Origin of the sequence: Leclercia sp. LSNIH3 (genome assembly GCF_002935105.1) — a bacterium.
Classification (GTDB): Bacteria; Pseudomonadota; Gammaproteobacteria; order Enterobacterales; family Enterobacteriaceae; genus Enterobacter; species Enterobacter adecarboxylatus.
Genome location: NZ_CP026387.1, coordinates 3,036,320 through 3,151,662, shown reverse-complemented (window position 1 = coordinate 3,151,662; position 115,343 = coordinate 3,036,320). Strand labels below are relative to the sequence as shown.

Here is a 115,343-nt window from a genome sequence, read left to right as displayed (position 1 = left end):
GTCGCTTCAATTTCCACCACTCATCCTCTATTCTGAGCGTTATTTGCTGTGTTTTACCACTGGGTCCTGGAAGACAATTATGAAACGGACAAAATCCATTAATCACGCCTCGTTCCGCAAAAGCTGGAACGCGCGTCATTTCACCCCTGTCGCCCTGGCGCTGAGCGCCGCGTTTATGCTGGCAGGCTGTGAAAAAACCGACGAAACGGTTTCCCTCTATCAGAATGCCGATGACTGTGCGGCCGCTACCGGCAAAAGCGCGGAGTGTACAGCCTCGTACAACAACGCTCTGAAGGAAGCGGAACGTACCGCGCCGAAATACGCCAGCCGTGAAGACTGCGTGGCAGAGTTCGGTGAAGGCCAGTGCCAGCAGGCTCCGGCCCCGGCGCAGGCTGGCACCGCGCCAGCAGAAAACCAGGCGCAGGCACAGTCCAGCGGTAGCTTCTGGATGCCACTGATGGCGGGCTACATGATGGGCCGCCTGATGAGCGGCGGCGCGGGCTATCAACAGCAGCCGCTGTTCAGCTCGAAGAACCCGGCCAGCCCGGCTTACGGCCAGTACACCGATGCCAGCGGTAAAGGTTATGGCGCAGCCCAGCCGGGCCGCACCATGAACGTACCTAAGACCGCGATGGCGCCAAAACCGGCCACCACCAGCACCGTGACCCGCGGCGGCTTTGGTGATTCTGTTGCCAAACAGAACACCATGCAGCGTAGCGCGACCGGCACTTCATCACGCTCTATGGGCGGCTGATAATGGAACGAGTCAGTATTGTTGAGCGCCCGGACTGGCGCGAAAAAGCCACCGAATACGGTTTCAACTTTCACACCATGTACGGCGAGCCGTACTGGTGTGAAGATGCCTATTACAAACTGACCCTCGCCCAGGTTGAAAAGCTGGAAGCGGTGACGGCAGAACTGCATCAGATGTGCCTTAAGGTCGTGGAGAAAGTCATCGCCAGCGATGAGCTGCTGACCAAATTCCGCATTCCGAAGCACACCTGGAGCTTTGTACGTCAGTCATGGCAGACGCATCAGCCGTCGCTCTATTCGCGCCTCGATCTGGCGTGGGATGGCACCGGCGAGCCGAAGATGCTCGAGAACAACGCCGATACACCAACCTCGCTGTACGAAGCAGCCTTCTTCCAGTGGATCTGGCTGGAAGATCAGCTGAACGCCGGTCATCTGCCAGAAGGCAGCGACCAGTTCAACAGCCTGCAGGAAAAGCTGATTGAACGTTTCGCTGAACTGCGCGAGCAGCACGGTTTTAGCCTGCTGCATTTTGCCTGCTGTCGTGACACAGTCGAAGATCGCGGCACGGTGCAGTATTTGCAGGATTGCGCAGCCGAAGCCGAGGTTGCCAGCGAGTTCCTCTATATCGAAGATATCGGGCTGGGCGAAAAAGGTCAGTTCACCGACACCCAGGATCAGGTTATCAGTAACCTGTTCAAGCTCTACCCCTGGGAATACATGCTGCGCGAAGTGTTCTCCACCAAGCTGGAAGATGCAGGTGTGCGTTGGCTGGAACCGGCATGGAAAAGCATCATCTCCAACAAGGCCCTGCTGCCGATGCTATGGGAGATGTTCCCTGACCATCCGAACCTGCTGCCAGCGTACTTCGCGGAAGATGACTATCCGCCGATGGATAAGTATGTCAAAAAGCCGATTTTCTCCCGCGAAGGTGCCAACGTGTCGATTATCGAAAACGGTAACACCGTGGAAGCGGTAGAAGGGCCGTATGGCGAAGAAGGGATGATCGTCCAGCAGTTCTATCAACTGCCGAAGTATGGCGACAGCTATATGCTGATTGGCAGCTGGCTGATCAACGATCAACCAGCCGGGATCGGTATTCGCGAAGATCGGGCGCTGATCACCCAGGATCTGTCACGCTTCTATCCGCATATTTTTGTGGAATAAGCCATGGTGCCGGGTAGCAACTTCGCCTGCCCGGCCTACCAGTCTGGGTTTGTGCGGCCTGATGCCTTTACCTCACCCCTCTCCCACACGGAGAAGGGGTATGTCCTCACCCCACCTGCACCGACAACATACTCAAACTGCCCATCTCGATGCCATCCACCGGCGTGGTAACTGGTTCCTGACCATCCCACGCGCCCAGGATATAGAGCAGCGGCAGGAAGTGTTCCGCCGTCGGGTTCGAGAGCGAGCCGCCTTCGTGTGCCAGATAGTTGACCAGAGGATGTTCCTCTGCGGGCCCCTGCCAGGTCAGGTTCATCTTCACGTAATCATTGAATGCCGTCGCCCACGGATAGGGCGTGTTTTCCCCGTGCCAGCGCGCTGTACGCAGGTTATGTACCACGTTGCCACTGGCAACCAGCATGATGCCCTCATCGCGCAGAGAGGCGAGCTTACGGCCCATTTCCAGATGCCACGCCGCCGGTTTGGTGCTGTCGATGCTAAGTTGCACCATCGGGATGTCGGCATCCGGGTACATCTTGATCAACACGCCCCAGGAGCCATGGTCAAAGCCCCATGCCTCTTTATCCAGGGTGACAGGGACAGGCGCCAGCAGATCCACCAGCTGCTGCGCCAGTGCTGGCGAGCCGGGTGCCGGGTAGTGCGTATCGTACAGCGCCTGCGGGAAACCGCCGAAATCGTGGATCGTTTTCGGGGTCTCCATTGCGGTAACACCGGTGCCACGGGTAAACCAGTGTGCGGATACCACCACGATAGCCCTCGGACGCGGCAACGTCTCTCCCAGATGACGCCAGGCGCGAGTATAGACGTTATCTTCCAGCACGTTCATGGGGCTACCATGACCCAAAAACAGCGCTGGCATACGAGGAGAAGTCATGATGATATCCTTACATAAGGTGTCGATTTGATAGCTTTACCTTATCCGTTATCTGGCTAAGATGAACTCAGATAACCATGATGAAGATCATCAGGAAATTTGAATGTAAGGGATCTGTAAAGGCTTCTGTACCCACTCGCATTGTGCGCATTTAGCCTTTAATATGAATGAGAATCATTATCATAAGGAGAGGTGAATGTCAGTTCCCCTGATTCTGACTATTCTTGCAGGCGCCGCCACTTTTATCGGTGCGATGCTTGGCGTACTGGGCCAGAAGCCCTCTAACCGGGTGCTGGCCTTTTCCCTCGGCTTTGCGGCCGGCATCATGCTGCTCATCTCCCTGATGGAGATGTTGCCCGCCGCCCTCGGGACGGAAGGGATGTCGCCCGTACTTGGCTACGGAATGTTTGTGTTTGGCCTGCTGGGCTACTTTGCGCTGGACAGAATGTTACCCCATGCGCATCCGCAGGATCTGATGCAAAAAGGGAGTCAGCCGCTACCCGGAAACCTCAGACGCACCGCGCTGCTGTTGACCCTGGGGATCAGCCTGCATAACTTCCCGGAAGGTGTTGCCACCTACGTGACTGCCAGCAACAATCTGGAGTTAGGTTTTGGTATTGCGCTGGCAGTGGCGCTGCACAATATCCCGGAAGGTCTGGCGGTGGCTGGCCCGGTCTATGCGGCCACCGGATCCAAACGTAAGGCGGTATTCTGGGCGGGCATTTCCGGTATGGCGGAGATCCTCGGCGGGGTGCTGGCGTGGTTGATTCTTGGCAGTCTGATTTCACCGGTGGTAATGGCAGCCATTATGGCGGCAGTGGCCGGAATTATGGTGGCGCTGTCGGTTGATGAGCTCATGCCGCTTGCCAAAGAGATCGACCCCAATAACAACCCGAGCTATGGCGTGTTATGCGGTATGTCGGTGATGGGGTTGAGTCTGGTCTTATTACAGTCTGCCGGTATCGGTTGATTGATTGCGCTCCGCTTGTCAGGGGAGCGCAATTTTTATTATCTGCACAAAGTCAACCATCACCATTCTCTATATTAGGGTAAGAAATCGGACTTCTTGCCGTCCATAAATTCATATAAAAAATATTAATGGCAATTATTATCTGCGAAATAATTAATGCTTCATTTACTTAAAAAGATTGAAAGTTTAAGTATTAATCACAATTCTCGATACGCATTTCTGGAATAAAAAAATACCCTCGAGCGAAATCATCACCAGATAATATTCATTAATAATTACTACAAATCCCCTATAGCAACGCTGTCGGGATTATTGATATTGCGGCTGATATATTTTGCCCGCTCCAATGTTTAAAAAGTGTTGCAATGTGAATTGCCGCCGTTATTGCATCATCATTTTCATATAAAGGATTATCTCTCTATGTTTAACAAGACTACCCTTGCAGTCGCAATGACCGCATTACTTTCTGGTCTGACATTTACGGCTTCTGCAGCGGATAACCAGGGTTCAGGTAAAATTACCTTCACTGGCGAAGTAATCAGTTCACCCTGCTCTATCAAACCCGGTGACGAAAATCAGACGATTGAATTAGGTGAAGTTGCCGACAGCGTACTGAATAGCGGTAAAAATGCTCTCCCTGTAGATGTTAATATTCACCTTCAGGACTGTGTTCTTTCGCAAACGACCGGGCAAAGCACCACCACCATCAACAAAGTGATGGTCACCTTTACCTCCGCAAGCACTGATAGCGGTGATACCAGCCTGATGAAAAACACCCTGGATGGCAATATCGGTGGCGCAACAGGTGTTGGCGTTCGCTTACTGGATAGCGGCAGTAATAAAGTGACATTAGGTCAGACAATTGATGTGCCATTCCCAACCGCAAATGCCTATCAGGAGCTGAACTTTAAGGCCCGCATGGAGCCAATTCCTGGCAAAACGGCTACACCAGGTAATGTTCAGGCTCAGGTGAATTATATTCTCGCATACCAGTAATCCCTTTCTTATCGCCTTTAATAATAGCCGATGAAGGATTCATCGGCTATTACGTATTCTTTTACTAAAGCGAAACGGATTATGCTCAGCCATTCAGCACTTCAATTCAATAAACTCCCTGCCCTGATAAGACATTCGCTGAGTGCGACGCTTTATTCAGTAATGCTCGTGCTGCCCGTTTCAGCGGTTGAATTCAACACTGATATGATTGATGTTGAAGATCGTAGCAATATTGATATTTCCCAGTTTGAAAAGAAGGGGTATATCACCCCTGGTCACTATCTTGTTCGCATCCAGGTGAATAAGAATATCCTGCCTCAACCCGCGACGATGGAATGGATTGCAACAGATAATGAAAGCGGTTCGTTGGTGTGCGTAAATGCAAAACAATTAACCCTTTTTGGACTGAATACGGACTTTATTTCTCAGCTCCCGTATTTACCGGGGGGCAAGTGCCTTGACCTCTCTACCCGGCCAGAACTGGTATTTACCTTAAACAAGGGAACGATGGTGCTTTCTGTGACCGTTCCTCAGGCATGGATGAAATATCAGGCTCAAAACTGGACGCCACCCGAATTCTGGGACGACGGCATTGCTGGCGTTTTGCTCAATTACAATCTCTATGCCAGCCAGTATGATCCGAAAGAGGGCGACGCCAGCCAGAATATCAGTGCCTATGGCACGCTCGGGTTCAACCTGGGCGCATGGCGTTTACGTTCAGATTATCAATACAATCAAAACTTCCGTAACGGTGAGTCGATGGGTAGCGACAGTAGTCTGGCGCGAACCTATCTCTATCGCCCTGTGCCTTCCCTGTCGTCAAAGATAACGATGGGGCAATATGATTTACGTTCCGATCTCTTTGATACTTTCCACTTTACCGGTGCATCGCTGGAAAGTGACGAGAGTATGCTACCGCCAGATTTGCAGGGTTACGCTCCGCAGATTACCGGCATCGCGCAAACCAATGCGAAAGTGACCATCTCTCAGTCTGGCCGGGTGCTTTATCAAACAACCGTCGCGCCGGGTCCTTTTACCATTTCAGATCTGGGTGAAACGTACCTGGGGCAGTTAGATGTGGTGGTGGAAGAAGAAGATGGCCGCAAAACGACCTTTCAGGTCGGTTCAGCCTCAATTCCCTTCCTGACCCGAAAAGGCCAGGTACGCTATAAAACGTCCATCGGTAAGCCCACTGCAACGGATCATAACGATATCAATAATCCGCTTTTCTGGACTGGCGAACTCTCCTGGGGTTGGTTAAGTAATGTGTCACTGTATGGCGGTGCCATGCTGACGGCAGATGACTATCAGGCCATGACCACCGGGTTAGGTTTCAATCTGCATTCCTTCGGTTCGTTATCCTTTGATGTGACAGGGGCCGAGGCGACACTGCGTCAGAAAAAAAATGACCCACAGCGCGGTCTCAGCTATCGCGCAAACTACGCGAAGCGCTTTGAGGAAACCGGCAGCCAAATCACGTTTGCGGGCTATCGTTTCTCGGATAAGGAGTACGTCTCGATGAGCGAATACCTCGCCTCACGGGATGGCAACACCTCCATGACAAACGAAAAAGAGAGCTATGTCATCTCGTTCAACCAGTATCTTGATTCAGCTGCGCTGAACACCTATCTCAACGTTACGCGCAACACCTACTGGGATAACAGCAGCAACACCAACTACTCCTTCTCGCTGAGCCGTAATTTCGATATCGGAACGCTCAGAGGTTTATCTGCTTCCCTGGCGTTGAGCCGCGTGCACTGGGATGACAGCGACGAAAATCAGATCTATTTCTCGTTCACCCTCCCGCTGGAGCAGAGTCGCAACATCATGTACAGCTACCAGCGTTCAGGCGGTGACAGTGCGTCTCATATGGCCTCTTACTATGACTCCTCCGATCGTAACAATACCTGGAATATGTCGGCGTCGACCACTGAGGAGGACTTACGCCAGGGTGAACCTTCCCTGCGCGGCGGCTACCAGCATTATTCGCCTTATGGGCGTCTGAACCTGTCCGGCAGCGCTCAGCCCAATCAGTATCGTTCTCTCAGCGCAGGCTGGAACGGATCACTCACCGCCACGCGTCACGGTATGGCGCTGCATGACTATAGCCCGGCAGATAACGCACGCATGATGATCGACGCCAATGGCGTCGCAGGGGTTGAAGTCAACAGTTCGCGCACCCGCACTAACGCATTCGGTATTGCGGTGGCACCGTCGCTGAATAACTACATCACCTCCACCCTTCGCGTGAACAGCAACAACCTGCCTGATGGGGTAGATATCGAAAACTCCGTCATTCGTACCACGCTGACGGAAGGGGCTATCGGTTACAGCAAACTCAACGCCACCACCGGATACCAAATCGTCGGCATTGTTCGACAGGATAACGGGCAGTATCCACCGCTGGGCGTCAGCATCGTCGATAAAGCCTCCGGCAAAGAAGTCGGGCTGGTTGCCGAAGAGGGGTTCGTGTACCTCAGTGGGATTCAGGAAAACAGTACGTTACGCCTGAACTGGTCAGATAAAACCTGCGAAATCACGCCGCCGAACCAAAGTAACCTCAGCGGTAAAGCCATCTTATTACCCTGTAATACAGTGCATTAATTCAGGAAGAACGCCATGAATCTCTCTTTCATTTCAAAGGGAATTGTCTGTCTGTTGAGCCTCGGCAGTGTCGCGCATGCTACCGTTTCACCCGACAGGACCCGTATCATTTTCAACGCCTCTGCAAAGAGTGTATCGGTCAAACTGACGAACCAGAGTAAAACCGATCCCTATCTGGCTCAGTCATGGATAGAAGATAAAACCGGTAAGAAAACGCGCGAGTTTATTTCCCCTCTTCCCCCTTTGTTGCGTCTCGAGCCTGACGAACAGGCGCAGGTACGCCTGATGGCACAGCAAAGTCTTTTACAGCTTCCCACCGATCGGGAGACCTTGTTCTATTACAACATGCGTGAGATCCCGCCCCGGGCTGAACAGAAGAATGTCATGCAAATTGCCATGCAAAGTCGCCTGAAGCTGTTCTGGCGACCAAAAGCCATTGAGCTAAAAGAGGGCCAGTACGTTCCACTGGATAAAGTGGTCATATCCCGCACCGCCAGCGATCTGGTTTTAAAAAATAACAGCCCTTACTACATTACCGTGGGGTATATCGGCATCAATGGCAAAACCTTATTGCCGGGTGCGGAGAGCCTGATGGTTGAACCTTTCGGCCAGGCCAACCAGAAACTGGCGAATCTGCCGGCAGAATTTCACATCGGTTATATCAGCGACTATGGCGGGCTGGAAATGTTCAAAGTGAGCTGTAACGCGGTGCAGACCACATGCCAGAGCAAACCGGTGAAAAAAGGATGATGATGAAGAGGATCTTTTTCGCAGCGATCGCCATTTTTTGTCTGTTTTCAACGCCCGCCTGGGCTTTGGAGTGCTACAAAAGTACACACGGGGGAGCAAGCATGGTCACTACCACGCTTCCTTCATTTAGCGTTCCTGCAAACGCCCCTGCCGGACAAAAAATCTGGGAAAGCGGTGATTTACTGGTGACGGTTTACTGCGACAATGCCACTCGTTCCCATGACTTATCCGTTGAACAGGATCCCTGGAGCGAACATGTGTACGCCTATATCCTGGACAGTTTTCACAACACGGATAGCCTGGTGGTGAGTAATCCTTATCTGGCCTTTGGTGTTACCTATAATGGCGTCGATTACGATACACCTGATTTCAAAATTGATACTGGCGCCTGCCTCGATAGAAAAGACGATTATGATGGGAGTTACGGCCAACCCGAGTGCAATGGTACAGTCCTTCAGGAAAATGTCACCTTCACGGTACGCTTTCGTCTCTACGTCAAACTGAAAGCGGTGCCAGCAGAGCGATTTGAATATACTCTTCCTGCTGTGACCGTACTCACCTTTGATGGTGATGGCGGGATAAATGTCATAGCGGGTGCTCACAATTTACACTACAACATTGACGGGTTTTCTAATATCCATTTTCTGAACTGTGGTGTGAATATTCGAATCTTTCCCGATAACCAGATTGTGAACTTTGGTCGATTTACGGAAAGTGCGATAGACGAAAAAGCCATTTCATCACCGTTCAGCATATCGACTATCAAAGATGCGACAGCGGGTTGCACGGAACAATTTGATGTAACGACCAGCTTTTACACCACTGATACCCTGTATGACGACACGCATCTGGATATGGGAAATGGCCTGCTCATGCGCCTCATTGATAAAACGCAGGGCGAAGTGACTTATAACCAGTATCTGCCGTTTGCCACGTATTCCCCTGATGACCAGGAAACGACGCTGACTCACGATTACACGGCTGAATTAAGCCGGAAGCCTGGCACCCCTCTTACGATGGGGCCATTCAGCAAAGATATTATCGTCAAAATTAATTATCAGTGATTGCGTGACGTAAAAAAGCCGGGCATTGCCCGGCTTTTTTCATTTCAGCGCCAATCAGCTGGCTTTACGCTCATGCGCCTGACGGTATGCCACCAGATCTTCGATAGTGACCACAGCCATGTTGTGCTTACCGGCGAATTCGATGCACTCTGGCGCGCGCGCCATAGAGCCATCATCGTTGGTCAGTTCACACAGGACACCCGCAGGTTTGAAGCCCGCCAGCGTCACCAGATCGATGGTCGCTTCAGTGTGGCCACCGCGGGTCAGTACGCCGCCCGGCTGCGCGCGCAGCGGGAAGACGTGGCCCGGACGGTTCAGATCGGAAGGTTTTGCGCCATCTGCAATAGCGGCACGCACGGTGGTCACGCGGTCAGCGGCAGACACGCCGGTGGTCACGCCGCTGGCGGCTTCGATGGTGACGGTAAAACCGGTTCCGTAGGCACTGGTGTTGTTTTCTACCATCATCGGCAGTTCCAGCTGTTTACGGCGATCTTCGGTGATGCACAGGCAAACGATGCCACTGCCGTGACGGATGGTCAGCGCCATCTGCTCAACGGTCATGGTTTCGGCGGCGAAAATCATATCGCCTTCGTTTTCACGATCTTCATCGTCAAGCACCATCACGCCGCGGCCTTCACGAAGCGCAGCAATAGCATGTTCTACACGTTCAGCAGAGGTGCCAAAAGAGGAAAGGAGCGTCTGATTCATGGTAAAAAAACCTCATTAAAATTATGGTTACCAGAATCAGGGCAGTCTTAGGAGCGCCGGTATACGGCAAAAAAATAACGTGAGCGGGCCTTACCCGACTGGTTCGTTACTCTCTCCCATCCGGACTTTAACCGTCGGCCCCGGAATTACACCGGATCTGCTGACCTTTGGGTTTGCACCCAAAGCGCTCGCGGGCTTTCAACGTACGTTGATTTACCGCCGGTGGGGAATTTCGCCCCGCCCTGAGAATAAGCGGAATAACTATAACGCTAATGATTATGTTCGGCAACGCATAAGCATCACACAATTCTGGTTAAAGGATCGCGGTTACGCGCTACAATGGTCATTAACACCTTTTCTTTAAGGGAACTACGATGATCGACCCAAAAAAAATTGAACAACTTGCCCGTCAGGTCCATGAATCAATGCCGAAAGGCGTGCGTGAATTTGGTGACGACGTTGAAAAGAAAATCCGCCAGGTGTTGCAGTCGCAGCTGATGCGTCTGGATCTGGTAAGCCGTGAAGAGTTTGACGTGCAGACGCAAGTGCTGCTGCGTACTCGCGAGAAAATCGCCCTGCTGGAGCAGCGTCTGACCGAACTGGAAAACCGCGGCACTGCTGAAGAAGTGCGACCCGCCCCGGCCATTCCACCCGTCAACGACGTGGAATAATATTTCGCGGCGCTACGCTTGCGCGGGCCTGTGAAGTGAATGCAAAACGGCAACCTGGGTTGCCGTTTTTACTGTTTGCGCCCTCTCCCTGTGAGAGAGGGGTTCGATGAGGGCATCCGCCCGCACGAACTATTGACTGTCTTTCTGGATCTTCTTGATGATGTTGGTGGTTGAACACCCGTCCTCAAAGTTGAGCACCATCACTTCCCCACCGTTGGCCCAGACCTCTTCGCTACCGGCGATTTGCTCAGGCTTATAGTCCCCGCCCTTCACCAGCAGATCCGGCAGGATCCCGGCAATCAGGCGCTGCGGCGTGTCTTCCTCGAACGACACCACCCAGTCCACCGCTTCCAGCGCGCCAAGCACGATCATTCGTTGCTCAAGCGGGTTCACCGGACGGGTTTCGCCTTTCAGGCGTTTGGTGGAGGCATCACTGTTAACCGCCACAATCAGGCGATCGCCCAGCTTGCGCGCGTTCGCCAGATAGGAGACATGGCCCGCGTGCAGAATGTCGAACACGCCGTTGGTCATCACCACTTTCTCGCCACGCTTACGCGCGGCAGCGACCGCTACTTTCAGCTCATCTTCACTCATCACGCCAAAACCGGTTTCGGCCCGGCCACGCACCGCGTTTTCCAGCTCGATCGGTGAAACGGTAGACGTACCGAGTTTACCCACTACCACACCTGCGGCGGCATTGGCAAAGTAGCAAGCCTCTTCCAGCGTATTCCCCGCGGCAAGGGTAGCCGCCAACACGCCGATGACCGTATCGCCGGCACCGGTGACGTCATACACTTCCTGCGCCTGGGTTGGCATATGCAGCGGTGCTTTGCCCGGCTGCAGCAGGGTCATCCCCTGCTCGGAGCGGGTAACCAGCAGCGCGGAGAAGTCAAAGTCGGCAATGATCTTCATGCCGCGTTCAACGATCTCATCTTCGGTTTTGCATTTCCCGGCCACCGCTTCGAACTCGGACAGGTTCGGCGTAAGCAGCGTCGCCCCGCGATAGCGTTCGAAATCAGTGCCTTTCGGGTCGATCAGCACCGGCACACCAGCGCTGCGAGCCAGCTTAATCATCTGCTGAACGCTGGCCAGCGCCCCTTTGGCGTAATCCGAGAGCACCAGCGCGCCGATGTTGCCCAGCGCCTGGTTGATGCGCTCGTGCAGCGGCTCAGGATCCACGCCTTCAAAGCCCTCTTCAAAGTCGAGGCGGATCAGCTGCTGGTTACGCGACAGCACGCGCAGCTTGGTGATGGTCGGGTGCGTCGGAACAGAAACAAAGTCACATTTGACGTTCACATCCGCCAGGGTCTTGCTCAGCGCACGCGCCGCGTCGTCGATGCCGGTCAGCCCCACCAGACGCGAATGCGCGCCGAGGGAAGCAATGTTCATCGCCACGTTTGCCGCGCCGCCAGGACGCTCTTCAATGGTATCCACCTTCACCACCGGGACCGGGGCTTCCGGGGAAATGCGGCTGGTTGGCCCATACCAGTAGCGATCCAACATCACATCGCCAACCACCATAACTCCAGCACGTTCAAACTCTGGCAGTGTTACTTTCATTCCTGACTCCAGAAAGATTCACAATTTGCGCGCGATAATATCACACTTGTTTTGTTACGCACGGTTCCACCAGCCACTTCTGCCAGCAGGCACGCACCAGCTCTCGCTCGGCGTTAAAACAGTCGAGCGGCAGATGGCCGGGCTGCTCCTGCAGGGCCAGATGGTGCAACTCATCGCGCAGCGTAGTGTAGGCGCGGGTCAATGCCAGCGCCTCGTGTTCGTCCATAATGTCATTTTGCGCCAGCAGCTCCAGAATGCGCACGTTATCCGACCAGCGGGTTAGCTTCGGCTTGCTGTGCGCATCACGCAGCACCAGATATTGCGTAATAAATTCAATGTCGGTGATGCCGCCCTCGTCGGCCTTGATATCAAAGCGATCGCGGTGTTTATTCCCCAGATGGGCGCGCATCTTCTCGCGCATCTCACGGACTTCGGTTTGCAGCGTCGCGCCCTCGCGCGTGGCGGTGAGCACGTCGCGACGAATGGAATCGAACTCCGCTTTCAGCTGCGGATCGCCATACACCACGCGGGCGCGCACCAGCGCCTGATGCTCCCAGGTCCACGCCTCGTTCTGCTGATAATCCGCGAAAGCGTCGGTGGAGGTGACTAACATGCCCGCCGCGCCGGACGGACGCAGGCGGGCATCCACTTCATACAAAATGCCGGACGACGTGCGCGTGCTGAACAGGTGCATAATGCGCTGGGCGAGGCGCAGGTAGAACTGACGGCCATCTATTTCACGCTCGCCGTCGGTCATGACGTCTACCGGGCAGTCGTGAAGGAAAATCAGATCCAGATCGGAGCTGTAGCCCAGCTCCCAGCCCCCCAGTTTGCCGTAACCTACCACTGCAAAACCGCGTCCTTCGCGATCGGCCAGGTGCTTCGGCTGGCCGTAACGCGCCACCATCTGCACCCACGCCTGATGGACAACGGCATCGATGATCGCTTCTGCCAGCCAGGTTAAGTGATCGCTCACTTTCATCACCGGCAGCGTTCCGGCAATGTCTGCCGCCGCTACGCGCAGCATCTGCGCCTGCTTAAACTGGCGCAGCGCCTCCAGCTGTTGCTCTTCGTCCTCTTCCGGTACGCGCAGCAGATACTGACGCAGCTCATCCCGGTAGGCATCGGTCGCCGTCGGCTGGTAAAGGGTGTTGGGATCGAGCAGCTCGTCCAGCAGCAACGGATAACGCGCCAGCTTGCTGGCAATCATCGGCGAGGCGGCGCAGAGGGAAATCAGATGTTTGAGCGCGCCGGGGAACTCACTGAGCAACTCAAGATAGGTGGTACGGGTGATGATCCCGCTCAGCAGCGGGGTCAGGCGCGACAAGGGTACCGGGGCATCGGCGCGGGAGCAGACGTCGCTGAGCAGATGCGGCATCAGGTGATCCAGCACCTGGCGGCCGCGTGGGCCAATGGCGCGCTTGTTCAGCTCAAGGCGGAAATCGGCAATCAGTGCCACCACCCGATGGCGATCGTCATCGCTGAGGTGGGTTAGCACCGGGGTAGTATCGTCTTCCTGTAAAGCATCCTGCCACAGCTCGCGCCAGTGCTCGGACAGCTCATCGTCCGGCGATTCACTCTCATCGTCGCCAATCAGATCGTTAAAAATGCGGCGCACCGCCGCCATGTGGGCATCCAGCGCGTCGGTCAGCGTCTGCCAGTTTTCCACACGCATCCCCCAGGCGAGACGGGCGCGATTAAGCTCATCCCCCGGCAGGGTCTGGGTTTGTTCGTCATTAATGCTCTGCAGCAGGTTTTCCAGCCGCCGCAAGAAGAGATAGGCCTCGCGCAGGATCCGGTCATCGCCTTCCGGCAGCAGGTTCAGTTGGGCGATGGCGGCCAGGGTTGGCAGCAGGGAGCGGGACTGCAGCGAGGGTTCACGTCCGCCGCGAATCAGCTGGAACACCTGGACGATAAACTCGATCTCGCGAATACCGCCTGCCCCCAGCTTGATGTTGTCTTTCAGGCCGCGACGACGCACTTCCCGGGCAATCATTCCTTTCATGTTACGTAGCGACTGGATGACGCTGAAATCAATATAGCGACGGAACACGAACGGCCGCAGCATGGCGCGCAGCTCGTTGGCATACACATCGCCGTTATCGCCCATGATCCGCGCCTTGACCATCGCGTAGCGTTCCCAGTCGCGCCCCTGCTCCTGGTAGTAATCTTCCAGCGCGGCAAAGCTCAGAACCAATGGGCCGCTGTCACCGAACGGGCGCAGGCGCATATCCACGCGATAGACGAAACCATCCTGGGTGGGTTGATCCAGCGCTTTAATTAGTCGCTGTCCCAGCCGGGTGAAGAACTGGGCATTATCCAGCTCGCGGCGTCCCCCGCGGGTGGCCCCTTTCTCCGGCCAGGCGAAGATCAGGTCGATGTCCGAGGAAAAATTGAGTTCGCCGCCGCCCAGTTTGCCCATGCCTAAAATCATCAGCGGCTGCGGGGTGCCGTCTTCACTGCACGGCGTGCCCCACTCGCGGCAGCAGGCGTCATACAGCCAGTCGCGGGCGGCGACAATCAGCGTCTCCGCAAGGTGACTTAATTGCTGCAAGGTGCTCTCTTCACTCACCAGCATCAGCGCCTGCGCCCAGGCGATGCGTACCATCACCCGGCGGCGGAACTGGCGCAGCGTGCGCATCAGTGCCGCTTCATCGCTGATATCCACCAGCGCGTCCTGGAGCCACTGCGCATAGTGCTGCCACTCGTCGGCCTGGGGTGGCGAAGCCTCAAGCTCTGCCAGCCAGTCAGGGTGCGCGGTGACGCTCTCCTGCACAAAGTCGCTGAAGGTCAGCACCTGCCGGGCCTGCTCGCTTAATGACGAGGCGGGTAATGCTTCCGGCAGACGCTCACATACCGTCTGCCACTGCTGCTGTAAGGGTGAAGAAAGCGGCATCATGGGGGTTCCTTGCCTGCGTTAACGTTTTCCGCTGTGCAGCCAGAATGGCTCCTGCGAAATGGCTTCGTTGCGGAAATGCTCAATTTCAATGTGCTGACGGGTCTTAATGGCATACAGCAACCCTTGCCAGTTCTCCAGCCATGCGCGGGCCTGCGGGCCGTCATAGGCTCCTGACAGCAGAAGAATGCTGTCGATGTTACGCGCCAGACGAATCAGCTGATCGCCATACTGATCCCCCAGCGGATGGCCGAAGATGGTTTTCAGTTCAGCGGCGTGGCGGGACAAGTGGACATCCGCAAAACGCTTAAAGGAGTCGTCGATTTTGCCCTGTGCCTTCGCATCAAGGAAGGTGCGCCAGCCGCGGGTAACCAGAAACTCGGTCAGGGTCAGTTTTGCTGTCGCGGTTTGCGGGCTGTAGATCGCCGTCTCGGCAGACACCTCAGAGGCCATCAGGGCTTCAACCTGGGTCAGCAGATCGCGTAAGTGGGCGCTTGCTTTACGCGGCACGATGCCGCCAAACAGGGTGAGGCTGTGACGCACCAGCGCCATCGCTGCCAGCACCTCGGCTTTCGCCCCCTTCACGCCGCGGACCCATAGCTCTTCGTGGTATTGCCACTGGCTCAGCGCCAGCTCCAGCGAGGCTTCAAAGCCCTGCTCGACCGAAGATTTCGGCGCGATGCGCATAATCTCGGTCGGTCTCAGCAGACGCGGCTCGTTGCCCTGGGCCAGATGATAGCCGCGGGCGGCTTTACTCAGGCTGCCCTGACGCAGGCCGCTCTGGGTGACCAGCTTACGGGCCAGCTTCAGCACGTCTTCAGCGTGGCCTTCCAGCAGCTCCAGTTCCAGCTCGCAGATCGGCTCCTGAAACTCACCGGCTTTCACTTCGCCCAGGTCGAGGGCGATTTCGATTCGGCTTTTACCTTCATTTACCAGCCACTTTTCACGCGCGAAATCGGTGCTGAATAGCGGCTTAACGCGCTCTGCCAGCCCGTCTGGTAAGGTGCCTTCTGGCCACACTTCCGTCGGGAATCGCCCCAGCTCCAGCTCAGGCTGGTCGATATCAATATTGTATTCCGGGCGCTGATGCAGGCCGCCTACCACGCGACCACCGATTTTCATGGTCATCTCGTAACGCCCGTCAACGCCACGGATGCGCAGGCCACGGTCATGACGGCGCAGCCACAGATCCTGCGTTTCGTAATAGATGTTTTGCAGTTGCACCGGCGCATGATGCTCACCGGTCAGCTGATGCAGATGAGTTCGCAGCGCATCAACACTGCCGCTTTCAACGATAAACTTTAATTCGATTTCCTGAGCCATGGCCTTGTTCTTTTGATTGCAACATTGCGGGGTAAATTACGGCGAACTTACTCGCCACATTTTTGTCAGTAGATAGTATTTTGCGCCAGATTGCCACGCAATGGGCAATTTGACGGGCGTAAAGTTTGCTACAGTGGCCGTCAAAGCCCAGAGGAATCCGAATGCTGACGAATCCTTTGCGCCTGAAGACTGTAACCACTAATATCGTTCCACTTTTTATGAAAATAACGACTGACTGATGCTTAAATTACGCCTGATCGGACTGACATTACTTGCCTTTAGCGCCGCGACAGTAGTCCACGCTGAAGAGAAACGCTACGTTTCTGACGAACTGAATACCTGGGTACGCAGCGGTCCGGGTGACAATTATCGCCTCGTGGGCACGATTAATGCCGGCGAGGAAGTGGTGCTGTTACAGAGCAACGCGGAATCCAACTATGGCCAGGTCCGCGACAGTAGCGGCCGTACCGCCTGGATCCCCCTGAAAGAGCTTAGCACCGACCCGAGCCTGCGCACCCGCGTGCCGGATCTGGAAAACCAGGTCAAAACCCTGACCGATAAGCTGACCAATATCGACGCCACCTGGAACCAGCGCACCGCTGAAATGCAGCAGAAAGTGGCGCAGAGCGACGGGGTGATCAACGGTCTCAAAGATGAGAACCAGAAGCTGAAAAACGAGCTGATCGTCGCCCAGAAGAAGGTAAGCGCGGCCAACCTGCAGCTGGATGACAAACAACGCACCATCATCATGCAGTGGTTTATGTATGGTGGCGGCGTGCTGGGTATGGGTCTGCTGCTGGGTCTGGTGCTGCCGCATCTGGTGCCGAGCCGTAAACGTAAAGACCGTTGGATGAACTAAGTCGCCATCTCTGCCACACTTACGTATTATTTTGCCAATATTTGATACGGGAGAGTGTGGCGTGAAGATTTATCTGGTCGGTGGTGCGGTTCGTGATGCGTTGTTAGGTCTGCCGGTCAAAGATAAAGACTGGGTGGTGGTGGGCGCCACCCCCCAGGCAATGCTCGACGCGGGTTACCAGCAGGTAGGCCGCGATTTTCCTGTGTTCCTGCACCCGCAAAGCCGCCAGGAGTATGCTCTGGCGCGTACCGAACGCAAATCCGGCGTCGGCTATACCGGTTTTATCTGCCATGCCGATCCTGACGTTACCCTCGAAGACGATTTGCAGCGCCGCGATCTGACCATTAACGCCCTCGCGCAAGATGAACAAGGCCATATCGTCGATGTTTACGGCGGCAAACAGGATCTGCAAAACCGCATCCTGCGCCATGTGTCCCCGGCTTTTTCTGAAGATCCGCTGCGCGTGCTGCGCGTGGCGCGCTTTGCTGCCCGCTATGCCCATCTGAACTTCCGCATCGCTGACGAAACCATGGCGCTGATGACGTCCATGACCGACGCGGGCGAGCTGGAGCACCTCACGCCGGAGCGCGTGTGGAAAGAGACCGAGAATGCACTCACCACCCGCAATCCACAGGTTTACTTCCAGGTGCTACGCGACTGCGGGGCGCTGAAGGTGCTGTTCCCGGAAGTGGACGCGCTGTTTGGCGTGCCCGCCCCGGCAAAGTGGCACCCGGAAATCGATACCGGTATCCACACCCTGATGACCTTAAGCATGGCGGCGATGCTCAGCCCGGAAGTGGACGTGCGCTTCGCCACCCTCTGTCACGACCTCGGCAAAGGTTTAACGCCCCCTGAACTGTGGCCACGCCATCACGGCCACGGCCCTGCGGGCGTCAGGCTGGTTGAAAAGGTCTGTCAGCGCATGCGGGTGCCGAACGAGATCCGCGATCTGGCGAAGCTGGTCGCCGAGTTTCATGACCTCATCCACACGTTCCCGATCCTTAAACCGGCCACCATCGTCAAGCTGTTCGACAACATCGACGCCTGGCGCAAGCCGCAGCGCGTGGAACAGATCGCCCTGACCAGCGAAGCCGACGTGCGCGGGCGCACCGGGTTTGAAGCCAGCGATTATCCGCAGGGGCGACTGCTGCGTGAAGCCTGGGAAGTGGCAAAAGCGGTGCCGACAAAGGCGGTGGTCGAGGCCGGATTTAAAGGGCCAGAGATTCGGGAAGAGTTAACTAAACGACGGATTCAGGCGGTAGCCGACTGGAAAGAACAGCGTTGCCCTCAGCCAAAAGACTGAGGGCAACCCGTCAGAAGAAGACCACGTAGACCGCGGCCGCCACGATAAAGCGATAGATGGCGAACGGGATAAACGAGATGCGCTTGATCAGCTGCAGGAAGGTTTTGATAGCCACCAGCGCCACGATAAAGGCGGTGATAAAGCCCACGGCAAACATCGGGATGTCGCCCGCGGTCAGGAAGTGGTAGCTCTTGTAGAGATCGAGCGCGGTCGCACCCATCATCATCGGCACTGCCAGCAGGAACGAGAACTCAGAGGCCGCATAGCGGCTTACGCCCATCAGCATCCCACCTGAAATGGTCGCCCCGGAGCGGGAGAAGCCCGGCCACAGCGCCAGACACTGGAAGCAGCCAATCATAAACGCCTGACGGTAGGTCATATCGTCCAGACCTGGCGCGCGCGGCTCCTTTGGCTTCAGCAGTTCGGCGGCAATCAACAGAACGCCGCCAACCACCAGCGCGTACATGACGTTTATCGGGTTAAACAGTGATTTGATGGTGTCGTGCAACACCAGCCCCAGCACCACCGCCGGGATCATCCCGAGCAGAATGTGCAGCAGGGTCAACCGCCCTTTGCCGGATCCTTCATGCGGCGGGTGGCCAAAGTGAATGCCAATCAGCCCGAACAGACGGCGCCAGAACATCACCACCACCGCCAGAATGGATCCTAACTGGATCACCACCTCAAAGGTTTTCGCCGTTTCGCCCTCAAACCCCAGCAGATGGCCCACAATAATCATGTGGCCCGTACTGGAAACTGGCAAAAACTCTGTCAATCCTTCGACCACACCCAGTATTGCTGCCACCAGCAGGGAGTGCATATCGCTCATCAATAAACCCCTAAAAAGACAGAAAAAAACGGGTTACCCAAGGGGTAACCACAGAAGGAACAGCTGTAAGACTGATTTAACAGGAAATGGTTTAACTATTATACCGTTAAATGTTTTCTTTCAGATTTTTGCTACGCTCAATGATGACGCCCACATTCGCCGCCCGCGCCACCGCGCCCGGCTTGCTGACCTTGATGCGCACCCAGGGGGAATTAAAGCGGCTGAGCAGCAGTTCTGCCACCTCTTCCGCCACGCGCTCCACCAACGCAAAACGCTGGCCTTCCACGTGGCTGATGACCGCTTCACTGACGTCGGCATAGCTCAGACAGTCGTTCACATCATCGCTTTTCGCTGCGGCGACATTATCCCAGCCCATTTCGATATCGAACACTAACTTCTGTTCGATGGTCTGTTCCCAGTCATACACCCCGATAGTGGTGATTACCGAAAGTTGCTCTATAAATACTATATCCATCACGACCTGCCTGGTTTTTGGCTAAACCGGATACCACTCCCGGCGAATTATGCGTATTATCCACAGATGCTAAGTACAAAACGATATTTTCAAAACGGAACAGCGTTATGAGTGCAATCGCGCCTGGAATGATCCTCCTTGCTTACCTTTGCGGCTCAATTTCCAGCGCCATTCTGGTCTGCCGTATCGCTGGCTTACCCGATCCACGTGAGAACGGATCCGGGAATCCGGGGGCGACCAATGTACTACGAATTGGCGGCAAAGGAGCAGCCGTAGCGGTTCTGATTTTTGACGTCCTGAAAGGCATGCTTCCCGTCTGGGGTGCGTATGCACTGGGCGTTACGCCATTCTGGCTGGGGCTGATTGCTATCGCTGCCTGTCTGGGCCACATCTGGCCAGTATTCTTTGGTTTCAAAGGCGGTAAAGGCGTGGCCACCGCATTTGGTGCCATCGCCCCCATTGGCTGGGATTTGACCGGCGTAATGGCCGGCACCTGGCTGCTCAGCGTGTTGCTCAGCGGCTACTCCTCTCTTGGCGCTATCGTCAGCGCGCTGGTTGCCCCGTTTTATGTCTGGTGGTTCAAACCGCAGTTCACCTTCCCGGTGTCGATGCTCTCCTGCCTGATCCTGCTGCGTCATCATGACAACATCCAGCGCCTGTGGCGTCGTCAGGAGACCAAGATCTGGGCCAGGCTGAAGAGAAAAAAGAAAGAGCCGCAGTAAAGCCCCTTGCGCCTCAACCCCTTAGTTATGCCTTATAACCAAATGTGATTTAGATCGTTTTCTTGCTGTGAGTACTCTTTTTGTTCGTACAGCCAACACAACATAAGAAAATGACAGAGATCACTGATTCAACTTCGCTTGCAACGGCAGGAAAAGCTCCCGACGGGGAGATCAAATGGGTCCGTAACGCAGCGGATGTCACCCAACTGGTCAATGAAGGTTCACAGGGCCGGGCCAATGCCCGCATCGTCATCGGCATTGCGCTGGGCGGTATCTTTTTGGATGCCTACGACCTGGGGGCGCTGGCGTTCGGCATCAAAGACATTACCCTCGAATTTAACCTCACCCCTGCCGGTACCGGCATGGTGGCCTCGGCGATCACGTTCGGCGCCATTGTCGGGGCGCTGATTGGCGGCTACCTGACGGATAAAATCGGTCGTTACCGGGTCTTTATGGCCGACATGGTCTTCTTTGTGGTCGCGGCTATCGCCTGTGCGTTTGCCCCAAACGAGTACGTGCTGGCTGGGGCGCGCTTTGTCATGGGGCTGGGGGTGGGGATCGATCTTCCTGTGGCGATGGCCTTCTTAAGTGAGTTCGCCAGGCTGAAAGGCCCCGGCAACAAAGCCGCCAGCGTCGCGATGTGGTGTCCCACCTGGTATGCCGCCATCAGCATCTCTTATCTGCTGGTGCTCTTCTTTTATGCCGTGCTGCCAGAAACGCACAGCGACTGGCTGTGGCGGATTATTCTCGGCTTCGGGGCGATCCCCGCGCTGGTGATTATCGCGATCCGCAGCAAGTATATGAGCGAGTCACCGGTATGGGCGGCGAATCAGGGCAACCTGAAAGAGGCTGCATCCATTCTGCGCAAGGCTTACAACATTAATGCCCACGTGCCGCAGGAGGCGCTCAACCAGCCCGCGCCGGTGGTGAATAAAGCCAGCTGGAGTAACTACCTGAATCTGTTCCGCGGGGTCTATCTGCGCCGCACTACGCTGGCCACGCTGCTGTCGATTGTGTCGTCCTTCGCCTATAACGCGGTGGCCTTTGGCCTGCCGGTGATTATCTCCAGCTTCTTTGTGCAGTCGATGCTGACCACCATTCTGATCTCGCTGGCCCTGAACTTGCTGTTCGCGTTTGTCGGTGGTCTGCTGGCGGTGCGGCTGGTTCCGCGCTTTGGCGCATGGCGGATGTCGCTGGCGGGTTATGCCTGTCAGCTGACCGCCCTGCTGGGGCTGGCGATTATTGGTCGCCCGGAAGGCGTTGCGGAAGGGGTTACGGCAGTGGCAATGCTGGCGCTGTTCCTGTTCGGCCAGGGCTTTGGGCCGGGGGCACATACCATGGCGTTTGCTTCGCTCAGCTACCCGACCTCGCTGCGCGGTGTCGGCGTGGGGCTGAACCAGACGCTGATGCGCAGCAGCTCGACGCTGTCGCTGTTTATGTTCCCGCTGCTGGTGGCCTCAATGGATACCGCTGTTTTCTGGGTCATCGCCCTTGCGCCGCTGATTGGGTTGGTTTCGCTGCTGGCGATCCGCTGGGAGCCATCCGGGTATGATATTGATGCTGAGGATTATCGGTAGGTTACCCTTTTAAATCGGGAAGTATTTATTTTAAAGGAGTGGAATCGTTCCGTTCACTTTCACTCCTCTGCTTTATGTGTAATCCGCTGCGGTGAACGTGCCAGGGGGGCTCGCCGCCTCCCCCCTGGCTACCCCGGCTCCCGGCAAAGAAAATCGCCGCTTCGCGGAATATTCGCCCCATCCCAGGGGCTCACCCCTACGGGGCCAGCGCAAGCGCTGTTCAAAATTGCTCCCGGCAATTTTCTCTTCGGCTTATTCCCTCCGGCTTTCGGGTCGGGCACCAGCCTGCATCCCTGCAGGCTATGCCCTCTCGGCGCATTCATGCGCCTCGCCCCGGCCTACAGGAAACGCTTCGGCGATTTTCAGCCGGACCAGCCCCCTCCAGCCTCTCAGTCGCCTGAATGTGGCTCCGGTGTTGCCCCCCGCTGAAATCGGCGAACCGGAGACCGGATGACAAGGGCTGGACGCCAGGGATGGCGGCCAGAGGCGAATCGAGACAGGATGTCGAGTTGAGCCGACCGCAGGCAGCAGGTCGGGAGGTGAGCGCAGTGCGAAGCACCGATTTCGTCGCGGGGCCGCGGGGATTGCAAAGGGGGCGGCGGCAAGCCCCCTTTGCACGTTCACCGCAGCGGGGTGTACATAAAGCAGAAGAGTCATAGTGAACGGAACCTTCCCCCTCCCCTAAAAACTCCCCAAAATACTTCCCCCTCACCCAAAATCCTCCAGCCTCGGCTCACCCCCCATCCATAAGTGACTCATATGACAGCCTTCATTTCCGCCAGGGCATACTAAAAAACACCCCGATGGCGAGCAGATGGATGAAGCATGTCAGCAACTCAGATGGTGGATAAAACAGTCAAAGGCTGGCAGGCATCGCTTGCTTTGCAGTTTTGTCACACCCCTGAAAAAACCCTCCTTCACTCTGCCCGCCATGTCGGGCCGCTCACCGTACAACGCCCGTTCTATCCCGAAGAGGAAACCTGCCATCTCTACCTGCTCCACCCGCCGGGTGGCATTGTCGGCGGGGATGAACTGACGATCGACGTCCATCTTGCAGCCGGCAGCCACGCGCTCATCACCATGCCCGGCGCCAGCAAGTTCTATCGCAGCAACGGCGCGCTGGCGCGGCTCGATCAGCACTTCACCCTGGACGAGCACACGATTCTGGAGTGGCTACCGCAGGACACCATTTTCTTTCCGGGTGCCAATGCCGCGCTGCGCTCGGTGTTCCATTTGCAGCGCAGCAGTACCCTGCTGGCCTGGGAGCTGTTTTGCCTCGGCCGCCCGGTGATCAACGAAACCTTTAGCCATGGGCACATTGAGAGTCGCCTGGAGGTCTGGATCGAAGGCGAGCCGCTGCTGATCGAGCGCCAGCACCTGGCCGATGGCGATCTCACGCCCGTGGCGGAACACCCGTGGATCGGCACCCTGCTGTTTTACCCGGCAACCGAACCGCTGCTGGATGCAGCCCGCGAGGCACTGGCCCCGCTGGAGCACTTCGCGGGGGCCACCCTCACCGACGGCTTGCTGTCGATCCGTTTTCTGGCCCATGACAACCTGATTTGCCAGCAGGCAATGCGCGAGATCTGGCAGCGCCTGCGCCCGCAACTCACCGCCAAAGCCCCCTGCTCGCCCCGAATCTGGCACACCTGAGAGACGCACGATGGAACTGACCCCCAGAGAAAAAGACAAGCTATTGCTGTTTACCGCCGCGCTGGTGGCCGAGCGCCGTCTCGCCCGCGGTGTGAAGCTCAATTACCCGGAATCGGTGGCCCTGATCAGCGCCTTCATTATGGAAGGTGCGCGTGACGGGCAGACAGTGGCAGAGCTGATGGAAGCCGGTCGCCACGTCCTGAACCGCAGCCAGGTGATGGAAGGCGTGCCGGAGATGATCCCGGATATTCAGGTGGAGGCCACCTTCCCGGACGGCTCCAAGCTGGTCACCGTTCACAATCCGATCCTGTAAGGGGGCAACATGATCCCAGGCGAATATCAAATCCAACCCGGACAGATCGTGATTAATGCCGGGCGTAACACCCTGACCACGATCGTCGAGAATCACGGGGATCGTCCGATCCAGGTCGGATCCCATTACCATTTTTACGAAGTAAACCCGGCGCTGAAGTTCGATCGTGAACCCACCAAAGGCTACCGGCTGAACATTGCCGCCGGAACCGCCGTGCGCTTTGAACCCGGACAGAAACGCGCCGTGACGCTGGTACAGGTAGCGGGCGCCCAACGGATTGTCGGTTTTCGCGGCGAGGTGATGGGCGAGGTGAACAATGGCTGAGATCTCGCGTCAGGCCTATGCCGACATGTTTGGCCCTACCACTGGCGATAAAGTGCGGCTGGCCGATACCGACCTGTGGATCGAGGTGGAACAGGATCTGACGATCTACGGCGAAGAGGTCAAATTCGGCGGCGGCAAAGTGATCCGCGACGGCATGGGCCAGGGGCAGATGACCGCCCGGGACTGCGTGGATCTGGTTCTGACCAACGCCCTGATCGTCGATCACTGGGGGATCGTCAAAGCCGATATCGGCGTGAAGGACGGCAGGATCGTCGCCGTCGGTAAAGCCGGTAACCCGGATATTCAGCCCGGCGTGACCATCTCCATTGGCGCGGCCACCGAGGTGATTGCCGCCGAAGGCAAGATCGTCACCGCAGGCGGAGTGGATACCCACATTCACTGGATCTGCCCGCAGCAGGCCGAAGAGGCGCTGGTCTCCGGCGTGACCACCATGATTGGCGGCGGTACCGGTCCCGCCGCAGGCACCCACGCCACCACCTGCACGCCGGGGCCATGGTACATCGCACGCATGTTACAAGCCGCCGACACGCTGCCGGTCAATGTTGGTCTGCTGGGCAAAGGCAACGGTTCAAATCCCGATGCCCTGCGCGAACAGGTGGCCGCCGGGGCGATCGGGCTGAAGATTCATGAGGACTGGGGATCAACCCCTGCGACAATCGACTGCTCTCTGACGGTGGCGGATGAGATGGATATCCAGGTGGCGCTGCACAGCGACACCCTTAACGAGGCAGGGTTTGTCGAAGACACCCTGGCGGCCATTGCCGGGCGCACTATTCATACCTTCCACACCGAGGGGGCGGGCGGCGGCCATGCGCCGGATATTATCACCGCCTGTGCGCACCCCAACATTTTGCCCTCCTCCACTAACCCGACGCTGCCGTACACCATCAACACCATCGACGAGCATCTGGACATGCTGATGGTTTGCCACCATCTCGACCCGGACATTGCTGAAGACGTGGCCTTCGCCGAATCACGCATTCGCCGCGAGACCATCGCCGCCGAGGACGTGCTGCACGACATCGGTGCCTTCTCGCTCACCTCGTCGGATTCGCAGGCAATGGGCCGGGTAGGCGAAGTGATTATCCGCACCTGGCAAGTGGCGCATCGCATGAAGGTGCAGCGTGGCGCGCTGCCTGAAGAGCGTGGCGATAACGATAACCTGCGGGTGAAGCGCTATATCGCCAAGTACACCATTAACCCGGCATTGACCCACGGCATCGCCCACGAGGTCGGATCGATTGAGGCCGGGAAGCTGGCGGATCTGGTGGTCTGGTCCCCCGCCTTCTTTGGCGTCAAGCCCGCCACCATCGTCAAAGGCGGGATGATCGCCTGCGCGCCGATGGGCGACATTAACGCCTCGATCCCCACCCCGCAGCCAGTGCACTACCGGCCCATGTTTGGTGCGCTGGGCGCTGCCCGCCATGCCACCCGCCTGACGTTTCTCTCGCAGGCCGCCGCCGATAACGGCATCGCGCAGCAGTTGAACCTGCAGAGCGCCACCGCGGTGGTCAAAGGCTGCCGGACGGTGAAAAAGGCCGACATGGTCCACAACGGCCTGCAGCCCAATATTACCGTCGATGCGCAAACCTATGAGGTGCGCATTGATGGGGAACTGATCACCAGCGCACCGGCAGAGGTTCTGCCGATGGCGCAACGCTATTTCCTGTTCTGAGGAGGATTCATGATCACCTTAACCCAACGCCTCGACCATCCCCATCCCGTTACCGCAAGCGTGACGCTACCGATTGATGTGCGGGTAAAAAGCCGCGCCCGCGTGGTTCTGGACGACGGGCGCGATGCGGGGCTGATATTACCGCGCGGCTTGCTGCTGCGCGGCGGCGACCTGCTCACCAGTGAAGACGGGCGTGAGGTGGTGGAGGTGATTGCCGCCGCCGAGCCGCTGTCGGTGGTGCGCTGCGCCGATCCGTTCCTGCTGGCGCGCGCCTGCTATCACCTGGGCAACCGCCACGTGCCGCTGCAAATTCTGCCCGGCGAGCTGCGCTATCACCACGATCATGTGCTGGATGAGATGCTGCACCTGTTCGACCTGGAAGTGACCTTCGCCAGGCTGCCCTTTGAACCCGAAGCGGGCGCGTACGCCAGCGAAGGGCATTCACATTCGCACTCTCACGCTCATTCACATTAAGGATCCCTCATGCGTAAGTTCTTACCCCTGCTGCTGCTGGCATTTTCGCTGCCCGCGCTGGCCCATCCCGGTCACGGTGCTGACAGTTTTCAGGCAGGCTTTTTCCATCCCCTGACCGGTCTTGACCATCTGCTGATGCTCACCGGGGCGGGCGTTCTTGCCGCGTTGAGTGGCCGCCAGCTGCTGATGCCCTTTGCCACCCTCGGCATGATGTTAACCGGTGCTATCGCGGGTAGCCTGCTGGGCGGCTTTGGTGGGATGGAGATGCTGATCATCGCCTCGCTGGCGGTATGCGGCGTGATGATGTTCAAAACTGAAAACCGCCTGCTGCTGGCCGTTCCGGCGCTGGCGATGTTCCACGGCTGGGCACACGGCGTTGAGATGGCAGGCCACAGCTTCTGGCTGTTCACCAGCGGCTTTATGCTCGCCAGCGCCGCCGTGCTGTGCGTCAGCTTTGCTGCGGGTAGGCTGCTGCGCCGTCATGATGGGCTGCGTAAAATCTTTGGCGGCGGGCTGATCGCCTCTGCCCTGCTGGCGCTGATGAGCTGATGGAACCCTCCCGCCAGCTGCGTCTGATGCAGCTTGCCAGCAGCAGCCTGCCGGTGGGGTCGTTTACCTGGTCGCAGGGGCTGGAGTGGGCAACGGAAGCAGGCTGGGTCACCACCCCGGAGGCGTTCAAAGCCTGGCAGTGTCAGCAGATGGAGCAGAGCTTTTTCTGCGTCGACCTGCCGCTGTTTTCACGTCTGTATCACGCCTGCGAGCATCAGGATATCGCTGCGGCCTCACGCTGGACGGCATACCTGCTCGCCTGCCGTGAAACCCGCGAGCTGCGCGAAGAGGAGCGCAACCGCGGCGCGGCGTTTACCCGTCTGATTAAAAGCTGGGAGACGGACTGCCCGCCCGACTGGCTGCCGCTGTTTTCGCAAAGCCAGCTGTGCGGCATGGCCTGGCTCGGCGTGCGCTGGGGCATTCACCTGCGCGAGATGGCGTTAAGCCTCGGCTACAGCTGGATTGAGAGCGCAGTGATGGCGGGCGTTAAGCTCGTGCCCTTTGGCCAGCAGGCGGCCCAGCTGTTGATCATCGACCTCTGCGATTACTTTGCCGACGGGCTGGAGCAGGCGCTTTTGCGCCGCGATGACCAGTTGGGGGCGGCCACGCCGCTCTCTGCCATCGCCTCGGCGCGTCACGAAACCCAATATTCACGGTTATTCCGTTCCTGAGGAGTCTCTATGTCTGAGTACAAACATCCCCTGCGCGTGGGCGTCGGCGGCCCGGTGGGTTCGGGTAAAACCGCGCTGCTGGAAGCGTTATGTAAAGCGATGCGCGACCAGTATCAGCTGGCCGTGGTGACCAACGATATCTACACCAAAGAAGATCAGCGCATCCTCACCGAAGCGGGCGCCCTGGAGCCGGAGCGCATTGTCGGCGTGGAAACGGGCGGCTGCCCGCATACCGCGATCCGCGAAGATGCCTCAATGAACCTGGCGGCGGTGGAAGCGCTGAGTGAAAAATTTGGCAATCTGGATCTGATCTTTGTCGAGAGTGGCGGGGATAACCTGAGCGCCACCTTCAGCCCGGAGCTGGCGGATCTGACGATCTATGTGATCGACGTGGCAGAAGGGGAAAAGATCCCGCGTAAGGGCGGGCCGGGGATCACCAAATCTGATTTTCTGGTGATCAACAAAACCGATCTGGCTCCCTATGTCGGCGCTTCGCTGGCGGTAATGGAGAGCGACACCAACCGTATGCGTGGCGAACGGCCATGGACGTTTACCAACCTGAAAGCGGGCAACGGTCTGGCGGCCATTATTACCTTCCTGGAAGAGAAAGGGATGCTGAAGATGTAAACAAGCCTGGCGCAATGCCAGGCGGTTGCGCTGAGTTACGGCGGCGTCCTGCTCATCAGGTGCCGCCAGCGATCGCCCCGGTATGACGGATGTAAAGATCCAACGTATAGCCGGTAATGTGCCGTCCAAATAATTCGACTGCCAGGTCTTCTCCCCGGGATCAACGTCATTGGCGGCACGTTAATATGAAATATGTCAAATCCCTGTGGCGGATAAAAATATTGCTTCCCGTGCAATCCAGCCGAAGTCACGCCATATAAAATCGCCTTCTGCGCAAATAATTAATACCGCTTAAGGAAAATCCAATGACAATGAAAATGGTGATCGCGGATGAGTACACCGTGATTCGCCGGGGTGTCCGCGCCATGATCAGCAACAACGCCTCTCTGACGCTCTCTTTTTGTGGGGAAGCGGACTCGGTCGGCGAGCTTCTGGCGTTACTGGGACGCGAAACCCCCGACATTTTGTTGCTGGGCTATACGCTGCGGGATCCGCAAAACGGCATGGAGGGGCTGGCACTGGTGAAGTGGTTAACCCGCCATTATCCGGCGCTGCAGGTGATGATGCTCTCGCCCGACACCAATCCGCTGATGATCCGCCTCGCACTGGAAGCAGGGGCGAAAGCCTGGCTCAGCCGCCACAGCGATGAAAAAATCCTCAGCCAGGCGCTACAGTCGGTGATCGATGGCGAAGTGTACGTCGAGCGCACCCTGATGAATGCCCTCTTTAAAGGCGGGAAAATGATGAACGAGACGCTGTCCGTCCGGGAGACCGATGTGCTGCGCTTGATTTGTCGGGGGCTGAGCCTGACGGATATCTCGCGGCGTATGCATTTGAGCATTAAAACCGTGAGCGCCCATAAAATGCGGGCCATGGAAAAGCTGGGGGTGAAGAACAGCTGCCAGCTCTATTGCCTGTTAGCGAAAACCCGGATGTTTGATATGGCACTTTAACATCCGGGTCTCTTCCATCAGGCGGCCGGCAGTTCAGCCAGTGGCCAGCGTGGACGCACGGAGACGCTTAGATCCGCCGTGGCATCGGGCTTCAGGCGCACCATCCCGGCATAGGCGATCATCGCCCCGTTATCGGTACAAAATTCCGGGCGGGCATAGAACACTTCACCGCGACGCTTTTGCATCATCTCTGCCAGCTTCGCGCGCAGGGTACGGTTGGCGCTAACGCCACCCGCCATCACCAGACGCTTAAAGCCCGTCTGATCCAGCGCGCGCTTGCACTTGATCATCAGAGTATCCACCACCGCATCTTCAAAAGCACGGGCGATATCCGCGCGAGTCTGATCGTCGTCGGCATTATTACGGATGGTATTCGCCGCGAAGGTTTTCAGCCCGGAGAAGCTGAAATCCAGACCTGGACGATCGGTCATCGGACGTGGGAAAACGAAGCGCCCTTCCGTCCCCTGCGACGCCATTTTTGACAGCATTGGGCCGCCCGGGTAATCAAGCCCCAGCAGCTTGGCGGTTTTATCGAAAGCTTCGCCCGCCGCATCGTCAATGGATTCGCCCAGCAGTTCATATTGACCAATGCCGGTAACGCTGATCAGCTGGGTATGGCCGCCGGAAACCAGCAGCGCCACGAACGGAAATGCCGGTGGGTTCTCTTCCAGCATCGGTGCCAGCAGATGCCCTTCCATATGGTGAACCGGGATTGCCGGTACATCCCATGCGAATGCCAGCGAACGGCCAATGGTGGCACCGACCAGCAGCGCGCCGACCAGCCCGGGACCGGCCGTGTAGGCCACGGCATCGATATCCTTAGCCGTTAAGCCCGCCTCTTTCAGCGCCGCCTGAATCAATGGCACCGTTTTACGCACATGGTCGCGGGAGGCCAGCTCCGGCACCACGCCGCCGTAGTCAGCGTGTAATTTCACCTGACTATACAGTTGGTTGGCGACCAGCCCTTTTTCATCGTCGTAAATCGCGATGCCGGTTTCATCGCAGGACGTTTCAATACCCAGTACACGCATGACTTGTTTTACCTCACTCAGATAACGCGCAGTGTAGAGCCTGGGCGGGTTGATGTAAAACTTTCCTCACCCCTGGAGTTCTCTTCGTGTATACTCCTCACCCTTATAAAAGTCCCTTTCAAAAACGGCCGCGGTGCTTTACAAAGCAGCAGCAATTGCAGTAAAATTCCGCACCATTTTGAAATAAGCTGGCGTTGATGCCAGCGGCAAACCGAATTTATAAAGGTGAGAGTTACATGCCGGTAATTAAAGTACGTGAAAACGAGCCGTTCGACGTAGCACTGCGTCGCTTCAAGCGTTCATGCGAGAAAGCAGGTGTTCTGGCTGAAGTTCGTCGTCGTGAGTTCTATGAAAAACCAACGACTGAACGTAAGCGCGCTAAAGCTTCTGCTGTGAAACGTCACGCGAAGAAACTGGCTCGCGAAAACGCACGCCGTACTCGTCTGTACTAATCTTTTGAGGACGCACGTCCTCAATTGTCAGACAGAGTAGTAGTCGTAAGGCCGTGCTTCCGGAAGGAATGCGCGGCTTGTTTTCGTTTATGAATCAGAATTTACACAAAATCATTCACACTGTATCAGTTGAAGGATGAAGTGTAATCACGGGGCCTATGGCTGGACGAATCCCACGCGTTTTCATCAATGATCTGCTTGCCAGAACCGACATCGTCGATCTCATCGACGCGCGGGTAAAGCTGAAGAAGCAGGGCAAGAACTACCATGCGTGCTGTCCATTCCATAACGAAAAAACCCCCTCTTTCACCGTAAACGGTGAAAAACAGTTCTACCACTGCTTCGGCTGTGGCGCGCACGGCAACGCCGTCGACTTTTTGATGAACTACGACAAGCTCGAGTTCGTTGAAACCGTCGAAGAGCTGGCAGCCATGCACAACCTTGAAGTGCCGTATGAAGCAGGCAGTGGGCCAAGTCAGATAGAGCGTCATCAACGACAAACGCTGTATCAGCTGATGGACGGCCTGAACGCATTTTACCAACAGTCTCTCAAGCAACCTGCCGCTGAGCCTGCGCGTCAATATCTGAACAAGCGCGGACTGAGCGACGATGTTATTGCGCGTTTCGCTATTGGTTACGCCCCTCCCGGCTGGGATAACGTGTTAAAGCGTTTTGGCGGCAATAGCGAAGATCGTAAATCCCTCATCGACGCGGGCATGCTGGTCACTAATGACAAGGGACGTAGCTATGACCGCTTCCGCGAACGGGTGATGTTCCCCATTCGCGACAAGCGTGGCCGGGTTATTGGTTTTGGTGGCCGCGTGCTGGGCGATGCCCTGCCGAAATACCTCAACTCCCCGGAAACCGATATTTTCCATAAAGGCCGCCAGCTGTATGGCCTGTATGAAGCCCAGCAGGATAACGCTGAACCGCAGCGCCTGTTGGTGGTCGAAGGCTATATGGATGTGGTGGCGCTGGCGCAGTTCGACATTAACTATGCCGTTGCGTCTTTGGGTACCTCTACCACCGCCGACCATATTCAGCTGCTGTTCCGGGTGACCAACACCGTGGTCTGCTGTTACGACGGCGACCGGGCCGGACGCGAAGCCGCCTGGCGCGCGCTGGAGACAGCGCTGCCTTATATGACCGACGGACGCCAGTTACGCTTTATGTTTCTGCCCGACGGCGAAGACCCCGATACGCTGGTGCGTAAAGAGGGCAAAGCGGCATTTGAAGCGCGGATGGAGCAGGCTCAGCCGCTCTCCACGTTTCTGTTTAACAGCCTGATGCCGCAGGTGGATTTGAGTACCCCGGATGGCCGCGCTCAGCTGAGCACCCTGGCCTTACCGCTGATTACTCAAGTGCCCGGCGAAACGTTGCGCATCTATCTGCGTCAGGAACTGGGTAAGAAACTCGGCATCCTGGATGACAGTCAGCTTGAACGTTTAATGCCAAAGCAGGCGGATGGCGGAGCAGCTCGCCCCGCGCCTCAGCTAAAACGCACAACCATGCGTATACTGATAGGACTGCTGGTACAGAACCCGGAACTGGCGCCAAAAGTGCCATCCCTGGCGGGTCTGGATCAGGAAAAGCTGCCTGGACTTGGCTTATTTGCAGAACTGGTCAACACTTGTCTTTCTCAGCCAGGTCTGACCACCGGGCAACTTTTAGAGCACTATCGCGGAACAAAAGCGTCCGCAACCCTTGAAAAACTGTCGATGTGGGACGATATAGCAGATAAAGATATCGCTGAAGAGACCTTCACCGACTCGCTCAACCATATGTTTGATTCGATGCTTGAGCTACGTCTTTCCGAATTGATCGCGCGCTCGCGAACCCACGGGTTAACGCCAGCCGAACGCGAAGAGGTGCGTGTGATTACTGAAGCACGTGCCCGAAAATGAATTTAACGGCTTAAGTGCCGAATACCGTTCGGGTAGATCCCGACAGCCGCACTGAGAGGCAGCGGCAAAAATACAAGTACGCCCTCGCTTTAAAGGTTGGCAGCCGTATCGCCGACACCAATCAAAAGAATAAGTGTGGATACCGTCTTATGGAGCAAAACCCGCAGTCACAGCTGAAACTTCTTGTCCAACGTGGTAAGGAGCAAGGCTATCTGACCTATGCCGAGGTCAATGACCATCTGCCGGAAGATATCGTCGACTCCGATCAGATCGAAGACATCATCCAAATGATCAATGACATGGGTATTCAGGTGATGGAAGAAGCCCCTGATGCCGATGATCTGTTGCTTGCTGAAAACTCAAACAACACCGACGAAGATGCAGAAGAAGCTGCTGCACAGGTTCTGTCGAGCGTTGAGTCTGAAATCGGCCGCACGACAGACCCGGTGCGCATGTACATGCGTGAAATGGGTACCGTTGAACTGTTGACCCGCGAAGGCGAAATTGACATCGCCAAACGTATCGAAGACGGGATCAACCAGGTTCAGTGCTCTGTTGCCGAGTACCCTGAAGCCATCACCTATCTGCTCGAGCAGTACGATCGTGTGGAAGCAGAAGAAGCACGTCTGTCCGATCTGATCACCGGCTTTGTCGATCCGAACGCGGAAGAAGACATGGCGCCTACGGCGACGCACGTCGGCTCTGAACTGTCTCAGGAAGAGATGGACGATGACGAAGACGAAGACGAAGAAGAGAGCGACGACGACAGCAGCGACGATGATAACAGCATCGACCCTGAACTGGCGCGCGAGAAGTTCGCTGAACTGCGTACGCAGTATGAAGTGACCCGTGACACCATTAAAGCCAAAGGCCGTAGCCATGCTGCCGCTCAGGAAGAGATCCTGAAGCTTTCTGAAGTGTTCAAACAGTTCCGCCTGGTGCCAAAACAGTTCGATTACCTGGTTAACAGCATGCGCGTCATGATGGACCGCGTCCGTACCCAGGAACGCATCATCATGAAGATGTGCGTTGAACAGTGCAAAATGCCGAAGAAGAACTTCATCACCCTGTTCACCGGCAACGAAACCAGCGAAACCTGGTTCAACGCGGCTATCGCGATGAACAAACCGTGGTCTGAAAAACTGCGTGATGTGGCTGAAGACGTACACCGTGGTCTGCAGAAGCTGCAACAGATTGAAGAAGAGACCGGCCTGACTATCGAGCAGGTAAAAGACATTAACCGTCGTATGTCCATCGGTGAAGCGAAAGCCCGCCGTGCGAAGAAAGAGATGGTTGAAGCGAACTTGCGTCTGGTTATCTCTATCGCCAAGAAATACACCAACCGCGGCCTGCAGTTCCTGGATCTGATTCAGGAAGGTAACATCGGTCTGATGAAAGCGGTTGATAAGTTCGAATACCGTCGTGGTTACAAGTTCTCCACCTACGCAACCTGGTGGATCCGTCAGGCTATCACCCGCTCTATCGCGGATCAGGCGCGCACCATCCGTATTCCGGTGCATATGATTGAGACCATCAACAAGCTCAACCGTATTTCTCGCCAGATGCTGCAGGAGATGGGCCGCGAGCCAACGCCAGAAGAGCTGGCTGAGCGCATGCTGATGCCGGAAGACAAGATCCGCAAAGTGCTGAAGATCGCCAAAGAGCCAATCTCCATGGAAACGCCAATCGGCGACGATGAAGATTCGCATCTGGGTGATTTCATCGAGGATACCACCCTCGAGCTGCCGCTGGACTCTGCGACCACCGAGAGCCTGCGTGCTGCCACTCACGATGTACTGGCTGGCCTGACCGCCCGTGAAGCGAAAGTCCTGCGTATGCGTTTCGGTATCGATATGAACACCGACCACACGCTGGAAGAAGTGGGTAAACAGTTCGACGTGACCCGCGAACGTATCCGTCAGATCGAAGCGAAGGCGCTGCGTAAACTGCGCCACCCGAGCCGCTCTGAAGTGCTGCGTAGCTTCCTGGACGACTAATCGTCCTGAACGTAAAAAAGCTCCCTTCGGGGAGCTTTTTTGTTTCTTCTCCCCATGAAAATGGAAGAGGCTCGTTTTTCCTCCTTTCCCTATGGGAGAGGACTCGTCTTTCTTTCTCTCCCTATGGAAGGGGGCTCGTTTTTCTCCCTCTCCCTGTGGGAGAGGGTCAGGGTGAGGGCATCAGGCCGCAGAGGACTTCACAGCCCCCGTGTCACCAGCGCCTGATCCAGCTCGCGATACGCCTCTACCAGCTTATCCAGCGTCGCCCTGTTCAGCCCGCTCGGATTGGGCAGCACCCATACCTGCGTCACGCCGATGGTGATCTTCTGCTTTCCCCACTGCACCCCACGCTGGCTGAATGCCTGCTCGTAGGCCTGCTTGCCCAGAATCGCCAGCGCCGCAGGCTGGTAGTCCTCAATCTTCTTAATCAACTCGCGCCCGCCGCTGCGCAGCTCATGCAGATTCACCTCGCTCGCCTGCACCGTGGGCCGTTCCACCAGCATGGTGATGCCACAGCGCGTATCCAGCAGCTGTTGCTCCTCTTCCGGCTTCAGCAGCTTGTCGGTAAACCCCGCCTGATAGATCACCTTCCAGAAGCGATTTCCCGGATGGGCAAAGTGAAAACCGGTGTGGGCAGAGGACTTGCCCGGGTTGATACCGCAGAACACCACCCGCAGTCCTGGTGCAAGTATGTCGTTGATCATGATTACTCCTGCTTCATGGTTCATGCTCTAAGTATAAAAGATTGAAAATGCATTGTTTATAAAAACAGCAGGCAGGTGGGTATGGCTGGATTGCAGCGAGGAGTTACTTTATAATCCTCCGCCACGGCCCCTTAGCTCAGTGGTTAGAGCAGGCGACTCATAATCGCTTGGTCGCTGGTTCAAGTCCAGCAGGGGCCACCAAATTTCAAGGGCTTAGACAGGTAACTGGCTAAGCCCTTTTCGTTTGAGTTGATGTGTGAACATGCCGTTCTATCCCCTCATCAGCAAACCAAAACAAAAACATTCTTTTTCTCTCGCCGACTCACCACTGTTACTGGCTTTTTAAACGCTTATCGCCTCTTTAAGACATTATAAATACATATAAAAATCAAATTACCTGGCTGTAATTATTATAGAAATCTATCAAGGTAACTGCTGAGATAAAAAATTACATTCCGTAAAAATATATCATCGTATTGCCTGGTTAACTCCCTGATTAAATAGAAGCCAAAGCACCGAGAATGTGCATAGGAATGGCATGCCCTACTACTTATTTCTGGTTTGATAATAAAGCCAGAAATGGTGGTCCGTGAGTTTACAAACACAAAAACCAGAGCCCAAAAATGGATAAAGCAAGGTATTGATTATGCGATACAGCACGGTTATTAAAACCCTACACCGTACTCTGACTCTTGTTCTGCTTCTGCTGGTGGTATGTTTCGCCATCTACCAGTATATGCTCGGCAAGCCTTACGACGATCGCTTGTACGCATCAAAACAACTGAATGAAAACACCTGGCTTTATGTCACGCAATATCAGGGAGGAAACGCGACCGTATCTGATGTCTTTCGTTATTACTTATCGGGAGAGCTTTCAGGCGATCCCCTTAAAGCCGTGGGTGAAATGAAACCCTTTTTAATGGCAGAGACAGGTACAGCCGTCGTAACAAAAATTGGGCGGCTGGTTACGGTTCACGTGAAAGGTAAGATCTACAACTTTACTAACTCAGTAATGTATACATCAAAGGATACAGCTGTATTTCCGGTCATAGAACTGTATGCCAGCGGGGAGTGGCAGCGCTGACAGGGTCAGGAACCGGAACTCAACGGCAATCGGCCAGCCTTTCGGCTGCTCCGCCAGCGCCACCATAATCTTATCGGGGCGCTGGCAGGACACCAGAAAGTGAATCTGGGTCACCTTGTACTGGATCGGGTTCCTATGCCCGGCTGCAGCTTCTTCTGCAACGCGCTGACTCTACGCCCTGCTCTCCCCCACAGAAAGCAAAAAGCGCCACCGCAATTCAGTCTTGCGAGGCGCTTTCCAGAATCCCGACAACGGCAGGATAAAAACTATTTTGCCAGCGACACCAGCATCTTCAGACTCGCAGAATAATAATCCTCCTGCGCCGTAATCTGCGGCTCGCCTGCCGGGAGTTGCCCCATCGCCAAATCACGCACCGCCAGCAGGCCGCCTTCCATCATATAAGGCGCCGGATCGTTGGTAGTAATGTTCACCCACGCAGGCGTCTGGTTACGGGCAAAACGTCCCCAGTAGGCGGTATAAGGCGCCATTAACGGGCTGGTTGGCTGATACCACTTCACATACAGCGGCACGCGGATCGCATCGTAGCTGAAGCGTGCAGGCCACTCTTTCGCCGGGGACACGTGCCCGTCGGCATACAGAGAAACCCAGTCTGCGGGCAGTTGGGTGTTGCCAAAGCGCATTTTCACCAGCAGCTTCTGCCCGTCATTAATCAGGTCACGCCACACCGTCAGATGACTGCGTTTCGCGAAATCTTCCCAGGCCGGGAAGATAAAATAGGACGGGTTAAGGTTCACGTAGCTGTTGAGGTTAAAGCCTTTCGCCCCCGGCAGCATCACGCGGTAACCGGCAAAGCTGATGACGTTGCGGGCCAGCAGCGATTTGGTGATCGCGTCCGAGGCGTTCAGATAATTGTTGTCATTCCACTGGGTTCCCGCCTTTAACAGCGCCCAGGCGATAAAGGTATCGCCGTCGGTGGCATTGTTTTTATCCATAATCGGATCGGCGGCCACCGGGTTAAAACGCCAGTAAAACAGCCCCGTCTGTGGGTTTTGCAGGTTCTTTTTCGTCCAGTTCCAGATTTTGTCAAAACCGGCGCGATCGTTATTGCGCACCGCCATCATCATGGCGAAGCCCTGCCCCTCAGTGTGGCTCACACTGTTGTTGCCGGTATCAATGATGCGACCATCCGCCATCAAAAATCGCGCTTTGTAGCTGTCCCAGGCGCTGCCTGCCAGAGCCTGATAACTCATCAACAGCCCCAGCACCAGAATCAGGGTTTTACTTCGCTGCCACATGGCCGATCCTTATTGATTATTTTGATATCTGAAATGGATAACCGTAGCCGAGGGGGATGCCTCCCGCCACAGTGATACGTGTGATTTTCCGCCCTGCTCGCGCAGCCAGCGGGCGTACAGCCCCTCCAGCACCGCACTGAAAGCGTGGTTCCACGCCATCTGCTTTGACTCTTCTGGCGGAATCGGTAACGCGGTATGCGCGATGCGGATCGCCGTCTCGCTGGCATCAATATCAATATAGCCCCAGTTAAAGGCTGCGAGCCGGGCATTGATCTGCGCTTCAAGCTCCCCCACCGTGTGGGCCAGCGCCAGCGGGAAACGCTCGCCCAGCGAGTCGCCCATCTGCACGAGGAACGAGCGGCTCTGCGCTTCGCCGACGTTCGCCACCATACTCTCAATCATCACGTGGATCAGCGAAAACCAACCGGACTGCGTCTGTTGATGCTGGTAATACTGCAAAAGCTGTTGGTCATTCATCACTTATTCCCCAGAAGATAACGGAAGTAGAGGCTCGCGGTACTTTCGTTGTAATCACCAAATGTGTCATACCCCACCTGCCCGCCGATGGTCATGTCTTTATTCAGTTTGTAATCCGTTGACGCGCGCAGGGTATATCCCAGGCCGTTCTCGCTGCTGCCTTTGTAATGGTCCTCTTTGGCGAACCCACGGGCCACGTAATCTTCCAGCTGGTTCTGCATGGCCTTATCCGTCGGGAAGTACGGGCTCTCATCCTGCGAATAGGACTGATACCCCACCGACGCCCCTAAGCCCAGCTTCCAGTTGTCGAACTTCTGGGTGTAATCCACCGGGAAGGAGACGCTGATATAGTCCTGCGGGCTGAAATAACCCCCCTGACCGTAGCTGAAGTAGCTCAGGTTTTTGTCGAAGTTCATGTAGTTCATGTTGATGCCGGCTTTTAACTCGCGATCGGCAGCATAGAACGGACGGAAATAGACCCCCGCCGAGCCGTTGACGCTGGTGTTGCTCGGCACGTTCTCACCAATGTAGTCATACACGCCAAATCCGGCGTAGAAGCCCGCATCGGTATTGTCGTAGCTCAGCTGGGCGCTACCGCCGTTTTTGGTGACCTGGCCCCACTTCTTGCCGCTGTATTTGTCTTCTACCCCGACATACGACAGCAGGCTGTCCACCACCGCGCGACGCTCGCCGGTCAGTATCAGCTTGAGGTAATCCGTCAGCTGCGGCGACCACTGTACGCCGCCCACCAGGGTGTTCAGATCCTGGCCCAGCGGCGTGGAGCCGACATCAATTTTGTACTGCTCGCCAGTGAGCGCCATCGCCACTTCAACGCCCTGCGCACTTTGCGAGCCTTGTGACGGCACCTTGATTTTGTCGATGTTCGGCAGCTCAGGCGGCGTGGTGGTGGAGGCGTTATACAGCTCCTCGGCCACGACGCCCTGAATCAGCGCCCCGGTACCAAACCGACGGCTGGATTCATCGGACGAGGTTCCGGCATCGAGGCTGATCGGCGTCACGTTAACATCCAGACGCGAATCGCCAAACGGCACGGTGGACCACTGCAGCGGCGCCTTGATCTCGGTGAGCTTGCTCAGCCCCTCTTCGCCGTCACGCGCGCGCAGGGAGGTGGATCCCCGCGCCCAGGTGGCGGTTTTATCGACCAGCATCTCCATCATGTTATCCACCTGACGCAGCGTGCCCGCCTGAGCGGTTTCTACCGGCAGATCGGTACGCATAGTGCCCGGTGGGGCGGTCTCTGGATTACGCGCCAGCTGCGCCACCTGCCACGGCATGGCCTGGCCGTAGAGCGACGGCGACGCCTCGCCCGTACTGGAGGTGCCGACAAACGGGTTGTCGGCCAGGGCCAGACCACCCAGCATCGGTGCCGTTTCGCCGTTGTTGTTTTGCAGGCCAAGCAGCTTGCCGCGCGCGGTGCGCAGATAGCTCATCGCCTGCTGGTGGTTGCCTTCGGCCTCGGAGACACGGGCCAGCAGCAGCAACCGTTCCGGGGTGCTGTCGTTGGTCAGCCCGGCGGTCAGCTGCTTCGCTTTATCCACGTTGTTGCTGGCCAGCGCCACATCGATTGCCCCGGCGCGCGCATCCTGCTGCGGCGTGTCGCGGGTCATCAGGTAGTCGTAGACCACCCCGGCCTCTTTGTTCATCTTGCCGGACTGATACACGCGGGCCATGGCAAACATCAGATCGGTATTCTGCGGATCGTTTTGCATGGCGCGGATCAGCTTGTCATAGGCCGCCGCGTAGTTGCCCTGCACGCGCAGGCGATCGGCTTCGTTGATCACGTAACCGTTGCGAATGCTCGCCAGTTGGGTCGGGGTGCTGCGCGACTGCAGTTCCGGGCTGGCAAGCCAGGCCTGGGCTTCACCGCCCAGCCCCGCCTGGTTCAGGACCGCAACCTGATCGGCATAATCCCCGGCGTTACCCTGCACGCCGCGGCGCATGTTGTCGTGCACCACGCTCACCGCGGTGGTGACATCGCCGCTCTGGGCCAACATTCGCGCCAGCTTGCCGGCATCCGCCGGGCTTTGTGGAGGACGCGCCGCCAGGGCTTTCAGGGTGTTAGCCGCCGCGGTCCGGTCGCCCTGTGCCAGATAGCGCTCCGCAACGTCCATCTGCAGGTTGTAATTCACCCGCTGCGACAGCTCACGCATATCGCCGTTCTGGCTGGAGGCCGGAATGCGCGACAGTAGCGTTTGCGACTGCTGCCAGGCGTTGTTTTCGCTGGCGAACAGAGCAGCAGCGTAGAGTTCACTGTTGCTGGCGTTCGGCCGGAACGCTGGCATCATCACGTTGGCCGCCTCTGCGCTGCGCCCCTGCTTCTGCAGCAGACGGGCTAAATCCAGGCGCAGCCAGGGATCGGACGGATAGCGGGCCGTACCCTGCTGTAACAGGGCGATGGCACGCTGCGGATCGCCGTTGGCCGCCGCCTGCTGTGCCTGACGACGCAGCGGATCGGTCGGGTTACCGCCAGAGACACGCGGCTGCAGCCTCGCCTGCAGGCTGGCGGGCAGGGTCTGCAACATCGCCTGGGCTTCGGCGGTTTTGTTCTGCTCGCGCAGGACGTAATAGAGGTTTTCCCGCGCCGAGCCGTTATTCGGTTGCTCGTTCAGCAGGCCGCGCAGCGTCTGTTCTGCCGCGGTGTAGTCTTTGTTATGTCGCTGGACGTCGGCCCGGAACAGCTTCGCCGCTGCCCCTTGCTCGCCGCTGCGCTGGGTCAGGGGTGCGCTCAGAGCCAACGCCTGGCTGACGTTGCCTTGCTTGTAGGCCGCCTGCGCCTGCGCCAGCTGGCCGTAGAATTCGGCGTCCTGCGCCTGCTGCTTGCGCTCTTCAGAGGCCGTTCCTCCCAGGCTGGCCGCGCGGTTCAGATACTGCGCGCCTGCGGCGTAGTCGCCCTTGCGCAAGGCCACATAACCCATCCCGGCCAGTGCATCGGCATCTTCCGGGTTAGCCTTCAGCACCTGCTCAAACTGGCTGCGGGCGGTATCGGTATTGCCGCTGTTCAGCGCCACATAGCCTTCACCTTTAGCCGCGCCGCCGATGCTCTTGCGGTAGTAATCCTGCACCGCGGTATCGTTCGGATGGCGCTGGAGGTAGGTCTGGTAATAGGCTTCGTCGCCCGCCTGCGGCCCCAGCCACAGCAGGGCCTGACGCAGGGATTTATCCGCGTCCTGACTGCCGCTCGCCAGATCCTGCAGGATGTTCATCCCCTCGCGACGGGTGCTTTCCTGATAGGTCAGCACTTTGCCCAGCGCGATTTTGACGTTGTTATCCTGCGGATACTGGACGCGCAGTTGGCGCAGCTCGCTCACCGCCTGCGGATAGAGGGACTTATCCCCCGCCATGGTGAGATAGTATTCCGGGGCCAGGCTCGGTGGCGGCTGGTTGCCGGTAAACAGGCTCTGCCAGGTGGCCAGCGCGGCGGGAACATTGCCGCTACGCGCCTGCTGACGGGCCAGCTCCAGCTGACCGCGCGGCACCTGCTGCATCTGTTTGGCGTTATCCAGCGCCTGTAAATTCGCATCCTGCGGCGAGACCGCCGTTAAGCGCTCGCGCCACTGGGCCGCCCCTTTGATGTCGCCAGCCTGCTGCGACCAGAGCGCCATCAGGTACAACGCCTGGGTATTGTTGGCATCCACCATCAGCACTTTTTTCAGCGATTCCATCGCCAGATTGTCGTGAGACTTTTCGTGCCAGTAGTTGGCCTGATCGAATAACGCTTTCAGCGCCGGGTTATTGGCCGACTGCGCGGCATCCGCCGCCTGGGCACCCTGGATGCCCCCGATCGCCAGCCCGCTGAACAGGCAAATTACAGGCAGATGTCCGGCGGTTTTGTTTTTATTTTGCATAGTGTTACCACCCTTACTCACGATCTGAATCCTGTGGGTTAAGACGTTTGTACGCGCGTTTTTTCAGTAACGAGTAGAGGCTCAGGCCAATAATCGTCGCGAACAGCAGTCCAAAAATCGCCAGCATGGCGGAGTGCTGCGTGGCATACCACACCACCATCATGTACCAGGGCATCTGGCCGCTCGGGAACTGCGGGCCAACGCGGAAGCTGCGCACGCCGTTCTCATCGGTGATGATCGCGGTATCGCCGCGGATCCCGGCGTTGATGCGGGCGGAGTTAAGATCGGTATGCAGACGCGAAAGCTGAGCGTCGTCGCTGCCAATCGCCATCACCACCAGGCGTTCCGGGTTCCACTGGGAGCGGAAGCTGACAAAGCCGCGCCAGGATTCGTTCGACGAGAAGTAGCGGTCGGCATCGACGCCCGACGCGTTCCAGTCGCCCTCCAGCAGACGCTGCGCTTTTTCCCACAGTTTGGGTTCGCGCACGCCAAAGGTGTGCTCGTTGCTGACAAACGGCGACTGGGCCAGCAGGGCGCGGTTAAAGGCGGTTTGATCCAGCGAGGAGACCGCCAGCACGTCGCTTTGGCTCAGGCGCAGCAGGTTCGCCCCACCGGATGGCAGGCCAAACATCACGCGGTTGTTGTTCAGCGCGGTGCCGGTGGCGTTCCCGGAACGGGCAGAGAGATCCAGCAGCGTGCTGATCTCGCTTTCGCTCGGGTTCTCCGGCAGCAGCAGCACCGTCTGCGAGAAGTCTGCCAGACGGGTGAACGGGAACGAGGCGCCGACGAAATAAGAGAGATTCGGCAGCAGCGTAAAGTGGCGCGTTTTGCTCAGGTCGATGCTTGAGTCTTCGTCGATACGGCTCTTGATGTTGTTATTGAGCAGTACGCTGCACGGCGCGGCCTCTTTGGTCTGGATGTTGAAATAGAGCTGCAGCTGGTTGTCGCCGTAAATCAGGTATGGCTCCAGCGGCACCTCGACATTCTCCTGACGCGCATCACCACCGAGCTTATGCCACAGGGATTCGAGCAGCCCCTGTTTGTTGACCGGCAGGTTGCGCAGGAACGCGCCGTTGAAGGTCATCGACAGGTATGAACGCTGCTCGTCAATCCAGCTTTCAGTCGGGAAGCGATAGCCCACTTTCAGCGGAATGGTGTCGCCATCCCACATAAACAGATCGGGCGCGGCACGGAATGCCAGGGTCAGCGGTTCGTGCCAGATGCCGGTTACAGTCAGGCTTTGATCCTTACGCATCAGCTCGCTCAGCAGCACCGGGCGATCGGTCGAGATCCAGCGCGGGGCATCATAAGGTTTGCTGACCGGGATATTCTGCGCTTCAACCGGCAGGCTGGTGGTCTGGGCGGTGAACTGCCCGCGGGTCAGACGCCACGCGGCGCTTTTCAGTTGCTGTTCGTTATTGCCCACCACCAGCAGCAGCTTGTAGATCGGGTTGGCCGGGTTATCAACGACCTGCAGCGTAGCCCCGTTCGAGGCTGGCAGGGTTAACCCGCCGATGGACTCGCCCGGTTTACCAAACAGGATGCCGTTTTTCTCGGGAAGCTGGTCATGTAACGCATCGAAGGCGATGCCGCGATAATCCGCTTCGATACCCAGCCAGGAGGCGATCAGCGCCGCGGCGCCCACCTGCTCCGGCAGGGTTTTGGCCGGGAACGCGAAGGTCAGCGTGGTCGGCGTCATCTGCATTTCATCAAGGAACGGACGCGGGAAATGGCTCAGATCCGCAGCAATATTTAACTGCTGCGCCTCCAGATCCAGCCGCGTGTTCGGCATGATGGTGACCTGATAGCTGTCGGACAGATCGCGCTGGCACAGCAGCGCATCGCCGTCGTTGATTTTAAAGCTGATGTTGTTGCGTGAAACCACCATCGCCGCCGGAACATCCAGCTGATAGCTTGAGACATTGCTGTCGGCGGAGCCGAGCGGCACCGTCCCCAGCGGCTGGCCGTTGAGCATCAGCTGCAGGGTGGTGTTGCGGGCCGCCATCGCCGGGGAGACCTTCAGGTTCAGCTCCAGCTGCGCGTTGGTGATCACCTGGTCTGCCGAGAGGGTAAAATCGATCCCGCCCTGCAACTGGCCGCCGCTCAACACCACACCGTTCGGCTGCCCCATCTGGGCGACGGTGATGCTGCTGGTGGTGCCGGGGGTGATGCCCGTCGGGGCCGCTGGCGCGGCCTCGGGTACTGGCGCGGCCTCAGGTGCTGGCGCGGCCTCAGGTGCTGGCGTCGTTTCCGCGACCGGCGGAGTCTGGAACGCGGGCAGCGTGTCGGGAGCCGGCAACGTGGCCGGGGCCGTGTCGGCCGCAGCGGGCGCTGCATCAGCAACGGGTACCGCATCCGCAGCAGGCTGCGATGCGTCCGTCACCGGCGGCGGGAGATCCACCGGCAGCAACGATTCCACGGTGGTCTGTTCTTCCGCCGTCACTGGCTGCACCAGCACGCCAAACATCAGCAGCATCTGCAGTGCTTTACGGGTCATCCCTTTCATACAGCAGTATCCTCGTTGGCTTTATTCGCGCGGCGTGCGTTCTCATGACGATGACGACGCTTTTCACGACGGTCTTTCCAGGTCAGCCAGAACAGGTCGAATACGCTGCGAACAATGATAAACAACGAGCGGAACGGGTTGTCCTGCGGTTTTGGCGGGTTGATCCATGCATCGGCACGGGCCAGTACCACGCGCACCAGTTCGCGGCGGCGGTCCAGCGGAATTTCGTCAAACATCAGGCGAATGTATTGCTCATCGTACGCAATCACGCTTACCGGAATACTGATGGCCCCGGACTGTAGCTGCAGCTCAATCTCTTCGATTTCGTCGGTCTTGTGACGCTCGTCCACCACCGCAATACGGCAGCCGCCCATGGATAAATCCAGGGTATGGCTGCGCGAGGAGATCCCGCTGGCGTAGTGGATCACCACCGGCACGTTGGCATCAATACGGATGGTTTTACGCGTCTGGCGCGTCTCCCGCGCCACGGCAATGGCGGCCAGCAGGAAGATCAGGCTGTAGACACCCCAGCCGACGTTAAGGGCGATAACCATCGGGTCCACCCCGAAGTAGTCATGACCCACGGCACGCACAATACCGGCGATAACACCTGCCGCCAGCAACACGGCAATGATCAGGTGCGGGCGAACGATACTGAAATCGAAATAGCCCACGTCCAGCAGCGCGCCTTTATCGGTTACGTTGAACTTGCCGCGTTTCGGGAAGATCAAGGTAATTACCGTCGGCAACACCAGGTGGAAGGCCAGCACCAGGTCGTAGATTTCTCCCCAGAAGCTGTAGCGGAAACGCCCGTTGACCCGCGAGTTCACATAAATACAGAGGAACAGGTGCGGCAACATATAGGCGAAAATCAGGCTCGCCGAGGAGTGAATAATGTTCAGGTTGAACAGCAGGTAAGCCAGCGGCGCAGTCAGGAACGCCACGCGCGGCAGCGCAAACTGGAACGAGAGCATGGCGTTCAGATAGCAAAGACGCTGCTGCCACTTCAGGCCACGGCCAAACAGAGGGTTATCGACACGCAAAATCTGCGTCATGCCGCGCGCCCAGCGGGTACGCTGAATGACGTGTACCACCAGACGCTCGGTGGCCAGCCCTGCCGCCAGCGGAATATTGAGATAAGCCGACTTCCAGCCCAGACGCTGCATCTTCAGCGCGGTGTGGGCATCTTCGGTTACGGTTTCTACCGCAAAGCCGCCAATCTCTTCTAACGCGCTGCGACGGATCACCGCACAGGAGCCGCAGAAGAAGGTGGCATTCCAGTTATCGTTTCCGCGCTGGATCTGCCCGTAGAACAGCTGACCTTCGTTAGGAATATCGCGGCCCGCAGAGAGGTTACGCTCGAACGGATCGGGCGAGTAGAAGTAGTGCGGGGTCTGCATCAGCGCCAGTTTCGGATCCTGCAGGAAGGCCCCCACCGTCGCCTGCAGGAAGATACGTGTCGCCACGTGGTCGCAGTCAAAGACGCAGATCAGCTCGCCTTTGGTGAGCTTCATGGCGTGGTTGAGGTTACCCGCTTTGGCGTGGGAGTTGTCGTTACGCGTGATGTACCCTACCCCGACGTTGGCAGCAAACACCGCGAACTCGTTGCGCTTACCGTCATCGAGCAGATAGATCTTGAGCTTGTCTGCCGGGTAGTCCAGGCACTGCGCGGCCAGCACGGTATCGCGCACCACGTCCAGACTTTCGTTGTAGGACGGGATATAGATATCCACCGTCGGCCACAGCGACATATCCTCGGGCAGCGGCACAATCTTGCGCTCAAGAGGAAACAGGTTTTGCAGATAACTCAGAATAATGACTATCCAGATGTAGAGTTCGGCAAGAAATAACCCGATCCCCAGTATGGCCTCTATTTCGGAATTAAAGTGCAGCGTCTGCGTGGCACGGAACCAGATATATCGGGTGGACATTAATACCGCCACCACCATCATTATTATTGATACCCGGTGATGCTTGCTAAAGCTCAAAAGCAGCAGCGCCCCAATACTGATTAAGCCGAAGATATACTGCTTCTGGCTATCCATTGGGGTGATAATAATTAATACGGCGATGGGTGCTAAGACCAATAGCAGTAGATAAAACAGCGCCTTTTTCATAGGACGTCCTGAAATTGTCGTCAGAAACCGGAGGTTCTCAGATTGGCGTGCACGGCACCGTCCCCTACCTGGATACCCAAAATACCTGCGATACGCTTACTCACCAGCTCGATATCAAACGCCGCCGCTGAGGTGGCACTGAAATCCAGTATCGATTGCTGTGAGGCATTGGCCTCAGGCACGCTTTCATCCCGGTTGATCACACCAAGCAGGCGGTCACCGAGGCGTTGCTGTAAGAAGGCAGTGACGTCACGGCTGATATGCCGCCGGTTGTCACTCTGGTTCACCAGGAAATAGTATCCGGCCTTGTTATTTGGCGGTTCGCCGCCGGTCAGCCGGTGGTTTTCAATATGAGGCAGCAGGGACAGTGAAGCCGTGTCGGCAAGCAGGGTCACCAGATGCATATCGGCCAGCGGGGAGATCGCCTTCAGCGCCGGGTTCGGCCCTGGAGGGAAATCGGCCAGGATGATAAGCCCCGGATAGTTCAGCAGGGAGCTTAAGCCTCGCGCCAGGAAATTGCTGTCACTGGTGAGTTTTGCTCAAAGATCAGGCGCTGCTCTTCCGTCACTTCGCCATAGGGCAGGACGAACATATTGCTGCCCGCCGTCAACACCGACTGGCTCCAGTCTGCCGACTCATTGGCACGCGCAACGTAGCCGCGTCCGTCAGACAATGGCACGCCAAAATGCAGACGCAGTGCGTTCTGCACATCGAAGTCAATGGCCAGCACTTTATTGCCGGAACGTGCCAGAGCATAAGCGAGGTTGGCCGTGACCGTGGTTTTCCCTACTCCGCCTTTTGGCGAGCAAATACACACTAACGGCATGAAGCGATTTTCTCCAGGAGCGGTTGTAACGGAAGATCTTTCACCGGATGGCTGGCGCGCCCGGATGTTTTGGTCGCGAACAGCTGATCAAAGCGCACCGGCTCCGCCGGTTTCGGCGGGATCACTGCTTCAGCAGGCGCTTGCGCTGGTGCTGACGCATGCAGCGGGGCCACTGCTTGAGCAGGTGCTGGTGCTGGCGCGAGCGCAGGTGCGGGATGGAATGCGGAAGGTGCCGCCGCAACAGGCGTCTCTTTCACGCTCGCGTGGGGCGTCGCCTCCGGGTGCAGCTGTTCAAACAGAGAAGGGGCCGCCGGATGACGCTGCGTCTGCGCCGCGTTCTCTGCCTTGTCATGACTCAGGCTCTGCAGGATAGACGGGGCTGAACCGACAGGCTCTGCCGCAGGCGTCTTCGTCAGGCTGGCAAAAGCAGCATCCAGTTCGCCGGGTTTCATGGCCTGCGGCACGGGCACCGCAACGCTGCCAGCCTTAGCCAGCACCGCATCACTGTCCACACCTGCGAGCTGGTTGATAATCGCCCAGCCGCTGTTCGACGCCTGTTTGTTTTGCGCCGACAGGTCCTTGAAGTTAATGTCACCCGTGCGCGTTTTATCCTTAAAACGCTGCAAATCATCATAATTTTTCATGGTATTACTCGTGATTCACAAGTCAGTATTTTTGTTTCCTGCATGACTTTGCCAGGGACAACAGTGTTGTGGGAGTAGGAACACGCAAAAGGAGTGAGTGGTTACTAACCATCATCCCCCTTTCCCCCTCTCGCCTTAGCTGACGCTAATATTTGTTTACTGAATATTCTAATGCATATTACCTAGAGCTAATACTATCTACAAGCTTATCGACAGATAACGCAATTTCTCCACTTTTCGCCATTAGCCACCTACAACTTAGACATAAAATTTCATTTTATGTCACTTAAGCGAAATATTTGACCGCAAAAGATAATTCATAATCGTTAAAATACCGTTGAGTAACTATAAGCAGGGTTTATGAAAAACTGCGAAAAGTAGTAGTTCAGGGGGGCGGAGGCGTGACGCTACTGCAACAGGTTCAGAAGCGTTTTCGTCAGATGGGCAGCATCGTGTTTATAGTCGGAGTCCCACTGCGCTTTCCAGTTAACAGGGCACCCGTCCTCTTCCCACTGGGATAAAGCCAGAGCATTAAGGATTTCCAGCTCGAACCAGACCTGCTGATATTCTGCTTTGTGGTTATCACCTTCAAATAACGTGTCTGACTGAGTAAGAACTTCCGCATAACTCACGAACCGGGCAAAGGCCGTTATGTTTTCCAGGGCATGAGCGGCGTATTCACGAACAGCTGTTGTTTTAGATGAGATCATATTTAACTCTCAGGGGACGTTATTAAGCTCCGCCGGACCCGACGCCCGAGACGCGGTTGCTCCCCAGTTTCCATTTTCTCCAGAGTGGTTATTCAAATATATGAGGTCATCGCCTCCCCAGATACATAATTAACGCATTCCCCCGTCGCGCCATTCATCAGACATGTGTATTATTCCCTGTTGTTTTCCTGACAACTATCCTTAACTCAAATACTTAAGCGCAAAAGCGAAAAGCATCATGAGCACACCGATCAAACGGCTGGAAATCATTAAAAATGCCATTGAACTGGAAGATGACGACATCATCCAGAGTCAGTTGGCACGGTTAAAAAGCGAAGCCTTTGACGATGAGCTGCTGGCGATCGTCGTGGCGCTTGAGCAAAAAAACTACACCCGGGCGATGGCGGCCATTACTGCATGGCTGCAAAGCCAGCGTGCCGTCACCCCCTGGCGCGATCCACAGCTGGCCGCCAGCAAGCTGGAGCTGAAAGCGCTGGAAGAGCGCCTGCGCGATCTCATCGATCGCCGTAACGCCCGCGTTCAGCAGCTGGATGAATTCAACGACCTCTATCTCACTCGTCTCGGCCCGCTGATGAGCCAGATCCTCGCCCTGCGCAAAACCCTGGCGGAGCTGAATCTGCGCCGCCAGCAGGCAGAGGCGCGCCGTCGGGAAGCGGACTATCGCCGCTGCCAGCAGTATGTCGCCCAGGCGGTGGAGGTGTTGACCACCCTGACCCGACACTGGCGCGATCTGCCCGCCGACTCGGTGCAGGCCGCCACGGCGCGCAAGCATCTGCAGCAGCAAAGCAACCTGATTGCCAACCTGCTGGCCGAAGCCCAGGAGCTGGAAACGGGCCTGACCCGCGAAGAGGAGCCTGCCCGCCAGGCGCGGGACGAGGCTAACGACGAGTACGAAAAATACCGCGAGCAGCAGCATGAAGCGGAGATCCGCCTGCGCAAGGGCAAAGACCTCTCCGAAGAAGATCAGAACGAGTTAAAACGGCTCTGGCGCCAGGCGAGCAAGCTCTGTCACCCGGATCTGGTGGCTGACGATCTGAAGGAAGAGGCGAACGCCATGATGGTGCAGTTGAACCAGGCGAAGCAGCGTGGCGACGTGAAAGCGATTCGCTCGCTGGTGGCCCGTCTGCATCAGGGGCTGGAGCCGATGATGGCCAGCGACAGGCTGAACGATCTGACGCGAATTCGCAAAAAGATGGCCCAGGTTCGGGAACAGATCGCCACCCTGGTGAGCGAGCTGGCGGAGCTGGAAAAAGAGGAGTCCTGGCTGCTGGTCTCCTCGCTGAGCAATATGGAAGCCTACTTTGCCCAGCAGGAGAAGGCCCTGCACGAGGTGCGCGCCTCGCTCGAACATCAGGTCAGCGAAGCGCAGCTCGACGACGTGGCCTGATTATTTGGCGTGCCAGTAAGCGCTGGCACGCACCAGCTTCTGATCGATGGCGTCGGTTTCAAACAGGCGACTCAGGTTTTTCACCACCTTCCCTTCCCCGGTCAGCCAGATGAAGTAATCCTCCGCCGGCACGCTGAGCGTTGCCAGATGGTCTGCCACCGCCTGCTCGTTATGCCCCACCACCCAGGTGATGTTGAACTCGCTTAAATGCGCCAGGTAGTCCTGACAGGCGGCATCGCCCATGGTGACCACGGCATGCACCTCCGGGCGCACCGGCAGCGCGCGCAGGGCCTCCAGACGGCGGCGCAGCGCGGGCATACCCGACTCATCGCAGACGTACAGCTGCCAGGCGTAATCTTCCGGCACCACCAGTGAACCGCGCGGGCCGCCGATGGAGAGCGTATCGCCCGGCTTTGCGTCCACAGCCCAGTTGCTGGCTACCCCACCGTCGTGAATAAAGAAATCGAGTACCAGCTCATGGCGGGCCGCGTCATACAGCGGGGTGTAATCCCGCGCCTGCGGACGCACGCCGTTACCCCAGTCCACACCCTCATCCGTGACCACCGGTGGAACAAAGGTTGACCCCTTTTCCGGGAAAAAGACTTTGGTATGGTCGTCGAAGCCGCGGGAGCTAAAGCCCTCCAGCGCCTCGCCGCCTAACACGATACGCTGAAAACCGGCACTCACGCGCTCAACGCGAAGCACGTTTAGCTCGCGAAAGCGCAGGTCGTTACGGACACGTTGGGGGTAGCGGGAAGTTGTCATAGTTAGCCTTCGTGAAAATGAAAACGATATATCTAAAATGAAAGTTAAATGATAATGATTGCTATTAAACCGGATTGCAAGAATTTTTTTGATATAGTCTGCGATTGCGCACGCCCGGGATAAGCACGATATTTAAATCATTTAATATCATCAACTTAAATAAATAACCCCTGTCAGCATTGCTACTTAACGAATTTTAGATATAAATTAGATATATCAAAAATACGGAGAAAGACGATGCGACACTCTCATGGCAGCGACAACCATCATCATGCGCACCGCGGACGGGGCGGCGAACACCATCACGGCGGCGGACGCCGTCAGCGTTTCTTTGGTCACGGTGAATTACGGCTGGTGATCCTCGATATCCTGACCCGCAACGCCAGTCACGGTTACGAGCTGATAAAGGCGATCGAGACCCTGACCCAGGGCAACTACACCCCCAGCCCGGGCGTGATCTATCCGACGCTCGATTTTTTGCAGGATCAGCAATTCATCACCCTCACGGAAGAGGAGAACGGGCGTAAAAAGATTGAGATAACCCTTGCCGGGCAGCAGTGGCTGGATGAAAACCTGGAGCATCTGGAGCACATTCAGGAGCGCGTTAAAGCGCGCTGCGTGGGGTTCCAGCTGCGTAAAAACCCGCAGATGAAGCGGGCGCTGGATAACTTCAAGGCCGTGCTGGATTTGAAGGTGAATCAGGAAGAGACCAGCGACGCGCAGATCAAACAGATTATCGGCGTGATCGACCGCGCGGCGCTGGAAATTTCCCAGATGGATTAAGCGGTGGCTTCTGCGCGAACGCGGAACACTTTCACCAGATCTTTCAGGTTCAGCGCCTGCTCGTTCAGGGATGAGGCCGCCGCAACAGACTCTTCCACCAGGGCGGAGTTCTGTTGGGTGGTGGCGTCAATCAGGCCAATCGCACTGTTGATCTGCGAGATCCCTTCCGTCTGTTCATGGCTTGCCTGGCGGATCTCGCGCAGGATGACATCCATCTCCTCGACGTTACCCACCATGCCATTGATCAGCCCGCTGGCTTTTTCCACCAGCGCCATCCCGTCCTGGGTCTGGCTGGTGGAGCTTTCAATCAGCTGGCGGATTTCACTGGCAGAGGTGGCGCTCTTCTGTGCCAACTGGCGAACTTCACCGGCCACGACCGCAAAACCACGACCATGTTCACCCGCGCGTGCCGCCTCTACCGCCGCATTCAGCGCCAGAATATTGGTCTGGAAGGCAATGGAGTCGATCAGGTTGATGATGTCGGACATCCGGTTGGAGGTTTCATTAATCAGGCGCATTTTGCTGGTCACCTGCTTCATCATCTCGCCGTTATTTTTTACCACTTTGGCCGCATCCGCAGAGAGGCTGGTGGCTTCACCGGTGTGCGAGGCGGTATTTTTCACCGTCGCGGTGATCTGCTCCATCGACGCTGCCGTTTGTTCCACCGAGCTGGCCTGCTCTTCCGTTCGTGCAGCCAGATCCTGGTTACCCGCTACAATCTGCGCCGCCGCGGTTGAGATATTTTCCGAGCCGAACTGCACCTGCTGCACAATCTCCAGCAGACGGTTTTTCATCTCCATCAGCGCAGTGAGCAGCTGACCGGTTTCGTCTTTACCGTGTGACGCGATGCTGCCGGTGAGATCGCCATCAGCAATGGACTGGGCAATATTGACCGCCTGGCCCAGCGGACGGGTAATCGAGCGCACGATAAACCACCCCATCAGGCTGCCTACCGCCACGCTGAACAGGGTGATCAGGATCAGCAGCAGGCGGTTGCTTCTGAAATCGCCGTTCACCTCCACGCCTGCGCGTTGCATCTCTTTGTCCTGAATGGCAATCAGCTCCTGCACTTTTGCCTTGTAGGCCTGCTGCAGGCTGAGGGTGTTGGTCATCATCTCCTGAATCGCCCCCGCCCGATCATTGTTCTGCACCGCCTGCAGGATGCGATAGCGGGAATCGAGATATTGCTGGCGTACCCCGCTGATATCGGACAATACCTGCTGGGACGCTTTATCCTGCAAGGCCTTGTTCAGATCGCCGAGGATCAGGGTGATACGCTCGCTGATCGTCTTCAGCTTCTGTTCTGACTGCTCCCGGTACTGGCCCTGGTCATCCAGCAACATGAGCTGTTGGGTGCCAATAAATTCCTGGAAGTTTTCAATTAACTGGTTCGCTTTTACCGTTGTTGGATAATCGCTGGTGATAATGGATTGCATCCCGTTATTCGCCCGGTTAAGGCTCAACAGAGATAAACTCGCGCTTATCCCCATCAGGACAATAAAGAACCCAAACGCCAGAAATAATTTCGTGCCGATCTTTACGTCATGCAAGAACATATTTACTCCATCGATGTGATTATTTCTCAGACGATCAGCGTTATCGGTAACTTTAGGGCTAACTTTATGAGTTTGATCGCTTTTTTCTTTCGTGAAAGAAACTATGGATAGGCGCAGACTATTAATTTCTGCTCATCGATCGTTATGTAACCCTCTGAAGCGGTATTTTTGACGGCTCATTGGGGAAAACTAACGCAGGCGGGGATAATTACCAGATCTGTTTTTTTAATTATTTAATATTAAATTAACACTCAGCCATATAAATAATTACAAATTAACAAATAAAAAAGCCGCTCACTCCGGCGGGAGCAAACGGCTTTTCTGGAACGTTACTGACTCAGTGAAGCACGGTTACGGCATCTTCCAGACGTTTCGCCCGGTGTTTCACCATCGCAGAGACCTGGGCGCTCGTTTCGACCAGCGCTGCGTTTTTCTGGGTAATAGAGTCCAGCTCGGCCACGGCACGGGTCAGCTCCGACAGCCCGGAGGCCTGCTCGGACGTCGAGTGGCTGATCTCGGCGATCAGCCGGGTGACGTTCTGTACCTTCTCCACGATATCGTCCATCGTGCGTCCGGCGGCATGTACCTGCTCGGAACCCGACATCACTTTGCTGGCGCTGGCGTCGATGAGCTTGCGGATATCGTTGGCGGCACTGGCGCTGCGGCTGGCCAGATGGCGCACTTCTCCGGCGACCACGGCAAAGCCTTTCCCCTGCTCGCCCGCTCTGGCCGCTTCCACGGCCGCATTCAGCGCCAGGATGTTGGTCTGGAAAGCGATGTCGTTAATCAGCTTGGTGATAGAGCCGATACGCTGGGTGCTGTCGGCAATTTCGTCCATGGTGTTCACCACGGTTTGCATCGCGTGCCCGCCCTGGGTGGCCGCATCGCTGGCGGCAATGGAGAGCTTATCGGCATCGACGGCGGTACGGGTGTTGTTCTGCACCGTCATTGCCAGCTGATTCATCGTCTCCACGGTCTGCTTCACGTTCGATACCGTCTGGTGGGTACGATCGTTAAGGTCATCGTTCCCCTTCGCCAGCTGGTCGCTGCCGTCACGCACATTAATGACCTGGCTGGAGACATCATTGATTAGCCAGCGGCACATTAGCCCGAGTTGCCCGACGGCGCGCAGGGTCAGCCCCAGCTCGTCGCTGCGGTTAAGATGTTCAACGCTGTTACGCTCGCCGGTCGCCACCTTCAGCGCCTGACGGGCGACATTTTCGACCGGACGCACAATCTGCTGCTCAAACAGCAGGGTTCCCAGCAGCATGACTAACGCGCTGACGCCCAGCGCCGCCCAGCTCGCGCCGGTGGCGAACAGCGCGCCTGCCAGCACCAGGAAGAGCGCGGCCATCACGCTACGTACCCGCCAGCGCAGCGGCATCGCGGGCAGCTTGCCGGTCCAGCCTTTCGCCACTACCAGCCCTTTATGCACCCGTTTTTTGCTGCGCCCTTCGTTGAGTGCCTTATAAAGAGGTTCGGCTGCGGCAATCTCGTCCGGGGTGGCTTTCACGCGGATGGACATATAGCCGGTGGTCTGGCCGTTACGCACCATCGGCACCGCGTTCGCGCGCACCCAGTAGTGGTCGCCATTTTTCCGCAGGTTTTTCACGATCCCGCTCCAGGGTTCGCCCTGTTGCAGGGTGTACCACATGTCGGCGAAGGCGGCTTTTGGCATGTCAGGGTGGCGAACGAGGTTGTGCGGCTGGCCCACCAGTTCATCCAGAGAGTAACCACTCACCTGGACAAAGGTGTCATTGGCCTGGGTAATGTAGCTGTGCAGATCGGTGGTGGACATGAGTGTGGTGTCATCTTTCAGTGGGTACTCACACTGTGTGACAAATTGTTGAGGCGACATAGGCATCCCTTGCAGGTTACTTGAATGTTATTTTTTTGACTTAACGTTTTTTCGGCGTTAATGGTTTTATCTTTAGTTGTTAAACATGCCTCAGATCGCAAAACGCAACTAAACCGCATTTTTTGTGTGTTTTCCTAATGTATTGATATTAAATGGTTTCGCTGTGAAACTACTCCCAAAGGAGGATCGTCCGCTCCGCCTGCTTAACGCCCTTTCGCACTAAAACAGGGCGAATGCACTGCAAAAGCGCATTCTGATATGGCAAAACTCCATCGCGTTGTCGCTGAAACCCCGTTTCGCATGATTAAATATTGTGTAACATTATTTTAACCTGGCGTTTATCCCGATTTTTGCCCCCTCACCGGATGTGGCGCAAAGCCTGCAATACTTAATCCAGTATCATGTGATACGCCATTCCCGGGAGCACATCTTGAACAGGTTACCCTCCAGCGCATCGGCTCTTGCCTGTACCGCGCACGCACTGAATCTCATTGAGAAGCGAACGCTTGATCATGAGGAGATGAAACAACTTAACCGCGAGGTGATTGATTACTTCAAAGAACATGTGAATCCCGGGTTTTTGGAATACAGAAAATCTGTAACAGCAGGCGGGGATTACGGAGCCGTAGAGTGGCAGGCGGGAAGTCTTAATACGCTTGTCGACACTCAGGGACAAGAGTTTGTAGATTGCCTGGGTGGATTTGGTATTTTCAACGTGGGGCACCGTAATCCAGTAGTGGTTTCCGCCGTACAAAATCAGCTTGCAAAACAACCCCTTCAGAGCCAGGAACTGCTGGATCCCCTGCGGGCGATGCTGGCAAAAACGCTGGCGGCACTGACGCCGGGTAAACTCAAATACAGTTTCTTCTGTAACAGCGGCACGGAATCGGTGGAAGCGGCGATCAAACTCGCCAAAGCCTACCAGTCGCCACGCGGGAAATTCACGTTTATTGCCACCAGCGGCGCCTTCCACGGCAAGTCGTTAGGTGCGCTCTCTGCAACGGCAAAATCTGCCTTCCGTAAACCCTTTATGCCGCTGCTGCCGGGCTTCCGTCACGTGCCGTTCGGCGACATCAACGCCATGCGCTCCGCGCTTTCTGAATGCCGTAAAACCGGCGACGACGTGGCGGCGGTGATCCTCGAGCCTATCCAGGGCGAAGGTGGGGTGATCCTGCCGCCAGCGGGCTACCTGCCTGCGGTGCGTCAGCTGTGCGATGAGTTTGGCGCGCTGCTGATCCTGGATGAAGTGCAGACCGGCATGGGGCGTACCGGCAAGATGTTTGCCTGCGAGCACGAGAACGTGCAACCGGACATCCTCTGTCTGGCCAAAGCGCTGGGCGGCGGCGTAATGCCAATCGGCGCTACGGTCGCCACCGAAGAGGTGTTCTCGGTGCTGTTCGACAATCCTTTCCTGCACACCACCACCTTTGGCGGCAACCCGCTGGCCTGCGCCGCGGCGCTGGCGACCATTAACGTGCTGCTGGAAGAGAACCTGCCCGCCCAGGCGGAGCAGAAAGGCGACATGCTGCTGGATGGCTTCCGCCAGCTGGGACGTGAATACCCGGACCTGGTGCAGGACGCGCGCGGCAAAGGGATGCTGATGGCGATTGAGTTTGTCGATAACGAAACCGGCTACAGCTTCGCGAGTGAGATGTTCCGCCAGCGAGTGCTGGTGGCAGGCACGCTCAACAACTCGAAGACCATTCGCATTGAACCGCCGCTGACGCTGACCATTGAGCAGTGTGAGCTGGTGCTGAAAGCGGCCCGTCAGGCGCTGGCCGCCTTGCGGGTGAGTGTGGCAGAAGCATAAGAGACGCCGGGCGGCGCTGCGCTTGCCCGGCCTTCTGTTCCCAATGCGACTGTCGGCCCGGTAAGCGAAGCGCTACCGGGCATTTTTTTACCGGTGAAACTCCGCCACGGTCATGGTGAATCGCACCACGCTTTCCCCCTGGTTTGCATAGCTGTGCGCCGCGTCAGTTTTTGCCACTGCCGACGCCCCTGCAACCACCTGGGTTACGCTTTCCTCTATCTTCAGCGTTAATACCCCTGCTTCCACATGGAGCAGCTCAAAGGTGCCTGCGGGATGGCCGGGCGAGCTGAAGCTTTCGCCCGGCTGCATCTCCCAGCGCCAGAGTTCGATCATATCCGGGCCAGCCGTACCCGCCAGCAGCCGGGCGTTGCCGCCCTTCTCACCCTGCCAGAGCACCGGAATCGCCGCTTCCTCGATAATATGTACCTGCGGCTCGCTGGCGACATTGACGATATCGGCCACCGACACGCCCAGCGCCGCCGCCAGCTTGCAGAGGATCGCAATACTGGGGTTGGCGGCCCCTTTTTCGATCTCTACCAGCATCCCCTTGCTGACGCTGGCCCGGCGGGATAGCTCATCCAGCGACAGCTTTTTCTCTTTCCGCCAGTTGCGGATACGGTTCGCCACCGCCAGGCTTACCCGGGCGACGTCTGCGCCCTGTTCGGTCATTATATTGACTTTATCGGTCACTGGTCATTACCATGGTATAAAACAGTCGATACAGGATTATTTATGTCCCTCCTCACGCCGTCAATAGATCCCCGTCTGGCCGGGATCGCGCCGGGGTTCCGCGCGCTGAGCATCGTGGTCGAAGCCGCGCCCGTTACCGCACCCGATGTGGCCTCTGCCGCGTTAGCCCAGGCCTGCCAGCAGATGTTGAACGATGATTTTCCCTGGGCGGAAGCCCATCTCGCCGCCTGGGATGCGGCGTTCAAAGCCTTTGGCGCGAAACCGAAACGCCCCCCCTGCTCTGCCAGCGCCCTGCGCAAGCGGGTCCTGAAAGAGGGCACGCTGCCGTCGCTCGATCCGGTGGTGGATATCTACAATGCAGTCAGCATCCGCTACGCCATTCCGGTGGGCGGAGAATCTTGCCGCCTACACCGGCGCACCGCGCCTGACGCTGGTCGACGGTAGCGAGCCTTTTGACACCATCAAAGAGGGGCAGCCGGACGTGGAGTATCCCGATGCGGGTGAGGTTATCTGGCGCGATGACGTGGGGGTGACCTGCCGACGCTGGAACTGGCGACAGGGGGTACGCACCCGGCTGGACAGCCAGGCGCAGACCATGTAGTTTATTCTTGAAAGCCTGCCCGCAATGCCGTTAGCGGCGCTGGAAGCGGCCGAGGATGAGCTGGTCAGTCAGTTGCAGCGCCTGATGCCGGGGGCAACGGCGCGGGTTCAGCTGCTGGAACTGGCCTGAAAAATGCCGGGCGGCGCAGCGCTTGCCCGGCCAGGGTGATTTGCAGGGGTCTGTAAGCCCGGTAAGCATAGCGCCACCGGGCACCAGGCCGCACAATCCCTACTCTGGCATCAACCCGACAAAACAGCGTTTTTTACGCGGCTCAGACATCAGATCTTCAAGCTTCTCCACGCACGCCTTGTAATGCGGGGTCTGCTTATGCGCCAGCACCGCCTCTTCATCTTTGTAAGCTTCGTAGATAAAGAACCGGGTTTTTACCCGCGGATCCTGAAGCACGTCGAAACGCAGGTTGCCCGGCTCCCGGATCGCCCCTTCATGGTTGGCACGAAACACCTCCAGAAACTCGTCCACCCGATCCGGTTTAATGTTGATCTCCACTAACGTCACGTTCATTGTGTTTCTCCCTGTTTTTCCTCCTGCCAGAACTGATACGCCTCGCGGGCGCTCATCTTCTCGTGTACTACCTTCTTCACCGCCTTCAGCATTGCCAGCGGGGCACTGGACTGGAAGATATTGCGCCCCATGTCCACGCCTGATGCCCCCTGGTCGATGGCGCGGAAACACATCTCCAGCGCCTCGTGTTCCGGCAGTTTTTTGCCCCCGGCGATAACAATCGGCACCGGACAGCTGGCAGTCACTTTTTCGAAGCCCTCTTCCACAAAATAGGTTTTAACGAACTGCGCCCCCATTTCGGCGGCGATGCGGCTGGCAAGCGAAAAGTAGCGCGCATCCCGGGCCATCTCTTTACCGACCCCGGTCACCGCCAGGGTTGGGATGCCGTAGCGGTTGCCCGCATCCACCAGCTTGATGATGTTGTTGATCGACTGGTGCTCATATTCGCTGCCGATATAGACCTGCGCCGCCACTGCGCACACATTCAGGCGCAGGGCATCCTCCATCGCCACCGCCACGCACTCGTTGGAAAGCTCGCCGAGCATCGAGTTGCCACCCGAGGCGCGCAGCACCACCGGCTTGTTGGTCGTGGGCGGCACGGTGCTGCGCAGAATGCCGCGGGTACACATCAGCACATCGGTTTCGGCAAACAGCGGCGCAATGGAGAGATCGATACGTTCCAGCCCGGTGGTTGGCCCCTGGAAGTAGCCATGATCGAAAGCCAGCATGACCGTGCGATTGCTGGCGGGGTTGAAGATGCGCGCCAGCCGCGACTGCATCCCCCAGTCCAGCGCCCCGCAGCCCTTCAGCGTAAAGGGCACATTCTGCTGCGGTCGGTCGAGGCCAAAGTTCTTACCCTCTTTGATGTCGTCTAAATCAGCCATGTTCCCCCCTGTCAGAAATCGTAGTTATTGATGTTCTCTTTGGTGAACACCACCCGCTCCGGCAGCAGCACAATGCCATTGCCTTTCGCTTCATACTGATAGCCCTGCACGCTGTTTGGCTCGACCTTCAGGGCACCGATATCTTTGACCTCCACGCTGTCACCCACGTTAAGATCGCCTTTTTTCAGCAAACGATCGGCGACATTGACCGCAATTTTGCCCTGTTGCACCACGTCCCACAGGCCGAAGGCTTTCACCGTGCCGCGCTCTACGTACGGGCGCATCACGTTAGGCGTACTGAAACCAACAATCGCCACCCCTTCGCGCTTCAGGTTCTCGGCGGCCTGGGCTGCCGCTGGCAGGGCGTTGGCGTCCGGGGCGATGATCGCATCCAGATCCGGGTAGGCTTTTAAGATCCCTTCTGCAGTCTGCAAGGATTTGGTGGCATCGTTATAGCCAAACTGGGTGGTAACGATCTGCCACTGAGGATGATCTTTGGCGATTTTGGCTTTCGCCTCTTTCACCCACTGGTTCTGGTCGGTCACGGTCGGGCTGGAGTAGAAGAACGCCACTTTGGCGGCCGGTTTGGTCACCTGCTTCGAGGCCATATCCACCAGCAGGCCGCCTAGCTGTTCCGGGGTACCCTGGTTGATGTAGATGCTGCGGCACTCTGGTTTGGTGTCGGAGTCCCAGGTCAGCACTTTGACCCCGCGCTGCATGGCGCGTTTCAGGGCCGGACAGAGGCCGTCGGGGGAGACCGCCGAAACAATAATGGCGTTATAGCCCTGGTTGACGAAGTTATTGATCAGTTGCACCTGCCCGGAGACGCTCGGCTCGGTCGGGCCATCGTAGGTGACATCGGTTCCCAGCTCTTTACCCGCCTCTTTCGCGCCGTTACCGCCGCTGGTAAAGAAGCCGACCCCCACCAGTTTCGGGATAAACGCGATGCGATCCGCCGCCTGCGCCGTCGCCACGCTTAACGCCACGGCCAGCACTATCAGTTTTATTTTCATCTTACGCTCCGGGTATTTTTTGTGAGAAGAGAACGCACCCATTCACGGTGCAAACTCAGCGAACGCCCCATGACCACCACAACCAGCAGCGCCCCTGACAGCGCGCTCGACACCTGGTTGGGAATGCCGACCATCTGTAACCCCTGCTGTAAGTACCCCACCAGCAACGCCGCCAGTGCCGTACCCACAACCGAACCTGAACCGCCGTAGATATTCGCCCCGCCGAGCACCGCGGCGGTAAGCGCGGGCATCAGCAGGTCGCGCCCTAAATCAGAACGCGCCGAGCCGAAATAGGAGACCATCACCAGGGCGGCAATCGCCGAGGCCACGCCCACCAGGCCATACAGAGCATAGGGCATGCCGTTGACCGATAACGCGGCATAGCGCGCCGCGCGCGGGTTTTGTCCAATCAGAAACAGGTGGCGGCCAAAACGCCCGCGATGGACGATCAGCCAGAAGAAGAAGGTGATCACCGCGAACAGCACCAGGGGGATCGGCAGCCCCAGCAGCGTCAGATTGGCAAAGGCGGTGAAGCTCTCCGGGAAGCCGCCAATCCCTTCGTAGCCGGTTGCTCCTGCCATTCCCGAGAGCAGCAGCGCCCCGCCGCCGTACAGGTACAGCGTGCCGAGGGTGATCACCAGCGGGCTGATGCCGGTGTAGTGGATCAGCGCCGCGTTGAACAGGCCACACAGCAGCCCGAGCAGCAATGTGAGCGGGATCGCCGCAGCCATCGGCACGCCGGACTGCATCATCACCCCCAACGCGATGGCGCACAGGCCGATGGTGGAGCCGAGCGAGATATCAATCCCGCCGCTGATGATCACCAGCGTCAGCGGCAGTGCCACAATGCCGATGCAGATAAAATCGCTGGTGCTAAACAGCAGCATATTGATGTCGAGCATCCGCGGATTGAGGGTGCCAAACAGCAGGATCTCCAGCACCAGTAACAGCAGCAACGCCCACTCCCAGTTAAGCTTCATCTACGCCACCTCTTTGTTGCGTTTGCGAAACGGGGTGACGTGCTTCCCCCCTTTGTTGCCCGGCTGGAAGCGGCTGTACTTCAGCGCCCGCTGATGACGCGCCAGCGCCTGGCGCAACCGTCCGTCGAGCACCAGCACCCCCAGCAGCACTAATCCGGCGATAAAGTCGTTCCACCAGGCCGGGAGGCGGAACAGCACCAGCACGGTGTCGATTTGGGTCAGGAAGAAAGCGCCCAGCAGCGCGCCGATTAACGTGCCCGTACCGCCGAGCAGGGAGATGCCCCCGAGCACGCAGGCGGCGATGGCCTTCATCTCCAGCCCGCTGCCGGTCTGGTTGGGCACAAAGCCAATCTGCGCGGCAAACACAATCCCGGCGCAGGCCGCCAGCACGCCGTTGAGGGTAAAGGCCGCCATTCGGGTACGGTTGACCGCCACGCCTAACTGGCGGGCCGCTGCGAGGTTATCCCCGACGGCGTAAAAATCGCGGCCAAAGGCGGTGCGCGACAGAGTCCACGCGCCGAGAGCGGCAATGACCAGTACCACGATGCCGAGCGGCGATATACCAAGAGCGACCGGCTCCGACAGGGATTTCAGGCTCGACGGCAACCCTTCTATCCACTTCCCGCCCGTCCACAACAGCATCGCCCCACGCCATAACCCCAGCGTGCCGAGGGTGGCGACAATCGCCGGAATGCGCAGCCCCACCACCAGCAGGCCGTTGAAGGCACCCGCCACCGCCCCGATAGCCAGCGCAAACAAAATGGCCACCGGCAGGCCGTAGCCGTTATTTAGCGCCACACCGACGGCAATAGCGCACAGCCCAACGATGGAGCCGACCGACACGTCGATGTTACGGGTCAGCATCACCAGCCCGGCGCCGAGCGCCAGCAGGATCAGGATTTGCGCGCTGGCAAAGATCATCCCCAGCGTCTGCAAACTGAGATAGGCCGGGTTAAGGGCCACCAGCACCACAAACAGGGCCAGGATCGCCAGCAATGCACTCAGTTCGCGGTTTTTGAGCAGTGTTTTCATGCCTGTCCTCCGAAGGCCAGGGCCATCATCCGGTCAAGAGTGACGGCGTGGCGCGGCAGTTCTCCGCTGAGCACCCCCTGATGCATGACCAGCACCCGATCCGCCAGACCCGGGAACTCATCCATGTCGCTGGAGATCATCAGCACCGCCACGTTTTGCGCCGCCACGCTTTTGATGAGCTGGTAGATATCCGCCCGGGCCGAGACATCCACCCCGCGGGTCGGTTCATCGACGATCAGCAGCAGCGGATTGGCCTCCAGACAGCGCGCCAGCAGCACCTTCTGCTGATTGCCGCCCGACAAGGTGCGCACCGTCTGATCCGGGCCGTTGAGTTTGATCCCCAGCGCGCGGTGATAACGCTCCACGACTGCGGCCTCGCGTTTACGCTGCTGCCAGAGCGAGGGTTCGTTCAGCGCCACCGTGTTCCAGCGTACCGGCGCATCAAGGAACAGGCCGGACACCTGCCTGTCCTCCGGCAGATAGACCAGCCCTTTCTCCAGCCGGGTGCTGACCGGATCGTTGTCGATCTGCTGGTTTTCGAGCCAGATCTTCCCTCCGCGCGTCGGGCGCAGGCCGTACAGCGTTTCGGCAAACTCGGTGCGCCCGGATCCCACCAGCCCGGCCAGGCCGACGATCTCCCCGGCGTAGATCTCAAGACTGAGATCGATAAACCCTTCGCCGGTGAGGCTCTCCACCCGCAACACCGGAAAATCCTGGGCCTGGGTGCGGCGATTGCCCGGCAGCGCCAGCCACAATTTTTGCGTATCGCTCAGGCCCTGATCGCGGCTGACCGGAGTCATCGCGGCGATCAGCGCGTTGTCATCAAACTGCGCGGTTTCGCCACTCAGCACGATGGCCCCGTCGCGCATCACCGAGACGTGGCTGGCGAGCTGGCGGATTTCAGGCAGTTTGTGGGAGATAAAGACGATGCCTACTCCCGTGGCCTGTAAGGCGCGGATCTGGCGAAACAGGCGCTCCGTTTCACCCGGCGTCAGCGAGGCGGTCGGTTCATCGAGGATCAGGATTTTCGCCTCGCGCATCAGCCCGCGCAGAATCTCCACCATCTGCTGATCTGCCACCTCCAGCGTGCTGGCAGCGGCCTCTAAATTGAGCTGGCACTGGAGCTGTTCCAGCTTATCGGCAAGGCGCTGGCCAGTGGCCTGCCCGCGTGGTAAACGGAAAAGGATGTTTTCCCGCACGCTGAGATTCGGAAACAGCATCGGCTCCTGCGGCACCAGATAGATGCCCAGCTGGTGCGCCTGCCCCGGCTTAAGGCGAGCAAAAGGCTGCCCGGCGATAGCAAGTTCACCGCGGTCGGGGGTTTCGACGCCGGCGACGATCTTCATCAGGGTCGATTTCCCCGCGCCGTTGCCACCCATCAGGGCGTGCACCTGTCCTGCAAGCAGAGTGAAATCAATGTTTTTCAATACAGGAACGCCGGAGAACTGTTTCTGGATCCCGCGCGCCTCGATAAGTGCTGTCATTATCGCTCCGCTATTGAACAAATGATTTTTGAAATTAATAATGTTCAAAAGCGTAGACGGTGAACTATATTTACAACCGTGCAGTGATCACAGTTTTACGGATGGGATCCCGATAATGCTGAAACATTCCTGAATATCCGTTTTGCCGCGTGGCTCACAGATTCAACCTGCGGCGAGGCGAACATATGATCTAAATTTTGATAAGAGTTCAAATATGGGCGAGAAACGCGTTGCCGAAGAGGGACGATTTGCCGGACTGGCACTGACGGAAGAGGAACTGGTCGCGCGCGTGGCGTGGTGCTACTACCACGACGGCCTGACGCAGAACGATATCGGCGAACGGCTGGGATTACCGCGGCTCAAGATTTCGCGGCTGCTGGAAAAGGGCCGACAGTCCGGGGTGATCCGCGTGCAGATCAACTCCCGCTATGAAGGCTGTCTGGCGCTGGAGACCGAGCTTCAGCAGCGCTTCGGCCTGCGGCTTGCCCGCGTGCTGCCAGCCCTGAACACCCCGCCGATGAGCGTGCGCTTAGGCATTGGCGCCGCGCAGTCGTTAATGGGCGTACTGGAACCCGGTCAGTTGCTGGCGGTGGGATTTGGTGAAACCACCATGAGCTGCATTCAGCACTTAAGCGGTTTTATCAGCTCTCAGCAGGTGCGGCTGGTAACGCTTTCCGGCGGCGTCGGGCCTTACATGACCGGTATTGGCCAGCTGGATGCCGCCTGCAGTATCAGCATGATCCCCGCCCCGCTGCGGGTGTCATCCCCGGAAGTGGCTGGCATTTTAAAGCGGGAAACCAGCGTGCGGGATGTGATCCTCGCCGCCACCGCCGCCGACGTGGCCGTGGTCGGGATTGGCGCGGTGAACCAGCGCCGGGACGCCACCATACTGCGATCCGGCTATATCAGCGAAGGGGAACAGCTGATGTTTGCCCGTAAAGGGGCGGTGGGGGACATTCTGGGTTATTTCCTGAATGCCGACGGCGAGCGGATTGATGAGCTGGAGATCCACCGGGAATTACTGGGCGTCACCCTCGATGAACTGGCACAACTGCCCGTCATTGTCGGCGTCGCCGGAGGAGAAGAGAAAGCCGATGCGATTTATGCCGCACTGAACGGTCGCCGTATCAATGGCCTGGTGACGGAAGAGACGACAGCCCGCGCGGTGCTGGCTCTGGCGAAATAAGAGCCGCCCTGCGCCTGACACGAGGCAAGCTCATGAGTTACCTTTTAGCGTTAGATGCAGGGACAGGCAGCGTTCGCGCCGTGATTTTCGACTTATCCGGCAACCAGATTGCCGTCGGCCAGGCAGAGTGGAAACACCTGAGCGTGGAGAACGTCCCCGGCTCGATGGAGTTTGACCTCGATACCAACTGGCGGCTGGCCTGCCAGTGCATTCACCAAGCGCTCGATCGGGCGCACCTGAGCGCGGCGGATATTCAGTCTGTCGCCTGCTGCTCAATGCGCGAAGGCATCGTCCTGTATGACCGCAACGGCGAGGCGATCTGGGCCTGCGCCAACGTTGATGCCCGCGCCAGCCGTGAAGTGGCCGAGCTGAAAGAGATCCACGACTTCCGTTTTGAATCTGAAGTGTATGACGTGTCCGGCCAGACCCTGGCCCTGAGCGCCATGCCGCGCCTGCTGTGGCTGGCGCACCATCGCCCGGATATCTACCGCAAAGCGGCAACCATCACCATGATCAGCGACTGGCTGGCGGCGAAACTGTCGGGCGAGCTGGCCGTCGATCCTTCTAATGCTGGCACCACCGGTATGCTGGATCTCTTCAGCCGCGACTGGCGTCCGGCACTGCTGGATATGGCCGGGCTGCGGGCTGACATCCTCTCCCCTGTTAAAGAGACCGGTACTGTGCTGGGGGCCATCACCAAAGCGGCCGCCCAGCAGAGCGGCCTGCGCGAAGGCACGCCCGTCGTGATGGGTGGCGGCGATGTGCAACTCGGTTGCCTCGGACTGGGGGTGGTCCGCGCTGGACAAACCGCAGTGCTGGGCGGGACCTTCTGGCAGCAGGTCGTCAACCTGCCGCAGGTGCGTACCGATCCGCAGATGAACATCCGCGTGAACCCGCACGTTATCCCTGGCATGGCTCAGGCGGAGTCGATCAGCTTCTTCACGGGATTAACGATGCGCTGGTTCCGCGACGCCTTTTGCGCCGAAGAGAAATTGATCGCCGAGCGGATGGGGATGGATACCTATGCGCTGATGGAAGAGATGGCCAGCCGCGTTCCGGCAGGCTCCCACGGCGTTATGCCGATCTTCTCTGACGCGATGCACTTTAAGCAGTGGTATCACGCCGCACCGTCGTTTATTAACCTCTCCATCGACCCGGAAAAGTGCAATAAAGCCACCCTGTTTCGCGCCCTGGAAGAGAATGCGGCCATCGTCTCGGCGTGCAATCTGGCGCAGATCTCGCAGTTTTCCGGCGTCAATTTTGACAGCCTGGTGTTTGCTGGCGGCGGCGCGAAAGGGGCGCTGTGGAGCCAGATTTTAAGCGACGTCACCGGCCTGCCGGTGCGGGTGCCCGAGGTGAAAGAAGCCACCGCGCTGGGATGCGCCATTGCCGCCGGAACCGGTGCCGGGCTGTATGCCGACATGGCCGCGACGGGCGAGAAGCTGGTGAAGTGGAGCCGGGAGTTCACCCCGAACCCGGCACACCGGGAGCTGTACGACGGCATGATGCAGAAATGGCAGGCGGTGTATGCCGACCAGCTCGGGCTGGTGGACAGCGGGCTGACGACATCGATGTGGCAGGCACCGGGGCTGGTGCGGGCATCCCCCTCACCCTAACCCTCTCCCCACAGGGGAGAGGGAACTGTCCCCTGCGGCCTTTTCCTCCTCGCCTCTTTAGGGAGAGGGAGGTGCTCGGTGCGGTCTTTTCCCCTCACCCTAACCCTCTCCCCATAGGGGAGAGGGAACTGTCCCCTGCGGTTTTTCCCACTCGCCTCATTAGGGAGAGGGAGCTGCCTGGGGCGGTCTTTCCCCCTCACCCTAACCCTCTCCCCATAGGGGAGAGGGAACTGTCCCCTGCGGTCTTTTATCCCTCGCCCCATGAGGGAGAGGGAACTGCTCGATGCGGTCTTTTCCCCCTCGCCCCTTTGAGGTGAGGGAACTGCTCGGTGCGGTCTTTTCCCCCTCGCCCCTTTGGGGAGAGGGCCGGGGTGAGGGGCAAAGTTCTTTGAGATCTATCACAATCATTCGATCCCGCTTTTACCTTTCTGCTGCTGCTGGCTAAATTAGTAACTCATCCGACCACATAACAATAAATTAACACTGGAAGAGACTATGAGCCGCTACCCGTCGCTATTCGCCCCCCTCGATCTGGGGTTTACCACGCTCAAAAATCGCGTGCTGATGGGCTCGATGCATACCGGGCTGGAGGAGCGCCCGGACGGCCCTGAGCGCCTGGCAGCGTTTTATGCCGAACGCGCGCGCCACGGCGTAGCGCTGATCGTCACTGGCGGCGTCGCGCCTGCCTCCTCCGGTGTGACGATGGAGGGCGGCGCGATGCTGAACGATGTGGCACAGCTGCCGCACCACCGGATCGTGACTGACGCGGTACACAACGAGGGCGGCAAAATCGCCCTGCAAATTCTGCATACCGGACGCTACAGCTATCAGCCAAACCTGGTGGCGCCGTCGGCGATCCAGGCCCCGATCAACCGCTTTACGCCCCACGCCCTCACCCATGATGAAATCCTCGCCCTGATTGATGACTTTGCCCGCTGCGCTGCGCTGGCGCGTGAAGCCGGTTACGACGGCGTAGAGGTGATGGGTTCCGAAGGCTATCTGATTAACGAATTTCTCGCCGCGCGCACTAACCAGCGCGAGGACGAATGGGGCGGCGACTATGCCCGCCGGATGCGCTTTGCGGTAGAAGTGGTGCGCGCGGTGCGTGAACGCGTCGGCAGCGATTTTATTATTGTCTATCGTCTGTCGATGCTCGACCTGGTGGAAGGCGGCGGCACCTTCGAGGAGACCGTCCAGCTGGCGCAGGCCATTGAAGCCGCAGGCGCAACCATTATTAACACCGGGATCGGCTGGCACGAGGCGCGGATCCCGACCATCGCCACACCGGTGCCACGGGCAGCATTCAGCTGGGTGACGCGCAGGCTGAAAGGCAAGGTATCGATCCCGCTGGTGACCACCAACCGCATTAACGATCCGCAGGTGGCAGACGATCTGCTGGCGAAGGGCGATGCCGATATGGTGTCGATGGCGCGGCCATTCCTCGCCGATGCGGAGATCCTCTCCAAAGCGCAAAGCGGTCGCGCGGATGAGATCAACACCTGTATAGGCTGCAACCAGGCCTGTCTGGATCAGATCTTCGTGGGCAAAGTCACCTCTTGCCTCGTCAACCCGCGCGCCTGCCATGAAACCAAAATGCCCGTCACGCCTGCCGTCACCCAAAAACGGCTCGCCGTGGTGGGCGCTGGCCCCGCCGGGCTGGCGTTTGCGGTGAATGCCGCCGCCCGCGGGCACAGCGTGACGCTCTTTGATGCCCTGGCTGAGATCGGTGGGCAATTTAATATCGCCAAACAGATCCCCGGCAAAGAGGAGTTCTACGAAACCCTGCGCTACTACCGCCGGATGATCGACCTGACGGGCGTGGATCTGCGGCTGAACCATTTTGTGAAAGCATCGGATCTGATGGAGTTCGATGAGGTGATCCTCGCCTCCGGGATCGCCCCGCGTACCCCGGCGATCGACGGCATCGATCATCCTAAGGTGCTGAGCTATCTCGACGTGCTGCGCGATAAAACGCCGGTGGGTGATAAGGTGGCGATTATCGGCTGCGGCGGCATTGGGTTTGATACCGCCATGTATCTGAGCCAGTCGGGCGAGCCAACCAGCCAGAACATTGCGGAATTCTGCGAGGAGTGGGGTATCGACACCAGCCTGAATCAGGTGGGCGGTTTACGGCCAGAAGGGCCGCAACTGCCGAAAAGCCCCCGCCAGATAGTGATGCTGCAACGCAAAGCCAGCAAACCGGGCGAAGGTCTGGGGAAAACCACCGGCTGGATCCACCGCGCTACCCTGCTCGCGCGCGGCGTGAAGATGATCCCGGGCGTGAGTTATCAGAAGATCGACGACGAGGGGCTGCATGTGCTGATCGGCGGTGAACCGCAGCTGCTGGCGGTGGATCATGTCATTCTGTGTGCCGGGCAGGAGCCGAAGCGCGATCTGGCTGAGCCGCTGCGCGAGGCGGGCAAGGCGGTGCATCTGATTGGCGGGTGTGATGTGGCGATGGAGCTGGATGCAAGGCGGGCGATTGCCCAGGGGACGACGCTGGCTCTTGAAATTTGATTTTTCCCCTCACCCCGGCCCTCTCCCCAAAGGGGCGAGGGGGAAAAGATAGCCCCGAGCCGTTTCCCCGCCCAGGAAAAAGGCGGCACCGAACGGTTTCCTCTCCCAGGAAAAAGGCCACACCGAACGGTTTCCTCTCCCCAGGAAAAGGCCGCACCGATCAGTCCCCTCTCCCCTCTGGGGAGAGGGTTAGGGTGAGGGGTAAAGGGTGAAGGATGAAGGGTAAAAACAATCTTACCGACGACGCCCCAGCTTCACCGCTTTCAGCACCACGAACTTACTGTTCGTCGCCACGGTGGTGCAGTTGCCGAAAATCTTCTTCAGCTTGTGGAAATAGTCCAGGTGGCGGTTGGCCACAATGTACAGCTCGCCGTTGATCTTCAGGCAGCGGCGCGCGTGGTGGAACATCTCCCAGGCAACGTTATCCGTCAGGGCGTGTTTCTGGTGGAACGGCGGGTTACAGAACACGGCGTTGAAGCGGAATGGCTCCACGCCGGAGAGCGCGTTGTTGATCATAAACTCGCAGCGATCCAGCGCCTCTGGCATGTTCGTTTCTACGTTCAGGCGGCTGGATGCCACCGCCATCGGCGATTCATCGCTAAAGACCACGCTGGCCTCCGGGTTCTTCGCCAGCAATGTCAGACCGATCACCCCGTTACCGCAGCCGAGATCGACGATCTCCCCTTCCAGGTTTTCCGGCAGATGTTCAATGAAGAAACGTGCCCCGATGTCCAGCCCGGTGCGAGAGAAGACGTTCGCGTGGTTGTGGATAGTCCAGTCGGTGCCTTCCAGCTTCCAGCTCAGGGTTTCCGGCGCGTCAGCCAGCTGTGGAGAACTAAACGTACAGTTGATCAGGCGCGCTTTTTTCCACGCCAGGGTGGTGGTGGTTGGCCCCAGCACTTTCTCGAACAGCGCAATCGTCGAGGTGTGGATATCGCGCGCTTTGGCACCGGCAATAATGCGCGTCTCTGGCGTTACTACCTTACGCAGCGCACGCAGTTGCTGCTCCAGCAGCGCCATGGTTTTTGGGATCTTAATCAGCACGACGCCCGGCGCCTGCGGGTATTCCGCGGTGCTGTCGAGGAACTTAACGCTGGATTCAGCGATATCGTTGTGACGTAAATTCTCGCGCGTTGCCAGCTCGCTCAAATAGGAGTCACCGATGCTGTAGGGCGTATGTTCGGCCAGCGCACAACCCAATGCGCCAAAAGCATCATTCAGGATCAGAACCGGGCCGCTGATTTCAGTGTCATCCAACTGTTGCAGCAGATATTCATCCGCCGCTTCCCACGCCTGAAGCGGGTTAACGTCGTCCGTTTCCGGGAAACGTTTTAAGTCGAGTGAACGGAAACCGTTGTCTAAGTGGCTCATCGGCCCTCCTGAATGGTAAAATTTCGGCGTTATCCCTGAAAAGGGTGCGAGAGTATATACCCAAAATCATTCACGTTGCATTAAAGCAGCAAGTCTGAGGATCCCCGGGCGCTGACACAAGTCAGTGAAAGGGGTGAGCAGACGCAGCCAACACAGAGGCAATGTGAAGGATGACGGGCATACCTGTTTTCACATTATTTTGGGGCGTTAATGAACCAGCTGACTTATCTCCAGGGCTACCCGGAGCATCTGCTTTCCCAGGCCCGCACCTTGATTGCCGAGCAAAAACTGGGGGCGGTGCTGGAAAAACGCTATCCGGGGACCCACGATTTCGCGACCGATAAAGCCCTCTGGCAGTATACGCAGGATCTGAAAAACCGATATCTGAAGAGCGCGCCCCCGATCAACAAGGTGATGTACGACAACAAAATCCACGTGCTGAAAAACGCGCTGGGTCTGCATACCGCCATCTCCCGCGTGCAGGGCGGCAAATTGAAAGCCAAAGCCGAGATCCGCGTGGCGACGGTGTTCCGCAACGCGCCGGAAGCCTTTTTGCGCATGATTGTGGTTCACGAGCTGGCGCACCTGAAAGAGAAAGAACATGACAAGGCGTTCTACTCCCTGTGCTGTCATATGGAGCCGCAATACCACCAGCTGGAGTTTGATACTCGCCTGTGGCTGACGCATTTATCGCTATAGCGCACAAGTTTTGTCATTATCACGTGCTACAGTGGCAACAGGTTCCCAGCAACGGAGTTCGTGAACGTTTATGATACGTTTCGCAGTCATTGGGACGAACTGGATCACGCGTCAGTTCGTCGATGCCGCCCATGAGACCGGCAAATATAAACTTACCGCAGTCTATTCCCGCAGCCTTGAACAGGCGCAGGCCTTTGCTAACGACTATCTCGTCGAGCATCTGTTTACCTCTCTGGAGGCGATGGCGCAAAGCGATGCCATCGACGCGGTCTATATTGCCAGCCCAAATTCACTGCATTTCCCGCAGACGACGCTGTTCCTCAGCCACAAAAAACATGTGATTTGCGAGAAACCGCTGGCCTCGAATATCGATGAGGTGGAAGCCGCCATTCAGCTGGCGCGGGAAAATCAGGTGGTGCTGTTCGAAGCTTTCAAAACCGCCAGCCTGCCCAATTTCCTGCTGCTGCAACAGTCGCTGCCCAAACTGGGCCGCATGCGCAAAGCCTTTATCAACTACTGCCAGTATTCGTCACGCTATCAGCGTTATCTCGACGGCGAGAATCCGAACACCTTTAATCCGGCCTTCTCTAATGGCTCGATTATGGACATCGGCTTCTACTGCCTGGCCTCGGCGGTCGCGCTGTGGGGCGAGCCGCACCGGGTTCAGGCTACTGCCAGCCTGCTGGAGAGCGGCGTGGATGCCCACGGTCTGGTGGTGCTGGACTACGGGGATTTCAGCGTCACGCTGCAGCACTCCAAGGTGAGCGATTCGGTGCTGCCGAGTGAAATCCAGGGCGAGAACGGCTCGCTGGTGATCGAGAAAATCTCCGAGTGCCAGAAGCTGAGCTACGTGCCGCGCGGCGGTAAAGCCCAGGAGCTGACGCAGCCTCAACATATCAACACTATGCTGTATGAGGCAGAGGTGTTCGCGCGTCTGGTTGAAACCCAGGAAGTGAACCATCCAGGCCTTGCGGTGAGCCGTACCACGGCGAAGCTGCAGACCGAGATCCGTCGTCAGACGGGGGTGGTATTCCCGGCGGATGGCCTGAACGCAGAAGTTACCGCGTAAAGCTGTGTAATGAATCCGTGCAGGCCATTGACGAAATCAATGGCCTGACATATTTTGTTACTTGCAAAGGGGAGTAACTTCCTTGCCGGTGGATCGTCATTACGATGCGTTTAATACCGCATCCGGTCGCCGGGCAACGAAAAAGGAATGCGATTAACGTATTCCTTTCTTGTTGTAAGTGAGACCTTGCCGGAAGGCGAGGTCTATGCATAAAAAACGCAACGGCTATCGTCTTCTGACCCTAGCCGTTTTTGTTTTTTACGCGTAAGGAAAATTGTATGAATACTGTCGGTACTCCGCTGATGTGGGGCGGATTCGCAGTCGTGGTCGTGATCATGCTGGCGATCGATCTCTTTTTACAGGGGCGTCGTGGCGCACATGGCATGACCATGAAACAGGCGGCCGCCTGGTCGTTGGTGTGGGTCTCCCTCTCCTTGCTGTTCTGTGCTGCCTTCTGGTGGTATCTCTCTGTCACCCAGGGTCGCGCGGTGGCCGATCCGCAGGCGCTGGCCTTCCTCACGGGCTATCTGATTGAAAAAGCCCTCGCGGTGGATAACGTCTTCGTCTGGCTGATGCTGTTTAGCTACTTTGCCGTACCGGCTGCCTTGCAGCGTCGGGTGCTGGTGTATGGCGTGTTGGGCGCGATCGTGCTGCGTACCATCATGATCTTCGCAGGTAGCTGGCTGATTTCGCAGTTCGAATGGCTGCTCTATATCTTCGGCGCCTTCCTGCTGTTTACCGGTGTGAAGATGGCGCTGGCGAAGGAAGACGAAACCGGTATTGGCGAGAAGCCGCTGGTGCGCTGGATCCGCAGTCATCTGCGCATGACCGACACCATCGAGAGCGAGCACTTCTTTGTGCGTAAGAACGGGCTGCTCTTCGCAACGCCGCTGCTGCTGGTGCTGATCATGGTTGAGCTGAGCGACGTGATTTTCGCGGTCGATAGCATCCCGGCGATCTTTGCGGTGACCACTGACCCGTTCATCGTGCTGACGTCGAACCTGTTTGCCATCCTCGGCCTGCGTGCCATGTACTTCCTGCTGGCGGGTGTAGCGGAGCGCTTCACCATGCTGAAGTACGGCCTGTCGGTGATCCTGGTATTTATCGGTATCAAGATGATGATTGTCGATTTCTACCATATCCCGATCGCCATCTCTCTGGGCGTGGTGTTTGGCATCCTGGTCCTGACCCTGATTATCAACGCCTGGGTTAACCACCGGAACGATAAGAAGCAGCAGATGCAGTAAAGGGGTTTGGTGCGGTCTGATGCCCTCACCCCGGCCCTCTCCCACAGGGAGAGGGCGAACACACTTTTGTAACGCAGTAGTTAAAAAATATGATGTGACACGTAAAATCCAGCATTTTACTCTTCCGCCTTGCGCTGCTTTCCCTGATACTCAACCAGGCAAACAAATACTTACATCCGGACATAAATGTGACTAAGAGCACATCCAGGATGGAACGCAATTTCACTCAGGAATAACGTATGAGCACACAATCAAGCGGTCTGTTCGCGCGCCTGGCGCAAGGCAGCCTCGTTAAACAAATTCTGGTCGGGTTGGTACTGGGTATTCTGCTGGCTATGGTGTCAAAACCTGCTGCTGAAGCCACGGGGCTGCTCGGCACCCTGTTCGTTGGCGCACTGAAAGCCGTCGCGCCGGTACTGGTGCTGATGTTGGTGATGGCGTCGATTGCCAACCACCAACACGGACAAAAAACTAACATTCGCCCTATTCTCTTCCTGTATCTTCTGGGCACCTTCTCTGCCGCGCTGACGGCGGTGGTATTCAGCTTCCTGTTCCCATCCACGCTGCATCTGACCAGCGCGGCCGGTGATATCACACCACCGTCCGGCATTGTGGAAGTGCTGCGCGGCCTGTTGATGAGCATGGTATCCAACCCCATCACGGCACTGATGAACGGAAACTACATCGGCATCCTGGTATGGGCGATTGGTCTGGGCTTCGCGCTTCGCCACGGTAACGAGACCACCAAAAACCTGGTGAACGATATGTCCAACGCGGTGACCTTTATGGTGAAACTGGTGATCCGCTTTGCGCCCATCGGGATCTTCGGCCTGGTCTCCTCCACCCTGGCGACGACCGGTTTTGACGCGCTGTGGGGCTACGCGCAACTGCTGGTTGTGCTTGTCGGCTGTATGCTGCTGGTGGCGCTGGTGATCAACCCGCTGCTGGTGTTCTGGCAGATCCGCCGCAACCCGTATCCGCTGGTGCTGACCTGCCTGCGTGAGAGCGGCGTGTACGCCTTCTTCACCCGCAGCTCTGCGGCAAACATTCCGGTGAACATGGCGCTGGCCGAGAAGCTGAACCTGGATCGTGATACTTACTCCGTCTCCATTCCGCTGGGTGCGACCGTCAATATGGCAGGTGCGGCGATCACCATCACCGTGCTGACTTTAGCGGCGGTGCATACCCTGGGTATCCCTGTGGATCTGCTTACTGCGCTGCTGTTGAGCGTCGTGGCATCGCTGTGCGCCTGTGGCGCATCAGGTGTGGCGGGCGGTTCGCTGCTGCTGATCCCGCTGGCCTGTAATATGTTCGGTATCCCGAATGAGGTGGCCATGCAGGTGGTGGCGGTAGGCTTTATCATTGGTGTGCTGCAGGACTCCTGCGAAACGGCGCTGAACTCCTCGACTGACGTGCTGTTTACCGCAGCAGCCTGTCAGGCCGAAGACGCGCGTCTGGCGAAAAACGCGCTGCGCAGCTAATAAAAAAGGCCCGGTCAGTGACCGGGCCTTTTACTATCGTAAGCCAGGCAAACGCAGTGCCGCCCGGCAAACACACTTACAGCGTTACACCACTCTTAAAGATCGCCAGCTCGCGGAAGTCGTTTTTCTCGTTGCAGGTCTGTTTGCCGTTAGCGATATCAACAATCACATCCACAAACTCCGTTAACAGCTGCGGCATGGCTTTGCCATGGATCAGCTGACCCGCGTCAAAATCGATCCAGTGCTTTTTCTTCGCAGCCAGCTCGCTGTTGGTGGCGATTTTCACCGTCGGCACAAAGCCGCCGTACGGTGTGCCGCGACCGGTGCTGAACAGCACCATATGACAGCCCGCACCCGCCAGGGCGCTGGTGGCGACAGCATCGTTGCCCGGGGCGCTTAACAGGTTCAGACCGTGGGTTTGCAGCCGCTCGCCGTAACGCAGCACGTCCACCACCTGGCTGGCGCCCGCTTTCTGGGTGCAACCGAGGGATTTCTCTTCGAGGGTGGTGATCCCGCCCGCTTTGTTACCCGGCGATGGGTTTTCGTAAATCGGCTGGTTGTGCGCGATAAAGTACTGTTTGAAGTCGTTCACCATGGTGACGGTCTTTTCAAAGGTCGCTTCGTCGCGGCAGTGGCTCATCAGAATGCGCTCTGCACCAAACATCTCCGGCACTTCGGTCAGCACGGTAGTGCCGCCGTTGCTGATGACGTAATCGGAGAACTGACCCAGCATCGGGTTAGCCGTAATGCCGGACAGCCCATCCGAGCCGCCGCACTCCAGACCAAACTTCAGCTCGCTCAGCTTGCCTGCTTCGCGCTGGTCGTGGCGCATCACCTCATACAGCTGGTGCAGATGCTCCAGGCCCGCTTCCACTTCGTCGTCCTGATGCTGACACACCATGAAGTGCACACGTGCTGGATCGAAGTCCCCCAGCGTTTCACGGAAGGCATCGACCTGGTTGTTCTCACAGCCCAGGCCGATCACCAGCACCGCTCCGGCGTTCGGGTGACGCACCATGTTTTGCAGCATGGTGCGGGTGTTGATGTGATCGTCCCCCAGCTGGGAGCAGCCATAGGTGTGGCTGAACAGGTGGACGCCGTCCGTGCCCTCTGCCTGATTGGTCTCTTTCAGGAACCGGCTCTGGATCTGACGGGCAATGCCGTTGACGCAGCCGACGGTCGGCAGGATCCACAGTTCATTGCGGATCCCCACCTCGCCGCTGGCACGGCGGTAGATCTGGACATCACGATCTGCCGCCTGGCTGCCTTCAGCCTGCAACTCAGGTTGATAGCTGTACTCATCCAGATCGCTCAGATTGGTGCGCGTATTGTGAGAATGAATAAACTCACCCGCCGCGATATCCGCCAGCGCATGGCCGATAGGCAGACCGTATTTGACGACGTTCTCCCCTTTGGCAATGGATTGCAGAGCGAACTTGTGCCCGCGCGCAACGTCCTGGCGCAGCGTGACGGTCTGGTTGTCAAACGTCACTTCCAGCCCTTCGCTCAGGTCGGCCAGCGCGACCGCTACGTTATCCAGCGAATGGATCTTGATGTATTGCATATCAACCCTCAGAAGGCCTTAGTTCAGTTCAATAGCGAAGTAGTCGCGTGCGTTGTTAAAGCAGATGTTTCTCACCATTTCGCCCAGCAGCTGGATGTCGGCCGGGGCTTCGCCCGCGGTGACCCAGCGGCCAATCATCTGGCATAAAATGCGGCGGAAATATTCATGGCGAGTGTAAGACAGGAAGCTACGGCTGTCGGTCAGCATCCCCACAAAGCGGCTCAGCAGACCGAGCTGCGCCAGCTGCGTCATCTGACGCTCCATGCCATCTTTCTGGTCGTTGAACCACCAGCCGGAACCAAACTGCATCTTGCCTGGCATCCCTTCGCCCTGGAAGTTGCCGATCATGGTGCCCAGCACTTCGTTATCGCGTGGGTTCAGGCAGTAGAGGATGGTTTTCGGCAGCAGATTCTCTTCGTTCTGTTTGCTCAGCAGTTTTGACAGCTCTTCCGCCAGTGGACGGTCGTTGATGGAGTCGAAACCAACATCAGCACCCAGCAGTTTGAACTGGCGCAGGTTGTTATTGCGCAGCGCGCCGATGTGGTACTGCTGCACCCAGCCGCGACGGGCATATTCTGCCGCCAGCCAGACCAGTACCGCAGTTTTGAACTGCGCCACTTCGTGTTCGTTCAGGCTTTCACCCGCCAGACGACGCGCCAGAATGCTGTCCAGTTCGGCTTCGTTCGCTTCCGCAAACAGCACCACGTCCAGGGCATGGTCAGAGACTTTACAGCCGTGCGCCGCAAAGTGGTCCAGACGCTTCGTCAGCGCGGTTTGCAGATCGTTGAAACGGCGGATCTCGGTATCGGAGACTTCACTCAGCTTCGCCATGTAGTCGGCAAAGGTCGCCAGCTCAATGTTGAACGCTTTATCCGGGCGCCAGCTTGGCAGCACTTTGACGTCAAAAGAGCTGTCCTGGGCGACAACAGCGTGATGCTCCAGAGAGTCAACAGGATCGTCGGTGGTGCCGACCATCTTGACGTTCATCTGCTTCATGATGCCGCGGGCAGAGAATTTGTCCTGCGCCAGCAGTTCATTGCATTCGTTCCAGATCTCATCCGCCGTTGCCGGAGAGAGCAGCTTGCCAGTGATGCCAAACGGACGGCGCAGCTCCAGATGGGTCCAGTGGTACAGCGGGTTACCGATGGTGTGCGGGACGGTGGCGGCCCAGGCGTCGAATTTTTCGCGATCGGAGGCATCGCCAGTACAGAGGCGTTCCGCCACGCCGTTCGTGCGCATGGCGCGCCACTTGTAGTGGTCACCTTTCAGCCAGATGTCATACAGGTTTTTGAAGCGGTAATTTTCGGCAACCTGCTGCGGCGGAAGATGGCAGTGGTAGTCGAAAATCGGCTGGTCTTTTGCGTAATCGTGGTACAGGCGGCGGGCAAATTCGGTATCTAACAGGAAATCTTCAGTCATAAACGGGGTCATTATCGTCTTCCTCTTACGAGCTTACGAGTGCGTCAGAAAAGTGATGTTCAGATGCTGCAAAGTTATCACACCAATTTCCAGAGGCCGATAATTTTTTCGTGAGTTAGATCAATAAACGTCGACAAATAATATACGTCCAAAGTGGTAAATGTCGCTCAACACCGCGCCAGCTCTGGCCTGGCAGAGCGGAAACATTGACCTTACAAATATTGACACTTTTGTGATGTCACTCACCTTTTAAAGCTGTATGACAAGTTATCGTTTCGCCGTCGCAAATTATAAGCCGACGGATTGCGTTACCGGTGCCAAAGGCATCGGACTCAGCGGTAAGGATACCGACTTATGCACGTTTACTTATGGCAAGGTTCGGGCCGTTCCGGGAGTAATCCCGGTAACGCCCTCCCGTTGATAAACATCTCACGCCTGCCGTAGAGATGCCCGTACTCCGGTGCGGCAATAACATAACGATGAGGTTTTACATGCGTAAAATTAAAGGGTTACGTTGGTACATGATCGCACTGGTGACGCTTGGCACCGTGCTGGGCTACCTGACGCGTAACACCATAGCGGCGGCTGCGCCGACGCTGATGGAAGAGCTACATATCTCCACGCAACAATATTCCTACATTATCGCGGCTTACTCCGCGGCTTATACCATCATGCAGCCGGTAGCGGGCTACGTGCTGGATATTCTGGGGACGAAAGTTGGCTACGCGGTCTTCGCCGTCACATGGGCTATCTTCTGCGGCGCAACCGCACTGGCAGGTAGCTGGGGCGGCCTGGCGCTGGCCCGTGGCGCAGTCGGTGCGGCAGAAGCTGCGATGATCCCTGCGGGTCTGAAAGCGGCATCCGAGTGGTTCCCGGCGAAAGAGCGTTCTATCGCAGTGGGCTACTTCAACGTGGGTTCTTCTATTGGTGCGATGATTGCTCCGCCGCTGGTAGTATGGGCTATCGTGATGCACAGCTGGCAGCTGGCGTTTATCCTCTCCGGCGTGCTGAGCTTCGCCTGGGCTATGGCCTGGCTGATCTTCTACAAACACCCACGCGATCAGAAGAAACTCTCTAATGAAGAACGTGACTACATCATTGGCGGCCAGGAGTCTCAACACCAGACCAACAACGGCAAGAAGATGTCTGTTCTGCAGATCCTGGGTACCCGTCAGTTCTGGGGTATCGCCCTGCCACGTTTCCTGGCAGAACCGGCATGGGGTACTTTCAACGCCTGGATCCCACTGTTCATGTTTAAAGTCTACGGCTTTAACCTGAAAGAGATCGCCATGTTCGCCTGGATGCCAATGCTGTTTGCTGACCTGGGTTGTATCGTTGGCGGCTACCTGCCACCGCTGTTCCAGCGCTGGTTTGGCGTGAACCTGATCGTCTCCCGTAAAATGGTGGTGACCATGGGTGCCGTGCTGATGATTGGCCCAGGGATGATCGGCCTGTTCACCAGCCCATACGTGGCTATCGGTCTGCTGTGTATCGGTGGTTTTGCTCACCAGTCGCTGTCCGGTGCGCTGATTACCCTCTCTTCAGACGTCTTCGGCCGTAATGAAGTGGCGACCGCTAACGGCCTGACCGGGATGGCTGCCTGGACCGCCAGTACCCTCTTTGCTCTGGTGGTAGGTGCGCTGGCTGACACCATCGGCTTCAGCCCGCTGTTCGCAGTACTGGCTGTCTTCGACCTGATGGGTGCAGTGCTTATCTGGACGGTGCTGAAAAACAAATCTGCGGATGAGTTGCTGCAAGAGTCGGTTGGAAGGCCGGTCACACAGAGTTAGTCTGTAGTCTTTGCCCGGCGAGGCTGACGCTGACACGGGTAGATAAAACAGACAGACCGGGTCCGCCCGGCAATGAAAAGGCCGCCTCCGGGCGGCTTTTTTGCGGGTCAAATCTGGAGAGAAACAGCTAAAAGTGGTATAACAAATCATTAGCCATACCCTGCCTGGAGCGCATATGGAAATCAACGAACCCCGTCGCCTTTATCAGCAGCTGGCTGCTGAGCTGAAAGCTCGCATCGAGCAAGGCGTTTATCTGGTGGGGGACAAATTACCTGCCGAGCGTTTTATCGCGGATGAAAAGAGCGTAAGCCGCACCGTGGTTCGTGAAGCCATCATCATGCTGGAAGTCGAAGGCTATGTTGAAGTGCGTAAAGGATCGGGTATTCATGTCATCTCCAGCCAGGCAAAACACTCCCCGGTGCCGGACGAGAATCTGGAATTTGCCAACTATGGTCCCTTTGAGTTGCTCCAGGCCCGTCAGCTTATCGAAAGCAATATCGCAGAGTTCGCAGCTACCCAGGTGACCAAACAGGACATCATGAAGCTGATGGAGATCCAGGATAACGCGCGTAAAGAAAAATGTTTCCGCGACTCCGAGTGGGATTTACAGTTTCATGTCCAGGTGGCCCTTGCCACCCAAAATAGCGCCCTGGCCGCAATCGTCGAAAAAATGTGGACTCAGCGCGTTCACAACCCGTACTGGAAAAAACTGCACGATCATATCGATTCCCGTACCGTGGATAACTGGTGTGACGATCACGACCAGATCCTCAAAGCATTGATCCGTAAAGACCCGCATGCGGCAAAAGTGGCGATGTGGCAGCACCTCGAGAACACCAAGCAGATGCTGTTCAATGAAACCAGTGATGACTTCGAATTTAACGCCGACCGCTATCTTTTTGCCGAAAATCCGGTGGTTCATCTCGATACCGCGGTCAGTCAGGCAAAATAGTTTTCTTTTCCACGAGCAGGCGCTTCGCTGCGCCTTCCCGCTGAGGTGGGTAAGTAAACCTTTAGAGTGTCAGCGTTTGTAAAAGACCTCGCGTCCCCTCCCTGGGTTAAGCCAAAATCAATTCTGGAATAATGCAAATACTGTGACGGATCCCTTCTGGCTTTGTTACAATTAGATGCATTTAGCCGTTTAGTTTGTTAGTTAGTGCTTGCTTACTTTGCCACTTAACAGGGAACAGTTCTGGCCACGTACTCGTGTCCGCGAGCGACCATAATGAAATTATAAAAAATGTCGCCGTGCTGTTTGACCCGGTTGACAGGCGTGCCGTTAACCGATTTTCAGGAATACTGAATGGAACTTTTGACCCAACTACTGAATGCCTTATGGGCTCAGGATTTCGAAACGCTGGCCAATCCTTCCATGATTGGCATGCTCTATTTTGTCCTGTTTATGATTCTGTTTCTTGAAAACGGTCTGCTGCCTGCCGCTTTCCTGCCTGGCGATAGCCTGCTGGTACTGGTGGGCGTGCTCTGTGCAAAAGGGGCAATGCAATTCCCGCAAACCGTTCTGCTGCTGACCATTGCTGCCAGCCTCGGCTGCTGGCTGAGCTATATCCAGGGGCGATGGCTTGGCAATACGCGCATCGTGCAAAACTGGCTTTCCCATCTCCCGGCACACTATCACCAGCGAGCGCATCATCTGTTCCACAAGCACGGGCTTTCTGCGCTGCTGGTCGGCCGCTTTATCGCTTTTGTGCGTACCCTGCTGCCAACCATTGCCGGGCTTTCCGGTCTCAGCAGCACGCGTTTTCAGTTCTTCAACTGGATGAGTGGCCTGCTGTGGGTGCTGATCCTGACGACTCTTGGTTATCTGCTCGGCAAAACGCCGGTCTTCCTGAAATACGAAGACCAGCTTATGTCCTGCCTGATGTTGCTGCCTGTGGTACTACTGGTGTTCGGCCTGATTGGCTCGCTGGTGGTGTTGTGGAAGAAAAAACACGGAAGTCAGGGTTAAGGTGATGAACAATTCAACCCCGTCACTGCGCCGTCTCTCTTACGCCATCGTTGCGCTGATGATGTTCAGCGCCTTGTTGCTGGCCTGGGCGGCGCTGCAAAAGCAGGAATCGACGTTAGCTATCCGGTCCGTTAATCAGGGCACCACCATGCCCGATGGCTTCTCTATCTGGCATCATTTGGATGCAAACGGCATTCAGTTTAAGAGCATTACCCCGCAGAACGACGTGCTGCTGATCACTTTCGACTCCAGCGTGCAGAGCGCCGCAGCGAAGAAGGTACTCGACCGCAGCCTGCATGGTTATATCATTGCTCAACAGGATGATAATAATCAGGCAGTCCTCTGGCTCACGCGTCTGCGTGATACCTCGCGTCTGTTAGGCTAAATTTCCACTATTCTGAATCTTTTCACTCACTTTGGTGATATCACCGTTTACTTACTATGCTTAAGTACGCGGAGCACCTCCCACTCGTACTCCGCACGATTCTGGAAACCGACATTCCCGCTGGTTATGTCGAAAAACAATGGAAGGTTTTCATAATGAATTACCGCATCGCCCTGGGCCTCGCCCTTTTTTCTTTGAGTGCAGCATCGTTCGCGTCTTCTCTCTGTCTGGAGAAGGAAAAGGATATTCAACGCGAGATCAGCTACGCTGAAAAGCATAACAATCAGAATCGAATCAATGGGCTGAAGAAGGCTCTTAGCGAAGTTCAAGCTAACTGTTCAGACAGCAAGCTGCGTGCCGATCATCAGCGCAAGATTGCCGATCAGAAAGAGGAGATTGCTGAGCGCCGCCGCGATCTGGCGGAGGCAAAAGAGAAAGGCGATGCAGATAAGATTACTAAACGTGAGAATAAATTGCAGGAAGCCGAGCACGAGCTGAAAGCGCTGGAGTCTCGCGATTACTGATTTAACGACATCTTAACAGGAGAGAATCATGTCAAAAGATACTACGTCAGACCATTTACGCGCTGAACTAAAGTCCCTGGCGGATACCCTGGAAGAGGTGCTGAGCTCCTCGAGCAGTAAGTCGAAAGAAGAGCTGAGTAAACTGCGCAATAAAGCGGAGCAGGCCCTGCATGAGAGCCGCTACCGTCTGGGCGAAACCAGCGATGTGCTGGCGAAACAGACCCGTGAAGCCGCTGCGCGCGCCGATGAGTACGTCCGTGAAAATCCGTGGGCCGGGGTAGGTATCGGTGCTGCGGTGGGCGTCGTCATCGGCATGCTCCTGACGCGACGTTAATTATGGAAGATTCACGTCAACCACAAGGGCCCGCAAAAAACGTCCTCGGTATCGGACAGCGGATTTTAACCACTCTCGTCGGCATCGCGGAGACGCGTATTCGCCTGGCAGTGGTTGAACTGGAAGAAGAGAAAGCAAACCTCTTCCAGCTGCTACTGATGTTGGGGTTGACCATGCTCTTCGCCGCTTTTGGCCTGATGAGCCTTATGGTATTGATTATCTGGGCAGTCGATCCGCAGTACCGCCTGAATGTGATGATTGGCACAACCGTGGTACTGCTGCTTGCCGCCCTGATAGGTGGCATCTGGACGATGCGCAAAGTGCGCCACTCCACCCTGCTCCATCATACCCGTAAGGAACTGGCCAACGATCGGTCATTGCTGGAGGATGAGAAAAAGTGAGCAGAAGCAGATCAGAACGTCAGCGAGAGAAGGCATTTTTGCTGAGCAAAATCCAGCAGCAACGGATTGATCTGTCAGCGAGTAGCCGTGACTGGCTGGCGGTGACCCACGCTTACGATCGTGGCTGGAATACGTTCCTGAGCCTCCGTGCCTGGGCACTGGTAGGGAGCAGCATTCTGGCGGTGCGGGCAGTCCGACATCCAAACAGGCTGATCCGCTGGGCGCGCCGTGGCTTTGGTATCTGGAGTGCCTGGAAGCTGGTTAAATCGACCATCAGCCAGCAGCAGTTACGCAAATCCGATGCGCACTGACGTTACTCTCTGCCTCACCCGGTAAAGCGCCTTCTGGCGCTTTACTTTTTTGTGCCACCCCTTCTTGCTCAATATCTTTGATAAAGATTGACAGTTTTCCTTGCTAACAATCGCCCTTCGCCCCGTTTATGATTCTCTCCATCGACAGCGAGACCGCGGCATACGCCCGATTTTGCACATAAAAGAGTATTTACAGCCCAAGTGGTTCCCTGGAGAGTAAGATGAAAAAATTAGAAGATGTTGGTGTATTGGTTGCGCGTATCCTGATGCCAATCCTGTTTATTACTGCAGGCTGGGGCAAAATCGGTGGTTATGCCGGGACGCAACAATATATGGAAGCGATGGGCGTTCCGGGGTTCCTGCTGCCGCTGACCATTCTGCTTGAGCTTGGCGGTGGTCTGGCGATTCTGTTCGGTTTCCTGACCCGCACCACGGCGCTGTTTACCGCAGGCTTCACCCTGCTGACCGCGTTCCTGTTCCACAGCAACTTTGCGGAAGGCGTGAACTCTCTGATGTTCATGAAAAACCTGACCATCGCAGGCGGTTACCTGCTGCTGGCCATCACCGGGCCGGGTGCATACAGCATCGACCGCGTTCTGAATAAGAAGTGGTAAGCACGCTATACTGAATCAAAAAGCGAGGAGATATCTCCTCGCTTTTGCTATCTAAGGAGGAAAAGATGGGACAACTCGTAGACGGCGTCTGGCAGGATACCTGGTATGACACCAAATCCACCGGGGGACGCTTTAAGCGTTCCGTTTCGGCCTTCCGTAACTGGCTTACCGCCGACGGCGCGCCTGGCCCGAGTGGCGAAGGCGGCTTTGCAGCAGAGAAAGACCGTTACCATCTCTATGTCTCGCTTGCCTGCCCGTGGGCGCACCGTACGCTGATCGTTCGCGCCCTGAAGGGACTGGAATCACTGATCCCCGTGTCAGTCGTGCATCCGTTGATGCTGGAAAACGGCTGGACCTTCGGCAACGATTTCCCGGCAGCCACCGGCGATTCGCTCTATCACCATGATTTTCTTTATCAGCTGTATCTGCGCACCGATCCCCACTACACTGGCCGGGTCACCGTTCCGGTACTGTGGGACAAAAAAAATCAGACCATTGTCAGCAATGAATCGGCAGAGATCATCCGCATGTTCAATACCGCGTTTGATGCTCACGGCGCCCGGGCCGGCGATTATTATCCGCCAGCGCTGCGCGAAAAAATTGATGACCTCAACAGCTGGATCTACGACAACGTTAATAATGGCGTCTATAAGGCCGGATTTGCCACCAGCCAGGAAGCTTACGACGAAGCCGTGAACAACGTCTTTGCCTCGCTGGAGCGCCTGGAGCAGATCCTCGGTCAACACCGCTATCTGACCGGCGACCAGCTGACCGAAGCCGATATTCGTTTGTGGACCACCCTGGTGCGTTTTGACCCGGTTTACGTGACCCACTTCAAATGCGACAAACACCGGATCAGCGATTACCTCAACCTGTACGGTTTCCTGCGTGACATCTATCAGATGCCGGGGATTGCGGAGACGGTCGATTTTGACCACATCCGTAACCACTATTACCGCAGCCATAAAACCATCAACCCGACGGGCATCATCTCCATTGGCCCGTGGCAGGACCTGACTGAACCACACGGTCGCGACGCGCGTTTCGGCTAAACCCCCAGGGGCGCTTCTCAGGCGCCCTTTACCCCTCTTTTATTCCCGTCTATGCTTTATTTGATCCCTTAGAAAACAAGTGATTAATTGCTGCTGAGGCCTTGTAAAATGGACTGGTATCTCAAAGTACTGCGAAATTATGTTGGGTTTAAAGGTCGCGCCCGCCGTAAAGAGTTCTGGATGTTTACGCTGGTGAACTTCATTCTGATTTGCGTGCTGGGACTGATCGACAAAATGCTGGGCTGGGAGCGGGCTGGCGGCGAAGGCATTCTCACCACGGTGTATGGCCTGCTGGTGCTGATCCCGGGGTGGGCGGTGCTGTTTCGCCGGTTACATGATACCGACAGGTCGGCGTGGTGGCTGTTGTTGGTGCTGATCCCGGTGCTCGGCTGGCTGGTTATCCTGATCTTCAACTGCCAGCGCGGAACCCCCGGTGAAAACCGTTTCGGGCCGGATCCGCTGCGAAACGAGTGAGAAATTGCCCGGCGGCGCTGCGCTTGCCGGGCGTAAAGATTACTTCTGAACGAACAGTTTCTGGATCTCACGCAGACACCAGGATTTGGCTTCACCCATGCTGTCACGACGCCACGCCATAATAATATCCACTTCACTGGTGTACTCCGGGCTAACCACCCGCAGCCGCCCTTCGGCAATATCTTTTTCCACAAAAGGATACGGCATGGTGGCCACGCCCAGCCCTGCCAGCAACGCCTGACGCTTGTCTTCCAGAGTACTGACGGTCAGACGCGGCTGCTTATCCAGCAACTGCACGGTTAACACCGGACGTTCGCGGGCGGTATCTGCCACCGCCACGCCGCGATATTTTACGCGGGTCACTTCCGACAGGGGTTCTGGCTCCTGATGGATCGGATGATCCGGGGCCGCCACGTACACATTCAGCACTTTATAGAGCTTGCGGGAGTTGATCTCAGATGAGGAGCGGAAGTGCATGTCCGGCGCGATCACGATATCGGCCCGACCCTGCTCCAGACGTTCCCACGCCCCGGCGAGCACCTCGGTGATGATCGACAGCTGAGTGTTGGCTTTCTCTGCCAGGCGATCCACCAGCGGATAGAGCGCAGTGGTGGGCACCAGCGCCTCGGTGACCAGCGTCAGGTGCGTTTCCCAGCCGCGGGCCAGCGCTTCGGCGTCGGTGGTCAGCTTATCTGCCGCTTCCAGCAGCACGCGACCGCGCTCCAGCAGCATTCGCCCTACGTTAGTGAATTTTGTTCGATGACCGGAGCGGTCAAACAGCACCACATCCAGCTCTTCTTCCAGCTTCTGCATGGTGTAGCTCAGGGCAGATGGCACGCGCCCAAGTTCATCTGCTGCTGCAGCGAAGCTACCGCGTCGATCGATTGCGTCCATCACCCGCAGTGCTTCAAGGGTCAATGCTCTCTCTTTAGCCATGGCGTTCTCATTCAGGAAATTTGAACATACCGGGCAGAATATCTGGCTAACAATGCAGCGTCCATACCTTTACCATTGTTTTAGTGTAAAGAGAGGTCAAGTTTATGATTACGACAAGAACAGCCAAACAGTGCGGAAAAGCCGATTTCGGTTGGCTGCAGGCCCGCTACACCTTTTCCTTTGGACACTACTTTGACCCGAAACTGCTGGGCTATGCCTCTTTGCGTGTACTGAATCAGGAGGTACTCGCACCCGGGGCCTCGTTCCAGCCGCGTACCTATCCGAAAGTGGATATCCTGAACCTGATTCTTGAAGGCGAAGCAGAGTATCGCGACAGCGAGGGCAACCATGTCCAGGCGAAAGCCGGTGAAGCATTGCTGATAGCCACCCAGCCAGGCATTAGCTATAGCGAGCACAATCTCAGCAAAGATAAGACGCTGACGCGGATCCAGCTGTGGCTGGATGCCTGCCCGGAGCGTGAAAATCCACCGCTGCAGAAGATCGACCTGCAGGATGGTAAGCAGCAACTGCTGGCCTCCCCAGACGGCAGCGCAGGGAGTTTGCAGTTACGCCAGCAGATTTGGCTGCATCATATCGCGCTGGATAAAGGGGAGCGTTTGAGTTTTCAGCTGCATGGCCCACGCGCCTATCTGCAGTCCATTCATGGTACGGTGCATGCGTTGACGCCAGCCGAAGAGCGGGAAGCCTTGACCTGTGGGGATGGGGCATTTATCCGCGACGAGGCGAATGTCACGCTGGTCGCCGATACGCCTTTGCGCGCATTGCTGATAGATTTGCCGGTGTAAAACGTCTCCTCTCTCTGTCAGGAGAGAGGAGCGTTATATCAGGACGCCTTCTGCGCCATGATTTCGATAATCTGCCGGTCGGTCGCCTGCATCGAACGGCACGCCAGTGAGCAAAGATTGGCAATGGACTGTTCAACATCCTGCGCCACAATCCCTTCGTTGCCGGTGACAGCTGAGTCATCGAGCGCCATCAACACTGCCTTCCAGGCGCTGCCCACGCTGGTTGATACCTTCATGGCACAGCTGTTAGACGCCCCGTCACAGATCATCCCGCTGACATCACCAATCATACTGCTTATCGCCATTACGATAGCCTTATAGCGGCCATCCAGTAGCCATGCCATGCCTGCTGCCGCGCCCATAGCGGCAGTGGTGGCCGCACACAGCGCCGACAAACGAGGAAGCTGGTAGTGGATGTAAATCGCCGACAGGTGCGAAAGCATCAGCGCCCGCGCCAGTTTTTCGTCATCAGCCTGAACATGCTCAGCCACCACCAGCACGGGCATGGTGGCCGTGATCCCCTGATTACCCGACCCGGAATTGCTCATGGCGGGCAGCGTCGCTCCGCCCATGCGGGCATCCGACGCGGCGCTGGTGCGGATCACAATCGCCGATCCTAACCCCTGAGCGACAAAGCCACGTGCCTGCTGTTTCTGCAAGGTCGCGCCGATATGTAACCCCCACTTGCCGGTTAATCCCTCCCGGGACAGCGCATCGTTCAGGCGCGCCGCCTCCAGAATAAAACGGATCGCCGGGAACGGAACCTGCTCAACAAACTCCAGGATCTGCGACAGCGTGGTGCGCGACAGTACCGCCAGCGGATCGTCTGTGCAACATTCCGGTTGCTCATCGAGCCTGAAACGGGTTTCACCCTGGCAGTCGATCTGCACCACCCGGGTATGGCCTCCCGCAATGGTGACGCTTGCCGATCTCTCCCCGGCATAAACACGGGCACGGGAATAGAGGATCTCGTCGCAGGGTTCCTGCAATTTCACCTGCACCTTTCCGGCCGTGAGTAACGCTTTTGCCCGGGCGATGGTCGCGCCAGAGGCGTCTTTTAACACCTCCAGCCCGCCCCGGGCATTGCCACCGATTGCACCCAGCGCGGCAGCAATCGGCAGCCCCACCATTCCGGTGCCAGGCACCGTCACACCCAGTCCATTTTTCATTAAATTGGGTGAAACCCACGCCTCGATATGCGTAATCTCCCCGCTCAACTGTTCAGCCGCAATGGCACAGGCCAGCGCCAGCGAGACAGGTTCAGTGCATCCTAATGCAGGTTTAACCTCTTCCTGCACCGCGTGAATAAACAGGTCCCATAAAGGATTCATTTGCTCAGACATCGTTACGACCTTCGTTGCGCCTCAGGAAAAAGCGAGGAAAGGAGAAACACAAAGCAGCAGTCCGGTGATGATGATAATCGCCAGCGAGACGCCTTTATATTTGTGCAGCGCAGGGACTTTGTAGACCAGCCACGCCGGAATTAAGCAGCCCACCATGCCAAAGATAGGGCTACAAATAGAGGTGAAGCTCAGCACCGGCGCGTTTAATACGATGGCGCTCCAGGCCAGCAGAATGGCGAAGACCATAATGCCGCGCTGTACGGTACGTTCATTGATTTTTTCGGCTGGCATTTTGCGACGCAGGATATTCATGACGATCCCCTGGGTGGCCTCGCGAAAGCCGAGATAGACGCCAAAGAAGGCCGTCATCACCGCAAAAATATTCAGCACCACGCTGACGATTTTGACCCAGCCCGCGCCGTCACCGCTGATAAACTGCGCGGCGATCGCCAGGGCAGAGATATTTTGCTCATAGGCTTTGACCGCTTCGTCATGCCCCATCGCCAGGGTGAACGAAACCGCATAGAAAAAGACGGTCACAAACAGAATGCCAAACGCGATATTCATCGCCCGCAGGGCTTTGTACCGCGCCACTTCGATCGATTTTGAGCGTGAGCGGTAGGAGATCACCATCGGACTGAGGGTCTGGATAAACAAAATGGAGGTTAAGGTAAAGGGCAGCGTAATAATGGCGTTTTTGATCAACAGCCCCATCGGCGGCAAGGTGCCTGTATTATAGAGATGCCACATGCCGATCATCGACAATCCTAACGCCGCCACCACCAGCAGTTTGGTGAGCACCATCAGGCTGGACACTTTGAACAGCATTTTTTCCCCACGCGACGAGATCGCCACCAGGATACAGATCAGGAATAAGCCATAGAAGGGGTTCTCTGACAGCAGGCCGTCAGTGATGCCGAAGGTCTGTAGATAGGATGCGCTGTCGTTGGTGATGGCAGTGGAGTAGACGAACATCCAGATAACCAGCATCACAAAATAGAGTGCCCCTAATAAGATGCCCCAGTTTTTGCCTAAATAGCCGCTAATCACGCTGGGGTAATCTTTGCACTCCGGTGATTCCGCCAGCGTGTTAATAAACAACCGCTGAAACAGATACATGGCAGGGTAGCCGATAACAGATGAGAGAAGAAAAACCCATAGCCCCATCAGGCCAACCTGCACCGGAAGAAAAACAATGCCCGCGCCAATGGCCATCCCAATACTCATGATGACCCAACCGGTGTCATTACTGTCGAATTTAATGGCCTCCTGCCATTCACGCTCACTCATTCCTGCCCGTCTTGCCGCCGGGGAGTCGTTCACAATCACGCTGCTGTTTGTCGCCGTATCCATTAGGCTCTCGCTTATTTTGTAGGGTAGACAGTTATTTTTATGGGTATCCGCTCATCAGCGATAATGAGTCAGAGAGGTGCAGGCGCGTGTTATTGGAATGGAAAGATCATAGCGAGAGAGACGGAGAAAAAAGTCACAACATTAATCAGGTTTTTCTGAGGCGGAAGAAAAAATTACTCTTTATTAGAGGGAAATAATGGCCTTTTTTCTCATTGTGACGCACTTCAAGAAATAAAAAACCCGCGACATGCGCGGGAAGAATTTTGGCCTTAACCCTAAATACCCCATTGCCTTGACGATTTGCGCCCGGCCCCCGGCATGCTGTTCCGGGGGCCGGGACTGGCTCACATCGTGTGGGTGAAGGTACGGGAGATCACATCCTGCTGTTGCTCGCGCGTCAGGGCGTTAAACCGCACTGCATAGCCCGAGACGCGGATCGTCAGGTTCGGGTAGTTCTCAGGATGTGCAATCGCATCCATCAGCATCTCCCGGTTCATGACATTGACGTTCAGATGCTGCCCTCCTTCGACAGACGCTTCATGATGGAAGTAACCGTCCAGCAAGCCCACCAGGTTGGTTTTGCGCACCCCTTCGTCTTTGCCCAGCGCCTGCGGCACAATGGAGAAGGTATACGAGATACCGTCTTTGGCGTAGGTGAATGGCAGCTTCGCCACGGAGGTCAGTGAGGCCACGGCGCCCTTGCGGTCGCGCCCGTGCATCGGGTTGGCCCCTGGCGCAAACGGCGTGCCGCCACGACGACCATCCGGCGTGTTCCCGGTCTTTTGACCGTACACCACGTTGGAGGTAATGGTCAGGATCGACTGCGTCGGCACCGCATTGCGGTACGTCGGCAGGGCCTGGATCTTCTTCATAAAACGCTCAACCAGGTCGCAGGCAATACTGTCCACACGGTCATCGTTGTTGCCGTACTGGGGGTACTCGCCTTCGATGACGAAATCGACCGCCAGCCCCGTGTGGTCGCGCACCGGTTTGACGGTCGCGTATTTGATAGCGGACAGGGAATCCGCGGCCACGGAAAGGCCAGCCATGCCGCACGCCATGGTGCGATGCACATCGCGGTCGTGCAGCGCCATCAATGAGGCTTCGTAACTGTATTTGTCGTGCATATAGTGGATCAGGTTCAGGGCACTGACGTACTGCACTGCCAGCCAGTCCATAAAGTGATCCAGACTCGCCATGACGGTGTCGTAGTCCAGCACGTCGTCCAGCAGCGGCGCGGTTTTCGGGCCGACCTGGATTTTCAGCTTCTCATCTACCCCGCCGTTAATGGCGTACAGCAGCGTTTTGGCCAGGTTTGCGCGTGCGCCAAAGAACTGCATCTGCTTGCCGATCACCATCGGGCTGACGCAGCAGGCGATGGCGTAATCATCGCTGTCAAAATCCACCCGCATGAGATCGTCGTTTTCGTACTGCAATGACGACGTGGCGATCGACATCCCGGAGGCGTATTTCTTAAAGGCGATCGGCAGCCGTTCGGACCACAGGATGGTCAGGTTCGGCTCAGGTGCAGGCCCCATAGTGTGGAGCGTGTGCAGGTAGCGGAACGACGTTTTGCTGACCAGCGTGCGGCCATCCAGCCCCATCCCGCCGATCACCTCCGTCGCCCAGATCGGATCCCCCGAGAACAGCGTGTCGAACTCCGGGGTGCGCAGGAAGCGCACCATGCGGATCTTCATGATGAAGTGGTCGATCAGCTCCTGGGCCTGGATCTCATTCAGCCGCCCTGCCTGCATGTCGCGTTCAATATAGATATCGAGGAAGGTGGCCGTGCGGCCCAGCGACATCGCCCCACCGTTCTGCGATTTCACCGCCGCGAGGTAGGCAAAGTAGAGCCACTGCACCGCCTCCTGCGCGTTCATGGCTGGACGGGAGATGTCGTATCCGTAGCTTGCCGCCATCTGCTGGATTTGGAGCAGAGCGCGCTTATGCTCGGCTAACTCCTCCCGCAGGCGGATCGTCGCTTCCAGATCTTCCCCGCGCTCCAGGCGGGGCTGAAGATCGGCAAATTGCAGTTCACGTTCGCGCACCAGATAACTGATGCCGTACAGCGCCACCCGGCGATAGTCGCCGATGATACGCCCGCGACCGTAGCCATCCGGCAGGCCAGTGAGGACACCCGATTTGCGACAGCGCATCATCTCTGGCGAATAGACGTCAAAAACGCCCTGATTGTGGGTTTTACGCAGATGGGTGAACAGGTATTCGAACTGCGGATCCATTTCACGGCCATAGGCTTCAAACGAGCTGCGGATCATATTGATCCCGCCGTAAGGATGCAGCGCCCGCTTGAGCGGCTTATCCGTTTGCAGACCGACCACTTTTTCGCGTTCTTTATCGATATAGCCCGGCCCGTGCGCGGTGATGGTGGTTGCCACGTTGAGGTCAAAGTCCACTGGCGCATGGGTGGCATTTTCCTGACGGATGCCTTCCATGACCTTCTGCCACAGCGCCGTAGTGGCAGGCGTCGCCGGGGCCAGGAAGGCTTCGTCGCCTTCATAAGGGGTATAGTTATGCTGAATGAAATCGCGCACGTTAATGCTGTTTTGCCAGTCGTTACCGCAAAAGCCGGCCCACGCGTCGCTGTAGGGGGCGACACGGGTATCAATCGTTACCTTCATAATGTTCTCTCTGTATCAGGCGTACGCCGCAGCCAGACCAACCTCTCCCAGACGGAGGGCATCCAGCGCGATCATTTTTTCTTCGTTAGTGGGGATCACTGCGCAAACCACCCGGGAGGCCGCGGCGGTGATCACCCGCTCGCCTTCGCTGTTTGGCAGGGCATTTCGGTTGCGATCCAGTTCGATCCCGAACACGTGCAGATGGTCTGTGAGCAGCTGGCGGATGAGCACCGAGTTTTCACCAATTCCGCCGGTAAAGATGATGCCGTCCAGCCGGTGTAGGGAGGCGGCATGTCCGGCGATGTGGCGCGCGATACGGTGGACAAAGACCTCAATCGCCAGTCGGGCGCGCGCGTGCCCGTCGTGCCAGGCTTTTTCCAGCGTGCGCAGGTCAGAAGAGAGGCCGGAAATCCCGAGCAAACCGGACTCTTTATTAACGACGCGCCCGAGATCCTCCAGCGATTGCCCGGTTTGTTGGGCAATCCACGTTATCGCGCCGAAATCGACATCGCCACTGCGCGTGCCCATCATCAGTCCTTCCAGCGGCGTCATGCCCATTGAGGTATCGACGCTCTGCCCGTTACGTACGGCACAGACAGAGGCCCCGTTGCCAAGATGGGCGATGACCAGGCCACTGTCTTCCGCCGGGAGATCCAGTAACTCCTGCGCCTGCCGGGCAACATAGCGGTGCGACGTGCCGTGGAAACCATACCGGCGCACGCCCAGTTCCTCGAAATAGCGGTACGGCAGCCCATACAGATAGGCCTGGGGCGGCAGCGTCTGATGAAAACTGGTGTCAAACACCGCCACCTGCTGTACGCCCGGAAATAAGTGCTGTGCTGCTTCTACGCCGCTGAGGTTGGCATAGTTGTGCAGCGGAGCCAGGGGGGAAACCCGCCGGATCTGTTCAATAACCGTTTCGGTGATGAGGGTGGACTCGCTGAAGAGGCTGCCGCCGTGGGCGATGCGGTGGCCAATCAAGGCCACGCTGCTCATCAGATCGCGCTTTTCCAGCTCGAGGGCGATGGCTGCCAGCGCCCCTTCGTAGTCCTTGCGAGCCAGATTCACTGGCTCGCCCCCATTCACGGAAATAAAGGCGTTCTCTGTGTTCACGCCGTCCGCCAGCCCCGTCACCAGCGCATCGCAGCTTGCCGCATCCAGCACCGAGAACTTCACCGAAGACGATCCACAGTTAATTACCAATACCACCGGAAATTCAATCATGTCATTACTCCGCTCTTCCTGAGCCTTAAATCAGAACAGTTTGTAGACGATATTCAGGATGGTCAGCAGCCCCACCAGAGTGACGAAGATGTTCTCGGTTCTGCCTTTGTACTTCGCCAGCGCAGGCGTCTTGCGGATGGCATACATCGGCAGCAGGCACAGCAGAGAGGCGATAATCGGCGCGCCCATGGCTTCGATCAGGTCGAGAATGTTCGGGTTGGCGTAAGCCACAATCCAGGTGGACCCCATGATGAAAATCATGCTGATGGTGTTCAGTTTGCCGACGGAGACTTTTTTCTTGTCGCCCTTGTAGCCAAACTTCAGTACCAGGCCGTTCAGCCCTTCCAGCGTGCCCAGGTAGTGGCCGAAGAAGGATTTAAAGATGGCCACCAGCGCGATGATCGATGCGCCGTATTCCAGCACGGTGGCGAAGGTTGATTTGGTGCCGGACAGCGAGGCAAAGTGGTTTGCCAGATAGGAGAGCACCGGAATGTTCTGTGCTTTGGCTTCCGCCATGTTCTGCGGAGAGAGGGTAAACAGGCAGCTAAAGGCGAAGAACATCACCACCGCCACCATCAGCATGCTGGCGCGGCCGATAATTTTGGAACATTTCTGCTCGGTAAAGTCTTTGCCGAACTCCCCTTCGTACTCTTCACGCTTCGAGACCACAAACGAGGAGACGATAGGTGAGAAGTTAAAGGAGAAGACCATGATGGAGATCCCCAGCCAGACGGTGACCAGGATGCCATCGTGGCCGGTAAAGGAGATGTCGCTCAGGTTCACCTGATCGATGACCGCAGAGTTCCAGTAGGGGATCAGCGACAGCGAAATCAGCACCAGACTGGCAATGAACGGGAACACCAGCCAGCTCATCACTTTCACCATCAGGTCTTTACCAAACCAGATAACGAACGCCATCAGCAGCAGCAGGAACAGGGCGACAAAGCCACGGTTCAACGCAGGCATCTGGAGTTGGTTTTCCCAGAAGGTCATAAAAGTGTTGGTAATAGTGACGCCGTAGATCCACAGCAGTGGGCAAATGGCAAAGAAGTAGAGGAAGGTGATCACCACCCCGCCGGTTTTACCGAAGTGCTCTTCCACCGTCTCGGTGATATTCCCGGACGGATTGCTGCCGGACAGGCACAAACGCGCCAGCGCCCGGTGGCAGTAAAAGGCGATAGGATAGGCCAGCACCAGCATCAGTAAAATGGGGATCAGGCCGCCAAAACCGGCGCGGATAGGGAAGAACAGCACCCCTGCGCCAATGGCCGTACCGAACAGCCCGAGGGTCCAGGTGGTATCGGATTTCCGCCAGGAGGCGGTTTTTGTCTGCCCAATGATAATGCTTTCAGTATTGCTCATAGGAGGTCCTTTCAGGCATCAACTAAGCCAGTGATGTGTGAAACGCGGGAGAGATCGATATTGCCGCCGGAAATAATGCTCACGGTTTTGCGGCCCTGAATGTAGTGATCCAGCTTGCCGCTTAATAGCGCAGCGGTAGCCAGGGCGCCTGCACCTTCGGTGACCACTTTGTTACGCTGGATGAGGGCGATCATGCTGTTGCGAATATCGTCTTCGCTCACCAGCACAATGTCGTCCACTAATTCCTGCACAATTTCGAACGTTAATTTGCCCGGGCGGGAAACATCGCAGCCGTCGGCTAATGTCCCGGCGGTGCGGTGGTTCATGATTTCACCGGCAGAATAAGAAGAGGCCATACCGTGAACATTTTCAGCCTGCACGCCGATAATATTGATGGTTGGATTAATGGATTTAATGGCGGTGGCAATCCCGGCAATTAACCCGCCGCCGCCGATGGGCACAATGACATTATCCACGTCGTACAGATCTTCCAGAATTTCCAGACCAATAGTGCCTTGCCCGGCAATGACCAGTGCGTCATCGTAAGGAGGAATGAAAATACGCCCTTCCATCTCGACAATTTCACTCACTTTGGCAATGGTGTCGTTGAAGTTGTCACCGTGGAGCACCACTTCCGCCGAATAATCGCGGGTGGCCGCGACTTTGGATTTTGGGGCACCCTTCGGCATTACCACTTTTCCGTCGATACCCAACATGGCGCAGGAGAGCGAAACGCCCTGTGCGTGGTTCCCAGCGGAACAGGCCACTACCCCTTTGCGTCTTTCGGCCTCGGTCAGCGAACTTAATTTATTAAACGCGCCGCGGATTTTAAAGGAGCCGGTACGCTGCATATTTTCAAACTTCAGGTATATTTCGCCCTTACAACGTTCGCTTAAATAATTTGAGCGCGGCATACCGGTTTTATAAATTCGACCTGCAAGGCGTTTACGCGCGGTTTGTATATCTTCAAGCGTTACCGGGAGTTGATAAGTAATGTGCATAAAACCCTCTTAATAAGCGTTAATATTTTTAAGCAACGTTCAGCCGTGGACGAATGCGTTAACATTCGCCAGATGCGTAACAGTTAAATTGTTCGGTTAATTATTCAGCCATGATCGGCTGCTTTCGTCGTTCACTATTTTGTGCGGAATATTGCTTCGCTAATTCCACTAAGACCGACGCTGATTTTTTAATACGGTAATTTTTCGACCACACCGCCGCATAGCGTGCAATGGGTAATTCCTCTTCAACAGGCAGCACCACAAACTGATCCGAACCGAAGGGGGCAATCATGTCGCGCGGGATCACCGTGAGGTAATCAGCATTCAGCACCAGGTTATAGATAGTGACCACGGAATCGGTCTGGACAATGTTTTCAATGCTGATGTGGTTGTTCTGGAGGGTCGTTAAGAGTTCTTTGTAGTAGCCCATATCGGTTTGCGGCATCACCCACTGTTCGTGCGTGAGCGATGCCAGGGTTGTCGGGCCGGTGCATGTTCGTGTTTTGCTGGCCACCAGTACGAACTCGGATTCAAACAGCGGCTCCACGTGCAGATCCTGTAACAGCATCTCATCGCTCAACGTACCGATGGCGAAATCCAGCCGTCCGTCACGGATAGCGGGCAGGAAGGAGGAGAGCTGCGCTTCAAACATCGAGACTCGGGCTTTGGGGAACACTTCCTTGAACTTTTTGATCATGCTGGAGAGGAACGTAAAGCCAATCAGCGACGGGTAACCGAAGGAGACGTCGATAACGGTGCTGAAGCTCAGGGTGTTCATCTCGCTGACCATATTCTTCATTTCGCGGGTAATGGATTCGGAGTAAGCGAGTAGGGTCTGCCCGGCGCTGGTTAAGGTCACACCCGTGTTCTTTCGCACAATCAGCTCAACGCCAAAGTAAGATTCGATATCGTTGATGATTTTGCTGACGGCGGGCTGCGTCAGGCCCAGTTGCCTCGCCGCAGATCCGATAGAGCCACTTTTAATGACTTCCTGAAATACGACGAGGTGCTGTGTCTTCGGTAGAATAATAGTGTTCATTATATTCTGCGCTTATTTCCTTATCCCGATGAAGAATTCTACCCATTATTGATAACGGGGGTATGTGCTGTTACTCATAAATTAATTTTCCACGTCCATTACATCTTTAAATAAATCAAACAAACTATTTATAAAACATATAGTTAACTATAATTAAATCACGATATTGCCTGATATCGATCAACAAAAACCGACAAGATAACTTTATTTTATGGCGATAACCGAAGGTGCTTAAATGCAATTTTAAATCATAATAAAGGCGAACTTTCAGGCAATAAAAGCGTATTTATTCGCCATTTTCTTAATTAAAAAACGATGCAATTTTTAAAATAAAACAATAATCGAAGGGATATTGAGGGATAAAGGGTGCCGCGCATCACATTATTCAACTCGTGAATGTATTCAATATGAATATACGGTTAATGAATATTAAAAGAAGACACAAGCAGGCAACAAATAACTAACACTGCAAAACGTCTGCTTCATAGTGATTAATGTCATCTGTCCGGCAGCTATTTTTAAGTGTGTAGTGGCATTTGGACAAAAAGCAGTGAAATGTGCTTATCGTCGCAAATTTAATAATTCGTTCTGCTTGCAGGGTTGCCTCAGAAAACAAAAACCCCGCCGAAGCGGGGTTTTGTTGAAGAAGTTGAAGCTGACCGATAAGCCGGGTTCTGTCGTTGAACAGTCATTCATCTAGGCCAGCAATCGCTCACTGGCTCAAGCAGCCTACCCGGGTTCAGTACGGGCCGTACCATGTGAACCCCTATTTGGCCTTGCTCCGGGTGGAGTTTACCGTGCCACGGACTGTTACCAGCCGCGCGGTGCGCTCTTACCGCACCCTTTCACCCTTACCTGATCCCACTTGCGTGGGCCATCGGCGGTTTGCTCTCTGTTGCACTGGTCGTGGGTTTCCCCCCCAGGCGTTACCTGGCACCCTGCCCTATGGAGCCCGGACTTTCCTCCCCTCCGCCCGTCTCCCCCGAAAGGGACGACGACGAAGCGGCGACTGTCTGGTCAGCTTCGGCGCGCAGTATAGAGGGTTTGTGCCCCGCTGTCACCCTTCGGTGAGCATCCCGACCTGCAGAGTGGCGGCGATATTGCGCGAGGCGCGGTAAATATTGTCAAACGCGCCGCGGAACGCCTCTTCCAGAGTGCTGATGCTGGTCAGGACACTGAACACCGCGTCGATGCCGTACTGGTGCACAATACCGACATCGCTGGTCAGGCTGCCGGCAATGCCGATCACCGGTTTATGGTATTTGCTGGCGACGCGCGCCACGCCTACCGGCACTTTGCCGTGAATACTTTGACTGTCCAGACGCCCTTCACCTGTCACCACCCAGGTGCAGTCATGAATATGCTCTTCGAGATTCAGCGCCTGGGTAACAATTTCTATGCCGCTCTTTAGCTCCGCGCCGAGGAACGCCATTAGCGCAGCGCCCATTCCTCCAGCCGCACCCGCGCCAGGCACATTTTTGACATCAATACGCAGCGCGGTATTAATCACATCAGCGTAGTGGGAAAGATTCTTGTCCAGCTCCTGAATAGTGGCTTCCGTGGCCCCTTTCTGTGGGCCGAAGATATGGGATGCGCCCTGCTCGCCGATCAGCGGATTGCTCACATCACAGGCCACCCGGATCGCGCAGGTTTTAAGGCGCGGATCGAGGGCCGAAATATCGATATTGTTCAGCGCCATCAGACTGCCGCCGCCGTGGCCGATATCAGTCCCGTTGGCATCGGTCAGTTTTGCGCCCAGCGCCTGTACCATCCCGGCGCCGCCGTCGTTAGTGGCGCTGCCGCCAATACCGATAATGATATTGCGCGCGCCTTTATCCAGTGCAGCGAGGATCAGCTCGCCCGTGCCGCGGGAGGTGGTAACCAATGGGTTACGCTGGGCTGGCGGAACCAGAGCCAGGCCGCTTGCCGCTGCCATCTCAATAAACGCCGTCACGCCATCGCCGGAGATCCCCCAGCAGGCGTTAACGCTTTCGCCCAGTGGTCCCGTCACTACCGCGTGCTGCATCGTGCCGTTGGTGGCGGCAATCATCGCTTCAACCGTTCCTTCCCCGCCATCCGCCACGGGAACCGAAACATACTCTGCATCGGGAAAGATCTCCCGAAAGCCTTTTTCTATCGCCCGCGCTACCTCGGTGGCAGACAGGCTTTCTTTGTAAGAGTCAGGGGCGATTACGATTTTCATAGTTATAGCCTGTTACCGCTTAAGGCAAAAATAGCGGGCGCGTTCCCGCGCCCGTCTTTGTTAGCGAGAGACTTCGACTTTCGCCAGTTTTTCGTAATAGCAGGCAATGGCGCTGTGGTCGGCCGTGCCCATTCCGTCGGCACGCAGGGCCTGCATCATCTCCATCACCGCCGCAGTGAGCGGCAGCTGCGCGCCTACGCCGTGGGAGGTGTCCAGCGCGTTAGCCAGATCTTTAATGTGCAGATCGATACGGAAGCCAGGCTTGAAGTTACGATCCATCACCATCGGCGCTTTGGCATCCAGCACGGTGCTGCCCGCCAGGCCGCCACGGATCGCCTGATACACCAGATCCGGGTTAACACCCGCTTTGGTCGCCAGGGTCAGGGCTTCGGACATGGCAGCGATATTCAGGGCCACAATCACCTGGTTTGCCAGCTTGGTGACGTTACCTGCGCCAATTTCACCGGTATGTACCACAGAGCCAGCCATGGCTTTCAGCAGATCGTAATATTTGTCGAAAATGGCCTTGTCGCCGCCCACCATCACAGAGAGGGTACCGTCGATGGCTTTCGGCTCGCCGCCGCTCACAGGCGCATCCAGCATGTCGATGCCTTTTGCTTTCAGCGCTTCGCTGATTTCACGACTGGCCAGCGGTGCGATGGAACTCATGTCGATCAGCACGGTGCCGGGTTTAGCGCCTTCAATGATGCCGCCTTCGCCCAGCGCCACTTCTTGCACGTGCGGGGAGTTTGGCAGCATGGTGATGATCACATCGCACTGCTCGGCAATCGCCTTTGCCGTGGCCGCCGTTTCTGCGCCAGCGGCAATCACTTCGGCAATGGCTTCCGGGTTACGGTCTGCAACCACCAGTGAGTAACCTGCTTTGATGAGGTTTTTACTCATTGGTTTACCCATGATACCCAGGCCAATAAAACCAACTTTCAGTGTCATAACGTCTCTCTCTTTCTGTGGTGGTTATTTCTTAAAGGAATCAGCTAATTTCTGCGTTGCAGAGCGGAACACGCCGAGGTCGCTGCCGACGGCAACAAAGGTCGCACCCCATTCCAGATAGCGGCGGGCATCGGCTTCAACCGGTGCCAGAATGCCAGCCGGCTTACCGTGTGCTTTGGCGCGGGCAAAGATGTGCTGAATGGCGCGCTGCACTTCCGGGTGGCTGGCATTGCCGAGATGACCGAATGCCGCAGCCAGGTCGCTTGGGCCGACAAAGATGCCGTCCACGCCGTCAGTGGCGGCGATAGCATCGACGTTATCCACGCCCTGCTGGCTCTCGATCTGTACCAGGATGGTGATGTTCTTATTTGACTGGGCCAGGTAATCCGGTACGGTGCCAAACATGTTGGCGCGATGGGAGACCGACACGCCGCGAATACCTTCTGGCGGATAGCGGGTGGAAGCCACCGCCTGCACCGCCTCTTCCTCGTTTTCCACAAACGGAATCAGGAAGTTGTAGAAGCCGATATCCAGCAGGCGTTTAATGATCACCGGCTCATTGGTCGGGACACGCACTACCGGCGCGCTGTGGCTGCCTTTCAGCGCCATCAGCTGCGGGATAAACGTAGTGATGTCGTTCGGCGCATGTTCACCGTCCAGGACCAGCCAGTCAAAACCTGCCAGCCCCAGCACTTCGGTGCTGATAGGACTTGCCAGCGCGGACCAGCAACCGATCTGAATCTGATGCGCCGCGAGGGCCGCTTTAAATTTGTTCGGGAAAATATCGTTACTCATCGCTTATACCTTTGCTTATTTCTGCAATTCCATACGTTTGATGTCACCCACTACGAACAGGTAGCAGAACATCGCCATCAGCGCGGAACAGCCTACAAATACCAGTGCCGCGTTGAACGAATGCAGCTCACTGACCAGATAGCCAATCACCAGCGGAGTGACGATTGACGCTACGTTGCCAAAGACGTTAAACACACCGCCACACAGCCCAACAATCTCTTTTGGTGCGGTATCGGAAATCACCGGCCAGCCCAGGGCACCAAACCCTTTGCCGAAGAAGGCCAGCGCCATCAGGGCCACCACCAGCGCGGTGTTATTGGTGTAGTTGCACAGAATGATTGAGGATGCCAGCAGCATACCCAGCACAATCGGCAGCTTACGCGCCAGGGTAATCGACTTCCCTTTCTTAATCAGGTGATCCGAGAACACGCCGCCCAGTACGCCACCGGCAAACCCGCACAGTGCCGGAATCGACGCCACCAGACCCACCTTCAGGATCGACATCCCCTTCTCCTGCACCAGATAAATCGGGAACCAGGTGAGGAAGAACCAGGTGATGGTATTGATAAAGTATTGTCCGAAAAATACGCCCAGCATCATGCGGTTGGACAATAACTGTTTGATGTAATGCAGCTTCGGACCGTTGGCCGCTTTATCGCCCGGCTTTTTATGGTCCATATCCACTACCGCGCCGCCGTCCTTAATAAACTTCAGCTCTTCGGCAGTCATACGTGGATGGTCGGTTGGATTATGAATCAGCTTCACCCACAGGCCGGTCAGCACAAAGCCAATCACGCCCATCACGGTAAAGACATGCTCCCAGCCCCAGGCGAAGGTCAGCCAGCCGAGCAGCGGAGAGAATAGCGCCAGCGAGAAATATTGGGCGGAGTTAAAAATGGCCGATGCCGTACCGCGCTCTTTGGTCGGGAACCAGGCCGCCACAATACGGGCGTTGGCCGGGAAAGACGGTGCTTCGGAGAAGCCGAGCATAAAGCGCATAAAGAACATCGACACGCCAGCCCACGCCAGCGGGAAGAGGTCAACAAAGCCCTGCAGGAAGGTAAACAGTGACCAGAAGAACAGGCTGTACGTATAAACTTTTTTCGAACCGAACTTGTCCAGCAGCCAGCCGCCGGGGATTTGCATCAGCAGGTAGGCCCAGCCGAAAGCGGAGAAGATGTAGCCCATCGACACGGCGCTTAACTGAAGTTCTTTAGCAACTTCCGTTCCGGCAATAGAGAGCGTGGCGCGGTCGGCGTAATTGACGGCGGTAACAATAAAGATAATAAGCAGTATTAAATAGCGGGTCGGAGCCACCTTTTTTGTTTCAACAGTAGTATCCAGCAACATTTGTATTTCCTCTGGTACATCAGCGAATTATTTTTATTATTTTAAGAAAGAGGTACTCCTGATTATTTCAGCAGTAGCAGGCAAACCCGGTTAATAAACCCGGAGCCACGAAATCGTTAATGAGTATAATCAACCGCCCCCTGCCCCGCATTGTTGCATCGCTCAATTATGCAGTCTTAAATGAATATAATATTGAGCATATGCACAACACCCTGGGCGCTGATGCACAGATTTCGCCATTGCCCCCCTTACGCCTGGGCGCATGTCAAAAATGAGTGATCGACATCACATTTTTAATTTGCCGCGCCTGACATTCTTTATTCCACTGAGCAGAGTCTTTATTTCCGATAACAAGAAAATACACGTACTCTTTGACAAATTAATTATCCCCACTCGCTGGAGAATACTGGACAATGGCCGACATCGAAATTCGACAAACGTCACCGGGCGCGTTTTATATTAAGGTGCACGACACCGATAACGTGGCGATTATTGTTAACGATCAGGGGTTAAAAGCCGGAACGCGTTTCCCGGACGGGCTTGAACTGATCGAGCATATTCCGCAGGGCCATAAAGTGGCGCTGGTCGATATCCCGGCGCAGGGCGAAATTGTGCGTTACGGCGAAGTCATTGGCTATGCCGTACGGGCGATCCCGCAGGGCAGCTGGATTGACGAATCCCTGGTTGCGCTTCCTGAAGCGCCGCCGCTGAACACCCTGCCGCTGGCGACCCGCGTGCCGGAGCCAATGCCAGCCCTGGAAGGCTATACCTTTGAAGGCTTCCGCAATCCAGACGGCAGCGTCGGCACCAAAAACCTGCTCGGTATCAGCACCAGCGTGCACTGCGTGGCCGGCGTGGTCGATTTCGTGGTGAAGATTATTGAGCGTGACCTGCTGCCAAAATACCCGAACGTTGACGGCGTGGTGGGTCTGAACCATCTGTACGGCTGCGGCGTGGCGATCAACGCCCCGGCGGCGATTGTGCCGATCCGTACCATTCACAATATCGCGCTAAACCCGAACTTTGGCGGCGAAGTGATGGTTGTGGGCCTCGGTTGCGAAAAACTGGTCCCGGAAAAACTGTTACAGGGCACGGAAGATACGCAGGCCATTCCTGTCGATAGCGCCAGCATTGTGCGTTTGCAGGATGAGCAGCACGTCGGTTTCCGTTCCATGGTCGACGACATTTTGCAGGTAGCTGAGCGCCATCTGGCGAAGCTGAACCAGCGTAAGCGTGAAACCTGCCCGGCCTCTGAGCTGGTAGTAGGCATGCAGTGCGGCGGCAGCGATGCCTTCTCCGGCGTGACCGCTAACCCGGCTGTGGGTTATGCCTCGGACCTGCTGGTGCGTTGCGGCGCCACGGTAATGTTTTCGGAAGTGACCGAAGTGCGGGATGCCATTCACCTGCTCACGCCGCGCGCCATCAACGAAGAGGTGGGCAAACGCCTGCTGGAAGAGATGGCCTGGTACGATAACTATCTCGATATGGGCAAAACCGACCGCAGCGCCAACCCCTCGCCGGGCAACAAGAAAGGCGGCCTGGCGAACGTGGTGGAAAAAGCCCTCGGCTCTATCGCCAAATCGGGCCAGAGCGCCATTGTTGAGGTGCTCTCGCCGGGTCAGCGTCCGACCAAACGCGGCCTGATCTATGCCGCCACGCCAGCCAGCGATTTCGTTTGTGGCACCCAACAGGTGGCCTCCGGGATCACCGTGCAGGTGTTCACCACCGGGCGCGGTACGCCGTACGGCCTGATGGCCGTTCCCGTCATTAAAATGGCGACGCGTACCGAGCTGGCTAACCGTTGGTTTGACCTGATGGATATCAATGCGGGCACCATCGCCACGGGCGAAGAGACGATTGAGGATGTGGGCTGGAAGCTGTTCCACTTTATTCTCGACGTGGCCAGCGGTCGCAAGAAAACCTTCTCGGATCAGTGGGGATTACACAATCAGTTGGCGGTATTTAACCCGGCTCCTGTGACCTGATAGTGCAGTAAACCTCTTTAGCATGGCTCCGGCCATGCTTTTTTTTTGCCTTTCGTTCTTTCGCAAACTTCCTTTCTCTTTCGCTTCTTTCGTTTTTACGATGCCAATCACAAAAAAGCATTCCGAAACACTATATCTTCTTTCGAAGAAAACAAACGAAAGGTTTCGGAGGAAGAATGCACATCATTTCGACCAAAGCGATGCTCACGAAGGCTCAGCGAGAAGGTTACGCGGTTCCAGCTTTCAATATTCATAATCTCGAAACGCTGCAGGTTGTTGTCGAGACTTCCGCCGAGCTGCGCTCGCCGCTGATCGTTGCCGGAACACCTGGCACCTTCAGCTATGCCGGGATCGGCAATATCGTGGCTATCGCGGGCGATCTGGCAAAAATGCATAACCAGCCGCTGGCGATCCATCTCGATCATCACGAAACGTTCGACGACATCGCCCAAAAAGTGCAGGCAGGCGTGCGCTCGGCAATGATCGACGGATCGCACCTGCCGTTTGCCGATAACGTGGCGCTAGTAAAACGGGTCACCGACTACTGCCATCGCTATGACGTCAGCGTGGAGGCGGAGCTGGGGCGACTTGGCGGTCAGGAAGATGACCTGGTGGTGGATAGCAAAGATACCCTTTACACCCATCCGCAGCAGGCCCGCGAGTTCGTGGCACTGACCGGCATCGACTCCCTTGCCGTCGCCATTGGCACCGCCCACGGCCTCTATACAGCCACGCCAAAACTCGATTTTGAACGTCTGGAAGAGATTCGCAGCCATGTGGACGTTCCGCTGGTGCTGCACGGCGCCTCGGGACTTTCTACCGCCGATATCCGCCGGGCTATTGGTCTTGGTATCTGCAAAGTGAACGTCGCCACCGAGCTGAAAATCGCCTTTTCCGACGCGCTGAAAAGTTATCTTGCGGAGCATCCTGAAGCCAGCGATCCCCGTCACTACATGATCCCTGCCAAAACCGCCATGAAAGAGGTGGTCCGCAAAGTCATTCATGACTGCGGCTGCGAAGGCAAACTCTGACCCCCACAACCCGGAGAAAACGGTGAAAAATATTATTGCCCGCCATAAAGCGGGAGAACATCTCGGTATCTGTTCCGTCTGTTCAGCGCACCCGCTGGTGATCGAAGCCGCCCTGCGCTTTGATCTGGCAAACGGTAACAGTGTCCTCATTGAAGCCACGTCCAACCAGGTAAATCAGTATGGTGGCTATACCGGCATGAAGCCGGCCGACTTCCGCGATTTTGTTCTGAACATCGCCGAAAAGGTGGGCTTCCCGCAACAAAGGCTAATCCTCGGTGGAGATCATCTTGGGCCGAACTGCTGGCAGAATGAACCCGCAGAGACGGCGATGGAGAAAGCCGTCGAGCTGATTAAGGCTTATGTGGCTGCGGGCTTCAGCAAGATCCATCTTGATGCATCGATGTCATGCGCCGACGATCCCATTCCCCTGGATCCCGTGATAGTAGCCCAGCGTGCGGCGCGGCTGTGCCAGGCAGCGGAAGAGACCGCCAGCAACGCGCAGAAAATGGCGCTGACCTATGTCATTGGCACCGAAGTGCCGGTACCGGGCGGCGAGGCCAGCAGTATTGACACTGTACATGTCACCCGCGTGGAGGATGCCGCGCGCACCCTCGAAACACATCAGGCCGCATTCCAGGCTCTGGGTCTGGATGAAGCAATGACCCGGGTCATTGCTATCGTAGTGCAGCCCGGCGTTGAGTTCGACCATACCCAAATCATCCACTATCAGCCGCAGGCCGCTGAAGCGTTGTCGGGCTGGATCCGCCAGACGCCGATGGTTTATGAAGCGCACTCTACAGATTACCAGTCCAGACAGGCGTACCGGGCACTGGTGAAGGATCATTTTGCGATCCTGAAGGTCGGCCCAGCCCTCACCTTCGCCCTGCGCGAGGCCATTTTTGCCCTGGCGCAGATGGAGACGGCACTGATCGCCCCGGAAGATCGCAGCCGCGTGCTGGAGGTGATCGACGAGGTGATGCTGAACGAGCCGGATTACTGGAAAAAATACTATCGCCCAACCTGGAGCCAGGCGATGGTGGACATTCACTTTAGCCTGTCAGACCGCATTCGCTACTACTGGCCGCACCCACGGATCCGTCAGAGCGTGGACAAGCTGCTCGCTAACCTGGACAGCCTGACCCTGCCGCTGGGGTTGATCAGCCAGTACATGCCGGTGCAGTTTGAACGCGTCACCGCACAAACCCTTGCCCCAACGCCTCAGGCGCTGGTCATCGACAGAATACAGGACGTTTTACGTGCGTACCGCTACGGCTGCGCGCCTGACGCTACTTAAAACTGGAGGATTCATGAGCAAACTGTTTGTCCGTACCGGCATTGATTTTGCCACTTGCCAGCAGGCGCTGGCTCATATCGGCGAGGAGATGCTGGCGAAGGGGGTCGTCCATCCTACTTATCCTGCCGCACTACTGGAGAGGGAAGCGGTGTTCCCCACCGGTATCGCCCTGGAAAAACATGCCGTGGCGATCCCGCACTGCGAGGCGATTCATGCCAGAGAACCGGCACTTTACCTGATCCGTCCTGACAATCCGGTTCATTTTCATCAGGCTGATGACGATACGGAGATCGCCGTGTCGCTGATTATCGCCCTGATAGTGGAAAACCCTTCAGCGCAACTTACCCTGCTGCGCCGGCTATTTAGTGAGCTGCAAAAACCAACTCTGATGGAGGCGTTGCTTACCGCGCCGGACCACCAGCTGGAGGCCCTGTTTGCGGAGGCCATCCTGATGACCGAACCCTGTAAGCAAGCCTCGTAACATACTGATAATAAGAAGGAGTACCCTATGAAACGTAAAGTTATCGTGGCCTGTGGAGGCGCCGTTGCCACCTCCACCATGGCTGCCGAAGAGATCAAAGAGCTGTGTGATGCCCACAACATCACCCTGGATCTGGTGCAGTGCCGGGTGACCGAAATTGAAACCTATATGGACGGCGCAGACCTGATCTGCACCACCGCAAAAGTCGACCGTACCTTTGGTGACATTCCGGTGGTCCACGGTATGCCGTTTGTATCGGGCGTCGGCATTGAAGCCCTACAGCAAAAAATCCTGACCATCCTCGAGGGGTAAGATCATGTTTACCGAAATCATGCGGTATATCCTCGATCTGGGGCCGACGGTCATGCTGCCCATCGTCATCATTATCTTCTCGAAGCTGCTGGGGATGAAGTTGGGCGACTGCTTTAAATCCGGTCTGCATATCGGGATTGGCTTTGTCGGGATCGGGCTGGTTATTGGCCTGATGCTCGACTCCATCGGTCCGGCGGCCAAAGCGATGGCGGAGCAGTTCCAGATTAACTTGCACGTGGTGGACGTGGGCTGGCCAGGTTCATCACCTATGACCTGGGCTTCGCAGATTGCGCTGGTGGCGATCCCAGTGGCGATTGGTGTCAACGTGCTCATGCTGGTCACCCGTATGACCCGCGTGGTGAACGTCGATATCTGGAACATCTGGCATATGACCTTTACCGGGGCGATGCTGCATCTGGCTACCGGCTCTTACTGGCTCGGGATCCTCGGCGTGGTGGTCCACGCGGCCTTTGTCTACAAGCTGGGAGATTGGTTTGCCAAAGACACACGCGACTTCTTCGGCCTGGAAGGGATTGCCATCCCGCATGGCTCCTCCGCTTACCTTGGCCCGATTGCGGTGCTGGTCGATACACTCATTGAGAAGACCCCCGGGCTGAAGCGCATCCACTTCAGCGCCGACGATGTGCAGAAACGCTTTGGCCCGTTTGGCGAGCCGGTCACTGTCGGTTTTGTGATGGGGCTGGTTATCGGTTTGCTGGCTGGTTACGACACCAAAGGCGTATTACAACTGGCGGTAAAAACCGCTGCGGTGATGCTACTGATGCCGCGCGTCATCAAGCCGATCATGGACGGCCTTACGCCGATTGCTAAACATGCGCGTAAGCGTCTGCAGGCGAAATTTGGCGGGCAGGAGTTCTTAATCGGCCTCGACCCGGCGCTGCTGCTGGGCCATACCTCGGTAGTTTCTGCCAGCCTGATCTTTATCCCGCTGACCATCCTGATTGCGGTACTGGTGCCGGGCAACCAGGTCCTGCCGTTTGGCGACCTGGCCACGATCGGCTTCTTCGTGGCGATGGCTGTGGCGGTGCATCAGGGCAACCTGTTCCGCACCCTCATCTCCGGCGTCATCATCATGAGCATCACCCTGTGGATCGCTACCCAGACCATCGGCCTGCATACAAAGCTTGCTGAGAATGCCGGGGCGCTGAAAGCAGGTGGGATGGTGGCCTCTCTGGACCAGGGCGGCTCGCCCATCACCTGGCTGCTGATCCAACTCTTTACCTGGCAAAACGTGGTGGGTTTCCTGGTGATTGGTGTTTTCTACACTATCGGCGTGCTGCTCACCTGGCGCCGCGCCCGCGCCTGTAGCGCAGCAGAAAAACGCGCTGAGGCCCCACAGAGCCAGACGGCTTCTTAATATCCGGGGAGCGCTGCTCCCCTCTTTTTCTGGAGTGAATCATGAAATCAGTGGTAATTCATGCTGAGGGGCAGGTGCGCGTGGAAGAGCGCCCTGTCCCGGACATTCAGGCTGCAGATGACGTGCGCGTGCGCGTGGTCTGCTCGGGATTATGCGGTTCGGATATCCCGCGTATTTTTGCCAAAGCGGCTCACTATTACCCTATCACCCTGGGTCATGAATTCAGCGGCTACGTTGACGTCTGTGGCTCAGGCATCGACGATCTGGAGGCTGGCGATGCAGTCGCGTGCGTTCCGCTACTGCCCTGCTTCTCCTGCCCGGAGTGTAAAAAAGGCTACTTCTCGTTGTGTAAGCAATACCAGTTCGTCGGCTCCCGCAGCGAAGGCGGGAACGCCGAGTACATTGTGGTGAAGCGCGCTAATCTGTTCCGTCTGCCTGCGGAGATGGCCATTGAAGACGGCGCCTTTATCGAGCCTATCACCGTCGGGTTGCATGCATTCCACCTTGCCCAGGGCTGTGAGGGCAAAAATGTGATTATCGTGGGGGCGGGCACTATCGGCCTGCTGGCCATGCAATGCGCGTTGGCGTTGGGTGCGGCAAGCGTGACTGCCATTGATATCAATGATGATAAGCTGGCGCTGGCGACCTCGCTAGGGGCAAACCGGGTATTCAACAGTAAAACCCTCAGTGCAGATGAGATGCTGGCGGCCCTTCACGAGACGCGTTTTGATCAGCTGGTGCTGGAGACGGCTGGCACACCGCAAACCGTCGCCCTTGCTATCGATATCGCCGGGCCACGCGCCCAGGTGGTGCTGGTAGGAACCCTGCACCATGACCTGAATTTATCTGCCGCGACCTTTGGCAAGATCCTGCGCAAAGAGCTGACCCTGCAAGGCAGCTGGATGAACTACTCTGCGCCATGGCCAGGGGTTGAGTGGGAGACCGCTGCCCGGTTGCTTTGCGAAAAAAAATTGCGACTGGAGCCACTGATCGCCCTGACCGGCGACAGCGAAAATTTTGCCCATGCCATTCAGGCACTAAATGGATCACCAATGCAGGGTAAAATCCTGCTGCGCCTGGAATAAACTCATGAGCCAGCAACCGGAGCTGGCTCACATTTACTTTCGAACGCTAGCGTTCACCTTTCGCATCCCTTCGATTAAACTGGAGTAAGTTAATTATCAGGCAAAACAAAATGAACTCATTTGAGCGAAGGAACAAAATCGTTGATCTGGTGAATGCTAACGGCAGCGTGTTAGTACTCGACCTTTCGAATTCTTTTGGCATCTCCGAGGTCACTATCCGCGCCGATCTGCGTTTGCTGGAAGAGAAAGGGCTAGTGACGCGTTTTCACGGTGGGGCGGCAAAGCCGGGCAGTAATTTGGGTGAAAATGAAAACCAGGAAGTACTGCTGGAAGATCGCTACAGTCTCGCCAGTGACCCTAAAAAACGTATCGCCCTGGCAGCAGTAACGATGATCGAAGAGGGGATGACGGTAATTTTAGACAGCGGCAGCACCACCATGCTTATCGCTGAAGCGCTGGCAAAGAAGGCTAATATCACGGTGATCACCAACAGCTTACCCGCTGCTTTCGCCTTATCGGACAACAAAGACATCACCCTGGTAGTGTGCGGAGGTACCGTACGCCATAAGACCCACTCCATGCATGGCACCATCGCCGAACGCTCGCTGGCGGGCATTAGCGCCGATCTGATGTTTGTCGGAGCTGACGGGATCGACACTACCAACGGCATCACCACCTTCAACGAAGGGTACTCGATCAGCAGCGTGATGGCGGCGGCTGCGCATAAGGTGATTGCTGTACTGGACGCGAGCAAGTTCAACCGTCGCGGGTTTAACCAGGTGCTGCCGATGGCGGAGATTGACTGTGTGATTACCGACGAAGGGATCGGTGAGAAAGAGCTGAAGAGCCTGAAACAAACGTCAGTTGAGCTCATTGTGGTTTAAATGTGCCCGATGGCGATTCGCTTATCGGGCCTACGTGACGAGTTGTAGGCTGGGTAAGCGAAGCGCCACCCAGCAAAAGGCTTACTCCCCTTGCTGCTCCAGAGCATACTTATACAACGCATTCTTTTTCACGCCGTGGATCTCTGCCGCCAGCGCAGCCGCTTTCTTTAAGGGCAGTTCGGCCTGCAGCAGCGCCAGGGTACGTAGCGCATCGGCAGGCAGGGCGTCCTCTTCAGCTTTATGCCCTTCGACAATCAGCACCATCTCGCCTTTACGGCGGTTTTCGTCCTCTTTCACCCATGCCAGCAGCTCGCCGACCGGCAGACCGTGGATGGTCTCCCAGGTTTTGGTCAGCTCGCGCGCCAGCACCACGTAACGCGCCTCACCCCAGACGGCGACCATATCCTCCAGACTCTCCAGCAGGCGGTGGGTGGATTCGTAGAAAATCAGGGTACGCGGTTCGGCTTCCAGCGCCTTCAGCACGTCGCGACGGCCTTTGGATTTGGCGGGCAGAAAGCCCTCATAGCAGAAACGATCCGACGGCAGGCCCGCCGCGCTCAGTGCGGCAATCGCGGCACACGGCCCCGGCAACGGCACAACGCGAATCCCCGCTTCACGGCAGGTGCGCACCAGGTGATAGCCCGGGTCGTTGATCAGCGGCGTACCGGCATCGGACACCAGGGCGATGTTCTGTCCCTCTTTCAGTTTGGCCACCAGCATGGCGGCTTTTTGCTGCTCGTTATGATCGTGCAGGGCAAACAGGCGGGCGTTAATCGCAAAATGTTGCAGGAGCAGGCCGGTATGGCGGGTATCTTCAGCCGCAATAAGATCAACGCTTTGCAACACGGTGAGCGCACGTTGGGTAATATCAGATAAATTCCCGATAGGAGTAGGTACAATATAAAGCTGACCCTGAGAATTATCTGCCGTTTCGTGTTGTTTCATTGTTTCATCCGTATTGCCGATTTAATATTGAGCATTGCGTAAAAAATATCACTGGATACAGTATGGTACCCTTAACGTTTCTTCATAATAAAGTCACGCGCAGCCTTCCGCTGGTGCTGGCAGCCCTGATCTTTGCTGGCTGTGGTACGCAGGCGCCCGATCAAAGTGCTGCCCATATGGAGGGTACAGCGCAGGCTGACTCCGGTTTTTATCTGCACCAGATGGAGCAAAGCTCAGATGATACCCGGATCAACTGGCAATTACTCGCCATTCGTGCACTGCTGAAAGAAGGTAAAACCCAGCACGCCGCCGATCTGTTTAACCAGTTGCCGCAGGATCTGAGCGAGACGCAGCGCCGCGAGCAGACACTGCTGGCCGCTGAACTGAAAATTGCGCAGAACGATGTGGCCGGGGCGAAAAAGATCCTCGGAAATATCGACATCAGTACGCTGGATAAAAACCAGCAGGCGCGTTTCTGGCAGGCCGGCATTGCCGCGGAACAGGGACGCCCTTCCCTGACGCTGCTACGGGCGCTGATTGCCCAGGAGCCGCTGCTCGCTGGCGCTGAAAAACAGAAAAATATCGATGCCACCTGGCAGACGCTCTCCGCGATGAATCCCGATCAGGCCAATGCCCTCGTGATCAATGCCGACGAAAATGTCCTGCAGGGCTGGCTGGATCTGCAGCGCGTCTGGTTCGATAACCGCAACGATCCGACCATGCTGAAAGCCGGCATCAAAGACTGGCAGACCCGCTACCCGAATAACCCGGGTGCGACCCTGCTGCCTACTCAGCTGGTCAATGTGCAGAACTTTAAGCCCGCCTCCACCAGCAAAATTGCCCTACTGCTGCCGCTGGGTGGCCAGGCCGCCGTCTTTGGCCGCACTATCCAGCAGGGTTTTGACGCGGCGAGAAATGGCACCGCTGCCGTCACGGGTAATGCCGTTCCCGCTCAGGTCGCCCAGGCGGCCAACGCCGGTGATGTGGTAAGCCCGTCCAGTGCCGAAACCAACGACCTGACCACGGCTCAACCCGTTGCCGTGCAGGAAGGTACGATGCAGAATCCGGTCCAGGCCCCTCAGACCCGAGAACCTGTCGCCGCACCGAATAACACCGTGCAGGATCCGGCCCAGGCCCCTGAGACCACGGAACCTGTCGCCGCACCGAATGACTCCGTACAGGATCCGATGCAGGCACCTGCCACTGAGCAAGCGCCTCAGACCACGGCCATCGCCAACCCGGCCGCCGAGGTGAAAGTGTATGACACCAGCACCCAACCGCTCGACCAGGTGCTGAATCAGGTGCAGCAGGATGGGGCCAGCATCGTCGTAGGTCCGCTGCTGAAAAACAACGTCGAAGAGCTGATGAAGAGCAGAACGCCGTTGAACGTGCTGGCCCTCAACCAGCCGGAGCAGGTGCAGAACCTCCCGAACGTCTGCTACTTCGCCCTGTCGCCAGAAGACGAAGCCCGCGATGCCGCGCGCCATATCCACGAGCAAGGGAAGCAGGCGCCTCTGCTGCTGATCCCACGTAGCCAGCTGGGCGATCGTGTCGCTACCGCCTTTGCCGAGGAGTGGCAACAGTTGGGCGGCGGCATTGTTCTGCAGCAAAAATTTGGCTCCAGCGCTGAACTGCGCGCGGGCGTTAACGGCGGAGCGGGTATTGCGCTGACCGGTAGCCCTGTCACGTCCAGCCTGCCGCAGCAGCAGGGCGTGACGATTGGCGGCCTGACTATCCCGGCACCGCCTACGGACGCGCAGATCAGCGGCGGCGGCAACGTCGATGCGGCTTACATCATCGCCACCCCCGAAGAGATCGGTTTTATCAAACCGATGATCGCTATGCGTAACGGCAGTCAGGCTGGCGTGTCGCTGTATGCCAGCTCGCGCAGCGCACAGGGCACCGCTGGCCCGGACTTCCGTCTCGAGATGGAAGGCCTGCAGTACAGCGAAATTCCGATGCTGGCAGGCGCTAACCCGGCGCTGATGCAGCAGGCGTTGAACAGCGTACGTAACGACTACTCGCTGGCGCGTCTGTACGCGATGGGCGTGGATGCCTGGGCGCTGGCGAACCACTTCACCCAGATGCGTCAGGTGCCAGGCTTTGAACTTAACGGCAACACTGGCGATCTCACCGCCACTCAGGACTGCGTGATTAACAGGAAGTTATCATGGCTCAAATACCAGCAAGGACAGATCGTTCCGGCCAGCTAACCCGTAAACAGACCGGCGACGCGCGCGAGTCAGAGGCGCGTCGCTGGCTTGAGCGCAAAGGACTGCGCTTTATCGCCGCGAACGTTCGCGCGCGCGGCGGGGAAATTGACCTTATTATGCAGGACGGCCCGACTATCGTGTTCATCGAGGTGCGCTACCGCCAGTCTTCTCATTATGGTGGGGCCGCCGCCAGTGTGACCCGGGCCAAGCAGCAAAAATTATTACTCACCGCCCAGTTGTGGCTTGCCCGGCATAATGGCAGCTTTGATACTGTGGATTGCCGGTTCGATGTGGTAGCCTTCACCGGAAACGCCATCGAATGGTTCAAAAACGCCTTCGGCGCAGACGCGTAAATCAGATCGTTAAGGGATACC

At 56.8% G+C, this 115,343-nt stretch carries 99 protein-coding genes, 1 tRNA gene, 1 other RNA gene, 2 pseudogenes and 1 riboswitch; of the genes and pseudogenes, 59 read left to right on the top strand and 44 right to left on the bottom strand.

Annotation, left to right across the window (positions count from 1 at the left end; translation table 11 throughout):
* The first annotated feature begins 79 nt into the window (after positions 1–79).
* The gene (locus C3F35_RS15325; protein WP_032614188.1) at positions 80–754 is read left to right on the top strand and encodes a DUF1190 family protein; all 675 of its coding nucleotides are present in this window, start codon (positions 80–82) and stop codon (positions 752–754) included.
* Positions 755–756: 2 nt separating this feature from the next.
* Complete coding sequence (locus C3F35_RS15320; protein ID WP_032614190.1) at positions 757–1,917, top strand: glutathionylspermidine synthase family protein; 1,161 nt, start codon at positions 757–759, stop codon at positions 1,915–1,917.
* Positions 1,918–2,023: 106 nt separating this feature from the next.
* Here C3F35_RS15320 and ygiD read toward each other — a convergent pair whose 3' ends face one another.
* Positions 2,024–2,812 carry a 4,5-DOPA dioxygenase extradiol gene (gene ygiD, locus C3F35_RS15315; protein ID WP_059307202.1) on the bottom strand — a complete coding sequence of 263 codons (789 nt, stop codon included), beginning with the start codon at positions 2,810–2,812 and terminating at the stop codon, positions 2,024–2,026.
* Between the two features lie 196 nt (positions 2,813–3,008).
* On the opposite strand from ygiD, the gene zupT reads away from it, so the two are divergent.
* From zupT to C3F35_RS15290, 5 genes are all read left to right on the top strand, one after another.
* Positions 3,009–3,782, top strand: coding sequence for a zinc transporter ZupT (zupT, locus tag C3F35_RS15310; protein ID WP_032614195.1), 774 nt, complete (start codon positions 3,009–3,011; stop codon positions 3,780–3,782).
* Positions 3,783–4,202: 420 nt separating this feature from the next.
* Positions 4,203–4,778 carry a fimbrial-like protein gene (locus C3F35_RS15305; RefSeq protein WP_032614197.1) on the top strand — a complete coding sequence of 192 codons (576 nt, stop codon included), beginning with the start codon at positions 4,203–4,205 and terminating at the stop codon, positions 4,776–4,778.
* A gap of 162 nt (positions 4,779–4,940) precedes the next feature.
* Positions 4,941–7,382, top strand: coding sequence for a fimbria/pilus outer membrane usher protein (locus tag C3F35_RS15300; RefSeq protein WP_442786094.1), 2,442 nt, complete (start codon positions 4,941–4,943; stop codon positions 7,380–7,382).
* Between the two features lie 15 nt (positions 7,383–7,397).
* Complete coding sequence (locus C3F35_RS15295) at positions 7,398–8,132, top strand: fimbria/pilus periplasmic chaperone (RefSeq protein WP_032614201.1); 735 nt, start codon at positions 7,398–7,400, stop codon at positions 8,130–8,132.
* The gene (locus tag C3F35_RS15290; RefSeq protein WP_371320498.1) at positions 8,102–9,196 is read left to right on the top strand and encodes a pilus assembly protein; all 1,095 of its coding nucleotides are present in this window, start codon (positions 8,102–8,104) and stop codon (positions 9,194–9,196) included. Before C3F35_RS15295 ends, C3F35_RS15290 begins: the two co-directional genes overlap by 31 nt.
* A 54-nt stretch (positions 9,197–9,250) precedes the next feature.
* Here the strand turns inward: C3F35_RS15290 and ribB are convergent, their stop codons facing one another.
* The gene (ribB, locus tag C3F35_RS15285) at positions 9,251–9,904 is read right to left on the bottom strand and encodes a 3,4-dihydroxy-2-butanone-4-phosphate synthase (RefSeq protein WP_032614205.1); all 654 of its coding nucleotides are present in this window, start codon (positions 9,902–9,904) and stop codon (positions 9,251–9,253) included.
* Between the two features lie 104 nt (positions 9,905–10,008).
* Positions 10,009–10,158: riboswitch (FMN riboswitch) on the bottom strand.
* A gap of 120 nt (positions 10,159–10,278) precedes the next feature.
* Here ribB and ubiK point away from each other — a divergent pair.
* Positions 10,279–10,575, top strand: coding sequence for a ubiquinone biosynthesis accessory factor UbiK (gene ubiK, locus C3F35_RS15280; protein ID WP_032614207.1), 297 nt, complete (start codon positions 10,279–10,281; stop codon positions 10,573–10,575).
* 129 nt (positions 10,576–10,704) lie between these two features.
* Here ubiK and hldE read toward each other — a convergent pair whose 3' ends face one another.
* The 3 genes from hldE to C3F35_RS15265 are packed head-to-tail and all read right to left on the bottom strand — an operon-like array spanning position 10,705 to position 16,354.
* Positions 10,705–12,135: a bifunctional D-glycero-beta-D-manno-heptose-7-phosphate kinase/D-glycero-beta-D-manno-heptose 1-phosphate adenylyltransferase HldE gene (gene hldE / locus C3F35_RS15275; RefSeq protein WP_059307199.1), complete on the bottom strand. Its 1,431-nt coding sequence runs from the start codon at positions 12,133–12,135 to the stop codon at positions 10,705–10,707.
* A 40-nt stretch (positions 12,136–12,175) separates the two neighbouring features.
* A complete protein-coding gene (gene glnE / locus C3F35_RS15270; protein WP_103792830.1) occupies positions 12,176–15,034 on the bottom strand; it encodes a bifunctional [glutamate--ammonia ligase]-adenylyl-L-tyrosine phosphorylase/[glutamate--ammonia-ligase] adenylyltransferase in 2,859 nt (952 codons plus the stop codon).
* An 18-nt stretch (positions 15,035–15,052) separates the two neighbouring features.
* A complete protein-coding gene (locus C3F35_RS15265; RefSeq protein WP_103792829.1) occupies positions 15,053–16,354 on the bottom strand; it encodes a CYTH domain-containing protein in 1,302 nt (433 codons plus the stop codon).
* A 238-nt stretch (positions 16,355–16,592) separates the two neighbouring features.
* On the opposite strand from C3F35_RS15265, the gene C3F35_RS15260 reads away from it, so the two are divergent.
* Positions 16,593–17,213 carry a TIGR04211 family SH3 domain-containing protein gene (locus C3F35_RS15260; RefSeq protein WP_032614215.1) on the top strand — a complete coding sequence of 207 codons (621 nt, stop codon included), beginning with the start codon at positions 16,593–16,595 and terminating at the stop codon, positions 17,211–17,213.
* A 61-nt stretch (positions 17,214–17,274) separates the two neighbouring features.
* The gene (locus C3F35_RS15255) at positions 17,275–18,516 is read left to right on the top strand and encodes a multifunctional CCA addition/repair protein (RefSeq protein WP_032614217.1); all 1,242 of its coding nucleotides are present in this window, start codon (positions 17,275–17,277) and stop codon (positions 18,514–18,516) included.
* A 10-nt stretch (positions 18,517–18,526) separates the two neighbouring features.
* Here the strand turns inward: C3F35_RS15255 and bacA are convergent, their stop codons facing one another.
* Both bacA and folB read right to left on the bottom strand, forming a co-directional pair.
* Positions 18,527–19,345 carry an undecaprenyl-diphosphate phosphatase gene (bacA, locus tag C3F35_RS15250; protein WP_032614219.1) on the bottom strand — a complete coding sequence of 273 codons (819 nt, stop codon included), beginning with the start codon at positions 19,343–19,345 and terminating at the stop codon, positions 18,527–18,529.
* Positions 19,346–19,451: 106 nt separating this feature from the next.
* On the bottom strand, positions 19,452–19,820 hold the full coding sequence (gene folB / locus C3F35_RS15245; protein WP_032614220.1) for a bifunctional dihydroneopterin aldolase/7,8-dihydroneopterin epimerase: 369 nt from the start codon (positions 19,818–19,820) through the stop codon (positions 19,452–19,454).
* Between the two features lie 107 nt (positions 19,821–19,927).
* Here folB and plsY point away from each other — a divergent pair, with 107 nt between their 5' ends.
* The 11 genes from plsY to C3F35_RS15190 all read left to right on the top strand — a co-directional run bounded on the left by plsY (position 19,928) and on the right by C3F35_RS15190 (position 29,379).
* A complete protein-coding gene (gene plsY / locus C3F35_RS15240) occupies positions 19,928–20,542 on the top strand; it encodes a glycerol-3-phosphate 1-O-acyltransferase PlsY (RefSeq protein ID WP_032614221.1) in 615 nt (204 codons plus the stop codon).
* A gap of 110 nt (positions 20,543–20,652) precedes the next feature.
* On the top strand, positions 20,653–22,119 hold the full coding sequence (locus tag C3F35_RS15235; protein WP_103792828.1) for an MFS transporter: 1,467 nt from the start codon (positions 20,653–20,655) through the stop codon (positions 22,117–22,119).
* Between the two features lie 825 nt (positions 22,120–22,944).
* Complete coding sequence (locus C3F35_RS15230; RefSeq protein WP_103792827.1) at positions 22,945–23,772, top strand: urease accessory protein UreD; 828 nt, start codon at positions 22,945–22,947, stop codon at positions 23,770–23,772.
* A 10-nt stretch (positions 23,773–23,782) separates the two neighbouring features.
* Positions 23,783–24,085, top strand: a complete 303-nt coding sequence (locus C3F35_RS15225) for an urease subunit gamma (RefSeq protein WP_032614226.1) — start codon at positions 23,783–23,785, stop codon at positions 24,083–24,085.
* A gap of 9 nt (positions 24,086–24,094) precedes the next feature.
* Positions 24,095–24,409 (top strand): urease subunit beta, encoded by a 315-nt coding sequence (locus C3F35_RS15220; RefSeq protein ID WP_032614227.1) that lies wholly within the window; start codon positions 24,095–24,097, stop codon positions 24,407–24,409.
* Positions 24,402–26,105, top strand: coding sequence for an urease subunit alpha (gene ureC / locus C3F35_RS15215; RefSeq protein WP_103792826.1), 1,704 nt, complete (start codon positions 24,402–24,404; stop codon positions 26,103–26,105). Before C3F35_RS15220 ends, ureC begins: the two co-directional genes overlap by 8 nt.
* 9 nt (positions 26,106–26,114) lie before the next feature.
* On the top strand, positions 26,115–26,579 hold the full coding sequence (gene ureE, locus C3F35_RS15210) for an urease accessory protein UreE (RefSeq protein ID WP_103792825.1): 465 nt from the start codon (positions 26,115–26,117) through the stop codon (positions 26,577–26,579).
* A 9-nt stretch (positions 26,580–26,588) separates the two neighbouring features.
* On the top strand, positions 26,589–27,128 hold the full coding sequence (locus C3F35_RS15205) for a HupE/UreJ family protein (protein WP_103792824.1): 540 nt from the start codon (positions 26,589–26,591) through the stop codon (positions 27,126–27,128).
* Positions 27,128–27,799: an urease accessory protein UreF gene (locus tag C3F35_RS15200; protein WP_103792823.1), complete on the top strand. Its 672-nt coding sequence runs from the start codon at positions 27,128–27,130 to the stop codon at positions 27,797–27,799. Before C3F35_RS15205 ends, C3F35_RS15200 begins: the two co-directional genes overlap by 1 nt.
* 9 nt (positions 27,800–27,808) lie before the next feature.
* Entirely contained in the window at positions 27,809–28,426 is a 618-nt protein-coding gene (gene ureG, locus C3F35_RS15195) for an urease accessory protein UreG (RefSeq protein WP_103792822.1), read from the top strand.
* Positions 28,427–28,731: 305 nt separating this feature from the next.
* Positions 28,732–29,379 (top strand): LuxR C-terminal-related transcriptional regulator, encoded by a 648-nt coding sequence (locus tag C3F35_RS15190; RefSeq protein WP_103792821.1) that lies wholly within the window; start codon positions 28,732–28,734, stop codon positions 29,377–29,379.
* A gap of 17 nt (positions 29,380–29,396) precedes the next feature.
* Here the strand turns inward: C3F35_RS15190 and tsaD are convergent, their stop codons facing one another.
* A complete protein-coding gene (gene tsaD / locus C3F35_RS15185; protein WP_103792820.1) occupies positions 29,397–30,410 on the bottom strand; it encodes a tRNA (adenosine(37)-N6)-threonylcarbamoyltransferase complex transferase subunit TsaD in 1,014 nt (337 codons plus the stop codon).
* A 236-nt stretch (positions 30,411–30,646) separates the two neighbouring features.
* Here tsaD and rpsU point away from each other — a divergent pair, with 236 nt between their 5' ends.
* The 3 genes from rpsU (at position 30,647) to rpoD (ending at position 34,763) form a co-directional block, all read left to right on the top strand.
* Complete coding sequence (gene rpsU / locus C3F35_RS15175) at positions 30,647–30,862, top strand: 30S ribosomal protein S21 (protein ID WP_001144069.1); 216 nt, start codon at positions 30,647–30,649, stop codon at positions 30,860–30,862.
* Between the two features lie 158 nt (positions 30,863–31,020).
* Positions 31,021–32,766 (top strand): DNA primase, encoded by a 1,746-nt coding sequence (gene dnaG, locus C3F35_RS15170; protein ID WP_032614246.1) that lies wholly within the window; start codon positions 31,021–31,023, stop codon positions 32,764–32,766.
* A 149-nt stretch (positions 32,767–32,915) separates the two neighbouring features.
* Positions 32,916–34,763, top strand: coding sequence for an RNA polymerase sigma factor RpoD (gene rpoD, locus C3F35_RS15165; protein ID WP_032614248.1), 1,848 nt, complete (start codon positions 32,916–32,918; stop codon positions 34,761–34,763).
* 197 nt (positions 34,764–34,960) lie between these two features.
* Here rpoD and mug read toward each other — a convergent pair whose 3' ends face one another.
* Complete coding sequence (gene mug / locus C3F35_RS15160) at positions 34,961–35,467, bottom strand: G/U mismatch-specific DNA glycosylase (RefSeq protein ID WP_032614250.1); 507 nt, start codon at positions 35,465–35,467, stop codon at positions 34,961–34,963.
* A 125-nt stretch (positions 35,468–35,592) separates the two neighbouring features.
* Between mug and C3F35_RS15155 the strand changes: the two genes are divergently transcribed.
* Both C3F35_RS15155 and C3F35_RS15150 read left to right on the top strand, forming a co-directional pair.
* Positions 35,593–35,668: transfer RNA gene (locus C3F35_RS15155), tRNA-Ile, on the top strand.
* Positions 35,669–36,113: 445 nt separating this feature from the next.
* The gene (locus tag C3F35_RS15150) at positions 36,114–36,551 is read left to right on the top strand and encodes a hypothetical protein (RefSeq protein ID WP_032614253.1); all 438 of its coding nucleotides are present in this window, start codon (positions 36,114–36,116) and stop codon (positions 36,549–36,551) included.
* Positions 36,552–36,817: 266 nt separating this feature from the next.
* Here the strand turns inward: C3F35_RS15150 and C3F35_RS15145 are convergent, their stop codons facing one another.
* The 8 genes and pseudogenes from C3F35_RS15145 to C3F35_RS15110 form a co-directional block, all read right to left on the bottom strand.
* Complete coding sequence (locus C3F35_RS15145) at positions 36,818–37,807, bottom strand: glycosyl hydrolase family 8 (protein ID WP_103792817.1); 990 nt, start codon at positions 37,805–37,807, stop codon at positions 36,818–36,820.
* Between the two features lie 9 nt (positions 37,808–37,816).
* Entirely contained in the window at positions 37,817–38,284 is a 468-nt protein-coding gene (gene bcsD / locus C3F35_RS15140) for a cellulose biosynthesis protein BcsD (protein ID WP_032614257.1), read from the bottom strand.
* Positions 38,284–42,150, bottom strand: a complete 3,867-nt coding sequence (locus tag C3F35_RS15135; RefSeq protein WP_103792816.1) for a cellulose biosynthesis protein BcsC — start codon at positions 42,148–42,150, stop codon at positions 38,284–38,286. The genes bcsD and C3F35_RS15135 overlap by 1 nt, the downstream gene beginning before the upstream one ends.
* A 13-nt stretch (positions 42,151–42,163) precedes the next feature.
* A complete protein-coding gene (bcsB, locus tag C3F35_RS15130; protein WP_306738137.1) occupies positions 42,164–44,656 on the bottom strand; it encodes a cellulose biosynthesis cyclic di-GMP-binding regulatory protein BcsB in 2,493 nt (830 codons plus the stop codon).
* Entirely contained in the window at positions 44,653–46,773 is a 2,121-nt protein-coding gene (bcsA, locus tag C3F35_RS15125) for a UDP-forming cellulose synthase catalytic subunit (RefSeq protein WP_103792815.1), read from the bottom strand. The genes bcsB and bcsA overlap by 4 nt, the downstream gene beginning before the upstream one ends.
* 20 nt (positions 46,774–46,793) lie before the next feature.
* Positions 46,794–47,599: pseudogene (gene bcsQ / locus C3F35_RS15120) on the bottom strand (cellulose biosynthesis protein BcsQ).
* Positions 47,590–48,243, bottom strand: a complete 654-nt coding sequence (gene bcsO / locus C3F35_RS15115) for a cellulose biosynthesis protein BcsO (protein ID WP_103792814.1) — start codon at positions 48,241–48,243, stop codon at positions 47,590–47,592. Before bcsO ends, bcsQ begins: the two are co-directional and overlap by 10 nt.
* A 407-nt stretch (positions 48,244–48,650) precedes the next feature.
* A complete protein-coding gene (locus C3F35_RS15110; RefSeq protein ID WP_059307142.1) occupies positions 48,651–48,953 on the bottom strand; it encodes a hypothetical protein in 303 nt (100 codons plus the stop codon).
* Positions 48,954–49,191: 238 nt separating this feature from the next.
* On the opposite strand from C3F35_RS15110, the gene C3F35_RS15105 reads away from it, so the two are divergent.
* Positions 49,192–50,361, top strand: a complete 1,170-nt coding sequence (locus C3F35_RS15105; protein ID WP_103792813.1) for a DNA repair protein — start codon at positions 49,192–49,194, stop codon at positions 50,359–50,361.
* Here the strand turns inward: C3F35_RS15105 and C3F35_RS15100 are convergent, their stop codons facing one another.
* Positions 50,362–51,126: a siderophore-interacting protein gene (locus tag C3F35_RS15100; RefSeq protein ID WP_059307140.1), complete on the bottom strand. Its 765-nt coding sequence runs from the start codon at positions 51,124–51,126 to the stop codon at positions 50,362–50,364. It lies immediately after the preceding gene.
* 237 nt (positions 51,127–51,363) lie between these two features.
* Here C3F35_RS15100 and C3F35_RS15095 point away from each other — a divergent pair, with 237 nt between their 5' ends.
* Positions 51,364–51,909: a PadR family transcriptional regulator gene (locus C3F35_RS15095; protein ID WP_059307139.1), complete on the top strand. Its 546-nt coding sequence runs from the start codon at positions 51,364–51,366 to the stop codon at positions 51,907–51,909.
* Here the strand turns inward: C3F35_RS15095 and C3F35_RS15090 are convergent.
* Both C3F35_RS15090 and C3F35_RS15085 read right to left on the bottom strand, forming a co-directional pair.
* Positions 51,906–53,465 (bottom strand): methyl-accepting chemotaxis protein, encoded by a 1,560-nt coding sequence (locus tag C3F35_RS15090; protein ID WP_103792812.1) that lies wholly within the window; start codon positions 53,463–53,465, stop codon positions 51,906–51,908. The two genes, C3F35_RS15095 and C3F35_RS15090, sit on opposite strands and share 4 nt — an antisense overlap.
* A gap of 337 nt (positions 53,466–53,802) precedes the next feature.
* Positions 53,803–55,323 carry a methyl-accepting chemotaxis protein gene (locus C3F35_RS15085; RefSeq protein ID WP_103792811.1) on the bottom strand — a complete coding sequence of 507 codons (1,521 nt, stop codon included), beginning with the start codon at positions 55,321–55,323 and terminating at the stop codon, positions 53,803–53,805.
* A 430-nt stretch (positions 55,324–55,753) separates the two neighbouring features.
* Here C3F35_RS15085 and ygjG point away from each other — a divergent pair, with 430 nt between their 5' ends.
* The gene (ygjG, locus tag C3F35_RS15080; RefSeq protein ID WP_199186149.1) at positions 55,754–57,133 is read left to right on the top strand and encodes a putrescine aminotransferase; all 1,380 of its coding nucleotides are present in this window, start codon (positions 55,754–55,756) and stop codon (positions 57,131–57,133) included.
* 87 nt (positions 57,134–57,220) lie between these two features.
* On the opposite strand, the gene C3F35_RS15075 is transcribed toward ygjG, so the two are convergent.
* Entirely contained in the window at positions 57,221–57,802 is a 582-nt protein-coding gene (locus tag C3F35_RS15075; protein ID WP_371320502.1) for an XRE family transcriptional regulator, read from the bottom strand.
* 63 nt (positions 57,803–57,865) lie between these two features.
* Between C3F35_RS15075 and C3F35_RS15070 the strand changes: the two are divergent.
* Positions 57,866–58,553 (top strand): annotated as a pseudogene (locus C3F35_RS15070) (B3/B4 domain-containing protein).
* 99 nt (positions 58,554–58,652) lie between these two features.
* On the opposite strand, the gene lsrG reads toward C3F35_RS15070, so the two are convergent.
* From lsrG to lsrA, 6 genes are read right to left on the bottom strand one after another with little or no spacing between them, the layout of a single operon-like run.
* The gene (lsrG, locus tag C3F35_RS15065; protein WP_032614283.1) at positions 58,653–58,946 is read right to left on the bottom strand and encodes a (4S)-4-hydroxy-5-phosphonooxypentane-2,3-dione isomerase; all 294 of its coding nucleotides are present in this window, start codon (positions 58,944–58,946) and stop codon (positions 58,653–58,655) included.
* Positions 58,943–59,830, bottom strand: a complete 888-nt coding sequence (gene lsrF, locus C3F35_RS15060; RefSeq protein ID WP_103792808.1) for a 3-hydroxy-5-phosphonooxypentane-2,4-dione thiolase — start codon at positions 59,828–59,830, stop codon at positions 58,943–58,945. The genes lsrG and lsrF overlap by 4 nt, the downstream gene beginning before the upstream one ends.
* 11 nt (positions 59,831–59,841) lie before the next feature.
* Entirely contained in the window at positions 59,842–60,843 is a 1,002-nt protein-coding gene (gene lsrB, locus C3F35_RS15055; protein ID WP_059307137.1) for an autoinducer 2 ABC transporter substrate-binding protein LsrB, read from the bottom strand.
* Positions 60,840–61,823: an autoinducer 2 ABC transporter permease LsrD gene (lsrD, locus tag C3F35_RS15050; protein ID WP_077226332.1), complete on the bottom strand. Its 984-nt coding sequence runs from the start codon at positions 61,821–61,823 to the stop codon at positions 60,840–60,842. The genes lsrB and lsrD overlap by 4 nt, the downstream gene beginning before the upstream one ends.
* Positions 61,824–62,855 carry an autoinducer 2 ABC transporter permease LsrC gene (lsrC, locus tag C3F35_RS15045; protein ID WP_077226331.1) on the bottom strand — a complete coding sequence of 344 codons (1,032 nt, stop codon included), beginning with the start codon at positions 62,853–62,855 and terminating at the stop codon, positions 61,824–61,826. It abuts the gene before it with no gap.
* On the bottom strand, positions 62,852–64,339 hold the full coding sequence (gene lsrA, locus C3F35_RS15040) for an autoinducer 2 ABC transporter ATP-binding protein LsrA (RefSeq protein WP_103792807.1): 1,488 nt from the start codon (positions 64,337–64,339) through the stop codon (positions 62,852–62,854). The genes lsrC and lsrA overlap by 4 nt, the downstream gene beginning before the upstream one ends.
* A 214-nt stretch (positions 64,340–64,553) precedes the next feature.
* Between lsrA and lsrR the strand changes: the two genes are divergently transcribed.
* The 3 genes from lsrR to C3F35_RS15020 all read left to right on the top strand — a co-directional run bounded on the left by lsrR (position 64,554) and on the right by C3F35_RS15020 (position 69,658).
* Positions 64,554–65,525 carry a transcriptional regulator LsrR gene (lsrR, locus tag C3F35_RS15035; RefSeq protein WP_032614299.1) on the top strand — a complete coding sequence of 324 codons (972 nt, stop codon included), beginning with the start codon at positions 64,554–64,556 and terminating at the stop codon, positions 65,523–65,525.
* A gap of 32 nt (positions 65,526–65,557) precedes the next feature.
* Positions 65,558–67,141: an autoinducer-2 kinase gene (gene lsrK / locus C3F35_RS15030; RefSeq protein ID WP_103792806.1), complete on the top strand. Its 1,584-nt coding sequence runs from the start codon at positions 65,558–65,560 to the stop codon at positions 67,139–67,141.
* A 495-nt stretch (positions 67,142–67,636) separates the two neighbouring features.
* Positions 67,637–69,658 (top strand): NADPH-dependent 2,4-dienoyl-CoA reductase, encoded by a 2,022-nt coding sequence (locus C3F35_RS15020; RefSeq protein WP_059307132.1) that lies wholly within the window; start codon positions 67,637–67,639, stop codon positions 69,656–69,658.
* A gap of 234 nt (positions 69,659–69,892) precedes the next feature.
* On the opposite strand, the gene rlmG is transcribed toward C3F35_RS15020, so the two are convergent.
* On the bottom strand, positions 69,893–71,029 hold the full coding sequence (gene rlmG, locus C3F35_RS15015) for a 23S rRNA (guanine(1835)-N(2))-methyltransferase RlmG (protein WP_059307131.1): 1,137 nt from the start codon (positions 71,027–71,029) through the stop codon (positions 69,893–69,895).
* A 210-nt stretch (positions 71,030–71,239) separates the two neighbouring features.
* Between rlmG and C3F35_RS15005 the strand changes: the two genes are divergently transcribed.
* The 4 genes from C3F35_RS15005 to sstT all read left to right on the top strand — a co-directional run bounded on the left by C3F35_RS15005 (position 71,240) and on the right by sstT (position 75,525).
* Entirely contained in the window at positions 71,240–71,728 is a 489-nt protein-coding gene (locus tag C3F35_RS15005) for a YgjP-like metallopeptidase domain-containing protein (protein ID WP_103792804.1), read from the top strand.
* Positions 71,729–71,798: 70 nt separating this feature from the next.
* The gene (locus C3F35_RS15000; protein WP_077226326.1) at positions 71,799–72,797 is read left to right on the top strand and encodes a Gfo/Idh/MocA family protein; all 999 of its coding nucleotides are present in this window, start codon (positions 71,799–71,801) and stop codon (positions 72,795–72,797) included.
* A gap of 278 nt (positions 72,798–73,075) precedes the next feature.
* Positions 73,076–74,044: a TerC family protein gene (locus tag C3F35_RS14995; protein WP_032614312.1), complete on the top strand. Its 969-nt coding sequence runs from the start codon at positions 73,076–73,078 to the stop codon at positions 74,042–74,044.
* Between the two features lie 239 nt (positions 74,045–74,283).
* The gene (sstT, locus tag C3F35_RS14990; RefSeq protein ID WP_059307129.1) at positions 74,284–75,525 is read left to right on the top strand and encodes a serine/threonine transporter SstT; all 1,242 of its coding nucleotides are present in this window, start codon (positions 74,284–74,286) and stop codon (positions 75,523–75,525) included.
* A 76-nt stretch (positions 75,526–75,601) separates the two neighbouring features.
* Here the strand turns inward: sstT and C3F35_RS14985 are convergent, their stop codons facing one another.
* Together C3F35_RS14985 and uxaC are read right to left on the bottom strand one after the other, a co-directional pair.
* Positions 75,602–77,089, bottom strand: a complete 1,488-nt coding sequence (locus tag C3F35_RS14985; RefSeq protein WP_059307128.1) for a UxaA family hydrolase — start codon at positions 77,087–77,089, stop codon at positions 75,602–75,604.
* An 18-nt stretch (positions 77,090–77,107) separates the two neighbouring features.
* Complete coding sequence (gene uxaC, locus C3F35_RS14980) at positions 77,108–78,520, bottom strand: glucuronate isomerase (RefSeq protein ID WP_032614318.1); 1,413 nt, start codon at positions 78,518–78,520, stop codon at positions 77,108–77,110.
* Positions 78,521–78,999: 479 nt separating this feature from the next.
* Between uxaC and C3F35_RS14975 the strand changes: the two genes are divergently transcribed.
* The 11 genes from C3F35_RS14975 to C3F35_RS14925 all read left to right on the top strand — a co-directional run bounded on the left by C3F35_RS14975 (position 79,000) and on the right by C3F35_RS14925 (position 86,359).
* Positions 79,000–80,298, top strand: coding sequence for an MFS transporter (locus C3F35_RS14975; RefSeq protein ID WP_032614319.1), 1,299 nt, complete (start codon positions 79,000–79,002; stop codon positions 80,296–80,298).
* A gap of 175 nt (positions 80,299–80,473) precedes the next feature.
* Positions 80,474–81,250: a transcriptional regulator ExuR gene (exuR, locus tag C3F35_RS14970; RefSeq protein WP_032614320.1), complete on the top strand. Its 777-nt coding sequence runs from the start codon at positions 80,474–80,476 to the stop codon at positions 81,248–81,250.
* A gap of 351 nt (positions 81,251–81,601) precedes the next feature.
* Positions 81,602–82,264, top strand: a complete 663-nt coding sequence (gene yqjA / locus C3F35_RS14965) for a DedA family general envelope maintenance protein YqjA (RefSeq protein WP_059307126.1) — start codon at positions 81,602–81,604, stop codon at positions 82,262–82,264.
* 4 nt (positions 82,265–82,268) lie between these two features.
* The gene (mzrA, locus tag C3F35_RS14960) at positions 82,269–82,649 is read left to right on the top strand and encodes an EnvZ/OmpR regulon moderator MzrA (RefSeq protein ID WP_032614323.1); all 381 of its coding nucleotides are present in this window, start codon (positions 82,269–82,271) and stop codon (positions 82,647–82,649) included.
* 155 nt (positions 82,650–82,804) lie between these two features.
* On the top strand, positions 82,805–83,173 hold the full coding sequence (locus C3F35_RS14955) for a DUF1090 domain-containing protein (protein ID WP_103792803.1): 369 nt from the start codon (positions 82,805–82,807) through the stop codon (positions 83,171–83,173).
* 28 nt (positions 83,174–83,201) lie between these two features.
* On the top strand, positions 83,202–83,507 hold the full coding sequence (locus C3F35_RS14950; protein ID WP_032614327.1) for a DUF883 family protein: 306 nt from the start codon (positions 83,202–83,204) through the stop codon (positions 83,505–83,507).
* Between the two features lie 2 nt (positions 83,508–83,509).
* On the top strand, positions 83,510–83,908 hold the full coding sequence (locus C3F35_RS14945; protein WP_032614329.1) for a phage holin family protein: 399 nt from the start codon (positions 83,510–83,512) through the stop codon (positions 83,906–83,908).
* Positions 83,905–84,219, top strand: coding sequence for a YqjK-like family protein (locus C3F35_RS14940; protein ID WP_032614331.1), 315 nt, complete (start codon positions 83,905–83,907; stop codon positions 84,217–84,219). The genes C3F35_RS14945 and C3F35_RS14940 overlap by 4 nt, the downstream gene beginning before the upstream one ends.
* Before the next feature lie 221 nt (positions 84,220–84,440).
* Complete coding sequence (locus C3F35_RS14935; protein WP_032614333.1) at positions 84,441–84,833, top strand: DoxX family protein; 393 nt, start codon at positions 84,441–84,443, stop codon at positions 84,831–84,833.
* A 65-nt stretch (positions 84,834–84,898) separates the two neighbouring features.
* Positions 84,899–85,885: a glutathione S-transferase family protein gene (locus C3F35_RS14930; RefSeq protein ID WP_103792802.1), complete on the top strand. Its 987-nt coding sequence runs from the start codon at positions 84,899–84,901 to the stop codon at positions 85,883–85,885.
* A gap of 108 nt (positions 85,886–85,993) precedes the next feature.
* On the top strand, positions 85,994–86,359 hold the full coding sequence (locus tag C3F35_RS14925) for a DUF805 domain-containing protein (RefSeq protein WP_032614337.1): 366 nt from the start codon (positions 85,994–85,996) through the stop codon (positions 86,357–86,359).
* Positions 86,360–86,398: 39 nt separating this feature from the next.
* On the opposite strand, the gene yhaJ is transcribed toward C3F35_RS14925, so the two are convergent.
* A complete protein-coding gene (gene yhaJ, locus C3F35_RS14920; RefSeq protein ID WP_032614339.1) occupies positions 86,399–87,295 on the bottom strand; it encodes a DNA-binding transcriptional regulator YhaJ in 897 nt (298 codons plus the stop codon).
* A gap of 104 nt (positions 87,296–87,399) precedes the next feature.
* Here yhaJ and C3F35_RS14910 point away from each other — a divergent pair, with 104 nt between their 5' ends.
* On the top strand, positions 87,400–88,101 hold the full coding sequence (locus C3F35_RS14910) for a pirin family protein (RefSeq protein WP_103792800.1): 702 nt from the start codon (positions 87,400–87,402) through the stop codon (positions 88,099–88,101).
* A 38-nt stretch (positions 88,102–88,139) separates the two neighbouring features.
* Here C3F35_RS14910 and C3F35_RS14905 read toward each other — a convergent pair whose 3' ends face one another.
* The 12 genes from C3F35_RS14905 to garP all read right to left on the bottom strand — a co-directional run bounded on the left by C3F35_RS14905 (position 88,140) and on the right by garP (position 103,361).
* Positions 88,140–89,444 (bottom strand): L-cysteine desulfidase family protein, encoded by a 1,305-nt coding sequence (locus C3F35_RS14905; RefSeq protein WP_103792799.1) that lies wholly within the window; start codon positions 89,442–89,444, stop codon positions 88,140–88,142.
* 21 nt (positions 89,445–89,465) lie between these two features.
* Entirely contained in the window at positions 89,466–90,797 is a 1,332-nt protein-coding gene (locus C3F35_RS14900; protein WP_032614345.1) for an amino acid permease, read from the bottom strand.
* A gap of 344 nt (positions 90,798–91,141) precedes the next feature.
* Entirely contained in the window at positions 91,142–93,436 is a 2,295-nt protein-coding gene (gene pflB / locus C3F35_RS14895; protein ID WP_077226321.1) for a formate C-acetyltransferase, read from the bottom strand.
* Between the two features lie 15 nt (positions 93,437–93,451).
* Positions 93,452–94,660 (bottom strand): propionate kinase, encoded by a 1,209-nt coding sequence (tdcD, locus tag C3F35_RS14890; RefSeq protein WP_103792798.1) that lies wholly within the window; start codon positions 94,658–94,660, stop codon positions 93,452–93,454.
* Between the two features lie 30 nt (positions 94,661–94,690).
* A complete protein-coding gene (tdcC, locus tag C3F35_RS14885) occupies positions 94,691–96,022 on the bottom strand; it encodes a threonine/serine transporter TdcC (protein WP_077226319.1) in 1,332 nt (443 codons plus the stop codon).
* An 11-nt stretch (positions 96,023–96,033) separates the two neighbouring features.
* Positions 96,034–97,023, bottom strand: coding sequence for a bifunctional threonine ammonia-lyase/L-serine ammonia-lyase TdcB (gene tdcB, locus C3F35_RS14880; RefSeq protein ID WP_032614354.1), 990 nt, complete (start codon positions 97,021–97,023; stop codon positions 96,034–96,036).
* A gap of 100 nt (positions 97,024–97,123) precedes the next feature.
* Positions 97,124–98,062, bottom strand: coding sequence for a transcriptional regulator TdcA (gene tdcA / locus C3F35_RS14875; RefSeq protein WP_032614355.1), 939 nt, complete (start codon positions 98,060–98,062; stop codon positions 97,124–97,126).
* Positions 98,063–98,709: 647 nt separating this feature from the next.
* Positions 98,710–99,087: RNase P RNA component class A (gene rnpB / locus C3F35_RS14870), an RNA gene on the bottom strand.
* Positions 99,088–99,119: 32 nt separating this feature from the next.
* A complete protein-coding gene (gene garK, locus C3F35_RS14865; RefSeq protein WP_032614357.1) occupies positions 99,120–100,265 on the bottom strand; it encodes a glycerate 2-kinase in 1,146 nt (381 codons plus the stop codon).
* Positions 100,266–100,325: 60 nt separating this feature from the next.
* Positions 100,326–101,216 carry a 2-hydroxy-3-oxopropionate reductase gene (gene garR, locus C3F35_RS14860; RefSeq protein WP_103792797.1) on the bottom strand — a complete coding sequence of 297 codons (891 nt, stop codon included), beginning with the start codon at positions 101,214–101,216 and terminating at the stop codon, positions 100,326–100,328.
* Positions 101,217–101,240: 24 nt separating this feature from the next.
* On the bottom strand, positions 101,241–102,011 hold the full coding sequence (garL, locus tag C3F35_RS14855) for a 2-dehydro-3-deoxyglucarate aldolase (protein WP_103792796.1): 771 nt from the start codon (positions 102,009–102,011) through the stop codon (positions 101,241–101,243).
* A gap of 15 nt (positions 102,012–102,026) precedes the next feature.
* Positions 102,027–103,361 (bottom strand): galactarate/glucarate/glycerate transporter GarP, encoded by a 1,335-nt coding sequence (gene garP, locus C3F35_RS14850; RefSeq protein ID WP_032614362.1) that lies wholly within the window; start codon positions 103,359–103,361, stop codon positions 102,027–102,029.
* A 413-nt stretch (positions 103,362–103,774) separates the two neighbouring features.
* Between garP and garD the strand changes: the two genes are divergently transcribed.
* The 8 genes from garD (at position 103,775) to C3F35_RS14810 (ending at position 111,811) form a co-directional block, all read left to right on the top strand.
* Positions 103,775–105,346 (top strand): galactarate dehydratase, encoded by a 1,572-nt coding sequence (garD, locus tag C3F35_RS14845; protein WP_032614365.1) that lies wholly within the window; start codon positions 103,775–103,777, stop codon positions 105,344–105,346.
* A 176-nt stretch (positions 105,347–105,522) separates the two neighbouring features.
* Positions 105,523–106,377: a tagatose bisphosphate family class II aldolase gene (locus C3F35_RS14840; protein WP_103792795.1), complete on the top strand. Its 855-nt coding sequence runs from the start codon at positions 105,523–105,525 to the stop codon at positions 106,375–106,377.
* A gap of 22 nt (positions 106,378–106,399) precedes the next feature.
* Positions 106,400–107,671, top strand: coding sequence for a tagatose-bisphosphate aldolase subunit GatZ (gene gatZ, locus C3F35_RS14835; protein WP_199186148.1), 1,272 nt, complete (start codon positions 106,400–106,402; stop codon positions 107,669–107,671).
* Positions 107,672–107,684: 13 nt separating this feature from the next.
* Entirely contained in the window at positions 107,685–108,152 is a 468-nt protein-coding gene (gene gatA / locus C3F35_RS14830) for a PTS galactitol transporter subunit IIA (RefSeq protein WP_103792793.1), read from the top strand.
* Between the two features lie 27 nt (positions 108,153–108,179).
* Positions 108,180–108,464, top strand: coding sequence for a PTS galactitol transporter subunit IIB (gene gatB, locus C3F35_RS14825; protein WP_032614370.1), 285 nt, complete (start codon positions 108,180–108,182; stop codon positions 108,462–108,464).
* Between the two features lie 4 nt (positions 108,465–108,468).
* Entirely contained in the window at positions 108,469–109,842 is a 1,374-nt protein-coding gene (locus C3F35_RS14820; RefSeq protein WP_032614372.1) for a galactitol-specific PTS transporter subunit IIC, read from the top strand.
* Positions 109,843–109,883: 41 nt separating this feature from the next.
* Positions 109,884–110,927 carry a galactitol-1-phosphate 5-dehydrogenase gene (gatD, locus tag C3F35_RS14815; RefSeq protein WP_103792792.1) on the top strand — a complete coding sequence of 348 codons (1,044 nt, stop codon included), beginning with the start codon at positions 109,884–109,886 and terminating at the stop codon, positions 110,925–110,927.
* Between the two features lie 110 nt (positions 110,928–111,037).
* Positions 111,038–111,811, top strand: coding sequence for a DeoR/GlpR family DNA-binding transcription regulator (locus C3F35_RS14810; RefSeq protein ID WP_032614377.1), 774 nt, complete (start codon positions 111,038–111,040; stop codon positions 111,809–111,811).
* 81 nt (positions 111,812–111,892) lie between these two features.
* On the opposite strand, the gene rsmI is transcribed toward C3F35_RS14810, so the two are convergent.
* Positions 111,893–112,756 carry a 16S rRNA (cytidine(1402)-2'-O)-methyltransferase gene (gene rsmI, locus C3F35_RS14805; protein ID WP_032614379.1) on the bottom strand — a complete coding sequence of 288 codons (864 nt, stop codon included), beginning with the start codon at positions 112,754–112,756 and terminating at the stop codon, positions 111,893–111,895.
* A 62-nt stretch (positions 112,757–112,818) separates the two neighbouring features.
* Here rsmI and C3F35_RS14800 point away from each other — a divergent pair, with 62 nt between their 5' ends.
* Both C3F35_RS14800 and C3F35_RS26845 read left to right on the top strand, forming a co-directional pair.
* Positions 112,819–114,969, top strand: a complete 2,151-nt coding sequence (locus C3F35_RS14800) for a penicillin-binding protein activator (RefSeq protein ID WP_103792791.1) — start codon at positions 112,819–112,821, stop codon at positions 114,967–114,969.
* Entirely contained in the window at positions 114,927–115,322 is a 396-nt protein-coding gene (locus C3F35_RS26845) for a YraN family protein (RefSeq protein ID WP_032614383.1), read from the top strand. The genes C3F35_RS14800 and C3F35_RS26845 overlap by 43 nt, the downstream gene beginning before the upstream one ends.
* Positions 115,323–115,343: the final 21 nt, after the last annotated feature.

Coding starts and splice junctions, on each gene's coding strand:
- C3F35_RS15235 (WP_103792828.1), top strand. CDS start 20,653: ATGACAGAGATCACTGATTCAACTTCGCTTGCAACGGCAGGAAAAGCT.
- C3F35_RS15145 (WP_103792817.1), bottom strand. CDS start 37,807: ATGTGGCAGCGAAGTAAAACCCTGATTCTGGTGCTGGGGCTGTTGATG.
- C3F35_RS15265 (WP_103792829.1), bottom strand. CDS start 16,354: ATGGCTCAGGAAATCGAATTAAAGTTTATCGTTGAAAGCGGCAGTGTT.
- C3F35_RS15135 (WP_103792816.1), bottom strand. CDS start 42,150: ATGCAAAATAAAAACAAAACCGCCGGACATCTGCCTGTAATTTGCCTG.
- C3F35_RS14820 (WP_032614372.1), top strand. CDS start 108,469: ATGTTTACCGAAATCATGCGGTATATCCTCGATCTGGGGCCGACGGTC.
- garD (WP_032614365.1), top strand. CDS start 103,775: ATGGCCGACATCGAAATTCGACAAACGTCACCGGGCGCGTTTTATATT.
- C3F35_RS14955 (WP_103792803.1), top strand. CDS start 82,805: ATGAATTACCGCATCGCCCTGGGCCTCGCCCTTTTTTCTTTGAGTGCA.
- bcsD (WP_032614257.1), bottom strand. CDS start 38,284: ATGAATGACCAACAGCTTTTGCAGTATTACCAGCATCAACAGACGCAG.
- C3F35_RS15150 (WP_032614253.1), top strand. CDS start 36,114: ATGCGATACAGCACGGTTATTAAAACCCTACACCGTACTCTGACTCTT.
- lsrG (WP_032614283.1), bottom strand. CDS start 58,946: ATGAACGTGACGTTAGTGGAGATCAACATTAAACCGGATCGGGTGGAC.
- ureE (WP_103792825.1), top strand. CDS start 26,115: ATGATCACCTTAACCCAACGCCTCGACCATCCCCATCCCGTTACCGCA.
- ribB (WP_032614205.1), bottom strand. CDS start 9,904: ATGAATCAGACGCTCCTTTCCTCTTTTGGCACCTCTGCTGAACGTGTA.
- C3F35_RS26845 (WP_032614383.1), top strand. CDS start 114,927: ATGGCTCAAATACCAGCAAGGACAGATCGTTCCGGCCAGCTAACCCGT.
- yhaJ (WP_032614339.1), bottom strand. CDS start 87,295: ATGGCTAAAGAGAGAGCATTGACCCTTGAAGCACTGCGGGTGATGGAC.
- rsmI (WP_032614379.1), bottom strand. CDS start 112,756: ATGAAACAACACGAAACGGCAGATAATTCTCAGGGTCAGCTTTATATT.
- C3F35_RS15300 (WP_442786094.1), top strand. CDS start 4,941: ATGCTCGTGCTGCCCGTTTCAGCGGTTGAATTCAACACTGATATGATT.
- lsrB (WP_059307137.1), bottom strand. CDS start 60,843: ATGAAAATAAAACTGATAGTGCTGGCCGTGGCGTTAAGCGTGGCGACG.
- bcsB (WP_306738137.1), bottom strand. CDS start 44,656: ATGAAAGGGATGACCCGTAAAGCACTGCAGATGCTGCTGATGTTTGGC.
- C3F35_RS15305 (WP_032614197.1), top strand. CDS start 4,203: ATGTTTAACAAGACTACCCTTGCAGTCGCAATGACCGCATTACTTTCT.
- C3F35_RS15325 (WP_032614188.1), top strand. CDS start 80: ATGAAACGGACAAAATCCATTAATCACGCCTCGTTCCGCAAAAGCTGG.
- garL (WP_103792796.1), bottom strand. CDS start 102,011: ATGAGTAACGATATTTTCCCGAACAAATTTAAAGCGGCCCTCGCGGCG.
- C3F35_RS14900 (WP_032614345.1), bottom strand. CDS start 90,797: ATGGATACGGCGACAAACAGCAGCGTGATTGTGAACGACTCCCCGGCG.
- ureC (WP_103792826.1), top strand. CDS start 24,402: ATGGCTGAGATCTCGCGTCAGGCCTATGCCGACATGTTTGGCCCTACC.
- C3F35_RS15200 (WP_103792823.1), top strand. CDS start 27,128: ATGGAACCCTCCCGCCAGCTGCGTCTGATGCAGCTTGCCAGCAGCAGC.
- gatA (WP_103792793.1), top strand. CDS start 107,685: ATGAGCAAACTGTTTGTCCGTACCGGCATTGATTTTGCCACTTGCCAG.
- C3F35_RS15075 (WP_371320502.1), bottom strand. CDS start 57,802: ATGACCGAACAGGGCGCAGACGTCGCCCGGGTAAGCCTGGCGGTGGCG.
- C3F35_RS15090 (WP_103792812.1), bottom strand. CDS start 53,465: ATGTTCTTGCATGACGTAAAGATCGGCACGAAATTATTTCTGGCGTTT.
- C3F35_RS14800 (WP_103792791.1), top strand. CDS start 112,819: ATGGTACCCTTAACGTTTCTTCATAATAAAGTCACGCGCAGCCTTCCG.
- C3F35_RS14930 (WP_103792802.1), top strand. CDS start 84,899: ATGGGACAACTCGTAGACGGCGTCTGGCAGGATACCTGGTATGACACC.
- lsrA (WP_103792807.1), bottom strand. CDS start 64,339: ATGACAGCACTTATCGAGGCGCGCGGGATCCAGAAACAGTTCTCCGGC.
- garP (WP_032614362.1), bottom strand. CDS start 103,361: ATGTTGCTGGATACTACTGTTGAAACAAAAAAGGTGGCTCCGACCCGC.
- tdcB (WP_032614354.1), bottom strand. CDS start 97,023: ATGCACATTACTTATCAACTCCCGGTAACGCTTGAAGATATACAAACC.
- C3F35_RS14935 (WP_032614333.1), top strand. CDS start 84,441: ATGAAAAAATTAGAAGATGTTGGTGTATTGGTTGCGCGTATCCTGATG.
- rpsU (WP_001144069.1), top strand. CDS start 30,647: ATGCCGGTAATTAAAGTACGTGAAAACGAGCCGTTCGACGTAGCACTG.
- C3F35_RS14950 (WP_032614327.1), top strand. CDS start 83,202: ATGTCAAAAGATACTACGTCAGACCATTTACGCGCTGAACTAAAGTCC.
- garR (WP_103792797.1), bottom strand. CDS start 101,216: ATGACACTGAAAGTTGGTTTTATTGGCCTGGGTATCATGGGTAAACCA.
- ureG (WP_103792822.1), top strand. CDS start 27,809: ATGTCTGAGTACAAACATCCCCTGCGCGTGGGCGTCGGCGGCCCGGTG.
- tdcD (WP_103792798.1), bottom strand. CDS start 94,660: ATGATTGAATTTCCGGTGGTATTGGTAATTAACTGTGGATCGTCTTCG.
- C3F35_RS15190 (WP_103792821.1), top strand. CDS start 28,732: ATGACAATGAAAATGGTGATCGCGGATGAGTACACCGTGATTCGCCGG.
- gatB (WP_032614370.1), top strand. CDS start 108,180: ATGAAACGTAAAGTTATCGTGGCCTGTGGAGGCGCCGTTGCCACCTCC.
- lsrC (WP_077226331.1), bottom strand. CDS start 62,855: ATGAAAACACTGCTCAAAAACCGCGAACTGAGTGCATTGCTGGCGATC.
- C3F35_RS15095 (WP_059307139.1), top strand. CDS start 51,364: ATGCGACACTCTCATGGCAGCGACAACCATCATCATGCGCACCGCGGA.
- C3F35_RS15205 (WP_103792824.1), top strand. CDS start 26,589: ATGCGTAAGTTCTTACCCCTGCTGCTGCTGGCATTTTCGCTGCCCGCG.
- dnaG (WP_032614246.1), top strand. CDS start 31,021: ATGGCTGGACGAATCCCACGCGTTTTCATCAATGATCTGCTTGCCAGA.
- lsrR (WP_032614299.1), top strand. CDS start 64,554: ATGGGCGAGAAACGCGTTGCCGAAGAGGGACGATTTGCCGGACTGGCA.
- C3F35_RS14925 (WP_032614337.1), top strand. CDS start 85,994: ATGGACTGGTATCTCAAAGTACTGCGAAATTATGTTGGGTTTAAAGGT.
- tsaD (WP_103792820.1), bottom strand. CDS start 30,410: ATGCGTGTACTGGGTATTGAAACGTCCTGCGATGAAACCGGCATCGCG.
- C3F35_RS15290 (WP_371320498.1), top strand. CDS start 8,102: ATGCCAGAGCAAACCGGTGAAAAAAGGATGATGATGAAGAGGATCTTT.
- C3F35_RS15110 (WP_059307142.1), bottom strand. CDS start 48,953: ATGATCTCATCTAAAACAACAGCTGTTCGTGAATACGCCGCTCATGCC.
- C3F35_RS15085 (WP_103792811.1), bottom strand. CDS start 55,323: ATGTCGCCTCAACAATTTGTCACACAGTGTGAGTACCCACTGAAAGAT.
- C3F35_RS14975 (WP_032614319.1), top strand. CDS start 79,000: ATGCGTAAAATTAAAGGGTTACGTTGGTACATGATCGCACTGGTGACG.
- rpoD (WP_032614248.1), top strand. CDS start 32,916: ATGGAGCAAAACCCGCAGTCACAGCTGAAACTTCTTGTCCAACGTGGT.
- lsrF (WP_103792808.1), bottom strand. CDS start 59,830: ATGGCTGATTTAGACGACATCAAAGAGGGTAAGAACTTTGGCCTCGAC.
- C3F35_RS14840 (WP_103792795.1), top strand. CDS start 105,523: ATGCACATCATTTCGACCAAAGCGATGCTCACGAAGGCTCAGCGAGAA.
- C3F35_RS14945 (WP_032614329.1), top strand. CDS start 83,510: ATGGAAGATTCACGTCAACCACAAGGGCCCGCAAAAAACGTCCTCGGT.
- C3F35_RS14985 (WP_059307128.1), bottom strand. CDS start 77,089: ATGCAATACATCAAGATCCATTCGCTGGATAACGTAGCGGTCGCGCTG.
- zupT (WP_032614195.1), top strand. CDS start 3,009: ATGTCAGTTCCCCTGATTCTGACTATTCTTGCAGGCGCCGCCACTTTT.
- folB (WP_032614220.1), bottom strand. CDS start 19,820: ATGGATATAGTATTTATAGAGCAACTTTCGGTAATCACCACTATCGGG.
- C3F35_RS15320 (WP_032614190.1), top strand. CDS start 757: ATGGAACGAGTCAGTATTGTTGAGCGCCCGGACTGGCGCGAAAAAGCC.
- ubiK (WP_032614207.1), top strand. CDS start 10,279: ATGATCGACCCAAAAAAAATTGAACAACTTGCCCGTCAGGTCCATGAA.
- lsrK (WP_103792806.1), top strand. CDS start 65,558: ATGAGTTACCTTTTAGCGTTAGATGCAGGGACAGGCAGCGTTCGCGCC.
- tdcC (WP_077226319.1), bottom strand. CDS start 96,022: ATGAGCAATACTGAAAGCATTATCATTGGGCAGACAAAAACCGCCTCC.
- mzrA (WP_032614323.1), top strand. CDS start 82,269: ATGAACAATTCAACCCCGTCACTGCGCCGTCTCTCTTACGCCATCGTT.
- C3F35_RS15020 (WP_059307132.1), top strand. CDS start 67,637: ATGAGCCGCTACCCGTCGCTATTCGCCCCCCTCGATCTGGGGTTTACC.
- C3F35_RS14910 (WP_103792800.1), top strand. CDS start 87,400: ATGATTACGACAAGAACAGCCAAACAGTGCGGAAAAGCCGATTTCGGT.
- C3F35_RS15220 (WP_032614227.1), top strand. CDS start 24,095: ATGATCCCAGGCGAATATCAAATCCAACCCGGACAGATCGTGATTAAT.
- C3F35_RS15005 (WP_103792804.1), top strand. CDS start 71,240: ATGAACCAGCTGACTTATCTCCAGGGCTACCCGGAGCATCTGCTTTCC.
- C3F35_RS15225 (WP_032614226.1), top strand. CDS start 23,783: ATGGAACTGACCCCCAGAGAAAAAGACAAGCTATTGCTGTTTACCGCC.
- C3F35_RS15230 (WP_103792827.1), top strand. CDS start 22,945: ATGTCAGCAACTCAGATGGTGGATAAAACAGTCAAAGGCTGGCAGGCA.
- C3F35_RS15100 (WP_059307140.1), bottom strand. CDS start 51,126: ATGACAACTTCCCGCTACCCCCAACGTGTCCGTAACGACCTGCGCTTT.
- lsrD (WP_077226332.1), bottom strand. CDS start 61,823: ATGAAGCTTAACTGGGAGTGGGCGTTGCTGCTGTTACTGGTGCTGGAG.
- C3F35_RS14905 (WP_103792799.1), bottom strand. CDS start 89,444: ATGTCTGAGCAAATGAATCCTTTATGGGACCTGTTTATTCACGCGGTG.
- ygiD (WP_059307202.1), bottom strand. CDS start 2,812: ATGACTTCTCCTCGTATGCCAGCGCTGTTTTTGGGTCATGGTAGCCCC.
- hldE (WP_059307199.1), bottom strand. CDS start 12,135: ATGAAAGTAACACTGCCAGAGTTTGAACGTGCTGGAGTTATGGTGGTT.
- bcsA (WP_103792815.1), bottom strand. CDS start 46,773: ATGAAAAAGGCGCTGTTTTATCTACTGCTATTGGTCTTAGCACCCATC.
- C3F35_RS15000 (WP_077226326.1), top strand. CDS start 71,799: ATGATACGTTTCGCAGTCATTGGGACGAACTGGATCACGCGTCAGTTC.
- pflB (WP_077226321.1), bottom strand. CDS start 93,436: ATGAAGGTAACGATTGATACCCGTGTCGCCCCCTACAGCGACGCGTGG.
- glnE (WP_103792830.1), bottom strand. CDS start 15,034: ATGATGCCGCTTTCTTCACCCTTACAGCAGCAGTGGCAGACGGTATGT.
- yqjA (WP_059307126.1), top strand. CDS start 81,602: ATGGAACTTTTGACCCAACTACTGAATGCCTTATGGGCTCAGGATTTC.
- bcsO (WP_103792814.1), bottom strand. CDS start 48,243: ATGAAAAATTATGATGATTTGCAGCGTTTTAAGGATAAAACGCGCACG.
- C3F35_RS14995 (WP_032614312.1), top strand. CDS start 73,076: ATGAATACTGTCGGTACTCCGCTGATGTGGGGCGGATTCGCAGTCGTG.
- gatD (WP_103792792.1), top strand. CDS start 109,884: ATGAAATCAGTGGTAATTCATGCTGAGGGGCAGGTGCGCGTGGAAGAG.
- tdcA (WP_032614355.1), bottom strand. CDS start 98,062: ATGAACACTATTATTCTACCGAAGACACAGCACCTCGTCGTATTTCAG.
- C3F35_RS15260 (WP_032614215.1), top strand. CDS start 16,593: ATGCTTAAATTACGCCTGATCGGACTGACATTACTTGCCTTTAGCGCC.
- C3F35_RS15295 (WP_032614201.1), top strand. CDS start 7,398: ATGAATCTCTCTTTCATTTCAAAGGGAATTGTCTGTCTGTTGAGCCTC.
- mug (WP_032614250.1), bottom strand. CDS start 35,467: ATGATCAACGACATACTTGCACCAGGACTGCGGGTGGTGTTCTGCGGT.
- sstT (WP_059307129.1), top strand. CDS start 74,284: ATGAGCACACAATCAAGCGGTCTGTTCGCGCGCCTGGCGCAAGGCAGC.
- bacA (WP_032614219.1), bottom strand. CDS start 19,345: ATGAGCGATATGCACTCCCTGCTGGTGGCAGCAATACTGGGTGTGGTC.
- uxaC (WP_032614318.1), bottom strand. CDS start 78,520: ATGACCCCGTTTATGACTGAAGATTTCCTGTTAGATACCGAATTTGCC.
- garK (WP_032614357.1), bottom strand. CDS start 100,265: ATGAAAATCGTAATCGCCCCTGACTCTTACAAAGAAAGCCTGTCTGCC.
- C3F35_RS14810 (WP_032614377.1), top strand. CDS start 111,038: ATGAACTCATTTGAGCGAAGGAACAAAATCGTTGATCTGGTGAATGCT.
- exuR (WP_032614320.1), top strand. CDS start 80,474: ATGGAAATCAACGAACCCCGTCGCCTTTATCAGCAGCTGGCTGCTGAG.
- plsY (WP_032614221.1), top strand. CDS start 19,928: ATGAGTGCAATCGCGCCTGGAATGATCCTCCTTGCTTACCTTTGCGGC.
- rlmG (WP_059307131.1), bottom strand. CDS start 71,029: ATGAGCCACTTAGACAACGGTTTCCGTTCACTCGACTTAAAACGTTTC.
- C3F35_RS15105 (WP_103792813.1), top strand. CDS start 49,192: ATGAGCACACCGATCAAACGGCTGGAAATCATTAAAAATGCCATTGAA.